At 64.9% G+C, this 100,543-nt stretch carries 97 protein-coding genes and 1 other RNA gene; 53 read left to right on the top strand and 45 right to left on the bottom strand.

Annotated elements, in window-relative coordinates:
• Positions 1-181: alpha/beta fold hydrolase (locus Y88_RS13980; RefSeq protein WP_040702560.1), on the top strand; the 181-nt coding region annotated here is incomplete at its 5' end.
• 4 nt (positions 182-185) lie between these two features.
• Here Y88_RS13980 and Y88_RS13975 read toward each other — a convergent pair.
• The 5 genes from Y88_RS13975 to Y88_RS13955 all read right to left on the bottom strand — a co-directional run bounded on the left by Y88_RS13975 (position 186) and on the right by Y88_RS13955 (position 8,138).
• Positions 186-1,112, bottom strand: a complete 927-nt coding sequence (locus tag Y88_RS13975; protein WP_018075433.1) for a response regulator transcription factor — start codon at positions 1,110-1,112, stop codon at positions 186-188.
• Positions 1,109-4,516, bottom strand: coding sequence for a hybrid sensor histidine kinase/response regulator (locus Y88_RS13970; protein ID WP_008070355.1), 3,408 nt, complete (start codon positions 4,514-4,516; stop codon positions 1,109-1,111). The genes Y88_RS13975 and Y88_RS13970 overlap by 4 nt, the downstream gene beginning before the upstream one ends.
• An 87-nt stretch (positions 4,517-4,603) precedes the next feature.
• Positions 4,604-6,331, bottom strand: coding sequence for an ATP-binding protein (locus Y88_RS13965; protein WP_008070353.1), 1,728 nt, complete (start codon positions 6,329-6,331; stop codon positions 4,604-4,606).
• 122 nt (positions 6,332-6,453) lie between these two features.
• On the bottom strand, positions 6,454-7,197 hold the full coding sequence (locus Y88_RS13960) for a TIGR02186 family protein (protein ID WP_018075435.1): 744 nt from the start codon (positions 7,195-7,197) through the stop codon (positions 6,454-6,456).
• Positions 7,198-7,223: 26 nt separating this feature from the next.
• Positions 7,224-8,138 carry a sulfite exporter TauE/SafE family protein gene (locus tag Y88_RS13955; RefSeq protein WP_018075436.1) on the bottom strand — a complete coding sequence of 305 codons (915 nt, stop codon included), beginning with the start codon at positions 8,136-8,138 and terminating at the stop codon, positions 7,224-7,226.
• A 207-nt stretch (positions 8,139-8,345) separates the two neighbouring features.
• Between Y88_RS13955 and Y88_RS13950 the strand changes: the two genes are divergently transcribed.
• On the top strand, positions 8,346-8,804 hold the full coding sequence (locus tag Y88_RS13950) for a Dps family protein (protein ID WP_008070341.1): 459 nt from the start codon (positions 8,346-8,348) through the stop codon (positions 8,802-8,804).
• 91 nt (positions 8,805-8,895) lie between these two features.
• Here the strand turns inward: Y88_RS13950 and Y88_RS13945 are convergent, their stop codons facing one another.
• Positions 8,896-9,303 carry a hypothetical protein gene (locus Y88_RS13945; protein ID WP_008070338.1) on the bottom strand — a complete coding sequence of 136 codons (408 nt, stop codon included), beginning with the start codon at positions 9,301-9,303 and terminating at the stop codon, positions 8,896-8,898.
• Between the two features lie 158 nt (positions 9,304-9,461).
• On the opposite strand from Y88_RS13945, the gene Y88_RS13940 reads away from it, so the two are divergent.
• Positions 9,462-9,995 carry an NUDIX domain-containing protein gene (locus Y88_RS13940; protein WP_008070336.1) on the top strand — a complete coding sequence of 178 codons (534 nt, stop codon included), beginning with the start codon at positions 9,462-9,464 and terminating at the stop codon, positions 9,993-9,995.
• Here Y88_RS13940 and dinB read toward each other — a convergent pair.
• Entirely contained in the window at positions 9,984-11,126 is a 1,143-nt protein-coding gene (gene dinB / locus Y88_RS13935) for a DNA polymerase IV (RefSeq protein WP_008070335.1), read from the bottom strand. The genes Y88_RS13940 and dinB overlap by 12 nt on opposite strands.
• Before the next feature lie 81 nt (positions 11,127-11,207).
• On the opposite strand from dinB, the gene Y88_RS13930 reads away from it, so the two are divergent.
• Positions 11,208-12,488 (top strand): multidrug effflux MFS transporter, encoded by a 1,281-nt coding sequence (locus Y88_RS13930; RefSeq protein ID WP_008070334.1) that lies wholly within the window; start codon positions 11,208-11,210, stop codon positions 12,486-12,488.
• On the opposite strand, the gene Y88_RS13925 is transcribed toward Y88_RS13930, so the two are convergent.
• The 3 genes from Y88_RS13925 to apaG form a co-directional block, all read right to left on the bottom strand.
• Positions 12,483-14,366 (bottom strand): putative bifunctional diguanylate cyclase/phosphodiesterase, encoded by a 1,884-nt coding sequence (locus tag Y88_RS13925; RefSeq protein ID WP_232281075.1) that lies wholly within the window; start codon positions 14,364-14,366, stop codon positions 12,483-12,485. The genes Y88_RS13930 and Y88_RS13925 overlap by 6 nt on opposite strands.
• 212 nt (positions 14,367-14,578) lie before the next feature.
• On the bottom strand, positions 14,579-15,415 hold the full coding sequence (locus Y88_RS13920) for a LysR family transcriptional regulator (RefSeq protein WP_026166842.1): 837 nt from the start codon (positions 15,413-15,415) through the stop codon (positions 14,579-14,581).
• A gap of 96 nt (positions 15,416-15,511) precedes the next feature.
• Entirely contained in the window at positions 15,512-15,910 is a 399-nt protein-coding gene (apaG, locus tag Y88_RS13915) for a Co2+/Mg2+ efflux protein ApaG (RefSeq protein WP_008070329.1), read from the bottom strand.
• Positions 15,911-16,028: 118 nt separating this feature from the next.
• Between apaG and recO the strand changes: the two genes are divergently transcribed.
• From recO to Y88_RS13900, 3 genes are all read left to right on the top strand, one after another.
• Positions 16,029-16,637 carry a DNA repair protein RecO gene (recO, locus tag Y88_RS13910; RefSeq protein ID WP_008070327.1) on the top strand — a complete coding sequence of 203 codons (609 nt, stop codon included), beginning with the start codon at positions 16,029-16,031 and terminating at the stop codon, positions 16,635-16,637.
• Positions 16,638-16,714: 77 nt separating this feature from the next.
• Positions 16,715-17,770 (top strand): 3-isopropylmalate dehydrogenase, encoded by a 1,056-nt coding sequence (leuB, locus tag Y88_RS13905; RefSeq protein WP_008070325.1) that lies wholly within the window; start codon positions 16,715-16,717, stop codon positions 17,768-17,770.
• Positions 17,771-17,781: 11 nt separating this feature from the next.
• Complete coding sequence (locus Y88_RS13900; protein WP_018075438.1) at positions 17,782-18,912, top strand: glycosyltransferase; 1,131 nt, start codon at positions 17,782-17,784, stop codon at positions 18,910-18,912.
• 231 nt (positions 18,913-19,143) lie between these two features.
• On the opposite strand, the gene Y88_RS13895 is transcribed toward Y88_RS13900, so the two are convergent.
• Positions 19,144-20,526: a phospholipid carrier-dependent glycosyltransferase gene (locus tag Y88_RS13895; RefSeq protein ID WP_008070322.1), complete on the bottom strand. Its 1,383-nt coding sequence runs from the start codon at positions 20,524-20,526 to the stop codon at positions 19,144-19,146.
• Positions 20,527-20,669: 143 nt separating this feature from the next.
• On the opposite strand from Y88_RS13895, the gene Y88_RS13890 reads away from it, so the two are divergent.
• Complete coding sequence (locus Y88_RS13890) at positions 20,670-21,878, top strand: trans-sulfuration enzyme family protein (RefSeq protein WP_008070320.1); 1,209 nt, start codon at positions 20,670-20,672, stop codon at positions 21,876-21,878.
• A 44-nt stretch (positions 21,879-21,922) separates the two neighbouring features.
• Here the strand turns inward: Y88_RS13890 and Y88_RS13885 are convergent, their stop codons facing one another.
• The 3 genes from Y88_RS13885 to Y88_RS13875 form a co-directional block, all read right to left on the bottom strand.
• Positions 21,923-22,177 carry an accessory factor UbiK family protein gene (locus Y88_RS13885; RefSeq protein WP_008070319.1) on the bottom strand — a complete coding sequence of 85 codons (255 nt, stop codon included), beginning with the start codon at positions 22,175-22,177 and terminating at the stop codon, positions 21,923-21,925.
• Positions 22,178-22,322: 145 nt separating this feature from the next.
• On the bottom strand, positions 22,323-22,877 hold the full coding sequence (locus Y88_RS13880) for a TspO/MBR family protein (protein WP_008070318.1): 555 nt from the start codon (positions 22,875-22,877) through the stop codon (positions 22,323-22,325).
• 120 nt (positions 22,878-22,997) lie between these two features.
• Entirely contained in the window at positions 22,998-23,798 is an 801-nt protein-coding gene (locus Y88_RS13875) for a TlyA family RNA methyltransferase (protein ID WP_008070317.1), read from the bottom strand.
• Between Y88_RS13875 and Y88_RS13870 the strand changes: the two genes are divergently transcribed.
• The 3 genes from Y88_RS13870 to Y88_RS13860 all read left to right on the top strand — a co-directional run bounded on the left by Y88_RS13870 (position 23,797) and on the right by Y88_RS13860 (position 27,071).
• Positions 23,797-24,420, top strand: a complete 624-nt coding sequence (locus Y88_RS13870; RefSeq protein ID WP_232281074.1) for a hypothetical protein — start codon at positions 23,797-23,799, stop codon at positions 24,418-24,420. The two genes, Y88_RS13875 and Y88_RS13870, sit on opposite strands and share 2 nt — an antisense overlap.
• A gap of 534 nt (positions 24,421-24,954) precedes the next feature.
• Positions 24,955-26,070: a branched-chain amino acid aminotransferase gene (locus Y88_RS13865; RefSeq protein ID WP_008070315.1), complete on the top strand. Its 1,116-nt coding sequence runs from the start codon at positions 24,955-24,957 to the stop codon at positions 26,068-26,070.
• A gap of 92 nt (positions 26,071-26,162) precedes the next feature.
• Positions 26,163-27,071, top strand: a complete 909-nt coding sequence (locus Y88_RS13860) for an SDR family NAD(P)-dependent oxidoreductase (protein WP_008070314.1) — start codon at positions 26,163-26,165, stop codon at positions 27,069-27,071.
• A 7-nt stretch (positions 27,072-27,078) separates the two neighbouring features.
• Here the strand turns inward: Y88_RS13860 and Y88_RS13855 are convergent, their stop codons facing one another.
• The 5 genes from Y88_RS13855 to Y88_RS13835 form a co-directional block, all read right to left on the bottom strand.
• Positions 27,079-27,399 (bottom strand): hypothetical protein, encoded by a 321-nt coding sequence (locus tag Y88_RS13855; RefSeq protein WP_018075439.1) that lies wholly within the window; start codon positions 27,397-27,399, stop codon positions 27,079-27,081.
• 10 nt (positions 27,400-27,409) lie between these two features.
• The gene (locus Y88_RS13850) at positions 27,410-27,742 is read right to left on the bottom strand and encodes a DUF2794 domain-containing protein (protein ID WP_008070312.1); all 333 of its coding nucleotides are present in this window, start codon (positions 27,740-27,742) and stop codon (positions 27,410-27,412) included.
• 41 nt (positions 27,743-27,783) lie between these two features.
• Positions 27,784-28,524, bottom strand: coding sequence for a serine O-acetyltransferase EpsC (gene epsC, locus Y88_RS13845; protein ID WP_008070311.1), 741 nt, complete (start codon positions 28,522-28,524; stop codon positions 27,784-27,786).
• An 81-nt stretch (positions 28,525-28,605) separates the two neighbouring features.
• On the bottom strand, positions 28,606-29,244 hold the full coding sequence (locus Y88_RS13840) for an HdaA/DnaA family protein (protein WP_008070310.1): 639 nt from the start codon (positions 29,242-29,244) through the stop codon (positions 28,606-28,608).
• Between the two features lie 75 nt (positions 29,245-29,319).
• Complete coding sequence (locus Y88_RS13835) at positions 29,320-30,507, bottom strand: hypothetical protein (RefSeq protein ID WP_018075440.1); 1,188 nt, start codon at positions 30,505-30,507, stop codon at positions 29,320-29,322.
• Positions 30,508-30,707: 200 nt separating this feature from the next.
• Here Y88_RS13835 and purM point away from each other — a divergent pair, with 200 nt between their 5' ends.
• From purM to Y88_RS13820, 3 genes are read left to right on the top strand one after another with little or no spacing between them, the layout of a single operon-like run.
• On the top strand, positions 30,708-31,814 hold the full coding sequence (gene purM, locus Y88_RS13830; RefSeq protein WP_008070308.1) for a phosphoribosylformylglycinamidine cyclo-ligase: 1,107 nt from the start codon (positions 30,708-30,710) through the stop codon (positions 31,812-31,814).
• A complete protein-coding gene (purN, locus tag Y88_RS13825; protein WP_232281073.1) occupies positions 31,807-32,418 on the top strand; it encodes a phosphoribosylglycinamide formyltransferase in 612 nt (203 codons plus the stop codon). The genes purM and purN overlap by 8 nt, the downstream gene beginning before the upstream one ends.
• The gene (locus tag Y88_RS13820) at positions 32,415-33,578 is read left to right on the top strand and encodes an MFS transporter (protein ID WP_008070306.1); all 1,164 of its coding nucleotides are present in this window, start codon (positions 32,415-32,417) and stop codon (positions 33,576-33,578) included. The genes purN and Y88_RS13820 overlap by 4 nt, the downstream gene beginning before the upstream one ends.
• Positions 33,579-33,654: 76 nt before the next feature.
• On the opposite strand, the gene ndk is transcribed toward Y88_RS13820, so the two are convergent.
• The 3 genes from ndk to Y88_RS13805 all read right to left on the bottom strand — a co-directional run bounded on the left by ndk (position 33,655) and on the right by Y88_RS13805 (position 36,118).
• Complete coding sequence (gene ndk, locus Y88_RS13815; RefSeq protein WP_008070305.1) at positions 33,655-34,077, bottom strand: nucleoside-diphosphate kinase; 423 nt, start codon at positions 34,075-34,077, stop codon at positions 33,655-33,657.
• A 123-nt stretch (positions 34,078-34,200) separates the two neighbouring features.
• Complete coding sequence (locus tag Y88_RS13810; RefSeq protein ID WP_008070303.1) at positions 34,201-34,635, bottom strand: DNA polymerase III subunit chi; 435 nt, start codon at positions 34,633-34,635, stop codon at positions 34,201-34,203.
• Positions 34,636-34,660: 25 nt separating this feature from the next.
• Positions 34,661-36,118 carry a leucyl aminopeptidase gene (locus Y88_RS13805; protein ID WP_008070301.1) on the bottom strand — a complete coding sequence of 486 codons (1,458 nt, stop codon included), beginning with the start codon at positions 36,116-36,118 and terminating at the stop codon, positions 34,661-34,663.
• Between the two features lie 130 nt (positions 36,119-36,248).
• On the opposite strand from Y88_RS13805, the gene Y88_RS13800 reads away from it, so the two are divergent.
• From Y88_RS13800 to Y88_RS13770, 7 genes are all read left to right on the top strand, one after another.
• A complete protein-coding gene (locus Y88_RS13800) occupies positions 36,249-38,582 on the top strand; it encodes an LPS-assembly protein LptD (protein ID WP_008070300.1) in 2,334 nt (777 codons plus the stop codon).
• A gap of 199 nt (positions 38,583-38,781) precedes the next feature.
• On the top strand, positions 38,782-40,185 hold the full coding sequence (locus tag Y88_RS13795; RefSeq protein WP_008070298.1) for a peptidylprolyl isomerase: 1,404 nt from the start codon (positions 38,782-38,784) through the stop codon (positions 40,183-40,185).
• Between the two features lie 7 nt (positions 40,186-40,192).
• On the top strand, positions 40,193-41,221 hold the full coding sequence (gene pdxA, locus Y88_RS13790) for a 4-hydroxythreonine-4-phosphate dehydrogenase PdxA (RefSeq protein WP_008070296.1): 1,029 nt from the start codon (positions 40,193-40,195) through the stop codon (positions 41,219-41,221).
• Entirely contained in the window at positions 41,218-42,063 is an 846-nt protein-coding gene (rsmA, locus tag Y88_RS13785) for a 16S rRNA (adenine(1518)-N(6)/adenine(1519)-N(6))-dimethyltransferase RsmA (protein WP_008070295.1), read from the top strand. Before pdxA ends, rsmA begins: the two co-directional genes overlap by 4 nt.
• Positions 42,064-42,303: 240 nt before the next feature.
• A complete protein-coding gene (locus Y88_RS13780; protein WP_008070293.1) occupies positions 42,304-43,152 on the top strand; it encodes a TorF family putative porin in 849 nt (282 codons plus the stop codon).
• 119 nt (positions 43,153-43,271) lie between these two features.
• Positions 43,272-44,852 (top strand): DUF389 domain-containing protein, encoded by a 1,581-nt coding sequence (locus Y88_RS13775; RefSeq protein ID WP_232281072.1) that lies wholly within the window; start codon positions 43,272-43,274, stop codon positions 44,850-44,852.
• Between the two features lie 4 nt (positions 44,853-44,856).
• Positions 44,857-46,059: a cation:proton antiporter gene (locus tag Y88_RS13770; protein ID WP_008070289.1), complete on the top strand. Its 1,203-nt coding sequence runs from the start codon at positions 44,857-44,859 to the stop codon at positions 46,057-46,059.
• Between the two features lie 6 nt (positions 46,060-46,065).
• Here Y88_RS13770 and Y88_RS13765 read toward each other — a convergent pair whose 3' ends face one another.
• Together Y88_RS13765 and Y88_RS13760 are read right to left on the bottom strand one after the other, a co-directional pair.
• Positions 46,066-46,332: a helix-turn-helix domain-containing protein gene (locus tag Y88_RS13765; protein WP_018075445.1), complete on the bottom strand. Its 267-nt coding sequence runs from the start codon at positions 46,330-46,332 to the stop codon at positions 46,066-46,068.
• 107 nt (positions 46,333-46,439) lie between these two features.
• A complete protein-coding gene (locus Y88_RS13760) occupies positions 46,440-48,566 on the bottom strand; it encodes a malate synthase G (protein ID WP_008070286.1) in 2,127 nt (708 codons plus the stop codon).
• 387 nt (positions 48,567-48,953) lie between these two features.
• Between Y88_RS13760 and Y88_RS13755 the strand changes: the two genes are divergently transcribed.
• The 4 genes from Y88_RS13755 to Y88_RS13740 all read left to right on the top strand — a co-directional run bounded on the left by Y88_RS13755 (position 48,954) and on the right by Y88_RS13740 (position 52,873).
• Positions 48,954-50,159, top strand: coding sequence for a hydrolase (locus Y88_RS13755; RefSeq protein WP_018075446.1), 1,206 nt, complete (start codon positions 48,954-48,956; stop codon positions 50,157-50,159).
• The gene (locus tag Y88_RS13750) at positions 50,159-51,199 is read left to right on the top strand and encodes an arginine N-succinyltransferase (RefSeq protein ID WP_018075447.1); all 1,041 of its coding nucleotides are present in this window, start codon (positions 50,159-50,161) and stop codon (positions 51,197-51,199) included. The genes Y88_RS13755 and Y88_RS13750 overlap by 1 nt, the downstream gene beginning before the upstream one ends.
• An 18-nt stretch (positions 51,200-51,217) precedes the next feature.
• Positions 51,218-52,483, top strand: coding sequence for an N-succinylarginine dihydrolase (locus Y88_RS13745; RefSeq protein ID WP_008070281.1), 1,266 nt, complete (start codon positions 51,218-51,220; stop codon positions 52,481-52,483).
• 150 nt (positions 52,484-52,633) lie between these two features.
• Positions 52,634-52,873: a hypothetical protein gene (locus Y88_RS13740; protein ID WP_008070280.1), complete on the top strand. Its 240-nt coding sequence runs from the start codon at positions 52,634-52,636 to the stop codon at positions 52,871-52,873.
• A 58-nt stretch (positions 52,874-52,931) separates the two neighbouring features.
• Here Y88_RS13740 and ssrA read toward each other — a convergent pair.
• Both ssrA and mscL read right to left on the bottom strand, forming a co-directional pair.
• Positions 52,932-53,276: a transfer-messenger RNA gene (ssrA, locus tag Y88_RS19000) on the bottom strand.
• Between the two features lie 103 nt (positions 53,277-53,379).
• Entirely contained in the window at positions 53,380-53,823 is a 444-nt protein-coding gene (gene mscL, locus Y88_RS13735) for a large conductance mechanosensitive channel protein MscL (protein WP_008070278.1), read from the bottom strand.
• 202 nt (positions 53,824-54,025) lie between these two features.
• On the opposite strand from mscL, the gene Y88_RS13730 reads away from it, so the two are divergent.
• The 6 genes from Y88_RS13730 to Y88_RS13705 all read left to right on the top strand — a co-directional run bounded on the left by Y88_RS13730 (position 54,026) and on the right by Y88_RS13705 (position 59,524).
• Positions 54,026-54,649 (top strand): LemA family protein, encoded by a 624-nt coding sequence (locus tag Y88_RS13730; protein ID WP_018075448.1) that lies wholly within the window; start codon positions 54,026-54,028, stop codon positions 54,647-54,649.
• A gap of 14 nt (positions 54,650-54,663) precedes the next feature.
• Positions 54,664-55,461, top strand: coding sequence for a TPM domain-containing protein (locus Y88_RS13725; protein ID WP_008070274.1), 798 nt, complete (start codon positions 54,664-54,666; stop codon positions 55,459-55,461).
• A gap of 82 nt (positions 55,462-55,543) precedes the next feature.
• Positions 55,544-56,221 carry a TPM domain-containing protein gene (locus Y88_RS13720; RefSeq protein ID WP_332306355.1) on the top strand — a complete coding sequence of 226 codons (678 nt, stop codon included), beginning with the start codon at positions 55,544-55,546 and terminating at the stop codon, positions 56,219-56,221.
• A 12-nt stretch (positions 56,222-56,233) separates the two neighbouring features.
• Entirely contained in the window at positions 56,234-56,776 is a 543-nt protein-coding gene (locus Y88_RS13715) for an NUDIX hydrolase (RefSeq protein WP_008070268.1), read from the top strand.
• Positions 56,777-56,802: 26 nt separating this feature from the next.
• The gene (locus Y88_RS13710; RefSeq protein ID WP_008070267.1) at positions 56,803-57,597 is read left to right on the top strand and encodes an SDR family oxidoreductase; all 795 of its coding nucleotides are present in this window, start codon (positions 56,803-56,805) and stop codon (positions 57,595-57,597) included.
• Between the two features lie 79 nt (positions 57,598-57,676).
• Complete coding sequence (locus Y88_RS13705) at positions 57,677-59,524, top strand: aspartyl protease family protein (protein ID WP_018075449.1); 1,848 nt, start codon at positions 57,677-57,679, stop codon at positions 59,522-59,524.
• Here the strand turns inward: Y88_RS13705 and Y88_RS13700 are convergent.
• The gene (locus tag Y88_RS13700) at positions 59,518-60,630 is read right to left on the bottom strand and encodes an S-(hydroxymethyl)glutathione dehydrogenase/class III alcohol dehydrogenase (protein WP_018075450.1); all 1,113 of its coding nucleotides are present in this window, start codon (positions 60,628-60,630) and stop codon (positions 59,518-59,520) included. The two genes, Y88_RS13705 and Y88_RS13700, sit on opposite strands and share 7 nt — an antisense overlap.
• A 387-nt stretch (positions 60,631-61,017) precedes the next feature.
• On the opposite strand from Y88_RS13700, the gene purU reads away from it, so the two are divergent.
• Together purU and Y88_RS13690 are read left to right on the top strand one after the other, a co-directional pair.
• Positions 61,018-61,872, top strand: coding sequence for a formyltetrahydrofolate deformylase (purU, locus tag Y88_RS13695; RefSeq protein WP_008070261.1), 855 nt, complete (start codon positions 61,018-61,020; stop codon positions 61,870-61,872).
• Between the two features lie 66 nt (positions 61,873-61,938).
• Entirely contained in the window at positions 61,939-62,826 is an 888-nt protein-coding gene (locus Y88_RS13690; RefSeq protein ID WP_008070259.1) for a dienelactone hydrolase family protein, read from the top strand.
• Between the two features lie 11 nt (positions 62,827-62,837).
• Here Y88_RS13690 and Y88_RS13685 read toward each other — a convergent pair whose 3' ends face one another.
• Positions 62,838-63,473 carry a response regulator gene (locus Y88_RS13685; protein ID WP_008070257.1) on the bottom strand — a complete coding sequence of 212 codons (636 nt, stop codon included), beginning with the start codon at positions 63,471-63,473 and terminating at the stop codon, positions 62,838-62,840.
• A gap of 16 nt (positions 63,474-63,489) precedes the next feature.
• Entirely contained in the window at positions 63,490-65,139 is a 1,650-nt protein-coding gene (locus Y88_RS13680; RefSeq protein ID WP_008070255.1) for a sensor histidine kinase, read from the bottom strand.
• 213 nt (positions 65,140-65,352) lie between these two features.
• Here Y88_RS13680 and Y88_RS13675 point away from each other — a divergent pair, with 213 nt between their 5' ends.
• Positions 65,353-67,722: a TonB-dependent receptor gene (locus Y88_RS13675; RefSeq protein WP_018075451.1), complete on the top strand. Its 2,370-nt coding sequence runs from the start codon at positions 65,353-65,355 to the stop codon at positions 67,720-67,722.
• A 105-nt stretch (positions 67,723-67,827) separates the two neighbouring features.
• On the opposite strand, the gene Y88_RS13670 is transcribed toward Y88_RS13675, so the two are convergent.
• The 5 genes from Y88_RS13670 to Y88_RS13650 all read right to left on the bottom strand — a co-directional run bounded on the left by Y88_RS13670 (position 67,828) and on the right by Y88_RS13650 (position 74,777).
• Positions 67,828-68,166, bottom strand: a complete 339-nt coding sequence (locus Y88_RS13670; RefSeq protein ID WP_008070250.1) for a hypothetical protein — start codon at positions 68,164-68,166, stop codon at positions 67,828-67,830.
• 138 nt (positions 68,167-68,304) lie between these two features.
• Positions 68,305-69,588 (bottom strand): Xaa-Pro dipeptidase, encoded by a 1,284-nt coding sequence (locus Y88_RS13665; protein WP_008070248.1) that lies wholly within the window; start codon positions 69,586-69,588, stop codon positions 68,305-68,307.
• 144 nt (positions 69,589-69,732) lie between these two features.
• A complete protein-coding gene (locus Y88_RS13660; RefSeq protein WP_008070246.1) occupies positions 69,733-71,106 on the bottom strand; it encodes a class II 3-deoxy-7-phosphoheptulonate synthase in 1,374 nt (457 codons plus the stop codon).
• Positions 71,107-71,226: 120 nt separating this feature from the next.
• Complete coding sequence (locus Y88_RS13655; protein WP_008070243.1) at positions 71,227-74,094, bottom strand: M16 family metallopeptidase; 2,868 nt, start codon at positions 74,092-74,094, stop codon at positions 71,227-71,229.
• Positions 74,095-74,192: 98 nt separating this feature from the next.
• A complete protein-coding gene (locus Y88_RS13650) occupies positions 74,193-74,777 on the bottom strand; it encodes an FKBP-type peptidyl-prolyl cis-trans isomerase (protein WP_008070242.1) in 585 nt (194 codons plus the stop codon).
• 194 nt (positions 74,778-74,971) lie between these two features.
• On the opposite strand from Y88_RS13650, the gene Y88_RS13645 reads away from it, so the two are divergent.
• From Y88_RS13645 to miaB, 7 genes are all read left to right on the top strand, one after another.
• Positions 74,972-75,547, top strand: coding sequence for a NifU family protein (locus tag Y88_RS13645; RefSeq protein WP_008070238.1), 576 nt, complete (start codon positions 74,972-74,974; stop codon positions 75,545-75,547).
• Positions 75,548-75,581: 34 nt separating this feature from the next.
• The gene (gene tsaB, locus Y88_RS13640; RefSeq protein WP_008070235.1) at positions 75,582-76,238 is read left to right on the top strand and encodes a tRNA (adenosine(37)-N6)-threonylcarbamoyltransferase complex dimerization subunit type 1 TsaB; all 657 of its coding nucleotides are present in this window, start codon (positions 75,582-75,584) and stop codon (positions 76,236-76,238) included.
• 19 nt (positions 76,239-76,257) lie between these two features.
• Positions 76,258-76,728: a GNAT family N-acetyltransferase gene (locus tag Y88_RS13635; RefSeq protein WP_008070234.1), complete on the top strand. Its 471-nt coding sequence runs from the start codon at positions 76,258-76,260 to the stop codon at positions 76,726-76,728.
• Positions 76,729-76,933: 205 nt separating this feature from the next.
• Positions 76,934-77,374: a MucR family transcriptional regulator gene (locus Y88_RS13630; protein ID WP_008070233.1), complete on the top strand. Its 441-nt coding sequence runs from the start codon at positions 76,934-76,936 to the stop codon at positions 77,372-77,374.
• A gap of 232 nt (positions 77,375-77,606) precedes the next feature.
• The gene (locus Y88_RS13625) at positions 77,607-78,029 is read left to right on the top strand and encodes a Fur family transcriptional regulator (RefSeq protein ID WP_008070232.1); all 423 of its coding nucleotides are present in this window, start codon (positions 77,607-77,609) and stop codon (positions 78,027-78,029) included.
• Positions 78,019-78,882 carry a lysophospholipid acyltransferase family protein gene (locus Y88_RS13620; RefSeq protein WP_008070231.1) on the top strand — a complete coding sequence of 288 codons (864 nt, stop codon included), beginning with the start codon at positions 78,019-78,021 and terminating at the stop codon, positions 78,880-78,882. Before Y88_RS13625 ends, Y88_RS13620 begins: the two co-directional genes overlap by 11 nt.
• Before the next feature lie 57 nt (positions 78,883-78,939).
• Entirely contained in the window at positions 78,940-80,277 is a 1,338-nt protein-coding gene (miaB, locus tag Y88_RS13615) for a tRNA (N6-isopentenyl adenosine(37)-C2)-methylthiotransferase MiaB (protein WP_008070229.1), read from the top strand.
• 57 nt (positions 80,278-80,334) lie between these two features.
• Here miaB and Y88_RS13610 read toward each other — a convergent pair whose 3' ends face one another.
• Complete coding sequence (locus Y88_RS13610; protein WP_008070228.1) at positions 80,335-80,550, bottom strand: hypothetical protein; 216 nt, start codon at positions 80,548-80,550, stop codon at positions 80,335-80,337.
• A gap of 311 nt (positions 80,551-80,861) precedes the next feature.
• On the opposite strand from Y88_RS13610, the gene Y88_RS13605 reads away from it, so the two are divergent.
• The 5 genes from Y88_RS13605 to Y88_RS13585 all read left to right on the top strand — a co-directional run bounded on the left by Y88_RS13605 (position 80,862) and on the right by Y88_RS13585 (position 84,920).
• Positions 80,862-81,977 carry a PhoH family protein gene (locus Y88_RS13605; protein ID WP_008070226.1) on the top strand — a complete coding sequence of 372 codons (1,116 nt, stop codon included), beginning with the start codon at positions 80,862-80,864 and terminating at the stop codon, positions 81,975-81,977.
• Positions 81,974-82,468, top strand: a complete 495-nt coding sequence (ybeY, locus tag Y88_RS13600; RefSeq protein WP_008070225.1) for an rRNA maturation RNase YbeY — start codon at positions 81,974-81,976, stop codon at positions 82,466-82,468. The genes Y88_RS13605 and ybeY overlap by 4 nt, the downstream gene beginning before the upstream one ends.
• Positions 82,469-82,611: 143 nt before the next feature.
• Positions 82,612-83,550, top strand: coding sequence for a hemolysin family protein (locus tag Y88_RS13595; RefSeq protein ID WP_008070224.1), 939 nt, complete (start codon positions 82,612-82,614; stop codon positions 83,548-83,550).
• Positions 83,551-83,610: 60 nt separating this feature from the next.
• Positions 83,611-84,492: a LysR substrate-binding domain-containing protein gene (locus Y88_RS13590; RefSeq protein ID WP_008070223.1), complete on the top strand. Its 882-nt coding sequence runs from the start codon at positions 83,611-83,613 to the stop codon at positions 84,490-84,492.
• Positions 84,492-84,920 carry a hypothetical protein gene (locus Y88_RS13585; RefSeq protein WP_018075457.1) on the top strand — a complete coding sequence of 143 codons (429 nt, stop codon included), beginning with the start codon at positions 84,492-84,494 and terminating at the stop codon, positions 84,918-84,920. The genes Y88_RS13590 and Y88_RS13585 overlap by 1 nt, the downstream gene beginning before the upstream one ends.
• Here Y88_RS13585 and arsB read toward each other — a convergent pair.
• The 3 genes from arsB to Y88_RS13570 are packed head-to-tail and all read right to left on the bottom strand — an operon-like array spanning position 84,910 to position 86,773.
• On the bottom strand, positions 84,910-85,977 hold the full coding sequence (arsB, locus tag Y88_RS13580) for an ACR3 family arsenite efflux transporter (RefSeq protein WP_008070221.1): 1,068 nt from the start codon (positions 85,975-85,977) through the stop codon (positions 84,910-84,912). The genes Y88_RS13585 and arsB overlap by 11 nt on opposite strands.
• The gene (gene arsC / locus Y88_RS13575; protein ID WP_008070220.1) at positions 85,974-86,408 is read right to left on the bottom strand and encodes an arsenate reductase (glutaredoxin); all 435 of its coding nucleotides are present in this window, start codon (positions 86,406-86,408) and stop codon (positions 85,974-85,976) included. The genes arsB and arsC overlap by 4 nt, the downstream gene beginning before the upstream one ends.
• Positions 86,405-86,773, bottom strand: a complete 369-nt coding sequence (locus Y88_RS13570) for an ArsR/SmtB family transcription factor (protein WP_008070219.1) — start codon at positions 86,771-86,773, stop codon at positions 86,405-86,407. Before Y88_RS13570 ends, arsC begins: the two co-directional genes overlap by 4 nt.
• A gap of 97 nt (positions 86,774-86,870) precedes the next feature.
• Between Y88_RS13570 and Y88_RS13565 the strand changes: the two genes are divergently transcribed.
• Entirely contained in the window at positions 86,871-87,926 is a 1,056-nt protein-coding gene (locus Y88_RS13565) for an NAD(P)H-dependent flavin oxidoreductase (RefSeq protein ID WP_018075458.1), read from the top strand.
• On the opposite strand, the gene Y88_RS13560 is transcribed toward Y88_RS13565, so the two are convergent.
• From Y88_RS13560 to Y88_RS13550, 3 genes are all read right to left on the bottom strand, one after another.
• A complete protein-coding gene (locus tag Y88_RS13560) occupies positions 87,915-88,367 on the bottom strand; it encodes a GNAT family N-acetyltransferase (protein ID WP_008070217.1) in 453 nt (150 codons plus the stop codon). The two genes, Y88_RS13565 and Y88_RS13560, sit on opposite strands and share 12 nt — an antisense overlap.
• A gap of 67 nt (positions 88,368-88,434) precedes the next feature.
• Positions 88,435-89,976 carry an acetyl-CoA hydrolase/transferase family protein gene (locus Y88_RS13555; RefSeq protein ID WP_008070216.1) on the bottom strand — a complete coding sequence of 514 codons (1,542 nt, stop codon included), beginning with the start codon at positions 89,974-89,976 and terminating at the stop codon, positions 88,435-88,437.
• Positions 89,977-90,174: 198 nt separating this feature from the next.
• A complete protein-coding gene (locus Y88_RS13550; RefSeq protein WP_008070214.1) occupies positions 90,175-90,630 on the bottom strand; it encodes a peptidylprolyl isomerase in 456 nt (151 codons plus the stop codon).
• A 130-nt stretch (positions 90,631-90,760) separates the two neighbouring features.
• Here Y88_RS13550 and mgtE point away from each other — a divergent pair, with 130 nt between their 5' ends.
• Together mgtE and Y88_RS13540 are read left to right on the top strand one after the other, a co-directional pair.
• Entirely contained in the window at positions 90,761-92,188 is a 1,428-nt protein-coding gene (gene mgtE, locus Y88_RS13545) for a magnesium transporter (protein ID WP_008070212.1), read from the top strand.
• Between the two features lie 44 nt (positions 92,189-92,232).
• Positions 92,233-92,625, top strand: coding sequence for a DUF1489 family protein (locus tag Y88_RS13540; protein WP_008070210.1), 393 nt, complete (start codon positions 92,233-92,235; stop codon positions 92,623-92,625).
• Here the strand turns inward: Y88_RS13540 and Y88_RS13535 are convergent.
• Genes Y88_RS13535 through Y88_RS13520 form a run of 4 tightly spaced genes read right to left on the bottom strand, consistent with a single transcriptional unit; the run spans position 92,602 to position 96,634 of the window.
• Positions 92,602-93,333, bottom strand: a complete 732-nt coding sequence (locus Y88_RS13535) for a DsbA family oxidoreductase (RefSeq protein ID WP_008070194.1) — start codon at positions 93,331-93,333, stop codon at positions 92,602-92,604. The two genes, Y88_RS13540 and Y88_RS13535, sit on opposite strands and share 24 nt — an antisense overlap.
• Positions 93,318-94,208 (bottom strand): NAD(+) diphosphatase, encoded by an 891-nt coding sequence (nudC, locus tag Y88_RS19730; RefSeq protein WP_008070193.1) that lies wholly within the window; start codon positions 94,206-94,208, stop codon positions 93,318-93,320. The genes Y88_RS13535 and nudC overlap by 16 nt, the downstream gene beginning before the upstream one ends.
• A complete protein-coding gene (locus tag Y88_RS13525) occupies positions 94,205-95,545 on the bottom strand; it encodes a serine hydrolase domain-containing protein (RefSeq protein ID WP_008070192.1) in 1,341 nt (446 codons plus the stop codon). Before Y88_RS13525 ends, nudC begins: the two co-directional genes overlap by 4 nt.
• A gap of 18 nt (positions 95,546-95,563) precedes the next feature.
• Positions 95,564-96,634 (bottom strand): A/G-specific adenine glycosylase, encoded by a 1,071-nt coding sequence (locus tag Y88_RS13520; RefSeq protein WP_008070191.1) that lies wholly within the window; start codon positions 96,632-96,634, stop codon positions 95,564-95,566.
• 29 nt (positions 96,635-96,663) lie between these two features.
• Between Y88_RS13520 and Y88_RS13515 the strand changes: the two genes are divergently transcribed.
• From Y88_RS13515 to Y88_RS13500, 4 genes are all read left to right on the top strand, one after another.
• Positions 96,664-97,296, top strand: coding sequence for a DUF721 domain-containing protein (locus tag Y88_RS13515; protein WP_050805635.1), 633 nt, complete (start codon positions 96,664-96,666; stop codon positions 97,294-97,296).
• A gap of 61 nt (positions 97,297-97,357) precedes the next feature.
• Positions 97,358-98,077, top strand: a complete 720-nt coding sequence (locus Y88_RS13510) for a DsbA family protein (protein WP_008070189.1) — start codon at positions 97,358-97,360, stop codon at positions 98,075-98,077.
• Positions 98,078-98,178: 101 nt separating this feature from the next.
• Positions 98,179-98,946: a thioredoxin domain-containing protein gene (locus tag Y88_RS13505; protein WP_008070188.1), complete on the top strand. Its 768-nt coding sequence runs from the start codon at positions 98,179-98,181 to the stop codon at positions 98,944-98,946.
• 57 nt (positions 98,947-99,003) lie between these two features.
• Positions 99,004-100,543 (top strand): AAA family ATPase (locus Y88_RS13500; protein WP_157132661.1); only part of this gene is annotated, 1,540 nt, incomplete at its 3' end.

The raw sequence follows: 100,543 nt of genomic DNA, 5'->3' as shown, positions 1-100,543 counted from the left end.
TGCGCCCACGCTCATCGTCTGGGGCCGCGACGACCGCTTCGTGCCGATGGACGTGGGCCTGCGCCTGCTCGCCGGGATCGCCCATTCCCAGCTCCACGTCTTTGCCCGCTGCGGCCATTGGGCCCAGTGGGAACATGCCGACACTTTCAACGAACTCGTGCTCGCTTTCCTCGCGCGCTGAACGATCACTCGGTCAGGGTTCGCACCGCCAGAGCCGCCGCCGCCGCACGGGTTTCGACGCCCAGTTTCTCGAAAATCTGTTCGAGATGCTTGTTCACCGTGCGCGGCGAGATGGTCAGGATTTCGCTGATCATCCGGTTGGGCTTGCCGTAACTGAGCCAGAGCAGGACTTCGGCCTCGCGCAGGGTCAGGCCATGCAGTCCCTGCAACCGAGCGACATAGGCGGCGGGATTGACATCGTTCAGCCGAACGAGCGTTTCCTCGCCTCGCAACTGCGTCACCCGCACCAGTTCGAGCGTCGACTGCGCCAATTCGACCCGTACCGAGCGGCCCCCGCTTTCGGCCAGAAGACGCGCGATCGGCCCGCGCAAGTCCTCGGGCAAAGCTCCGGGGGCAAGCGTCCAGCCCGGAAAATGCTCGGACAGCAGCGTCCCGGCATAAGGCGTCCACCATTTGAGCTGCCCCACCGGATCGAGCGCGATCAGGTGACGGCCCGACGCATCGAGCGCTGCCTGGCTGCTTTCCGAAACCCGCGCATTGTTCATGTGCACCCGCACGCGCGCGATCAGTTCGGCCACGACCAGCGGCTTGCGCACATAGTCGACCCCACCCGCGTCGAGCGCGGCAAGGACATGCTCGCTTTCGGTAAGGCCGGTCATGAAGATCACCGGAATCCCGGCCGTCGCGGGATTGCCCTTGATCGCGCGGGTCGCCTCGAAACCGCCCATCCCCGGCATGACCGCGTCCATCAGGATGAGGTCGGGACGGATATGGTTGAGCAATTCGATCGCCGCCTCGCCGCTTGTCGCGATCAGCACGCGAATGCCGTCGGCTTCCAGCGTCTTGGACAGGAAATGCAGCGATTCCGGCGTATCGTCGACCACCAGAACGATATCGGCGCGCGGGGATGGTGCGGGGGCAGAAAGGCTCATGTCACATCCCTGATCGCAGCGGCCAGCCCGGCAAGATCGAAACGATCGAGACAGGCAAGCAAATGTCCGGCCAGTGCATGCGCCTCGGGCACGGCTTGTTCAAGTGCGCGCACGCTCTGCTCGATCCCGCGCACGTCGCCGATGCGGATGCCGCTTTCGATCTCGGTCAGATAGGCCCGCGCCGCCTCGGGCAGCTTTTCGGCGGGGTCGGGCGTCGCTGCGATCAGCGCCTCGGGCACGGTCGCCCCAGTCCAGCGCAGTTTCAGTTCGCGCCCGACGACATCGAGCAGAGTGCCCAGTTCAACGGGCTTGATCAGGAACATGTCGTGCGAGGCGCTTCCCGCATGACGGCGCAAGTCGTGGGCATCGGCCGAGACCATGACGATGCGGATTGCCTCGCCGAACGTCTCGCGCAGGGCCTTTGCCACGTCCCATCCCGAAAGGCCCGGCATCGACACGTCGCACAGGACCAGTTCGGGCTGCTCTGCCTGCGCAAGCGCCAATCCCTTTGCCCCGTCGGGCGCGGCATGGACCGCAAAGCCGAGCGGTTCGAGCAGGCTGCGCAAGAGCCGCAGCTGATCGGGATCATCGTCGATCAGCAGGATCGAGCGCTGCGCCCCTTCATAGCCTTCGATCGCCTGGGCGACTTCGCCTGCCGCCGGATCGGCGGCGCCCATGACTTGCCCCAGCCGCAGGCGCACGGTGAACGTCGCCCCCTTGCCGGGAACGCTTTCGACCTGAATGTCCCCGCCCAGAATATGCACCAGCGCCGCCGTGATCGCGAGGCCGAGGCCGATCCCGCGCTGGCGCTGCGCCTCGGGATGGCTGCCGCGCTCGAACGGGGCAAAGATGCGTTCGCGATCCTCTGCGGCAATACCGATGCCGGTATCGGCAATCGTGAAAGTCGCCAGTTCCGGGCGGAACGCGACGGTAAAGCGGACCGAGCCTGCCTGCGTGAACTTGATCGCATTGGAAAGGAGATTGATCAGGATCTGGCGCAGGCGTTTCTGATCGGTGCGGACATAGGTCGGAATGTGCCCGGTGCAGCGATAATCAAACGCGATCCCCTTGGCCTGCGCCTGCGGCACGAACATGCTGGCGATCTGATCGAGAAAGGGTTGCAAACGCACGGTGTCGTTGCTGATCCGCAGCACTCCGCTTTCGACATGGCTGATGTCGAGCAGGCCTTCGACAAGATTGGTCAGGTGCTCGGAACTGCGCCGGATGATACGTGCAGCTTCGGCCGGGGCAATATCGTGCCCGCGCTCCATCAATTGCGCATAGCCGTAAATCGAATTGAGCGGCGAGCGGATCTCGTGGCTGACGGCCAGAAGATAACGGCTCTTGGCCGCATTGGCGGATTCGGCGGCTTCCTTGGCGCGGTGCAATTCGCGGGTGGTGGCGCCGTGGGCGGCGATTTCCTCTTCCAGCGCGCTGACGTGATGATCGGCTTCCTTGAGCGCGGCACGGCGGCTTTGATGCACCAGCACGACGATCCATCCGGCAACCCCGCCCAGGAACAACAGGATCACCAGCACGATCAGCATCGTCTCGCGCAGGGAAGCGAGCGCATCCCCGGCAAGGAAACGCGACAAGCGCCAGGTGACGCCACCCACGATTGCGGTTTCAAGCGCCGCGACCGCCGTCATGACCATGGCGAAATGGCCGAGCGGGCTGTGGACATGGCGGCCCAGCGCAGCGGGCAGGAGATGTTCGAGCCAACCCGCGACCTGCTCGGTGGCGCGGCTGTCGACTTTGCACCGGTCGTGACAACGCGCCTCCAGCGTGCAGCAGAGCGAGCAGATCGCCCCACGATGCAAAGGGCAAAACGCCATGTCGGGCGCATCGAAGGCGTTCTCGCAAATGGTGCAGGTCGCCATGGCGTCTTCCGCGATCCGGTCGGCCCGGCGCGCGATGTACCAGCGCCCTCGTGTCGCGAGCGCAATGAGCGGCGCCGCGACGAACGCGACGCCAAGCCCCAGAACCGGCGCGAACGCGCGGGCGACATCCCCGGCAAAGCCCAGCCACGCCAGCAGAGAGACGAGGATCGACAGGGCCATCGCCCCCACACCCACCGGATTGAGATCGTAAAGGTGCGCGCGCTTGAACTCGATCCCGGCTGGCGACAGGCCGAGGGGCTTCGACACCATGAGATCGGCGGCCAGAGCCCCGATCCAGCCCGCCGCGAGCGAGGCATAGACCGGCAGGACCGCCGTCATCAGCCGCCCGATCCCGAATTCCATCAACAGGACCGCAACGCCGACATTGAACAGCATCCACACCACGCGCCCGGGGTGGTTATGCGTCAGCCGGGCAAAGAAATTGGACCACGCGATCGATCCGGCATAGGCATTGGTCACATTGATCTTCATCTGGCAGACGACGACAAGCACGCCCGCCAGCGCCAGCCCGAACCAGCCGTTCCCGGTCATGGCGGTGAAAATCGCGCGAAACATCGCGATCGGGTCCTGCGCCGCGGCGGGGCCGAAGCCGCGCTGCAACAGGTAATGCGCAAGGAACGACCCCAGGAGCAGCTTGCCCCCACCGATCAGCGCCCAGCCCGGCCCCGCTCCGACGAGCGCCGACCACCAGCCGAGCGCCGCCGGTCGCGCCGGGCGCGGCATGAACCGCAGATAGTCAGCCTGCTCCCCGATCTGCGGCAACAGCGACAGCAAGGTCGAGACCGCAAAGCCGAAGGGAATGAGCGAGAGCCCGCCATGCCCGCCATCGAGTCCGGGAAAGGCCGCCCATTGCGCCAGTGCGGGCCTTTGCCACAGGCCGATATAGGCGATTGGCGCCAGTTGCAGGGCGATCCACACCCCCTGCGTCGCGCGCTGGAACCGGGTGATCGCGCTCATCCCGTAAAAGGCGATCGGGATCACCACCAACGCGCTCACCAGATAGGCAAGCGCCAGCGGCAGGCCGAGCAACGCCACCAGCGCATTGGCCATGATCGAGGCTTCGACCGAGAACAGCAGGAACGTGAACGAGGCGTAGACCAGCGAGGTGATCGTCGAGCCGAGATAACCGAACCCACCCCCGCGCGTCAGGAGATCGATGTCGAGCCCATGCCGCGCGGCATGAAGCGCAATGGCAAAGCCCAGCGCGAACATGATGGCCACAGTCGCGGCAATCGCGGCCACCGCATTGGCAAAACCGAAAGCGAGCGTGATCGAACCGCCGATCGCTTCGCAGGCAAGGAAGGCCGTCGCACCGATGGCGGTTCCCGCCACGCGCCCTGCACTCCAGCGCCGCGCCGAGGCGGCGGTGTAGCGCAACGCGTAGTCCTCCATCGTCTCGCTGGCGACCCACTTGTTGTAGGCCCGCTTGTCACGGAGAACATAGTCGCCCCCCGCGCGCGGCACTGCGCTGTCGGCGGGTGGGGAAACGGACGAGAGGGCCATTTCCCCTGATAGGCGCGCGGCCCGCAGGCGCGCATGGGACGTTTGACGTATGCCCGACTGCCGTCACGAGGACGGCAAGCGGGAGCGTCAGCGGCTCTGGGCGCGCCAGCGCTGGGTGGTGCGCTCGACCATGGCTTCCTCGCCGCCGGACTTGGCCCACTGCACGGCAAAGGACGGGTCGGCCGAAGCCGGACGCAGGCGCGGATCGAGATCGTCGAACGCGACCCGCATGGGAATGGTAACGCCCTCGCCGCAGATGATGCATTCGCGGTTGCGCAGCGCCGGGATCACGTCGAGGAACCCGCGTGCGCCTTCGGGCATGGCCGCGCGCACATGGGCCTGGTCGCGTTCGTTGTTGAGACGCATCGCAATGATCGTGCCGCACTGCGACAGCACGCCTTCGGCAAGGTCGGACGGGCGCTGGGTAATGAGGCCAAGGCTGACCCCGTACTTGCGCCCTTCCTTGGCGATACGTGACAACACCCGCGCGACCGACGACCCGTCGGAATTGCGTTCATTGGGAACGTAGCGGTGCGCTTCCTCGCAGACCAGCAGGATCGGACGGGTTTCCTCGTCACGCGCCCAGACGGCAAAGTCGAACACCAGCCGCGACAGCACCGCGACCACGGTCGAGGTAATTTCCGACGGCACGCCCGACACGTCGATGATCGAGATCGGCTTGCCGTTGGCGGGCAGGCGGAACACGTTGCTCAGGAACGAGGTCATGCAATCGCCGACCAGCATCCCCGAGAACATGAACTGGTACCGGGGATCGGCGCGGATTTCCTCGATCTTGGCCTTGATCCGCTGATAGGGGATCGATCCGGTCCCCTTGTCGAGCTTGCCCATCTCGTTCTGGAGAATGTTGAGCAGGTCGGAAAGGAGATAGGGAATGGGCGAATCGACGGTGATCTTGCCGATTGCCGAAGCCAACCGGTTCTTCGCCCGTGCCTGTTGCAGGCACCGTGCGAGAATGTCGGAATCGACCACACGGTCGGACCCGCTCGAAGTCAGGAACACTTCGCAATGTTCCTCGAAATTCATCAGCCAGTACGGCATCTGCAGGTTCGACACGTCGAGCAGGTAGCCGGTATCGCGAAAGGCCTGCATATATTCGCCGTGCGGATCGATCATCACGATGTGTCCCTGCGGCGCCAGTTCGCAGATCCGGTGGAGGATCAGCGAGGCCGAGGTCGACTTGCCGGTGCCCGTCGAACCGAGCAGGGCGAAATGCTTGCCCAGAAGCCCGTCGATATAGAGCCCACCCCGGATGTCGCGAGTGGGATGGACCGTTCCGACCGAAATGCTCGCGCGGCCGTCGCTCGCATAGATCTGGCGCAAGTCGGCGCTCGACGAGGCATGGACCATCGCCTGCGGGGTCGGATAGCGGGTAACGCCGCGCCGAAAGGCAAAGATCTCGCCGGTCAGGCGCTCTTCATCCCCTTCGCCAAGGAAGTCGACTTCCGCGACGATGCCGCCGTGGCCTTCCTGCTGCTGGGCTTGGCGCATCTTGCGCACGATCCCCAGAAGCCAGGAACGGCCGACGCGGATCTTCACCTGGCTGCCGACCTGTCCCGACATGGCAACGGCCGGATCGCTGTCGGTCCCGCAATCCTGAAGCCGTTCGGGATCGAAGACGACCATGCACGAACCGCCCGCCACGTCGCGCACGACGCCGATCGGCTGGCGCAGATTGCCTGCGGTCGACTGCGGCGCGGAGCGCGGCAGCGGCGGCATGTTGCCGGCCTCGCCATCACCGGAGCCTGCACCAGCCCATTCGGCACGAAGGGTGTGGTGGCTGCTCATGTCCGTCATCGGATTTCAATCCCCCTGCGCCAGAACGGCGACATATGCCGACGGGATTAGGCCGGGACGGTTAATATCGGTCTAACGGCAAATGCTTAGAGGACGTTGGGAGATCAGGCTTGCACCCGGATTTACACCCGGGCGAACAGGCGTCCGGCGATCCAGCCCATGAGCACCGACAGCGCCACCGCACACAGGCCATAGACAAGCCCGGCATGTTGGGCCGCAACCGCAATGAAACGGGCAAATCCCTGTTTCCCGACCGTAATATGGGTCATCGCCGAAGCCACAACACGCCCCTTGCGGATAGCAAAGGTCTCGGCGGTATAATCGCCGGTCGGCACGCTGGAAGGCAAGGCGATGCGCGCCTGATAGAGTACCCGATTGCTGATCCGCACGGCGCCGGGATCTTCGTGATAGAGCCCCATGCGTTGCATATGTTCGACAAGGCCGTGGGCAAAGCGTTGCTGCCGGGCCGGGTCGATCGATCCGATCGGCGACAATTGCAGCCAGGCGAGCCCCAGTTCGTAAATCGCCGCCGTGCGCGCATCGACGATCTCGGGCACCGGCCGGGAAGAGGCAACCGCAAAGAAGCCGGGCGCGGAACGGAAACTGCTGCTCGCCGCATTGATCCAGATCCCGGCAACCTTCCGCTTTTCGCGGACAACGACAGCGCGGGCCGGGCCTTCGACCACGACGACGATGTCATAGTCGTCGGCCGTCGCTGCCCCTTCGGGTGGCAGGATCGCGCCATAGAGAAGAAGATCGGCCCCGGTGAACCCCTGCTCAACACGGATTTCATGCTGCGAGACTTCGGGCACGAGAACAGGCGCCGGGGGAACCGGATCACGCGCACCGACCAGGAACAGGGCCATCGGCAGGAAGGCGAGACGAAGCCCCCTCACAAGCCGACGACCGTATAGATTTCATCCGGGCGCCACCCGAGCCCCAGCGCCATGCGCACCGCAACGGCAAGCACAATCAGCGCCAGCACCAGCCGCAGCACGTCGGGCTTTGCCTTTTGCGCGAACAGGGCCCCGATCTGCGCCCCCAGCACCGACCCCACCAGCAAGAGCGAAGCGAGCACGAGATCGACCGCACGCGTCGTCAACGCGTGCATCATCGTCGTCGCCATGGTCACGAACAGGATCTGGAACAGCGACGTCCCGACCACGACCGTGACGCTCATCCCCAGAATGTAGAGCATCGCGGGAACGAGAATGAAGCCGCCGCCGATCCCCATCAGCATGGTCAGGATGCCGGTCGCAATCCCCAGCAGCAGCGGCGCGAGCGGCGAGATATAGAGTCCCGAACGATAGAACCGCCACCGCAAGGGCAGGCTCGCCACCAGCGGGTGATGGCGACGGCGACGCGCCTTTTGCGCACGCCCGGTCTGCCGCGCGCGAATGGCACCAAACGATTCGACCCCCATCAGCGACCCGATCGAGCCGAGCATGACGACATAGAGCACGTTGATCGTCGTATCGATCTGCCCCAGTGCCTGCAGCACGCGGAAGAGCAAGGCGCCGATCCCGGTGCCGATGACCCCGCCCGCGATCAGCACCGCGCCGATCTGGTAATCGATGCCCCCACGCCGGGCATGGGCCAGTGCGCCCGAAACGCTCGCCCCGGTCACCTGGCTCGCCGCCGAAGCCGCCGCGACAGTCGGGGGGACACCATAGAAGATCAGCAAGGGCGTGGTGAGAAAACCGCCACCGACGCCGAACATGCCCGACAGCAGCCCGGTCAGCGCGCCAAGGCCGACAATGACCAGTCCGTTGACGGCAAGATTGGCGATCGGAAGATAGACGTCCATCCTGCCCGGGACGCTAGCTGGCTTGGGCGCGCCACGCCATGCTTTTGTCGCCACGATCGGGAAAGCCCTTGGCGGCGGATGGCGGGAGAACGGCTTCCGATCGAAATTGATCGGATTGTTCAATCATTGTGGCGAAACTTATTCTCTAAACCTTTCAGCCTGTGAGGAGTATCAGGCCTCCAACACCTCGTGCGAAAGGGAAAACCAATGCCCGGTGACAATGCAAAAAAGGCGCTGATCGACAGCCTCAACGGCCTGCTCGCCGATCTCTTCGCGCTCTATATCAAGACCAAGAACTTCCACTGGCACGTCGCCGGTCGGCAGTTCCGCGATCTCCATCTCCTGTTCGACGAACAGGCGACCGAGATTTTCGCGCTGACCGACATCGTGGCCGAACGCGTGCGCAAGAACGGTGGCGGCACACTGACGTCGATCGGAGCGATCGCGGGCAAGAGCGTGATCGCCGACGACGACCGCAGTGCCCTCGACGCGCTCGACATGGTGCGCACCTTGCGCGACGACAATGTCACGCTAATCGCGCGCATCCGGGCGGCCAAGGCGGCGGCAGGCGAAGCGGGCGACAATGCGACCGACGGCGCCTCGGACGACTGGACCGATCAGGCCGAACAGCGCGTGTGGTTCCTCACCCAGATCCTGGGCGGGTAAAAACGCGCTTCATACGGCCCTGCACGTTTCGCTCAGGCGGCGCGGCCTTATACCAACCTGCGATGAGAGAAACTCCTCGCAGGTTGGTATATCAGCTCGCCTGAGGTTCATCCTGTGTCTCGGACGAAGCGGCCATCGCCGCTTCGCACGGGGCAAGCCGGGCTTCGAAAAGACCCTGCAGGCTCGCCGCGTCCCGGCTCGCGGCGACCTCGTCGCCAAGGGCCTGCTGACGGCGGGCGAAATCGGCCCGCGCTGTCGAAGGATCGGGGGCCTGGGCCCGCGCCTTGTCGAACCAATAGCGCGCGAGCCCGGCAAGACGTTCGGCCTGGGCCCGATCCCCGCCAGCCTCGTCACTACCCGCCTCGGCCGATCCGGCAGCACTGTCATCGGCGAGAAGCCGGGCCAGCACTGCTTCTCCGACTGCGCAGTCCATGGCGTGGGCGTAATCGAGATGCCCGCCCTGTACCGGTGTCATCGCCAGCGCGATCGCGATCAGCATGGCCGCTTGCTCCTTCTTCCCTTGCGGGACCTTCCGGCCTCCGAGCCGTCGCCCGGGCCATGACAGAGGCTACCCCTCGTTGTCGAGCCTGCGGGGAGAGAACGGGAGACCACGTATCACGGGGGGACAATCGCGGCGGCAAGCGTTACCATGACCCGATGACGACTTCACCGCGTGCAAGACGCACCATCGCTACCAACCTGATCGAGCTCGTGCCCCCTGCGCTCCATCGTGGACTGCTCCGCCTGTTGCAGCCGGTTCGCCTGCGTATCTGGGGCCTGCTTCGTCGCGAAGTGGAGGGCATCATGGTGCTCGGCTTCACCGACGACGGACGTATCCTGCTGGTCCGCCATTCCTATCACCTTGCCGATCAATGGCTGGTGCCGGGCGGTGGGCGCCATCGCGGCGAGGACGCCCTCACCACAGCCAGACGCGAAATCGTCGAGGAAACGGGATGCGCGCTCGAGGACGCCACCTGCTTTGCCACGGTGCGCCGGTCCATGCGCGAAGGTTGGGTCAACCGCATCGATCTCGTCACCGGGACCGTCATCGGTCTCCCGCGTGCCGATGGACGTGAAATCGTCGAAGTCGGCCTGTTCCCCCTCGACGCGCTTCCCCCGACTACATCGGACATGACGCGCGAACATATCGTCCGCTGGCGCCTGTGGCGCGATACGGCATCAAAAGGGTAACACCCCCTGCCCTTGGGCGGCGGGCTCGGCATCCCCGTCGGACCGGACGTCGCCCCCTTCGCTCGCGCCATCGAGGCCGGACAGCGTCAGCCCCATCAGTCGGATCGGCTGCGGCAACGGCAGCAGGGCGTCGAGCAATTCGCGCCCTGCCCGCGCGAACTCGTCCTGATCGGCAACGGGGCGGGCGAATGATCGGGCGCGAGTGATCGCCTGGAAATCCGAGGTCTTCAATTTCAGCGTGACCGTGCGCCCATGCACGCCCGCCTTGACGATGCGAGCCCAGACGATCTCGGTGATCTTGTCGAGCGCCTCGCGCAAGGCGGTTCCCGATGACAGGTCGCGGTCGAACGTGCGCTCTCCGCCCACCGACTTTCGCGGGCGATCGGGTTCGACCGAACGCAAGTCGATGCCGCGTGCCGCCCGGAACAGGTAATCGGCCTGCGCCCCGAAATGCTTGCGCAGGACGGCAAGCTCAACCCCGCGCAGATCCGCCCCGGTGCGAATGCCCAGGGCCTCCATCCGTTCAGCCCCACGCGGCCCGATCCCGTGGAACCGCGCCACCGGAAGTCCAGCGACGAAGTCCGCGCCTTCGCCCGGACGGATCACGCACAGGCCGTCGGGCTTGTTCTGGTCCGACGCGAGCTTGGCCAGAAACTTGTTGTACGAAACCCCGGCGCTGGCGGTCAGGCCGGTCTCGGCCCGGATACGCTGCCGGATGATTTCGGCAATCCGCGTCGCCGAACCGATCCCGCGCAGATCCGCCGTGACATCGAGGTAGGCTTCATCGAGCGAGAGCGGTTCGACGAGCGGGGTATAATCGCGAAAGACCGCGTGGATCTGGCGGCTGACCGCGCGATAGACGTCGAAGCGCGGGGGGACAAAGACAAGTTCCGGGCACAGCCGCGCCGCCCGGGTCGAAGGCATGGCCGACCGCACCCCGAACGTCCGCGCCTCGTAACTTGCCGCCGCAACGACTCCGCGTGCCGCTGCTCCACCGACCGCGACCGGACGCCCGCGCAAGGACGGGTCGTCGCGCTGTTCGACACTGGCATAGAAGGCATCCATGTCGATATGGATGACCTTGCGAAAACCGGACGTGGAAGGCTCGGGTGGCTCGCCCATCGCGTGCATTCGTAGCCCAGCCCCACCCGGACGGCAAATGCCGCGCGATCGGGGGTAGGAACCGGGTGCCCCTGTGCCTATAGCGGCCTCATGCGATCCCCCCCCAGTTCCGCCGCCAGCCCCGCTTCCGCCGGTTTCCCGATCGGCTATTTCGAATTCGTCGCGATGATGGCCGCTACCATGGCGCTGCAGGCTCTTGCCGTCGACGCCATGCTGCCCGCACTGGGCCTGATTGCCGAGGATCTGGGCGTGTCCGATCCCAATCGGCGCCAACTGGTGGTGGGCGTGTTCCTGGTCGCGGCGGGGATCGGCTCGCTCCTGCCCGGACCACTGTCCGACCGCTTCGGGCGCAGACGCGTGCTGCTGGTCTGCTTTGGCGGGTACATCGCGATGGCGCTGGGCTGTGCCGCGGCGCCGAGTTTCGAGATGCTGATCGCGCTGCGCGTGGCGCAGGCACTGGCGAGCGCAGGGCTATCGGTCCTGCCCGCTGCGGTCATTCGCGACCGCCATGCGGGCGATGCCATGGCGCGCATCCTCTCGACCGTCTCGATGATTTTCATGATCGCGCCGATGGTCGCGCCGACTCTGGGGCAAAGCGTCCTGCTCTTTGCCGGATGGAGGGCCATTTTCGGCCTGCTGGCCCTGCTCGGCCTGATCATCGGGGGATGGATCGCTTTACGCCTGCCCGAAACGCTCGATGCGACCCATCGCCAGCCGATCCGGCCCGGCGTGATCGCCCGGAACATGGTGGCCGCCGCCACGCATCGCCGCTCGGCAGGCTATGTCGTGGGTGGATCGCTGACGTTCGCCGCACTCCTGGGTTACATCAACACGTCCGAACAGCTCGTCGCCGAGCATTTCGGCGCCGGAGCCATGTTCCCGCTGCTGTTCGGCGCAACCGCCCTGATGATGAGCAGCGCAAGTTTTCTCAACGCCCGCATCGTCGAACGCTTCGGCGCGCGGCGCGTGTCCCAAAGCGCGCTGCTGCTCTATCTCGTGTTCAGCTGCGTCCAGTACGTTCAGGCCCAGTCACCGCACGAAACCTTGTGGCAGTTCATGCCGGTCATCGCGCTCAATGCCTGCATGCTCGGCTTCATCGGCGCCAATTTCAGCTCGATCGCGTTGCAGCCTTTCGCCGGGACTGCGGGTGCGGCAAGTTCGGTGCAGGCGTTCCTGCGCATGGTCATCGCCGCCAGCCTCGGCATCATCATCGGGCAGTCCTATGACAACACTGCCCGGCCGCTGGCCATCGCCTTTGTCGCCTGCGGCGTCGGCGCACTCGCGCTCGTGCTGTTCAGCGAAAAGGGCCGCCTGTTCACCCGGCGCGAGCCCGCAGCACCGCGCGGCCCCCGCCACGGGACCGCATCATGATCCGGCAAAGCGCCGCGACAACTGCCCGAGCGAGGCAAGCAAGGACGCAGCCCCATCAGGCCGTCCGAAATGGAAGCCCTGCATCCGCGTGATCCCGAGCGCCCGGGCCGCTTCGGCCTGGGCATCGCTTTCGATCCCCTTGATCGTGCACCCCAGCCCGAGTTGCCAGGCGAGAGCCACGATCATGCCCGTCATGGCCCGCGCACCCGGATCGGTCGGCAGGGCCGAGGCCAGCGTCCGGTCGAGCTTGATGAGATCAAGCGGCAGGTCACGCAATTGCGACAGGCTTGACCAACCGGTGCCGAAATCGTCGAGCGCCACGCGAAAACCCCGTTCGCGCATGGCTTCGAGTTGATAGGTCGCGCGCCGGGGATCGGCCAGAAGCGCCTGTTCGGTCACTTCCAGAATAAGGCTTTCGGCCCGCCCGCCGATTTCCTCGACAATGGCGCCGAGCATCTCGACCGTCCCCTCGCGCACGACATCGCGCGGCGAAAGATTGATCGAAAGACGGATCCCGGTTTCCCAGGGCCGACATTCGGACAAGGCGCGGGCCAGCACGACCCGCGTCAATTCGCTCTGCCGTCCGGTCGCCTCGGCCAGTTCCATGAACATGCCCGGCGGTTGCCAGTTGATTCCATCGGGCGACCAACGGGCAAAGGCCTCGGCCCCGACGATCCGTCCGTCGCGGGCATCGACCACCGGCTGATAGAGCAGGCGCAGCCGTTCCTCGAGCACGCTGTCGTTGAACTGCCGCGTGATGAGAGTGCGGCGGCACAGTTCTTCCTCGTCGTCCGGACCGAACAGGACCGTTGCCCCCTCGCCCAGGGCCTTCGCCTTGTAGAGCGCCGCATCGGCCCGTTCGAGACAGGCCCCGGTCGTGTTCTCGTTCGCACGGTAAAGCCCGATCGAGGCAAAGATGCGCAGGCGGGTTCCATTGAAGGGCACCGGTTCGCGTACCGCGCGGGACAGGCGATGACACGCCGCGACCGCCTGATCCGCGTCGAGCGACGCGTCGAACAGGATCGCAAATTCGTCTCCCCCCAACCGGCCGTGCGCCAGCATCCCGTGCAATGCCGCGATCCGTTCCGACACCGTGCGCAGGACTTCGTCCCCGGCGGCATGGCCATAAGTGTCGTTGACGTGCTTGAACCCGTCGAGATCGACCAGCGCCAGCCACGGGCGAGGCGAGACTCCCCGCTCCAGATCGCTGCGCAGCCGCTTGAGAATCGCCCGGCGGTTGAGCCCGTCGGTCAGTTCGTCGATCGTTGCCCGACGGTAATTCGAACGGGATTCGTCCGCGACTTGCGACAGCCGCCGGGTCAAATGGCGGCCCAGCAGTTCGAGCCGGACGAAATCGCGATGGCTGACCACGATCGTCAGCAGCATGGTCCCGGTAAAGATGATCTGCGCCAGCGACAGGGCAAGTCCATTGCTCCTCCACCCCGCCAGAACCACACCTGTCGTCGGCACCAGCAAGGCGAGCGCGATCGACCGCACCATCCGGCGACCGTGCGCAAGCGCCAGAACGGTGATGAATCCCGTCACACCCAGCATGTATTCGAGCAGAAGCCGCTGCTCGTCCGTGCCATAGGGGGCAAGAACGGCCGTCCAGGCGAGGAAGACGATGCAAAAGCCGAGGCCCACGCCCGCCATCCGCGCAAGGATCCTGCGCCTTTCGACCTGAGACACGCGGGCAATCTGCGCCGGGCGCCAGATGAACGAACGGACGAGAGCGAATATCGCGAGACCACCCCCGGCCCCCTCGAGCCAGATCGGCGCCGTTCCCGCAAACCGGTACAGCACGAACAGAATGTCCAGAAGGGCAGTCAGGTAAATCGTCGGCGCGCGGCGAGCGATGCTGCCGGCATAGACATCCACGAATGAATCGGGCCCACGTTCGCCAAAGGCGATCCGGACACGTCGCAGGATCCGGGCCACCCCAAGGCGACGCCTGCGCGCAATCGTCATGTCTGGAATCGGCCGCCACTCATGGCGAACCGTTTTAGCCGTCTCGGGTTAAATTGCCGTCAACGCCGCGATTCCTGTACCATTACGCCGCCTAACTCATACAATATATTGATTAAAAAGATTTATTCCCCCAAAATATCCTGCCTCTGCAGAGCCGAGATCAGCGCCTTGACCTTCTTTTGTCGCCATTGCGGCAAAGGCGCGACCAACCAGTACCCGCGCCGCCCTTCCTCGGGCGCTCCCAGGGCAACCACGCGTCCGTTCGCGACGGCCGCTTCACCAAGCAGACGAGGCACCCGCGCCTTGCCAAGGCCCGCCGAGGCCGCGCTGATCGCGGTTCCAGCATCGCCCACAGAAATGTGGACGTCGCGGGGACTGTCACCGGCGGTTTCGGTTTCCCCGAGGGGATCGCCCGGCCATGCGATCCACGGCGCATCCTCACCCACGCCTGGGGCTGCCACCACCAGCGTGCCCGAAGGCCCGAGCGGGATCCCTTCGAGATCGCCCGGCCCTTCCGACCAGCGCACCGCGAGATCGAGATTGGCCTCGGTGAAATCGACGTCGCCCTCGCCCCCGACCAGCGAGAAGCGCAAATGCGGACTGTCGCCGCGAAAGGCAGCAAGCCGGACCGAAAGCCAGGCGGCAAAGAAATCGCGCGGGCAGGCAATCGTATAGACGTGGCTCGACTGCCCGGCCTGGATCGCCTGAACCCCTTCCTCGAACCGGAGGAACCCTTCACGCACCGCGTCGAGCCCTGCCGCCGCTTCGTCGGTCAGCTCCAGCCCCTTGGACGTGCGCCGGAACAGGATCACACCGAGCAAGTCCTCGAGCGCGCGAATCTGCTGCCCGACCGCCGCAGGCGTCACAGCCAGTTCGTCCGCCGCGCGGGTAAAGGAAAGATGCCGCGCCGCAGCATCGAGCACGCGCAGGCCGTTCAAAGGGAGGTGGGTACGCTTCATCCCGACTTCCATCACGCCGCGAGACGGGGTTTGTCAATCAGGCGCGCGGTCCAAGTACCGGTCCGGCACCCGATCGCGTCAACCTGTGTGTATCAATCACCCGGCCGTCGCGGGAACTGCCAGCGCAAAGAACGGGATCGCCACTTCGAAAAGCGATCCGTCCGCCCGGCGCATGGTATAGTGTCCTTCCATGCTTCCCTGCGGGGTCCCGAGCGGGCAACCCGACACGTAATCGTGCGACTGCCCCGGCACCAGAACCGGCTGTTCCCCGACCACGCCTTCGCCGTCGACGAAATTGATCACCCCGTGCCCGTCGGTGATTCGCCAATGGCGGCTGATCAGCTTGATCTGCTCGTCGGAGTCGTTCTCAATGCGGATATGATAGACCCAGAACCACTTCCCTGCCTCGACCCGGGACTGTTCGGGAAGGAAGTTGACCGCTACTCTGACAGTCACGCCCAGAGTGGTCGCCGCATGCTGGAACAGCTGTTTCATGGCTCAAGGCTATCGCACATTGACAAGCCTTCCAACGCCGATCTTTGTGCAATGCGATGAAATGTTGCCCCTTCGCCTCCCCCACTGCGGTTGAACGGCCCCGTTCAGGGCAGCATCGGTGCTGATCCGGGTCGAGGCGATCCTGTGCGCCATGCGCCCGCACGGAGAGCATGGCGGGATCATCCGCGCCCTGACCGGCGACCACGGCATGGTCGCAGCCTATGTCTCGGGGGCACGCGGGCGAACCTTGCGGCCGGTGCTGATCCCGGGCAACACGCTGGCGGTCGAGATCCGGGCCCGCGGGGGAAGCCAGCTTCCCGGCGCCCGGACCGAACTCGTGGCCAGCCGCGCCCCCTGGCTCGGCGAACCGCTGCCGGCAGCCGCGATCGACTGGGCCACCGCGCTTACCGCCGCGACTTTGCCCGAAGGTCATCCCTACCCCGCCCTTCACACCGCGCTCGGCGCCTTGCTCGACGCGATCTGCCATGCGCCCTCCGCGCGGGGATGGGCGCGGGTCCTTGCCGGATACGAAGCGCTTCTCTTGCGCGAAGTCGGCTATGGCACGGCCCCCTCGCCGCCGCCCGAGGAACCCTGGAGCGACCTTCTCGCGCGGCTCGACCGTCAGGGAAACGCCATCGCCAATCGCCTCCTGCCCGACCGGCGCGGGTATGTTCTGTCGTCCCGCGAACTTCTCATGCAGCGGTTACACAAAATCACGGGCGATTGACCCGAAGGGCCCGGCGAGGCAAAGGGCTCCCCTTGGCATCACGCCAGACGATCACGTCAGACCACCACGAGGCTTCCATGAAAATTGCGGTTCTGCCGGGCGACGGCATCGGTCCTGAAGTCACACGCGAAGCCGTGCGGGTGATCGAGGCGCTCGATCTCGGTATCGAACTTTCGGAAGCTCCGGTCGGCGGCGCGGCCTACAAGGCCAAGGGGCATCCCCTGCCGCCCGAAACGCTCGCCCTGGCCCAAGCGTCGGACGCCATCCTCTTCGGTGCGGTCGGCGATCCCGATTGCGACGCGCTCGAACGCCACCTGCGCCCCGAACAGGCCATTCTGGGCCTGCGCAAAGCCCTGACTCTCTTTGCCAACCTGCGCCCCGCGCGGGTCTTTGCCGGGCTCGAAGGCGCCTCGGCCCTGCGCCCGGAAATCGCGGCTGCGATCGACCTTGTCATCGTGCGCGAGTTGAACGGCGACGTCTATTTCGGTGAAAAGGGCTTTCGCACCAACGCTGCGGGCGAACGCGAAGGCTATGACGTCATGAGCTACAGCACGAGCGAAGTGGAGCGCATCGCCCACATCGCATTCCGCACCGCCATGGCCCGCCGCCGCCGCGTCTGCTCGGTGGACAAGGCCAATGTGCTCGAAACCTCGCAGCTGTGGCGCGATGTCGTGATCGAAGTGGCCAAGGGCTATCCCGAAGTCGCGCTCGAACACATGTACGTCGACAATGCCGCGATGCAGCTCGTGCGCAATCCGGGCCATTTCGACGTCGTCCTGACCGGCAATCTGTTCGGCGACATCCTTTCCGATCAGGCCAGCATGTGCGTCGGCTCGATCGGGATGCTCGCCTCAGCCTCGCTCGGCGAACGCCAGACCGCCTACGGCACCTTCGGGCTTTACGAACCGATCCACGGCTCGGCCCCGGACATCGCGGGCAAGGGATTGGCAAACCCGATGGCGACCATCCTGTCGGCGGCCATGCTGCTGCGTCACTCGCTGGGTCAGGCCGCTGCCGCCGACCGCATCGAGGCCGCCGTTGCCAGGACACTGGCGGACGGCATTCTGGGTCGGGATCTTGGCGGAACGGCAGGCACCACGGAAATTGGTGACGCCGTGCTCGCAAGGTTGTAAGCGCGCGCGCCATGCTACAACTCGCAGTCATCTTGCCGACATACAACGAGCGCAAGAACATCAGCCGCATGGTCGCGCGGCTCGATGAAGCGCTCAAGGGCTTTGAATGGGAAGCCATTTTCGTCGACGACAACAGCCCCGACGGCACTGCCGACGAGGCCCGTCGCATCGCGCGCGAGGATTCGCGAATCCGCGTGATCGAGCGAATCGGGCGCCGGGGCCTTGCGTCGGCCGCAATCGAAGGGATGTGCGCGGCCTCTGCGCCGATCGTCGCGGTCATGGATGCCGACGGTCAGCACGATCCCTCGCTTCTGCCGCAAATGTATGCGGCCGTGACCAGCGGCGACTATGACGTTGCCTATGCCTCGCGCTTTGCCGAAGGAGCAAGCACCGAGGCCTGGGGCCGCCCGGACCGCGTCAAGGCGTCCGGCATTGCCAATTCCATCGCCCGTCGCGTAACCGGGGTGCAGCTTTCGGACCCGATGAGCGGGTTCTTCATGTTGCCCGCCACGATCCTGCGCGCCGATGCCCATCGCCTGTCGGGCGTCGGATTCAAGATCCTGCTCGACATTCTCGCCACGGCCGACGAGCCGCTGCGGGTCAAGGAACTCCCTCTAAATTTCGCGGCGCGCATGGAAGGTGAATCAAAGCTCGACCGAACGGTCGTTTTCGAATTTCTGATCGGCCTCTACGACAAGTGGCTCGGCCGGATCATTCCCACGCGTTTCGCCCTGTTCGGCACGGTCGGCGCCCTCGGCGTCGCGGTGCAGTTCGCGATCCTGTGGTTCGTGCTCAGCGTGGTCCTGCGCGAGCGCTTCGTCTATGGTCACTGGGCCGTGGGCGAAACGACGTTCACGATTGCCAACACCATCGCAGCTCTGACAGCGATGACGTTCAATTTCGTGCTCAACAACGAACTGACTTACGCCGACAAGCGCCTTCGCGGCTTTGTTCCGCTGGTCAAGGGCTGGGCCAAGTTCGCGCTGACCTGCTCCATCGGCATCCTGTCGAACATCGCCAGCGCCGATGCACTCAAGCGGATGCACATCAACGACGTCGTCGCGGTTCTGGTCGGCATCGTCCTCGCCGCGGTCTGGAACTTTGCGCTGTCGAGCAAGTTCGTCTGGGGCAAGTACGGCTGACCCCGGACAACCGTTCCGAAACGAAAAGGGGGCCTTTCGCGCCCCCTTTTTTGTTGCCCGCAAACCACGCAGCCCAATGATGCTCAACCCCGTCACCCCGGACTTGATCCGGGGTCCCGCTTGATCCCTGACGCCGAAGGGGAAGACACGCCGACGAACCGCGCGAAGGAAGCGGGACCCCGGATCAAGTCCGGGGTGACGAGAAAGAAAACCTCAACGCCACGCGCCCGCTTACCGCCAACTCTTGAGCCACATATAATCGACGTAGCCCTTCTTCCCGGGCAAGGGGCCGGCCGAAATGATCGGATAGAACCCGATGGAGACGATCACGGTCAGGACCAGCGCCGTCTTGGCAGGCCATTTGAGCCCATTGTCCCACCATGTCCCCAGAACCAGCGCGAGAGCGGCCATGAGGAAGCTCGCGGCAAGTTCGTAGTGGTAATAGAACTGCACCGGCTTGCCGTTGATCGCCCAAAAGATGAGGCTGAGGACGTAAAGCACGAAAACGAGCGCAGGCACCGCTTCGCCACGCCAGGCTTTCCATCCGCACCAACCCAGCGCGGGCAATCCGGCAAGCATGGTGAAGGGATTGCCGAGCATGAGGATGCCGCGCTGCGCCCCGTCGACCGGTTCATAGAGGAACCAGATCGGGCGCAGGTTGAACACCCACTGCCACCACCGGCTCATGTAATGGTGCGGCTTCACCACGCTGTCCTGCAATTGCAACATGTAGCGTTGCCACGGGATCAGCCCGGAAAACGTCATCGGCTGAACCTTGTAGAAGAACGCCGGGGCGAACGTCGCAAGATAGACCACCAGAGGCCAGAGCCCGAGCCAGAGCGCCGCTTCCAACAGGGAAACGCCGCGCACCGGCCCTGCACGCGTCGCCAGGAGCCATCGGGGCAAAGCTCGCCCGGCCTGTGCGAGCGCGGCCGGGACACTCGCCGGGCGCTGCATCGGCACGAGATCGAGCGCGACCGCGCGCTGCCATGCAAAAAGAAGGCCCGGCAGCACCATGAGCGGCGCCCCGTTCCATTTCCCGCCGAGCGAGAGCCCGAAAAACAGCCCCGCCAGGATAAGGTGAATGCGGCCGCCCCGCCGTGCAGCCCATTGCGCACGCGCCGACAGCGCCCATTGCCACATCGCCAGCGCCAGCATCGAGGCCATCGCCATGTCGAGCATGGCGATGCGCGACAGCACGAACCAGATGAAATCCGTGGCCAGAAAGGTCGCGAACAACAGCGACACGCGGCGCGATCCCGACAGCCACCACATCGCCCGCGCGCCCGCGAACAGTCCCGCCGTCCCCAGCACCAGATTGGGAAAACGCCAGCCGAACGGATGATCGCCGAACAGGCGGATGCCGATCGCGATCATTTCCTTGCCGAGCAGCGGGTGTTCGGGATTGAGCCGCTTGGTCAACTCGATCAGCCGCCGTGCCGCCGGGACATAGTGGATCTCGTCGAACATCATTTTCGACGGGATGGCCAGACGGCACAGCCCGAGGAAAAAGAACGCCCCGACGATCAGCAGCGTGGGGATGAGCGGATCGCGCCGGGTGAGAAGGTCGCGCGTGGCCCGAACGGGAGCCGCGAGGAAAGCAGGGGTGGCCATTTCTGCGCCCGCGCATACGCCAAGCCCAGCGCGGGCGCAATCTGGTCCCGACAGGCCGCGCGGACCTTGCGACCGAACCCGAAACCTCACCGCAAGAACTCGCGGCTTGGCGAGCCTTGAAACAGACTCTAAGACCCGGTTCCATGAAACGCACGACTGGACAAGACCGCTCGATCACGCGCCAATGGCGTCCCGCAACCCAGGCCGTTCGCGGCGGCACCTGGCGGTCGGAAATGGGCGAGACAAGCGAGGCTCTGTTCCTCACGTCCGGCTACACCTACGACACCGCCGAAACGGTTGCCGCCCGCTTTGCCGGGGAAGAGGACGGGATGACCTATTCCCGCCTGCAGAACCCGACCGTTGCCATGCTGGAAGAACGCATTGCCCTGCTCGAAGGGGCAGAGGCCTGCCGCACCCAGGCAAGCGGCATGGCCGCCATGACCACGGCGCTTCTCTGCCAGCTTTCGGCCGGTGATCACGTCGTTGCCGCCAAGGCCGCTTTCGGGTCGTGCCGCTGGCTGGTCGACAACCTGCTGCCCCGCTTCGGCATCACCGGGACCACTATCGACGCTGCCGACAATGCGGCGTGGGAAGCGGCGATCCAGCCCAATACCAAGGTGTTCTTCTTCGAGACCCCGGCCAATCCGACCATGGGCCTCGTCGATCTGGAATTCGTGTGCAACCTTGCCAAGAAGCACGGCATCGTCACCGTCATCGACAATGCCTTCGCGACTTGCGCCCTGCAACGGCCGCTCGAATTCGGGGCCGACGTCATCGCCTATTCGGCGACCAAGCTGATGGACGGACAGGGCCGCGTGCTCGCGGGCGCGGTCTGCGGATCGACCGATTTCATCGACAACGTGCTGCTGCCGTTCCAGCGCAACACCGGCCCCAATCTGGCGCCGTTCAATGCCTGGGTCGTGTTGAAGGGACTGGAAACGCTCGACATGCGCGCCATGCGGCAGGGCGAAAACGCGCTCAAGGTCGCCTCGTTCCTTGAAACCCGCGTCCCGCGCGTGCTCTATCCCTTCCTCGAAAGCCATCCCCAGTACGAACTGGCGAAGAAGCAGATGAAGGCGGGCGGGCCGATCCTGTCGCTCGAACTCGACGGTGGCCGGGCCGAAGCGCACGGACTGCTCAACGCGCTCGCGCTCGTCGACATTTCCAACAATATTGGGGATTCGCGCTCGCTGATGTGCCATCCCGCCTCGACCACGCACCACGGTGTGGGAGCGGAAACCCGTGCCGACATGGGCATCGGGGAAAACATGCTGCGCCTCAATGTCGGGCTGGAAGATCCCGAAGACGTGATCGAGGATCTGGATCAGGCGCTGCGCGCAATCGGACTTTGATTTTTTGAAGGCGGTACCAAGTCGGTACCGCCTTCAAAACGCCGTCACACTTTGTTGGCGACGGCCTTTTCAAGCTCGGCGATACGCGCTTTGAGCGTTTCGACTTCCTCGCGCGCCGTCGCGGCCAGTTCCTTCACCGCGTCGAATTCCTCGCGCGTGACGAAATCGAAACCGCCGAACATATCCTTGGCGCGGTCGCGCACGGTTTCGCCCGCTTCGCGACCCATTCCGGCAAACGTGCCGGCAGCGCTGTTGAGGAGCTTGACGAAATCGGCGAGCAGCGGGTTTTCGCTCTGCATGGTAGGGCCCCTTGGCTGATGCAAATGCTGGTACGGACTGTTGGTCCGCTACATGGGCGCGCGAAGCCGTCGGGGCAAGACCGAAATCGGACGCATGGATGACACGGGGCTCAGGCGCCGATACCCGCCTGCATCGGGTTCCCGATCAGAGCTGAACCCGGACGGCCGCTCCCGAACCGTCGCCTCCGTCCGCCCCCGGATTGAGCTGCAGGATCTGCAGATTGAGGAACGAGGCGAAGCAGACCCACGCGAGATAGGGCAGGAGAAGCACCGCCGCGAGCCGCCGAACACGCCAGGCGAGCACGATCGCGATGCCCAGCACCACGATCAGGGCAATGATGATAGCGAGTGCCAGCGTGATGCGGTGCGCGAGGAAGAACGCCGGGCTCCACGCCAGATTGAGCGCGAATTGGGCGACGAAGGCGGCAACCGCGATCCCCCGCCCGTTGGCGCCCCGCGCTGCCGCGATCAGAGCAAGCGCCGCGCCCATCAGCACATAGAGCAGCGTCCACACGATCGGGAACGTGATCGGCGCGGGATAGATCGCCGGCTTGTCCAGCATGGCGAACCACGGGTTGTCCGGCCCGCTGCCCGCGGCGCGTCCCGACAGGAAACCGAGCCCCAGACACAGGGGAACGGTAAACAGCATCCAGCGCATGATGCTGGCACGAAGCTGGGCGGGCGAGGCAAGTTGTTGCATGCTACCTGTACACAAATGCCCGCATGTACCCCTGAGATTATCCGCAGCGGCACACCAACGGTCGATTCGGCAGCGATATTGACGTCACGACCACCGCAACGCAACGCCGCTTCCACTCCATTACCGAACAGCCGAAACAAGGAATTCGATATTGCCCTCTGGCCCCTTGATCGGGCTTTCGACGATCCCCTCGACTTGCCACCCTTCGCTTTCCAGCCAATCGCGCACTTCGCCGCAGACACGCGCATGCAAGGCAGGATCGCGCACGACCCCGCCCTTGCCCACTTCGCCGCGTCCCACTTCGAACTGCGGCTTGATCAGCGCGACCAGCCGCGTCGGCCGCGCCGCCAGCGACAGCGGCACTTCCAGTACCTTGCGCAGCGAAATGAAGCTGGCGTCGCACACGACCCAGTGTGCCGGGCGATCGATATGATCAGGGGTCAGGATGCGCGCGCTGGTCTGTTCCAGAACGGTCACGCGCGGATCCTGCCGCAATTTCCATGCGAGCTGGTTGGTGCCCGAATCGACCGCGAAGACATGCGCGGCACCGTTGTTCAACAGAACATCGGTAAAGCCCCCGGTGGAACTGCCAATATCCATTGCCACCACTCCGGAGGGATCAAGTCCGAAATGGTCGAGCGCATGGGCAAGCTTGATCCCGCCGCGCGAGACCCATGGATGATCGCGCCCACGCACGTCGATCACGGCATCGGCAGCCATCGACTGCCCCGCCTTCACCAGCCGGGTATCCCCGGACCAGACCAGACCGGCAAGGATCAGGGCCTGCGCCCGCGCGCGGCTTTCGGCGTGGCCGCGTTCGACCAGCAACTGGTCGAGACGGATTTTCGCCGCCTTGCGCGGGGGCTTCGCAGCCGGGGAAGCGGCTGGGTCGTGGTCGGAAGGATCGCGGCTTGAGGTCATGGCCGGTCTCTTCCATAGACAGGGGATGGAGATCAACCGTACGCGTTCCCCTCTGCCCTTTTCCCTGCCGGTCCTGACGGTGCTGGGCTGTTGCCTGCTGTCGGGCTGCGTCGCCCCGACGCAGCACCCGGCAAGACCCGCGCCGGTTGCCCCCGCTCGCCCGGTGCCGCCGCGCGCGCCGTCGGCCTCGGTCGGGATGCCCCCCGTGACGGCGCAGGACTGGCGCGATGTGCCCCTGCCCGCTGGCGACTGGTCGTGGCAGGGCGGCTCGAAAGGCAGCACCGCGCGCTATGGCCTGAGCGGTCGGACGCCGCTGGCCTTCCTTCAGTGCGACCGCGCGCGCCAGACGGTGAGCCTTGCCCTGACAGTCGCAGGGCCCGTCGATCCCGTCGCCCATCCCGCCACGATCACGACATCGACTACCACCGGAACCGTCGCAGCCACCGCGGCACCGATGGAAGGCGTGACGGCCATGACGATCGTCTTTCCCGCAAACAGCCGCCTGCTCGACGCCATGGCATTCAGCCGAGGCCGGTTCCGGGTCGAGATTGCAGGAATGACGCCCACGATCCTGCCCGCGTGGTCCGAAGTCGGACGCGTAATCGAGGATTGTCGGGGGTAAGAGGGCTGGTGCCACTGCTCGGAATTTCCGACCCGGCCCTCAGGCCAGAGCGCGTGATCTTGACCGCAAATTAATTTCTTTCAAGTCTTGTTGTTGAGCCTTCGATGAATCACATTCGGTCCAAGGTCGCGAACGGGAAGGCGAGCCTTTCCCGCAGTGGCCCAGTCAACCGGGTGGCGTATCCGTCATGGGGAGCGCATCCCCGGAAGGCGTCTTGGCTCAACAGCGCGAAAGGAGGTGATCCGATGTCTCATGGTTCAGCAGAGAGGTCGGCTATCCGCAACGCGGAGCATTATCGCTGAATTTTTCCGTTAAGCGATAAAGGCTTCGTGGGCGGCACTTCCGGCCGCTGACCATGCGAAGGGCTGCTTCCTTTAGAGGAAGTGGCCCTTCACATTTATTTGAGCCTTCACTTTTATTTCAAAGCCCTTGCCGAGCGCGCAACATTCGTTCAAAGCGTCGCACCGCTGGCCGAGTCTCGCCCGGCCCTGAGCATTTCGCTCGGATCAAACCAGTCAAGAAGGACATCCCGTCATGGCGTCGCCCGCCGCTCCCCTGCCCAGCTTTGCCCGCCTTCCCCACCCCGCGCCGCGCCCGGTGGATGAACGTGAAGCGATCCTGGCCAATCCGGGCTTCGGGTCGGTGTTCTCCGACCACATGGTCGAAATCGATTATTCGGTCGACCCTGCCACCGGTGTCGGACGCTGGCATGATCCGCGCGTCGTTCCCTATGGCCCGATCCCGCTCGATCCGGCTGCGGCCGTGCTGCACTATGCACAGGAAATCTTCGAAGGGCTGAAGGCCTATCGCCTCGCCGATGGCGGCATCGCCCTGTTCCGTCCTTTTGCCAATGCGGCACGCTTCAACGCGTCGGCCCGCCGCCTTGCCATGCCCGAAGTGCCCGAAGAGCTTTTCGTCGAGGCGGTGCGCCAGCTCGTCCTCGCCGACAGCGAATGGTTCCCGACGGTCGAAGGCGGTTCGCTGTACCTGCGCCCCTTCATGTTCGCCTCGGAAGCCTTCCTCGGCGTGCGTCCTTCGCGCGCCTACAAGTTCCTTGTCATCGCAAGCCCTGCGGGCAACTACTTCAAGTCGGGCGCTCCGGCGGTCTCGATCTGGGTCAGCGACTATACCCGCGCGGCGCCCGGCGGCACTGGCGCTGCCAAGTGCGGCGGCAACTATGCAGCCAGCCTCGTTCCCACCGCCGAAGCGTTTTCACGCGGCCATGACCAGGTGCTGTTCCTTGACGCGGCCGAACATCGCTGGATCGAGGAACTGGGCGGGATGAACCTGTTCTTCGTGTTCGAGGACGGTTCGCTGCTCACGCCCCCGCTGTCGGGCACGATCCTTCCGGGCATCACCCGCGACAGCCTGATCGCGCTTGCCCGCGAGGAAGGTCTGACCGTGCGCGAGGAACGCTATTCGCTCGACCAGTGGCGCGACGATGCCAAGAGCGGCAAGCTGATCGAAACCTTTGCCTGCGGAACGGCGGCAGTGGTGACGCCCGTCGGCAAGGTTGCCGACAGCAACGGCGAATTCACCATCGGCAGCGGCGGCCCCGGCCAGCTGACGCAGAAGCTGCGCCAGCGTCTGGTTTCGATCCAGCGCGGCGAAGCGGCGGATGCCAATGGCTGGGTTCACCGTCTCGCCTGATCGGCAGCTTCGCCGATATTGCCATTCGGCCTGCGACGTGGCATCCCACGCCCCATTAATCGCGCACTTAAACGCATGAGGGAGATCGGGGAATGACCATTTCGTTCGCGGGCCGGGTGGCCATCGTGACCGGCGCGGGCGGAGGCCTGGGCCGTGCCTATGCGCTCGAACTGGCCCGGCGCGGCGCCAAGGTGGTCGTCAACGATCTGGGCGGCGCACGCGACGGCAGCGGCACCTCCGACGCTGCGCTTCGGGTGGTCGAGGAAATTCTTGCCGCCGGGGGCGAAGCCATCGCCGACGGCGGCTCGGTCACCGAATTCGAACAGATGCAGGCCATGGTCGCCCACACCCGCGAAAAGTGGGGCGGCGTCCATGTCCTCATCAACAATGCCGGTATCCTGCGCGACAAGAGCTTTGCCAAGATGGACCCGGCCGATTTCGAACTGGTGGTCAAAGTCCACCTGATCGGCTCGGCCTTTGCCACCAAGGCGGTGTGGGACACGATGCGCGAGCAGAATTATGGCCGCATCCTGATGACCGCTTCGTCCACCGGGCTTTTCGGCAATTTCGGACAAGCCAATTACGGCGCGGCCAAGCTCGGCCTCGCAGGCCTGACCAAGACGCTCTATCTCGAAGGGGCGAAGAACAACATCAAGGTCAACACGCTCGCCCCGGTCGCGGCGACGCGCATGACCGAAGACATCCTGCCCGAAGAAGCGTTCAAGCTTTTCGCGCCGGAAAACGTCGTTCCCGCCGCGCTCTACCTGGTATCCGAAGACGCGCCGACCAATGCCATCATCGGCGCGGGTGCGGGCGGCTATCACAGCGCATGGGTGACGATGAACCCGCCGCTCGTCCTTGCCCCCGAAGACCGCACGGTCGAAGGATTTGCCGCCCAATGGGGACGGATCAGCGATCGAAGCGGCGATTTCGTGCCGCAGTCGGGCGCGCATCAGAGCCAGGCGATCCTGTCCGCGATCGAAGCGGCAATGAAGGGGTAATCCCCCTTCAGGGACAGGTTCCCTCGACCGCGCCGACCAGTTCCATGTGTTGCGCCAAGGCGGCGGCTTCGTTTGCGGTGACTTGCCGCGCGCGCCCGCTTGCCTCGTCGATCAGCAGCGGTGCGGCACAATCGCCACGCGGCACACGATGCCGGGCATCGGGAAGCACCACGAGCAGACGATGCCCCGTGTCGCGATAAAGCGCGCGCAGGACCGGTTGGCCCGAGACCGGACCAACATGGACCGGACCACCATGGACCGGACCACCGTGCCCCGCCTGCCTGTGTTCGGGCGCAGCACTGCATCCGGCCGCCAGCACCCCCACCACAAGGGCAATCCTATTCCGCAACGATCTTGAGCAGCTTGCGTTCGAGCGGGGACAGCACGCTCGACAAGTCGTGCCCGCGCTTCAGGATCTGTCCCGCTTCGCCATAAAGCGCCCACATGCCCTGTCGGCTGCGCAAGGCCGGACGCTTCTCGATCCGGGCAGTCGGGCGCTCTGCAGTGCGCTTGAACGCGCTGAAACTTGCCACGTCACGGTCGAACGTCATGGCATAGTCGCGCCATAGCCCCGCCGCGACCATGCGTCCGTAAAGGTCGAGAATGCGCATGAATTCGCCGCGATCGAATGCGGTCTGCGGCGCCGCGCCACTGCGCGGAAACGGAACCACGGTCCCGGCCGAAGGGTGCCCTTCGTTGCCGCCCGGCGCGCTCAGAAGCGAACCCTCCGCCGTCCGGCCCCATCGTCGTTCCGCCCATCATTATCCTGGCCATCATTGTCCTGGCTGGCATCACCGCGTTGGCGCAATTCGGCCAGTTCCGCGCGCAACGCCGCGAGTTCGGACTCCATCTGGTCAAGACGTGAATTGCCCGAAGGCTCGCACGGTTCGCGGCACGGCGTCCCGTAAGGCAGGAATTCGCGCAGCCAGGTTTCGGCCGGAACCAGCGTCGAGCGGGCCTTGAGCCCGATCATGGTCGCGCCTTCGGGTACATCCTCGGTCACGACGGCATTGGCGCCGACCCGTGCGCGCGCACCGACCGTGATCGGCCCCAGCACTTGCGCACCCGAGCCCAGAATGACGTTGTCGCACAAAGTGGGATGGCGCTTGCCCGCGATGCCGTTCGCCGGATTGGTACCGCCCAGCGTGACGCATTGGTAGATCGTGACATTGTCGCCGATTTCCGCCGTTTCGCCGATCACGGTAAAGCCGTGATCGATGAAGAAGTTACGACCGATCCTGGCGCCGGGGTGAATGTCGATCGCGGTCAGGAACCGCGAGAGGTGATTGACCGCGCGGGCGAGGAAATAGAGTTCCGCCTCGAACAGCCAATGGGCGACGCGATGGAACCCCAAGGCCCAGACGCCGGGGTACAGCAGGATTTCCCAGCGCGATCGCGGCGAAGGATCGCGCGCGCGCACTGAATCCAGATAGGTGACGAGACGGCCGAACATCGAACGCTCTCCCTGCTCCTTGGCTCTTGCAAAAACGCCCCGCCGCAAAGCGGCAAGGACTCATATGTGCAAGAGATATGGTTATAGGAGTCTCGGTTGCCAATGGCCATCCGCATTTCCGTGCACGCGCCCGGCGAGAGCGTCCCGGACCAGCGCCAGCGTGACAGGCGCCTTGCGTTCGAGCGAAAGGCGGTCGATCGTCGCCACCAGCGCTTCGGCGGCGGCATGACTGCGCTCGATCCGGGGCAGCAGCCAGTCGAGCACGCTTTCCCCGATCATCAGCCCGCGTCGCCGCGCATGTTCCTCGACCAGAGCGCGCAAAAGGATGTCGTCGGGCGCCCCGATCGCCAGCGGCAGGGCCGCCCCAAGGCGCGAGGCCAGATCCGGCAGAGTAATGCGCCAGCCGTCCCCCCCCGCCACGACCGGTTGGCGCGACACCAGCAGAAGCGGGCGACCGTCGGCCTGCGCCCGGTTCCAGCGGTGAAAGACTTCGACTTCGGGCAGACGGTCGGCATCGTCGAGCGCATCACCCTGCCCGCTCGAAACGAACCAACGCGCGAGCAGGCTCTTGCCCGAACGCGGCGGCCCGCTGAGCACGGCAGTGCGATAGGGCCACGTCTCGGGCGCCTGCAGCGCGGCGAAAACGGCATGGAGCGACGGACCGCCGACAATGATTTCCCCGCCCCCGGCCAGTTCGAGAGGCAGCGCGATCTGGGTCATACCCCCATGACTTTCGACATCACGCGACATTCTGAAATTCTTGAGCCTGCCTGTGACCGAATCCCTGGGGCCCGATCAACGACGGATCATCAGGACGCCTGCGCCCTGCGTCACTTTCCACCCTTGCGCGCGCAATGCGGCGGCCAGTGCCTCGAGATCGCCCCCATAGCCGACGCGCATGACCGAAACCCCGCCAAGGGCAAGCGACGAGGTCGCAGCCCCCTGAACGCCGGGCACGCCGCGCACCGCCGCCAATGCGGCATCGACCGCGCCTGCATCGGGACTGGCGAACTGGACCTGGATCGAGGGACCGGTCGCACCGCTGACGGCAGCGGCCGGAGCCGCATCGCGCGTACCGCCCGACAGTCCCGGCGGCGGTCCCAGCTTGTCGACGATCGCATTGATCAGCTTGGGATCGATCTGCGGCTGGCTGTTGAGCGAGGGATCGGGACGCAACTGCCCCTGCGCCAGAGCGGCGGCATAGATCGTATCGATTCGCTTGACCGCTTCGGACAGCATCGCGGGAAGCTGGTCCTCGTTCGCCGCAGTCAGTTCGAAACTGCCGAGGAAACGATTATCCGGGCCATAGCGGGCGACGAACGTCCCCTTGACCGGACCGCCCGGCCATTGCCGTTCGAGCCGGGCAATCGGGATCAGCACGTCTTCGGCGCCGTACTGGTCGAGAATCGTGCGCCACCAGTTGCGGCTGCGCCGACCGACTTGTCCCGCGTCGAGCAACAAGCCGTCCGCCCCGCTGCCGTTCGGGCGGACATAGTCGATCACGCTTTCGCCGGTGTGGAAATCGGCCCAGGCCTTTTGCCAGGGCGTGCGCGTTTCAAAAACGCTCGCCACGCCGCCCTGGTTGATCAGGGGAATGACCAGCAAGGGCGCCGAGCGAGTCCCGCCCCCTTGCAGCCCGAGATAGCCTGCCGCGCGACCGCGATCGAAAACCACGCCCAGTTTCGCGACATAGCGATGGGGACCGATTTCCTCGTGCTCGACCGAAATCGCCGAAACCATGCCCGAGAGCGTGCCGTCGTCGAGCGCGGGCGCAGGGCCGCCCCGCCCACGCTGGGTCCACAACTTTTCCCAGGCAAGCCGGGTCGCCTGGCGATACCCGGCGTCGCGCGCTTCCTCCGGTCCCTTGCCGGTCGTGTTGACCTCGATCCCGCCGACTTCGAAATCGCCGGTGCTGGCGACCGGCGCGATCCCGCGATCGCCTTCGATCTGGGCCCACACGATCGCCCCCCCGATTCCCAGCACCAGCGCTCCCGCCCCGAGAAAGGCGAGTCGGCGACGACGAATCGGGCTGGGAGTCGGGCTGGACTGAGGGCTCACGAGGGCCAAGCGAACTCCCAAAGGGCAAGAAGGGACGCCGCAATTGCAAGCGCCGGGTTGACGGGAGCCGCTTTTGCCCAAAGGCAAGTGGAAATCCAAGCGGGAAAGCGATAGGGGCGAGCGCCATGGCATCCGAAACCGACAGCAACGAGAGCTACAGCTACGCCAAGGCCGGCGTGAACATCGCCGCGGGCAACGCCCTGGTGAAAGCCATCGGCCCGCTCGCCCGAGCCACCGCACGCCCCGGCGCCGACGCCGAACTGGGCGGCTTTGGCGGATTCTTCGACCTGCGCGCCGCAGGGTACAAGGATCCGCTGCTGGTCGCGGGCAACGATGGCGTTGGCACCAAGGTGAAACTGGCGATCGATCACGACCGTCACGACCGCATCGGCATCGACCTTGTCGCCATGTGCGTCAACGACCTGATCGTGCAGGGCGCCGAACCGCTGTTCTTCCTCGACTATTTCGCCACCGGGCGGCTCGACAACGGCGTTGCCGAACGCGTGATCGCCGGGATCGCCGAAGGCTGCCGGATCGCCGGATGCGCCCTGATCGGCGGGGAAACCGCCGAAATGCCCGGCATGTATGCCGACGGCGACTATGACCTTGCCGGTTTCTGCGTCGGCGCGGTCGAACGCGGCGAACAATTGACCGGGGACCGCGTCGCTGCCGGTGACGTCCTGCTCGGCCTTGCTTCCTCGGGCGTCCATTCCAACGGCTATTCGCTGGTCCGCCGTCTTGCCGCGGACAAGGGCTGGAAGCTCGACCGCCCCGCCCTGTTCGACATGGAACGCCTGCTGATCGATCACCTGATCGAACCCACGCGCATCTATGTGAAGAGCCTGCTTCCCTTCATCCGCGCCGGGCGCATCCATGCCCTCGCCCACATCACCGGCGGCGGCCTGCTCGAAAACGTGCCCCGGGTCCTGCCCAAGGGGCTCCACGCGCGAATCGATGCCGATGCCTGGGAACAGCCGCGCCTGATGGCCTTCCTTCAGGCACAGGGGAACATCGAGCCGGGTGAAATGGCGCGCACGTTCAACTGCGGCATCGGCATGGTCTTGGCGGTTGCGCCCGACGAAGCGGCAACGCTGGCCGCCGATCTGGCGGCGGCGGGCGAAACCGTCTTCACCATCGGCGAAATCGTGCCGGGCGAACGCGGCTGCACCGTCACCGGCAGCGACGAAACCTGGTCCGCCCGGGCCGCATGGGAAGCCGTCCATCTTGCCTGATACCGTTGTGAAGGAAGAAGGCCGCGTTCCCGTCGCGGTCTTCGTTTCGGGCGGCGGCACCAACATGGCGGCCTTGCTCTATGCCAGCCGCCTGCCCGATTGCCCTTACGAGATCGTGCTGGTCCTCTCGAACAATCCCGAGGCAGGTGGCCTGCGTCTGGCCGCCGCCGAAGGCGTTCCGACCTTCGCCCTGCCGCACAAGGGCGTGCCCCGCGCCGAGCATGACGCCGCGATGGAAGCGGCAGTTCTCGCCTCGGGCGCACGCTTCATCGCGCTTGCGGGATATATGCGCATCCTGAGCGAAGGCTTCGTCGCCCGCTGGGAAGGCCGCATGGTCAATATCCACCCCTCGCTGTTGCCCAACTACAAGGGGCTCGACACGCACGCCCGGGCGATTGCAGCCGGGGACAGCCATGGCGGCTGCACCGTCCATCTGGTCACCCCCGCGCTCGACGACGGGCCGGTGCTGGGCCAGATCCCGGTCGCGATCCTGCCCGGCGACACGCCCGACGCCCTCGCCGCACGTGTGCTGTTTGCCGAACACCAGCTCTATTCGCGCTGCCTTGCCGCGCTTGTCGCGGGCGAAACGGCTCCTGCCGAATGAGCACCCGTCGGGCCTCCCTCGGCCCGATCACGGTACACAGCGCGCTTCAGGCACTGGCCGAGAATACCGGCGGACTGTTCATTTCGGCTTTCCTCGTCCGGCAGGGCGTGTCGCAACCCCTGGCGATCCTTGCCTTTGCGGGCATGGTCCTGTCCCGCTTTGCCATGCGGGCGATGGTCCTGCCGCTGGCGCTGCGCATCGGACTGCACCGGGTCCTGCTGGTCGGGATCGCGGTCCGGGCGCTGTCCTATGTCCTGCTCGGCATGGTTCATCATGCCGACGCCATGCTGGTCGCCCATGTCGTGACCATGGGACTGGGCAGCGTGCTCTACTGGACCGCCTGGCACGCCTATAACGCCGCGATCGCGCAAAGCGGCGCGCGCGGGCGACAAGTCAGCCTGCAACAGGCAGCAACAGCGGCCGTTTCGGTGATCGCCCCGCTGCTGGGCGGTTTCATGCACGGGCGCCTCGATCCCTTTTCCGGTTTTGCCCTGATCGCGGGGATCCAGCTGGCGGCGGCATGGCCCCTGCTTTCCGCTCCGCCCGCCGGGGTCGCTGCCACTGCGGAAATGGACCGTGCGGTCGTGCGCTTTGCCCGCCCGCTCTATTTCAGCGAAGGTCTGCATTCGGGCGCGGTCAACGTGGTGTGGAACCTTGCCCTGTTCGTATCGCTGGGCCAGCGGTTCGATGCCTTTGGCGGGGCGATGGCACTGGCCGGGATTTGTGCGACACTCGCCAGCCTGTTGATCGGGCGCCATATCGATGCGGGCAAAGGGCGGACGACCGTGCTGATCGCCTATGGCTGCGCAGCCATCGCCGTCCTTGCCAAGGCGGCGGCCTATCGCACGCCGTGGGCCGCGATTGCCGCGACAGCCCTTGGGGCCCTCGTCACGCCGATCACCCAGGTCGCCTTGCTCGCGCCGCTCTATGCCATGGCGCGCCGTTCGGCCTGCCCCTTGCGCTTTGCGATGGCGACCGAGGCCAGCTGGGATCTGGGCAGCGCACTCGCCTGCGTGATCGCGGCAGGCGCACTGGCAGCGGGCGCAGGCTATGCCTTGCCCATTCTTGCCGGATTGGGAGGTGTAGCGAGCGTCACGGCCATGCTCACGCGGTGGTACGCGGTCCCGCATGGATCGGAACAGGGGGCCGAAACCGCCTGAAACTCCAGTCTCGGATCGCCACCCGCCGGACCGGAAAATCGACGGGCGGGAGATGACCCCCGCCCGCCCGACAAAATCAGCCGACGATTTCTTCCGGCTTGAAGAAGTACGCGATTTCGATCGCGGCGTTTTCTTCCGAGTCCGAACCGTGGACCGAGTTGGCTTCGATCGATTCGGCCAGTTCCTTGCGGATGGTGCCTGCGTCGGCATTGGCCGGGTTGGTGGCGCCCATGATGTCGCGGTTGCGCTTCACGGCGTCTTCACCTTCGAGAACCTGCACGACGACCGGGCCCGAGATCATGAATTCGACGAGGTCGTTGAAGAAGGGGCGTTCCTTGTGAACGGCGTAGAAGCCTTCAGCCTGTTCGCGGCTCATCTGGATACGCTTCGAAGCGACCACGCGCAGGCCGGCTTCTTCAAGCATCTTGGTCACGGCGCCGGTCAGGTTGCGGCGGGTGGCATCGGGCTTGATGATCGAGAACGTGCGGGTAACCGCCATGATGAATATCCTTGCAAGTGGTGAGGAAGCCAAGAGGGTCGGCTGTCGCGCGGGCCCCTACCCGGGAAACCGCCAAATCGCAAGGTACGGGCACATTTCTGTGCCGGAGTTTCGAGCCGCCCCTCAGGGCCCCTCGCGCCATTTTCCGCCGTCCTGACGCCAGTATCGGCGCTCGACGCCCTCACGCTGGCCGAGCAGGCGCCATGTCCGGCGCGCGTCGTCGATCCGTTCAGGCGGGAACAGCAGGAAAACCCGCTGCATCCCCTCGCTCTCGCGCCAGACGCCGTCGGCCAGCGCCAGGAACCGCGCACCGTTGTCGCCCTGCGGCGCCTTGCCCAGCAAAATCGGCTGACGCGCATCGTGGGGCCCGCCGGCAAGGCCGTGGGCCAGGAACGAATCGGGGATCTTCTGCCACAGCCCGGCGCTGATCCGGGCAAGCTGCTGCTCGTCGTCGGACACGACCAGCAGCCGCTCGCCCGCGCCGAGCGTGTTGCGGGCGATCAACGGCACGACCTGTTCGGCCGGATCGCGCGTCAATTGATAGAAATCGACGCGCATCGCCGTGCTCGCCCGCCTTTCGCTGTCAGGCTTCGAGAACGTCGCGGACGTAGCGATCGAGCAGGCGCACGCCGAACCCGGTCGCGCCCTTGTCGTGCGTCGCCCCGGCCTTGTCGGACCAGACCATCCCGGCAATGTCGAGATGGGCCCAGGCGACGCCGTCCTCGACGTAACGCTGCAGGAACTGCGCCGCCGTGATCGAGCCGCCATAGCGCGGGCCGACGTTCTTCATGTCGGCGATCGGGCTGTCGATCAGCTTGTCATAGGCAGAGCCGAGCGGGAAACGCCAGAGCTTGTCCCCGCTGGCCTTGCCCGCCGCGTCGAGCCCCGCCGCGAGCAGGTCGTCGTTCGCGAACATGCCGCCATATTCATGCCCCAGCGAAATGATCATCGCGCCGGTCAGTGTGGCGAGATCGACGATCGTGGCCGGAGCATACGTGCGCTGGACCCAGGTCAGCACGTCGCACAGCACCAGCCGCCCTTCGGCATCGGTGTTGATGACTTCGATTGTCTGGCCCGAAAGCGAGGTGACGACGTCGCCGGGGCGCTGCGCATTGCCGTCGGGCATGTTCTCGACCAGACCGACGACGCCGATCACGTCGGCTTCGGCCTTGCGCAGGGCAATCGCCAGCATGGCACCGGCAACTGCCGCTGCGCCGCCCATGTCCCACTTCATGTCTTCCATCCCGGCGGCCGGCTTGATCGAAATGCCGCCGGTGTCGAACGTCACGCCCTTGCCCACGAACGCAGTGGGACGGGCACCCGCACGGCCTTTCCAGCGCAGCGCCAGCACGCGCGGTTCGCGCACCGACCCTTGCGCCACACCGAGCAGCGCGCCCATGCCGAGCGCTTCGAGTTCCGCCTTGTCGAGCACGACGATCTCGATGCCGGTCGTCGCAAAGCGATCCTTGCAGCGGGCAACGAAGCTTTCGGGATAGATAATGTTGGCCGGTTCGGTCACCAGTTCGCGAGCAAATTCAATGCCGGTCGCAAGCGCGGCCTCGACCTGCCACAGGGCTTGCGTCCCTTCGGGGGCGCCGATCGCGACGATGCGTTCGAGGGAGGGCTTCTGTTCGGCAGAGAGGCGCGTCTTGTAGGCGTCCCAGCGCCACGAGCGCAGGCGCGCGGCCAGAAGGACCGCAACCGCCTCGGCCGCCGTCAGGGCCGAACCGGCAAAATCGATTCCCAGCGCGGTTTCGCCCGAAGTCAGGTACTTGGCGACCAGAGCGCCGCCCGCGCGTTCAAGAGCCGCGGGGCGATCAGCCCCGGAACCCTTGCCGATCCCGGCGAGGGCGAGACGCTCAAGCCCTTGATCCCCAGACGAAAAGGTTTCAAAAACCTGCCCGACCTTGCCCGCGAAACGGGCCGCTTCGGCCGCTTCGCGCACGGTCCCGGCACAATCGGCCGGAAACTGCCCTTCGGCGACGAGCCGCGCGACAAGACGGGGGCGAACATCCCCTGCAGAGGCGAAAACGATAGTCATGCTTGGCGCTCCTCATCGGCAGTGCCGCCTGTGGACCCGGTGCAACGCTTGCGCGCGAACCGCCGAAGACAGGGGAATACCGCAAATTGTGGGTTTGCAGTTAAGGCGCACCGGTGCGATAGGCAAGCGCATGCAACCCCTGACGCGGCCGCAGCCGCAAGCCTTTTCCGATCGCTTGCGGGCGCGCCATGTGGCTGCCTGCCTCGCTTTTGCGGGCATGATGGGCGCTTTGCCTGCTTATGCGGCCGCGCTGAAAGAACCCGCGCCGACGGCCGCGCCCGATCCTTCCGATTCGGGCAGCGACACCGAAAGCAACGGCGCCCCCACCCCCGCCAAGGACGAAACGATCCGGTTCCAGGCGGACAAGGTCAATTACGACAACGATGCCGAGCTGGTCACAGCATCGGGCAATGTCGTCGCCCATCGCGCCGACCAGAGCGTCCGCGCGGACACCGTGACGTGGAACCGCAAGACCGGGCAGATCATGGCGGCGGGCAATGTCCGCTTCGTCGACGAAGACGGCAATGTCCTCTATGCCGACCACCTCGAACTGACCGACGAGTTCAAGGCGGGCGCGACCGAAGACCTCCTGTTCGTCCTGCACGAAGGCGGCCGTCTTGCCGCCAAGTCGGCCCAGCGCGACGATGCGGGCAACATGGTGCTGCGCGGCGGGGCCTATACCGGCTGCGACGTCGTCGATTCCGACAATTGCCCGCGCCATCCCAGCTGGGAAATCACCGCAGTCCGCATCACCTATCGCGCCTCGGACAAGATGGTGCGCTATTACGGGGCGAAACTGCGGGTCTTCGGCATTCCGCTGCTGCCCCTGCCCGGACTTGGCCACACGGTCGACTTCCGCAGCACCAGCGGCCTGCTCGTTCCCGACTTCCGCCTCGGCTCGTCGAACGGCGCCCAGATCGGCAGCACCTATTACTGGCGCTTTGCCAACAACAAGGACCTCGCGGTCACCGGTACGCTCTTTACCAAGGGCCTGCCGATGATCACCGGGCGCTATCGCCAGCTGACATCCAACGGCGCGTTCCAGGTCACCGGCTACCTCACCCGCAGCCGCCAGAACGACGCGACCACCGATGCCAACGGCTCCACCGTCACCGTGGGCAACGGCCAGTACGACTGGCGTGGCTATATCGAGGCGAACGGCCGCTTCCAGCTCGACGAGAAGTGGAGCGTGACTGCATACGGCCGCTACGTCTCCGACCGCACGTTCCTGCGCCGTTACGACATTTCCGCCGATGACCGCCTGCGCTCGTCGGTCAATCTCGAACGCATCGATTCCAATTCCTATTTCAGCCTTGCAGGGTGGGCGGTTCAGGCGATCCGGGTCAACGACGTGCAGGGGCTGGTGCCCTTTGCCCTGCCCAGCCTGGATTACCGCCACCGCTATGACATGCCCGGCATCGGCGGCAAGCTCGAGGTCGAGGTCAACTCGCTGGCCCTGACCCGTTCGTCGGGACAGGATACCCAGCGCGCGCTGGCCCGGGTGCAGTGGGATCTCCACCGCATCCTTCCCGGCGGGCAGGAAGTGACCTTTACCACGCTGCTGCGCGGCGACATCTATCACAGTTCGGGCAACTCGCTCACCACCAACACCCTGTATCAGGGCTTGCCCGGCTGGCAGGCGCGCGGGATCGCGACGGCAGCGATCGACATGAAGTGGGCTTTGGTCGGCACGCTGTTCGGCGGCACCCAGGTACTGACCCCGCGTGTCCAGATCGTCGCCACGCCGCATATCCGCAACCTTGCCATTCCCAACGAGGACTCGCGCTCGATCGAGCTTGAGGACTACAACATATTCGCACTGAACCGGTATCCCGGTTACGACCGCGTCGAAGACGGCGTGCGCGTGACCTACGGTTTCGACTGGCGGCTCGACCTGCCGGGCTGGCGCATCTCGACGACGATCGGGCAGTCCTATCGATTCAAGGACCAGACCGATCTCGTTCCCGACGGCACCGGTCTCGGCGCGAAAGTGTCGGACATCGTCGGACGCACCGAAATCCGCTTCCGCGACATCATCAAGCTGACCGAGCGGTTCCAGCTCGACAAGAACACGCTGGAAGTGCGTCGCAACGAAATCGACGCGACCATCGGCAACCACCGGACCTATGTCGAGGTCGGCTACATGGCGCTCAACCGCAGTATCCCGACGACCTACGAGGATTTGCAGGACAACAAGGAACTGCTTGCCTCCGCCCGCGCGGCGATCACCCGCTACTGGTCTGTGTTCGGCTCGGCGGTCGTCAACCTGACAACGAAGCAGGACGATCCCATCAACGGATCGAACGGCTTTGAAATGCTGCGTCACCGGCTTGGGGTCGCCTATACCGACGGGTGTCTCGACCTCGCGTTCACGTGGCGGCGCGACTATGTCACCACGGGCGACGTCGTGCGCGGCAACTCCTATCTCCTCAGCCTTTCGCTTCGGAACATCGGTTCGCGCTGATCAAAGGAAAACGAGACACGAAAAGGGCTTGCGCTCTTTTTCCCCGGCGAACTTCCCTCGCCGGGACAAACCGGCTATCGCCCCGGCACTAAGCTTGGGTTAAGCCGGTCTTGTCAAAGTCCGGAAAAGCACCCGGCAGGTTACGCGCCCTTGCCCGGTCGTCTGCGCCCGGTGCATCGAACAGGAACGACGAATTGCCATGAATGCCGTCCTTCGCCTGCTGCCCGCCTCCGGACGCGTAACCCTGCGCATGACGCTGATGCTGGGCATCACTCTCGCTGGCCCGCTTGCGACCTCGATCGCCGTTGCGCAGGATGTCCCGGTAGAGGCGCCTGCGACCACGACCGATCTTGACGGCAATCTCAACCTGCCGACCAATCCCAAATTCTTCGGCAAGATGGACCCCAACCATCGCCGTGCCACCGCGATCGTCAACGGCGAGATCATCACCGGCACCGACATCGACCAGCGCCTTGCGCTGATCATCAATGCCAACGGCGGCGGCAACAAGATCCCAGCCGAGGAACAGGAACGCCTGCGCGCGCAGGTCCTGCGCAACCTGATCGACGAAACGCTCCAGATCCAGGAAGCCAAGGGCGTCGGCATCGAAATCGACGAAGAGGAAGTGAACCAGTCGTTCGACCGCGTCGCCCAGCAGAATTTCGGCCAGAACACCGCCGCGCTCGAAAAGTACCTGACCTCGATCGGATCGTCCGCCGCTTCGCTCAAGCGCCAGATCAAGGGTGAAATGGCCTGGCAGCGCCTGCTTCGCCGCAACGTCCAGCCCTATATCAACGTTTCGGATTCCGAAGTCCGCGAAATGATGGACCGGATGAAGGCGGCCAAGGGCACCGAGGAATACCACATCGGCGAAATCTTCCTGTCCGCCACCGACGAAAACCGCTCTCAGGTTCTCGCCAACGCAGACAAGATCGTCGAGCAGTTGAAGAAAGGCGGCAGCTTCACCGCCTATGCCCGCCAGTTCTCCGAAGCCTCGACGGCGGCGGTCGGCGGCGACCTGGGCTGGATCCGTCTTGTCCAGTTGCCCCAGGAACTGGCCACCAGCGCAACGACGATGGGTCCCGGTCAGCTGGCCGGGCCGATCGCTCTCGCCGGCGGGTATTCGATCATTTACGTGATCGACAAGCGTCAGGTGCTGACCGCAGACGCGCGCGACTCGATCCTCAGCCTCAAGCAGGTCTCGATCACGTTCCCCAAGGGCACCGCTGAAAAGGATGCCGCGGCCAAGGCGGCGGAATTTGCCAAGGTGGTCAAGGCGATCCACGGCTGCGGCCAGGTCGATGCCGCCGCCACGCAGATCGGCGCCAGCGTCGTTGCCAACGACCAGATCCGCGCGCGCGACCTTCCCGTCGCGCTGCAGGATACCGTGCTGAAGCTTGCTGTCGGCGAAGCGACGCCCCCGTTCGGGTCGATCGAGGACGGCGTGCGCGTGCTGATGCTGTGCGGACGCGACGATCCCAAGGTTGAAAACGGTCCGAGCTTCGAACAGCTCCAGTCGCAGATCGAGGACGACCGCGTGAACAAGCGCGCGCAGACGTACCTGCGCGACCTTCGCCGCGACGCCGTCATCGAATACAACTGATCGCGCGATGTCTCCGGTCCCCAACCCCGCCTTGCCGCTCGCGGTCAGCATGGGCGATCCCGCCGGGGTCGGCCCGGAACTGGCGGTCGCCGCCTGGGCCCTGTCGGGCGCTGACAACCTGCCTCCGTTCATGGTCGTCGGCTCAAAGCGGGTCATCGAGAAGGCGGCTCGCCAGCGCGGCCTCCATGCGCGGGTGACCGCAGTCACAACCCCGCAGGAAGCGCTCGAGGCCTTCGACAAGGCCTTGCCCGTGCTCGACATCGGCGAAGGCGACTATACCCCCGGCAAGCCCGATGCGGCCGGAGCGACGCTCGCCCTGCGCAGTCTCGAAATGGCAACCGGGCTCGTGCGCGGCGGCGCGGCGGCGGCTCTCGTCACGGCCCCGATCGCCAAGAGCCGTCTCGCCGAAGTCGGCTTCGATTTTCCCGGCCAGACCGAATTCGTGGCCGAAGCTTGCGGGATCAGCGCGACCAAGGCGGTGATGATGCTTGCCGGCCCCAACCTGCGCGTCATTCCGATCACCGTCCATGTCGCGTTGGCAAGCGTCCCCGGACTGCTGACGAGCGAGCTCATCCGCTCGCGCGCAGCCATTGCGGCAGCTGCGCTGCGTCGCGATTTCGGGATCGCCGCACCGCGCCTTGCCGTTGCGGGGCTCAACCCCCACGCGGGTGAAGACGGTCGCATGGGGCACGAAGAACAGACGATCATCGCGCCCGCGATCGCCGCGCTCAATGCCGCAGGGATTGCCACCACCGGCCCCTTGCCCGCCGACACCATGTTCCATGCCCATGCGCGCCAGGCCTATGACCTTGCCGTGTGCATGTATCACGATCAGGCACTGATCCCGCTCAAGGTGCTGGATTTCGACGAAGGCGTGAATGTCACGCTGGGCTTGCCGATTGTGCGCACGTCCCCCGACCACGGCACCGCCTTCGGCATTGCCGGGACCGGCGCGGCACGTTCGGGCGCAACCGTTGCGGCCATCCGCATGGCCGGACAATGCGCGGCACGCCGGGCCGCCGCTGCGGCGGAATGACGCCCCCGACGCTCCCGCCCTTGCGCGACGTCGTCGCGCGCCACGGCCTGTCCGCGCAAAAGTCGCTGGGACAGAATTTCCTGTTCGACGAACAGCTGCTCGACCGCATTGCCGCAGTTCCAGGCAAGCTTGCCGGAGCGGACGTTCTGGAAGTGGGCCCCGGCCCCGGCGGGCTTACCCGCGCGCTTTTGCGTGCCGGCGCGCGCGTGACCGCGATCGAAATGGATCGCCGCTGCCTTCCTGCGCTGGCGGAACTGGGCGAAGCCTTTCCGGGTCAACTCCGCGTGATCGAGGGCGACGCGATGAAGATCGCGCCCGAGACCCTGTTCGAAGGCGAATGGCACATTGCCGCCAACCTCCCCTACAATGTCGGCACCGGGCTCTTCACCGGCTGGTTGTCGGGACAGGCGTGGCCGCCGCGCTGGCGCTCTCTGACGCTGATGTTCCAGCTCGAAGTGGCCGAGCGCATCGTCGCAAAGACGGGCAGTGATGCCTATGGCCGCCTTGCCATCCTGTCGCAGTGGCGCGCCACCCCGCGCATCGCGATGAAAGTGCACCGCAGCGCGTTCACCCCGCCGCCCAAGGTCATGTCGGCCATCGTCCATGTCGAACCGGCCGAGATGCCCGATGGGGTCAGTGCCCGGACACTCGAACGCGTGACCGAAGCCGCCTTCGGTCAGCGCCGCAAGATGCTGCGCCAATCGCTCAAGGGCCTGCCCGGCGCTCTCGATGCGCTCGAAACGCTCGGCATCGACCCGCAACGCCGTGCCGAAACGCTGGACGTTGCCGACTTCGTCGCCATTGCCCGGATCATGGGCGGCAAGACCACCGGCGGAAACTGACGCCCCACCCGTCGGTGTGACCTGAACGGCACACTGCGGCCACGCTCTCGGGCCCCTGCCCTGCCAGCAATGATTCCTTACACACCGGCAAACGGCGGGACACTCCCGCTGTCCAAGATCGCTGCGTGTCCGGCGACGAAGGCCCGAGGGCAGACCTGCCAAGGTCCGCTCGAAAGGATGGCCTGATCCGGCACCCGCAGAAGGGACGTGCTCTGATTATCCCGGAGGAGTTCCGCGACAATGGACAGGATCGATACACTTCGCGTTTCCCGCATGGCCGCCGTTCTGGCGACTGCGGCACCCTTGCTTGCCCTTGCCACCCCGGCGCTGGCCGACGAAACCGACCCGCCCAAGGATTTCACGCTCAGCGGCAGCGCCGCTGTCGTCACCGATTACCGCCTGCGCGGCGTCTCGCAGAGCGACAAGCACTTCGCCGTGCAGGCCGGTGCCACTGTCACCCACAAGAGCGGCGCCTATCTCGGCGTCTGGGGCTCGAATCTCGCCGGGTGGGGCACTTTCGGCGGAGCCAATCTCGAATTCGACGTGATCGGCGGCTATGCCCGCACCATCGGCGGGGTCACCATCGACGCGGGGCTCACCTGGTACATGTACCCCGGCGGCGCGGACAAGACCGACTTCGGCGAGCCTTTCATCAAGGTCAGCAAGCAGATCGGCCCGGCCAAGGCACTGGTCGGGGTCGCCTATGCCCCCTCGCAACAGGCGCTCGGCAACTGGTCCAACACGCCTGAAAGCCGGGTCGGGTCCAAGCACGACAACCTCTATGTCTGGGGCGACGGCACAGTGGGGATCGCCCATACCCCGATCACGCTCAAGGGCCACGTCGGCTATTCCAAGGGCAATCCCGGCCTTGGGCCCAACGGAACCAGCGTCGCCCCGACCGGCAGTTATTGGGACTGGATGCTCGGCGCGGACGTGACATTCAACCGGGTCACGCTCGGCCTTGCCTGGATCGACACCGACATTTCCGAAGCCAAGGCCGCCTATCTCCAGCCCAACTTCTCCTCGACCAAGGACGGATCGTCCATCGCGGGCAGTACGGCAGTGTTTTCGGCCACCGTCGCGTTCTGAAGCAGACCGTCGGGAAATAGGCGCGAACCCGAAACGAAAGGACCCCACGCGAGGGGCATTGCCCCTCGCCCCATCCGCCCCGCCGCAAGCGCGAAGTGATTTGCGCCGACGGCAAGTTGATGGGACAAACGCTCATGACCGTCTCGCCCAACACCGGAACCACGGCGTCACCGGCGCCGGAGACCTTCCATTATGCGACCCGCGCGCGCCTGTGGTGGCGCCGCCATGTCAGCGGAACCGTCGATCATCCCGCCGTCATGCAGCGGGTCGCCGACGAAGCAGGCTGGACACCCCGCTTTGCCTTCATGGTGCTGATGTCGGCAGGCATTGCCGAACTCGGCCTGCTGCAATCCTCCCCTGCGGTCGTCATCGGCGCCATGCTGATCTCCCCATTGATGGGGCCGATCATGGGGCTGGGCTTTGGCCTCGCGCTGTTCGATTTCGCCAGCTTGCGCCGTTCTCTGGTCGCCCTTGGTATCGCGGTGCCCTTCGCGATCGCGTTTACCGCTGCAATCGTGCTGCTCTCTCCGCTGAAATCGGCGACGCCCGAAATTCTTGCGCGGACCCAGCCCAATCTGTTCGACCTTGTCGTGGCGCTGTTTTCGGCCCTTGCGGGCACATTCGCACTGATCCGTGGCAAAGGCGAAACGATCGTCGGCGTCGCCATCGCCACGGCCCTGATGCCCCCGCTCGCTACTGTGGGTTTCGGCCTCGCCACGGCCAACACTTCCATTGCCGGGGGCGCCTTTGCGCTCTTTGCCACCAATTTCGTGACCATTGCCCTCTCGGCCACGATCATGGCGCGGCTCTACGGGTTCGGCCACGCTCTCTCGAGCAAGCAGAGCTGGCTTCAGACTGGCCTCCTCCTCGCGGTCTTTGTCGTCATGGCTGTCCCGCTCGGCTTTGCGCTCCAGCGGATCGCGGGCGAAGCCGTGATCACATCACAGGTACGCTCCACCCTGACCGAAACCATGGGTGAACGCGCCCGCGTGACGCAGCTCGACATCGATTTTCAGGCCACGCCGCTCGCCATCCGTACCGTCGTGATCGCCCCCCGGAAACAGGCCGTGCCCACCGCGAGCCTCAAGGCAGCCCTTGCCGCCCACCTCGGCCAGCCGGTCGAGATCGAGGCAGATCAGGTGCTCATCGATCCGGCCTCCGCCAAAGCTGACGAAGCGCTTGCCGCGCTGACCAAGACGCAGGACCAGCAACTCGCGACAAAGCTCACGGGTATGGTTGCTGTTGCCGCAGGCGTTCCTGCCGACGCCATTCTCGTCGATCGCTCCGCCCATCGGATCCAGGCAGCGGGTACACCTCTCCCCGGTGCGACGCTCTCCACCTATCGCGCCCTCGAAGAACGCATTGCCGCACAGGCACAGGACTGGAGCATCGCGATCGTCCCGCCTGCAGGGATCCCGCTGCTCCCCGTTCCGGCCGATATCGACGAGACCGGGGCGCTCGGCCCGGCCGCGCTCGACGCCATACGCACAAACATCTGGGCCGCGCACCGATGGAACTGGACCTCCATCGGCGTGCCCGGCATGACGGCCGCCATGCCATCACGCCCCACTCCCGAACAGATCGCTGCGGCCGCAGTCGCCAAGGCCGTTGCCGACAACGGACTGCAACCGCGTGCCGTTGGCCCGGACCTTCCCGGCGCGCTCGACCTGATCATCCCCGGCGCCAAGAAGGGACGCTGATCCCATGCATCATGTCGATACGGTCACGCTCGGCCTGTTGCTGTTCATCGCCTGTCTGGTCGCGATCGCCTGTCGCCGGTTTGCGCAACCTTATGCGATCGGGCTGGTCGTTGCGGGAATCGCGCTCAGCCTGTTCGGATTTCACAGCGGTCTCGCGCTGACGCCCGAACTCGTCTTTTCCGTGCTGCTGCCCCCACTGGTTTTCGAAGCCGCCCTCCATCTGGGCTGGGCGCAGTTTCGACGGGAAAGCCCGCTGGTCCTGAGCATTGCCTTTGGCGGCACTTTGCTGTCGGCGCTCGTGGTCGCGGTGGGCATGCATTGGCTGGCCGCATGGGGATGGCCCGCCTCGCTCCTGTTCGGCAGCCTTATCGCCGCGACCGATCCAGTCTCGGTCATTGCCCTGATGAAGGAACAGAAAGCCGATCAGCGGCTGCGCTTCCTGATGGAGGCCGAAAGCCTTATCAACGACGGTGCGGCGGCGGTCCTGTTCGCGCTGGTTGCGGCATGGATCGCGGGCGAGGCCTCGACGCCTTCGGGCGTGGTCCTGGCGCTGGCATCGACGGTCGGCGGCGGGGTCCTGCTCGGCCTTGCCGTCGGGGGAGCGCTGATGCTGGTGGCGCGCCCTTCGGACGACCATCTCGTCGAAATCACGCTGACCATGCTGGCCGCCTACGGCTCGTTCCTGCTGGCCGAGGAACTGCATGTTTCGGGCGTGCTCGCCACCTTGTCGGCGGGGATGCTGGTCGGCAACCGGGGCATGGGTCGCGACCTTACCGAAGAAGGCGGGCAGGCGGTCGTCCGTTTCTGGGAATTCGCCGCATTCCTTGCCAATTCGGTGGTGTTCCTGCTCATCGGCAGCAGCGAGGCGATCCAGCCGATCGCCAGTTACTGGCTGCCCGCGCTGGTCGGCACGGTCGCGGTGCTCGCGGGCCGGGCTGCGGCGATCTATCCGATCGCACGGATCTTTCGCAAAAGCCCCATCGCGGTCGACCGCCTGACCCAGCACATCCTCGTCTGGGGCGGGCTGCGCGGGGCCCTCGCCCTTGCGCTCGCACTCGGCGCGCCGCAGGCCCTGCCCGAGCACGACGCGCTCGTCAGCACGGCCTTTGCCGTCGTCGCCTTTTCCATTTTCGTACAGGGGCTGACTGTGCCGCGCCTGCTGCGCAAGGCCAACGTGGCTGCGGATCAAGTCCACAGCCACGCATGAAACACGTCAGCGCAGCAGTTCGCTGACCAGCGAAGGCTTCTTCGCGATCATCGCGAGAAGCACTTGCGCCGGGCCGGTCGGGCGACGGCGGCCGTGCTCCCAATTGAGCAGGGTGCCCTTGGGAACGCCGATGCTGCGGGCAAAGGCGCTCTGCGACAAGCCGGTGCTCGCGCGGATCGCGGCGACATCGACAACCGGGACTTCCACTTTGGGAACGCGCGTGACGACGCTCTTGCGTTCCACACTCTGACCAATGGCCTCGTAAACGTTCATCACCGGCACTCCACCGCGTGTCATCCTGTGGATGGCGCGAGGGTCTTTTGCCCCTCGCGCCCCGTTACCGTTCCGGATTCAGTTTCCGATAAGCGGCACCGACACTCTCAGGCCGGTTCGGCCACTTTCGCCGCCGCCTTCTTCTTGCGCCGCCAGGCGTGCAGCAGCGGTTCGGTGTAGCCGCTGGGCTGTTCGACGCCCTTGAACACCAGATCGCATGCCGCACGGAAGGCAAAGCTGGTGTCCCAGTTGCCCGCCATCGGTTCGTAAAGCGGATCACCGGCATTCTGCCCGTCGACCTTGGCGGCCATGCGCTGGAGGCTTTCGGTAACCTGCTCGGGCGTGACGACCCCGTGGAGCAGCCAGTTGGCGATATGCTGGCTGGAAATGCGCAAGGTCGCGCGGTCTTCCATCAAGCCGACATCGTTGATGTCGGGCACCTTGGAACAACCGACCCCCTGGTCGATCCAGCGCACGACATAGCCGAGCAGGCCCTGCGCGTTGTTGTCGAGTTCCTCGGCGACTTCCTCGGGCGACCAGTTGGTCCCGTCGGCCAACGGCACGGTCAGCAGCGCGTCGAGCGAGGGAATGCCCGCTGCCGCGATGCCTTCGCGCAGACCAAAAACGTCGATTTCATGATAGTGGGTCGCATGCAGGGTCGCTGCGGTCGGCGAGGGAACCCAGGCGGTGTTCGCCCCGGTCTTGGGATGGCCGATCTTTTGCGCAAGCATGTCGCGCATCATGTCGGGAGCCGCCCACATGCCCTTGCCGATCTGCGCCTTGCCCGACAGGCCGCTGGCAAGACCGATCGCGACATTGCGCGCTTCATAGGCCGCGATCCAGGCCGAAGCCTTCATCGCGCCCTTGCGGATCACCGGGCCGGCCTGCATCGCGGTATGGATTTCATCGCCCGTACGGTCGAGGAAGCCGGTGTTGATGAAGACGACGCGGTCCTTCACCGCCGCGATACAGGCGGCAAGGTTGGCCGAAGTGCGGCGTTCCTCGTCCATGACGCCGACCTTGATGGTGAAGCGCGGCAGACCCAGAACGTCTTCGACCCCGGCGAAGAGGTCGTTGGTGAACGCCGCTTCCTCGGGCCCGTGCATCTTGGGCTTGACGATATAGATCGAGCCTTCGCGGCTGTTGCGATAGGGGCTCAGCCCCTTGAGATCGTGCATCGCGATCGCGCTGGTGATCGCCGCGTCCATGATCCCTTCGGGGATTTCGCTGCCGTCGGCGAGCAGGATCGCCGGGTTGGTCATGAGATGACCGACATTGCGCACGAACAGCAGGCTACGGCCCGACAGCGTAATCGTCGAACCGTCAGGCGCTGTCCACACGCGATCCGCGTCGAGCGAACGGGTCATCGTGCGCCCGCCCTTTTCGAAGCTGGCGACGAGATCGCCGCGCATGAGGCCCAGCCAGTTGCGATAGGCGACCAGCTTGTCTTCGGCATCGACTGCCGCGACCGAGTCTTCCAGATCGACGATCGTAGTCAGCGCCGCTTCGAGAACGACGTCGGCAATGCCCGCCTTGTCGGTCGCGCCGACCGGGCTTGCGCGGTTGAGCACGACTTCGATGTGGAGGCCGTTGTGACGGAACAGCAGGCCGCCGTCCTTGCGGGCAATGAACTGGGTCGGATCGGCAAGCGCGGGAACGCCTTCGCCGTCCCATTCGGTCCACGACCCGGCCGCGAGCGGCAGGGCCTTGTCGAGGAAAGCACGCGCCGCGGCGATCACCGCAGCACCGCGTTCGGCGTCATAGCCCCCCGGACGCGCCGGCGCCGCATCGAGCGCATCGGTGCCGTAGAACGCGTCATAGAGGCTGCCCCAGCGCGCATTGGCCGCATTGAGCAGGAACCGGTCGTTGAGAACCGGAACGACCAGCTGCGGCCCGGCCATGGTGGCGATTTCCGCATCGACATTGGTCGTCGCGATAGCGAACGGCGCCGGTTCGGGAACCAGATAGCCGATTTCGCTCAGGAACGCGCGCTGGGCGGCAACGTCGAGCGACTGCCCCTTGCGAGCGCGATACCAGTCGTCGATCTTTGCCTGAAGCTCGTCACGGCGTGCCAGCAGGCCGCGATTGACCGGCACGAAACGATCCACCAGCCCGGCAAAACCGGCCCAGAAATCGGCAGCAGCGATCCCGACGGGACCAAGAACATCGGTTTCGATAAAAGCGGCCAGCGCGGCATCGACCTGAAGGCCGGAGCGGTCAACGCGATCGGTCATATCCTGTATTCCCATAGACTTACGAAACATGGTGGTGCTGCCAAAAAGCGGCGCACCGGACGTGAATCGGCAATCCTGGGGAGGAACGCTGAGCCCTCTATGCCTTGTCCCGCATCGTTTGGCAATCGCGCGCAAGAACAATTGCATAGGTATGCTCGGCCAGCGGCCTGTGCCTGCCCACCAGGGGGGTGGCTTCACCTTACCCAACTGCTGCGCTAAGACGTTTCGTTGAAATCCGGCAGCAGCCGGATTTGCGGCACCGGCCCTCTCCCCACCCGACCACCCACAGGGTACTATCGTTGGGTGGTCGGGTGGGGGAGAGGGCCGGTGCCGCATTGAAAATGCACTCCCGTGCATTTTTCCAACGAACTCATAATAGAGCAAGGAATGCACACTCTCTCCACGAGCGAACACGATTGCCTTGCGCGCATCGACCCCGCGCCGATGCTGGATCAGGTCCTGGCGTGGAGCGCGATCAACACCGGCACCCGCAATCTCGACGGCCTTGCCCGACAAGCCGACGTGCTGGCCGAGGCCTTTGCCGCCCTGCCCGGCGACGTGGAGCTCGAAGAGGCCGCCCCGGTCGAGGCGGTCGCAGCCGACGGACGGGCCGTTGCCATTGCCCATGGCCGCAATCTCGTCCTGCGGGTGCGTCCGCAAGCCAACCGGCGCTATCTGCTGACCGGGCATATGGACACGGTGTTCCCTATCGACCATCCGTTCCAGACGACCCGCTGGCTCGACGCCGAGACGCTCAACGGCCCCGGCGTTGCCGACATGAAAGGCGGGATCGCAGTCATTCTGGCAGCCCTGCTCGCGTTCGAACAGAGCCCGGCCGCAACGGGCGTCGGCTATGACGTGCTCCTCAATGCCGACGAGGAAACCGGCAGCCTGTCCTCGGCCCCGCTGATCGCGCGCCTCGCTGCGGGCAAGGCGGCGGCGCTCACCTACGAACCCTCAGCCCGGCCCGACGGCACCCTGGCAGGGGCTCGTGCGGGCAGCGGCAACTATTCAGTGATCATCACCGGTCGTTCGGCCCACGCCGGGCGCAATCCCGAGGAAGGCCGCAACGCGATCGTTGCCGCCGCCGATCTCGTCCTGCGCCTCAAAGGCCTCGAGAACGCCGGGATCACCGTCAACCCGGCCAGGATCGAAGGCGGCTCGGCCAACAATGTGGTGCCCGACCATGCCATTGTCCGTTTCAACATCCGCCCCCGCGCGGTCGAGGCGGCCGATGCCTTTGCTGCGGCCCTGCCCATCCTGATCGCCGCGATCGAAACCGCCCACGGCGTTTCCATCCATGTCCACGGCGGCATTTCCCGCCCGCCCAAGCCGTTGACCCCCGAAGCCGAGGGATTGTTCGGCCTTGTCCGCGATTGCGGGGCGGCCCTGGGCCAGACGATCGCCTGGCAATCGACCGGCGGGGTCTGCGACGGCAACAATATCGCTGCCTGCGGCGTTCCCGTGGTCGACACCATGGGCGTGCGCGGCGGCGCCATCCATTCAACGGACGAGTTCCTGATCGTGCCTTCGCTTGCCGAACGGGCACGGCTCTCGGCGCTTGTGCTGCATCGACTTTCGGGAGGGGAATGATGAGCTTTCGCATCCGCGCCGCTGCGCCCGGCGACCTGCAACACCTGTACGACATGGCCAAGCTGACCGGCGGCGGCTTTACCAACCTGCCCCCCGACCGCAAGGCGCTGACCGCCAAGCTCGAACGCGCGGCGGCGGCTTTCGGCAATACCGAGGAAGGCGCCCCCCGCGAGGTCAAGGACGAACTGTTCGTCCTCGTGCTCGAAGACACGACGACCGGCGAAGTGCGCGGCACCGCGCAGATCTTCACCTGCGTCGGGCAACAGTGGCCGTTCTATTCCTATCGCATCGCCACGCTGACCCAGCATTCCAAGGAACTGGGGCGGACATTCCGTGCCGAACTGCTCAATCTCGTCACCGATCTTGAAGGATCGAGCGAAGTGGGCGGCCTGTTCCTTCATCCCGGCGAACGCGCAGGCGGCCTCGGCCTGCTGCTGGCGCGCAGCCGCTATCTCTTCATCGCCATGCACCGTCGGCGCTTTGCCGATCGCATCCTTGCCGAACTGCGCGGGATCATCGACGAACGCGGCGGATCGCCGTTCTGGGACGGCGTTGCCGGGCGCTTCTTCGGCATGAGCTTTCAGGAAGCGGACTATTTCAACGCCATCAACGGCAACCAGTTCATCGCCGACCTGATGCCCAAGCATCCCGTCTATGTCGCCATGCTGCCCGAAGGCGCGCGACAGGTGATCGGCCTGCCCCACCCGACCGGGCGCGCGGCCATGCGCATGCTCGAAGAGGAAGGCTTTGCCGCCGAGGGCTATGTCGACATTTTCGACGGCGGGCCGACCATGACCGCGCGCACCGATCGCGTGCGCTCGATCGCCGAAGCGCGCACCGCGACCGTCACTCATGTTCGCGCTCTCGAAGGCACCGGCCAGGCACGCCGCGCGCTGGTCGCGACCGGACGCCTGTCCGACTATCGCTGCGCATACGGGGAGCTGGCGGAAGACGGGCCGGACGGCGTGGTGCTCGATCCCGTCGCGGCTGCCGCACTGGGCGTCAGTGCAGGCGACACCATCTGGCACGTCGCGCGCTGATAACCGGGAGAGAACCTCATGGCGCTTGTAGAAATCAACTTCGACGGCCTCGTCGGCCCCAGCCACAACTATGCCGGGCTCAGCCTCGGCAACCTCGCCTCGGCCAGCCACGGCGGCGACACGTCCTATCCCCGCGCCGCCGCGCTGCAAGGGTTGGAAAAGATGCGCCACAACCTGCATCTGGGACTGGTACAGGGCTTTTTCGCGCCACTGCCGCGCCCCAATCCGGCCTTCCTCGCCGCTGTCGGCCTCGATGCGCGCGAACCGGCCGATGCAGCCGAAACCCGCCTGCGCGCTGCGGCCTGGTCGGCAAGCTCGATGTGGACGGCCAATGCCGCAACGGTTTCACCCGCCCCCGACACCACCGATGCGCGTTGCCACCTGACTGCCGCCAATCTCGTCACCATGCCGCATCGGTCGCAGGAATGGCCCGACACCGTGCGCCAGTTGCGTCTCGCCTTTGCCGACAAGGCCCATTTCGCCGTCCATGACGCGGTCCCGGCCTGTTTCGGCGACGAAGGCGCGGCCAACCACATGCGCATGGCCGCCCGCCACGATGCGCCGGGCCTCGAGATCTTCGTCTATGGACGCCCCGGCGGCCTGTTCCCCGCACGCCAGCATGAACAGGCCAGCCGCGCGGTCGCCCGCCTCCACGGCCTCGATCCCGCACGCGCGCTCTTCGTCGAACAATCGACCGAAGCAATCGCGGCAGGCGCCTTTCACAACGATGTCGTCGCCGTCGCCAACGAACGCGTGCTGTTCACCCATGAACTGGCCTTTGCCGATCCCGAAGGCACTTATGCCGCGATCCGCGCCGCCCTGCCCGAAGCGGAAATCGTCGTGGTTCCGGCAAGCGCCGTCAGCCTGTCCGACGCGATCCGTTCCTATCTCTTCAATGCCCAGTTGCTGACGCTGCCGTCGGGCGAAATGGGTCTCGTCATCCCGCTCGAGGCCTGGGAAACCCCATCGGTTCGCACCTGGCTCGAAGCGATGCTCGCTTCGAACGGTCCGATCCGCCGCGTCCTGCCCGTCGACGTTCGTCAGTCGATGGCCAATGGCGGTGGCCCGGCTTGCCTGCGCCTGCGGGTGGTTGCCGACCCCGCCACGGTCGATCCGCGCTTCCTGCTCGACGAAGCACGGATCGACGCCCTTGCCAAAGTCGTTGCACGGACCTGGCCCGAACAGATCGATCCCCTTGATCTTGGGTCTGAAAGTCTTGGCCAAAGCGTCATTGCGGCGCGGCGGGCTCTCCTCGACGAGGCCGGGCTTAACGAGTTGATCTGATTTTCGTTACGGTGCGTCGGGCGGCAACATGTCGCCCGACTTTACAGTCGGGACACCTTCGCAGGCGCGGGAGCGCGGCATTCGGGCATTGGCACGGGCTTTGCTAATGAAATCAGCACCCAAGGTTGCACAATTAACCGGATCCTAACCATGCTACGCAAGCTTCTCCGCCTGTTCATCATCAAGAACCGGATCGAGGCCTTCGCGATCATCTACGCCCTTGCCCTCGGCGCGGCCGAGCGGGGACGGATCTATCTCGACCAGTTTCCCGGCTTTGGCGGAAAGATGCTGTTCCTTGCCGCGATGGTCGCGGTGTTCATGGGCGGCGCCAAGATTCTCGACGCGCTGACCTATGAACGAGCGGCCGAGGCCCAAAACGACCGGACCTGAGGCTCAACTCGAATGAAAGGCAGGTAGGGCGTTTCTGTTGCTAGGTACGCCCCCAACCCCTGGTATCCTTCTGTTGCCCGGCGGGTCCAACCGCGCTTTCGCTTTGTAAGATCTGGCCGTTAGGCCGTCAGGTTACGCAGCGAGAGCAAGTGCTTCGTTGTCGTTGGCACTTGTGAGTTTTGAGCCTTTAACGGGTTACTCAGCCCGGACGAAAGCAACGCTTTTCAACACACGTCGATCCTAGTTCGGCCCCGTCATCTATCCCGCAAGGCGAGAGAGGTGGTGGAGCCGCCGGGTACCGCCCCCGGGTCCGCTGTGCCTATTGCACGCCACAGTTTATCGTCATAGCCGGCACGAGACCGGCAGGAGCGCATATAAGGCGCCCACCCCGAATTGAAAGGGGCCAAAACGAAAAGAGGCGAGAACCTTGCGGTTCCCGCCTCCTCTTTCCGTGGCGCCCGGACGCCGCGTTCACTTGGGCCCAAGGTTCACTGGGCCCCCAAAGCTCACTTCGTCTTGAGAGCGTCGCGGATCTCGATCAGCAGATCGACTTCACTCGGCCCCGACGGCGGGGGCGGCGCAGCCTCTTCGGCAGGCTTGGTCATCAGCTTGTTGGCCGAACGGACCAGCAGGAAGATCACGAAAGCCATCAGCAGGAAGTTGATGACATTGGTGATGAACGCCCCATACCCGAACAGCGCCACACCCGCGGCCTTGAGCGCGGCATAGTCCTCCAGCGATCCCTTGTAGGTCGCCGGAACCGCGCCGAGCACGACGAACTTGTTCGAGAAATTGATGCCCCCGGTGACCAGCCCCAGCACCGGCATGATGAGATCCTCGGTCAACGAGGTCACGATCTTGCCGAAAGCGGCGCCGATGATAACACCGACAGCAAGGTCAAGCACGTTGCCGCGGGAAATGAAGGCCTTGAATTCCGAGAGAAGTGCCATCGCCTGCCCCGTTTGTAGTTAATATTGTCGGCCTGACTGCCATCCTTCACCCACTTTCGCAAGGTCGTGGCGGCTGTCCGTTTCCGACGAACGGCACTGCGCCATCGACCGTAGTGCTTGAACGGTCATGACGACACGCTATCTCTGCGCGCGAAAGCATGGTGCGTTTCCCGCGCCTGCCGGGTCAAGGAAAGTATCGATCATGGCTGCACGCCTGTTCAACCGTTTTGCCCGTTTCGCCCTTGTCGCTGCGGCCGCCGCTTCGCTGGCCGGATGCGGGGTCAATTCCATTCCGACCGCCGAGGAAAATGCCAAGGCCAAGTGGGCCGACGTCCAGACGCAGTACCAGCGCCGCGCGGATCTGATCCCCAATCTGGTCGCGACGGTCAAAGGCTATGCCAAGCAGGAACAGGACACCCTGACCAAAGTGACCGAAGCCCGCGCCAAGGCAACCTCGATCCAGGTCAGCGCCGACGATCTTACCGATCCGGCCAAGGTCGCCCAGTTCCAGAAAGCGCAGGGCGAACTTTCGCAGGGTCTGGGCCGCCTGCTCGCCACGGCCGAAGCCTATCCCGATCTCAAGTCGAACGAGAACTTCCTGACGCTGCAAAGCCAGCTTGAAGGAACCGAAAACCGCATCTCGGTCGCTCGCCGCGATTACAACGAGGCGGTCCGCGAATACAACGTGACCATCCGCACGTTCCCGGCGGTCGTTGCGGCCAAAGTGATTTACGGCGCCAAGCCGATGGTGCCGTTCGAAGCGGCCGAAGGCGCGCAGGCCGCTCCGACGGTCAATTTCGACACTCCGGCCAAACCGGCCCATTGAGCGGGCGCGCGTCCATGCGCCCGCGTCTTCACCGTCTTGCCGCAGCGCTGCTGATCCTTGCAGCGGCGCTGTGGTCGGGTCTTGCCCCGGCCAGCGCCCAGACGTTCCCGCAACTGACCGGGCGCGTGGTCGATGACGCACACATCCTGACCCCCGATCAGGTTTCCGCGCTCGACACCAAACTTGCGTCACTGGAAACCCAGTCACAACGCCAGCTTGTCGTCGCCACGGTCTCCAGCCTCGGCGGCGACGAGATCGAGGACTATGCCAATCGCCTGTTCCGCACCTGGGGCATCGGCGACAAGCAACGCAATGACGGCATCCTCCTGCTGGTCGCGCCGACCGAGCACAAAGTGCGGATCGAGGTCGGCTATGGCCTCGAAGGGATCGTGACCGACGCCTTGTCGAGCATCATCATCCGCCACGACATCGTCCCGCGCTTTCGCGCCAACGACTATGCCGGGGGCATCAATGCGGCGGTCGATGATCTGATCACGCAATTGCGCCTGCCCGACGATCAGGCGCGCAAAGTCGCCGCACAAGCCAAGGACCAGGTCGCGCGCGAGGACCAGCCGCAATTCGACAGCGGCACGGTCGTCTTTCTCGTGATCTTCGTCCTGTTCTTCCTCATGCCGCTCCTGCGCGTGCTGCGCGGCGGCGGTCGCCGCTACGGCGGCGGCGTGTGGATCTTTCCGGGCGGCGGCTTCGGTGGCGGCGGTTGGGGCGGCGGCAACGACTGGGGTGGCGGTGGCGGCGGATTTTCCGGCGGTGGCGGCAGCTCGGGCGGTGGCGGCGCCTCGGGCGGCTGGTAAAAGGCCGCGCGCCGTCCAAGCGAAACGCCCTGCGATGAGTGCATCTCATTTCAGGGCCGTATGAGACCAAGGGGGAATGACCATGGCGAACATCCTGTCGGCAGAAGACCGGCGCAAGGCGGCAAGCGCCGTCGTCGCCGCCGAAAGTCGCGCGAACGGTGAAATCGTCCCCGTCTTTTCGCAAGCCTCGGACAATTACGCCGACGTCGCCCTCGCATGGTCGGCGGCCATCGCGCTTGTGGCTCTGTGTGCTCTGGAAATCGGCTCGGATTTCTACCTTGGCCTCGTCGATCGTTCGCTCGGCATGTGGGCCCATCGCTGGACCCCGCACGAGGCTTTCGGCCTTGCTCTCTTCGTCGCGGCGATCAAGTTTGCGGGCATGTGGCTGCTGATGCTCTGGCGCCCCTTGCGCCTGTGGCTGACCCCCGGCGCGATCAAGGCGCGCCGCGTCCGCGCGCGGGCCATGCTGGCCTTCCGTCTTGCCGCACAGGGACGCACGCATGGGGCGACCGGGGTGGTCATTTTCCTGTCGCTTGCCGAACGGCGCGCCGAAATCGTCGCCGATGCGGCCATCGCCTCACGGGTGCCCCCCGAAATCTGGGGCAATGCCATGCATGCCATGCTGACCGAAATCCGCGCGGGCCGCACCGGCGACGGACTGGTTGCAGCGATCGAACAGGTCGGGCAGGTTCTGGCCGAGCATTTCCCGCGCGAAGCCGCAGCCGTCAACGAATTGCCCGACGGCGTCATCGAACTGTGAACCGGAGTGCCCATGGCTCTTGAAGACGAATATGCCCAGCCCGAGGAGATCCGCTGGGAAGGTCGCTACATCGCCGCCAAGACCCGGGGGCGCTGGGAATATGTCAGCCGTACCCGCAATGTCACCGCCGCGGTGATCCTGGCCATCGACAACGACCACGTCATCATGGTCGAACAGTTCCGCATCCCGCTCGGGCGACGCTCGCTCGAATTGCCTGCCGGTCTTGTCGGCGACGATGACGGTGGCGAAGGCGAAGACCCCCAGGTGGCCGCTGCCCGCGAACTGGAAGAGGAAACCGGCTATCGCGCGGGGCAGATCGTATCCCTGGGGGAATTTCAGTCCTCGCCGGGCATGGTCACCGAATCCTACACGCTGTTCCACGCCACCGACCTCGAAAAGATCGGCGAAGGCGGTGGCCTTGATGGCGAGGACATCACCGTCCACCGCGTCCCGCTGGCCCAGGTCGACGCTTTCATCGCGGCCCGCCGGGCCGAAGGCTATGCCATCGACACAAGAATGTTGCTGTTTCTCGGAGCTCGCCTCATAAGCGTTTAATCGAACGCTTAAGATAGGAGAGGGCAATGGCCCCGATTGCCGATGGACGGGTTTCTGGAAAAAAGGCGCTGGTGACCGGCGCGGCACAAGGGCTGGGCGCTGCCCACGCCCGCGTGCTGGCACGCGAAGGCGCCCGCGTGCTGATGACCGACATCAATGCCGACAAGGTCGCCGCCGCCGCGCAAGCCATCAATGACGAATTCGGCGAGGGCACCGCGCTTGCCCTTGCCCACGACGTGACCGACCCCGACGACTGGGACCGGGCCATTGCCTGCGCCGCCGAGGCGCTCGGAGGGCTGTCGGTGCTGGTCAACAATGCCGGGATCGGCGTGCGCGGCACGATCGAGACCTGCACGCTCGAAGAATGGCGACGCGGCTTTGCCGTCAATGTCGACAGCGTCTTTCTGGGCTGCCAGAAAGCATTGCCGCTGATGAAGGACAACCAGCCCGGTTCGATCATCAATATCAGCTCGATCGCGGGGCTGATCGCTTCTGATACCATGCCCGGCTACAATGCCAGCAAGGCAGCGGTGTGGATGCTGAGCAAGTCAGTCGCGCTTTACTGCGCGAAACGCGGCTGGGCGATCCGCTGCAATTCCATTCACCCGACCTTTGTCGACACGCCCATTCTTGACGGAATCGGCGCCAATGCAGGCATCGAAAAAGAAGTCATCATGGGAAAACTCGCCCGCCAGATTCCCCTTGGCCGCATCGGCGCGCCCGAAGAAATCGCCAACGGCGTCCTCTATCTTGCCAGCGACGAATCGAGCTTCATGACCGGTGCCGAACTCAAACTTGATGGAGGAATTTCGGCGCTGTGACCAGATTGGACCAGTTACGTTACTTCATTTGATTTCAAGCCGGTTGCCAATAGACAATAAAGCGGGCAGTCATGACGCAATGCGCTGGATTGCCCGCTCCCTGCTCGCCCCGACACTCCTCCTTGGGGTGGCCCTGCCCCATGCCGCCTATGCCGGTGACAACGCCTGCAAAGTCAACCTGCTTGCGCGGCTACCCGTCGTCATGGAGGATCACCGGGCCAGCGTTCCGGTCTCCGTCAACGGCAAGGAAACCCATTTCTGGCTGGATACGGGCGCCTTCTTCAACACCATGCCCAGAGCAAGGGCAGCCGAACTCGGGCTTTCTCTGGGACCATTGCCCGAAGGTTTCTTCGTCACCGGGATCGGCGGCGATTTCACGCCCGAACTCGCCACGATCCGCGAATTCAAACTGGCGGAATATCCGCTGCACAATATCCAGTTCATCGTCGGCGGCAGTGACGGCGGCAACGGCTTCATCGGCGCCAACCTCTTGTCCTTTGCCGATACCGAATACGACCTTGCCCACGGCACGGTGAACATCATCAAGCCGCACAACTGCGCCAAGGTCAATCTTGCCTACTGGGCGGGCGATCGCACTCTGGCCATGATGCCCCTGTTGCCCGGAAGCGACGACCACGACTACCATGTCTATGGCGAAATCAGGATCAACGGGCACAAGATCCGCGCCATGCTCGATACCGGTGCGACGTCCTCGATCCTGACACGCTCGGCAGCCCAAAAAGTGGGGATCGACCTGAATTCCCCCAAAGTGGTCGCCTCGGTCAAGATGTCCGGCGTCGGGACGAAACAACGCAGAAGCTGGATCGCCCGCACCGATTCGATCGATTTCAACGGCGAGGAAATTCACAATTCCCCGATCCGGGTCGTCGACGACGACATGGGCAGCGACGGCACCGACATGCTGCTGGGCATGGATTTCTTCCTGTCGCATCACGTTTTCATCGCACGCAGCCAGAACGTGATCTACCTCACCTACAACGGCGGCCCGATCTTTTCCTCCACCACCGAGGACGAAATCGGTCACATGAAGACGGTGGAAAGGAACTTCACCGGAACCGACAAAATCAACGCCCCCAAGACCGCCGACGAATTCGCCGGACGCGGATCGGCGCGTATGACCAAGGGCGACATCGACGGCGCCATTGCCGACTTGTCCGAAGCGATCCGGCTGGCTCCGCAACGCACCGATCTCCTGACCATGCGCATGAGAGCCTATCAACGCGCGGGCAAGCGCGATCTGGCTCTGAAAGACGCCAATGCCGCTCTTGCGCTCAAACCGAACGACAATGTCCTGCTGTTCCACCGCGCGTGGCTGCGTCTTCACGACGGGGATCGGACCGGCGCCATGGCCGACGCCGATGCCGGCGTTGCCGCCACGCCGAAAACCTCGCTCGACATGATGCAAGCCGTCGGCCTTTACGAACGCATGGGCAAGGCCGATCGCGCGCTGGCCCTGATCGACCCGATGATCACGCTCCATCGCGAAGACAGCAGCTATCCCGACCTGCTCAACATGCGCTGCTGGAACCGGGCTCTTGCCAATGTCGATCTCGACCGCGCGCTGGACGATTGCACCGCCGCGATCCGCAAGAGCCGTGGAGAGCCGGGCTATCTCGACAGCCGCACGCTCGTGCACTTGCGCCGCAAGGACTATGCCGCGGCCATCACCGATGCCGATGCGGCGCTCGCCCTGCGCCCTGACATGGCGAACACGCTGTTCCTGCGCGCACTGGCAAAATTCAAGGCCGGACAGGAAAACGGCGGCAAGGATGACCTTGCCGCCGCTCGAAAGCTCTCACCGGAAATCGACACGCATTACAGCGCCTACGGCCTTGTCGCGCCGATCCCTCCGGCCGGGCCGACCGCAAGGATCGACCCGGACACGGACGATGACGACAATCAGTAGACGATGACGGAGCGGATGGATTCGCCCGCGTGCATGAGGTCGAAGGCCTTGTTGATGTCTTCGAGGCCCATGACGTGGGTGATCATGGGATCGATCTCGATCTTGCCCTGCATGTACCAGTCGACGATCTTGGGCACGTCGGTACGGCCCTTGGCGCCGCCGAACGCGGTCCCGCGCCAGTTGCGGCCGGTGACGAGCTGGAACGGACGGGTCGCGATTTCCTTGCCCGCTTCGGCAACGCCGATGATGATCGAGGTGCCCCAGCCGCGATGGCAGGCTTCGAGCGCGGTGCGCATGACTTCGGTGTTGCCGGTGCAGTCGAAAGTGTAATCCGCGCCGCCGTCGGTCAGCGCGACGACCGCCGCGACGACTTCGTCACGGCTCATGCCGCGGGTGTTGAGGAAGTCGGTCATGCCGAAACGGCGACCCCATTCCTCGCGGTCGGGGTTGATGTCGACGCCCACGATCTTGCCCGCACCGGCCATGCGCGCGCCCTGGATCACGTTGAGCCCGATCCCGCCCAGGCCGAAGACGACGACATTGTCACCGACCTGTACCTTGGCGGTGTTGACGACCGCGCCGACGCCCGTGGTCACGCCGCAACCGATGTAACAGCTCGACTGGAACGGCGCGTCCTCGCGGATCTTGGCGACCGCGATTTCGGGAAGGACGGTGAAGTTCGAGAACGTCGAGCAGCCCATGTAATGGAAGATCGGCTGACCCTTGTAGGAAAAGCGGGTCGTGCCGTCGGGCATCAGCCCCTTGCCCTGCGTCGCGCGGATCGCGGTGCACAGGTTGGTCTTGCCGGAAAGGCAGCTTTTGCACTGGCGGCATTCGGGGGTGTAAAGCGGGATCACGTGATCGCCCGGCTTCACGCTGGTGACGCCCGGCCCCACTTCGCGCACGATCCCTGCGCCTTCATGGCCCAGGATCGAGGGGAAGATCCCTTCGCTGTCGAACCCGTCCAGCGTATAGGCGTCGGTGTGGCAAACCCCAGTCGCCATGATCTCGACCAGGACTTCGCCCGCCTTGGGCCCTTCAAGGTCGACTTCGACGATTTCCAGCGGCTTCTTCGGTTCGAATGCGACGGCAGCGCGTGTCTTCATGGAACGGTCCTCAAATGCGGAGAGTTCGGTTTGAGCCCGTGCATAGTCCGCCCCCGGAACCGTGGCAATTGCCCATGCCACCCTTTCCAGGCATATGTGCATAGTTTCTTGACACATGTGACCCGTTACCCCCACGAGGTATCGTCACGCCGCAAGGCGCGATTTATAGGGCCGCGTTCCTCTTTCGCCGGACGGCGGATCGGGAACGAGGCACCGACCCAGCCCCGAACGATTGCCCGCATAAGCATTTATTATCGGGCGAACCCATGGGGATGGAACGGTGCCGCGGTCGGGCATTCGGTCATTGCCGGATGATCCGATCAGGCACATAGACCCCGCGCAAACCGGATTTGACCTGCCGGATTCAACCCGAAAGACAAGAGAACGATGACCGCACCGCTTATCCTGACCCTGTCGTGCAAGGACCGCCCCGGAATCGTTTCCGGCGTCACCGGCAAGCTGTTCGAAAGCGGCGCCAACATTCTCGAAGCACAACAATTCGACGACGCGCTGTCGGGCAATTTCTTCATGCGGGTGGTGCTCGATCCGGGCGCACAGGGCGTGGTCGCGCTGCGCGAGGCTTTCCGCCCGGTGGCCGAGGAATTCGCCATGGACTGGCGCCTGCGCGATTCCGGCCTGCGCCGCCGCGTGATCCTGATGGTCAGCCGGTTCGACCACTGCCTGGGCGACCTGCTCTATCGCGCGCGCATCGGCGAACTGGCGATGGATGTCGTCGCAATCATCGGCAACCACCCGCGCGAGGCACTGTCGGTGCCGCTGTGGTCGGACATTCCCTATTACCACCTGCCCGTCACCGCCGCGACCAAGCCCGCCCAGGAAGCCGAGATCAAGCGCATCGTCGAGGAAACCGGCGCCGAACTCGTCGTCCTTGCCCGCTATATGCAGATCCTGTCCGACGACATGACTCATTACCTGTCCGGCCGCTGCATCAATATCCACCATTCCTTCCTGCCCAGCTTCAAGGGCGCGAAGCCCTATCACCAGGCGTTCGCGCGCGGGGTGAAGATGATCGGCGCGACCGCCCACTACGTCACTGCCGACCTCGATGAAGGCCCGATCATTCATCAGGACGTGGAATCGGTCACCCACGCCGACACCCCCGACGACCTCGTCCGCAAGGGCCGAGACATCGAACGCCGCGTCCTTGCCGAAGCAGTCCGCCTCCATCTCGAGGATCGCGCCCTGCTCAACGGACACAAGACCGTCGTCTTCAAGAGCTGACAATCGCATTGCACCGGGGGCTCGCGTCGCTATCGTCCGCACGCAAAGCCATGGGAGCCCCCCACGATGTGCGATGACCTGACCGAAACCGACGCCGCCCGCTTTCTCGCCCGCGCGGGGACACTCGATCGACGCCGGTTCGCCGCACTCGGCGCGGGCGCGATGACGCTGGCCTCCATGCCCGGATGCCGCGCCCAAGGCGAACCGCCCGCTCTTCCGGTCAAGGGGCGCGACGTCGCCATCACCACGCCCGACGGCATCACCGACGCATGGTTCGTCGCCCCGACGAGCGGACGCCATCCCGCCGTCCTGCTCTGGCCCGACATCGCCGGGCTGCGTCCGGCCTATCGCACCATGGCCGCGCATCTGGCCGCCTCGGGCTATGCCGTGCTGGCGGTCAATCAATACTATCGCGGTGCGAAAGCCCCGGTGCTCGATTCCCTTGTCGCCTGGCGCACGCCGGAAGGACAGGCCAAGCTCAAGCCCCTGATCACCCAGATCACACCCGCCGGCATCATGCGCGATGCCGCCGCCTATGTCGGCTGGCTCGACCGGCAGGGCGAAGTCGATACCATGCATCGCATCGGCACCTGCGGCTTTTGCATGGGCGGCCCCTATACCGTCCGCACTGCGGCGGCCGAACCCGACCGTATCGGCGCTGCCGCCTCGTTCCACGGCGCAGGCCTTGTCGATACCGGCCCCGACAGCCCCCACCTCCTGCTGCCCCGCACAAAGGCTTCATTCCTGTTCGCGATCGCCCAGAACGACGACGCCCGCAGCCCCGACGACAAGACCACTCTGAAAACCGCCGCCGCACAGGCCCACCGCCCCGCCGAGATCGAGGTCTACCCCGCCCAGCACGGCTGGTGCACGATCGACGCCCCCGTCTACGACCGCGAACAGGCCGAAAAAGCATGGTCCCGCATGCTCGTCCTGTTCAAGGCGAACCTGTAGCCCGCCGATGGTCAGCCTTTTGTCCGGACCAGCAACGCCAGTTCAGTGCGATTGCTGACATGGAGACGATCGAAAATCCGGTGCAGGTAGATCTTCACGGAGCCTTCTGAAATTCCGAGCCTTTCGGCAATTTCACGGTTGCGCAGGCCTGCTGCGGCGCCTTCGACGATCTTGCGGTCCCGCTCGGACAGGCTTTCCAGCAAGGATGGCCCCCGAGGCTCCGACACCAGCGTAAAGGCACGTTCCATCACCGATACGGCAATAGCACGCTCCCCCGCCATCACCGTGCCGATCGCTTCGCGCAGGGCTCCGGCCTCGGTATCCTTGAACACGATCCCGTTGACACCGGCCCGTACGGCGGAAACCAGCCGGTCATCGTCAATTTCGGCGGCCAGAATCAGAATGGGGGTCGCATCGCCCTTGGCGCGCAGCGCCTTCAGAACTTCGCCCCCATCACGCACGGGCATGCGAACGTCGAGAATGACGAGATCGGGATGATGCTCCTTGACGGCGGCAAGCGCTGCGTCGCCATCGCCCACGGACGCGACGACCGCAAAGCCCAGGCTGCCGAGAACCTGTTCCAGCCCGGCGCGGAAAAACGCGTGATCGTCGGCAATGACGATCCTCAACATGCCCGGACTGATCATGACAGAACCCCGATCCTCATGCGAACCCCATCGGCAGACTGACAACGATCGCCGTTCGCCCCGGCACGGATGTGACCGTCAGATCACCGCCCAGCCAGGCCACGCGCCCGGCAATCGAGCGCGGCTGATGCGGGACGGCAAACCCTTCGCCGTTGTCGATCATTTCGAGCCGGATCCTGCCCTCGACACAGGCCGCTTCCAGATCGATTGCGGTTGCCTTGCCGTGGCGAACCGCATTCGCAGTAACCTCGCGCAGGATCTGCTGCACTTCGAAACAAAGAGCCGCCGAGACCATGACAGGCTCTTCCACCTCGGCCACGGCAATCCTGATCATCCAGTGCCGCGCGAGATGGGCGCAAACGGCGCGCAATTCCTCTCTCAGGTCACGGTGGCCGGGCTGGATCCGGCCCTGGCGCAACTGTTCGATGATCGTGCGGACATGGTCCTGTTCGCCCGCGATTCCGGCGCAGATCATGTCGATGTCGGGTGCTATATCCTTGCCCTCGACCACGCCGTTCCGCAGAGCCTGAAGCCGGAACCTGGTGCCCGCCAATGTCTGGATCACGCTGTCGTGCAAATCGGTAGCGATCTGTGAACGCAATCGCGACAAGGCCACTTCGCGGGCAAGGGTTTCGGCATTGTCCTCGTCAAGTGCGGCGGCAATTTCCCGGGCCACGCCCTGCACGGTGAAAAGATCGTCCGAATTCATGCCCGAAATGCCGTAAAGCAGGAGTTGGCCCCGCCCGGTACGACTGCCGATCGGAATCGCAAGGCCTTCATCACCATCACGCACTGCAATCGGACCGACCGGCCCTTCGTCCTGCGTGGCACTCAGGGTCCGCCGGTCCATCAGTACGATTCGCCGTTGCCCACCCTTGCCGAAGAGGAAAGGCCGGTCGCCCGCCATCATGCCGCCGGACAGCGATAGCGATGCTCCCTCCATGGTTCCGGCCGCATGGAGATGCGGACGCGTTTCGCCTTCGTCCAACCATGCAAGGACGCCTCCGCGAGCCCCATAGGCATCCATTGCATAGCGCAACACCCCGCCGAATGCCCCGTACATCGGCGCACAGCATTGCCGTTCGTAGCGCGCCGCGCCGCTCAACTGACGACCGAAGGCAAACCACACGAGCATCACCGCGAGCAGGGCCAGCGAGCCGAAACGCCGTGCGAAACGCGCCATGTCGATCGACAGACCGCCGCGATCGACCAGCCACCCGGTCAGCAGGAACCCCAGGACCAGACCGCCCGCAATCAGCCACACGCTGCGCGCACTCCAGCGCGCGGCCGAATTGAGCGTCAGGAAGGCAAAGAAGGGGATGAAAGGACTAAAGAAATCGAGCGCCACCGCCTTGGTCAGGAAGAGCGCGGAAAGCAAGGTGATCACATCGACGATAAAGGCCGGCCGCCCGAGTTGAACTTCATACCACCAACTGCGCCAGGCCACCGCCAGCAGGATCAGGGCAAAGACCAGATACGCGACGAGCAAGGCCGCAGTTGCCGTCCCGCCAAGCCCCGCATGGGACGGCGCCATCCAGAACCACAGCACCAGAAACAGCGCCACCAGATTGCGCATTCCCGCAAGCACCAGGCCGGAATGCGATCGCGGCAGGCGCTGGTCGGCGCAGTCGTTCGTTTCGGGGGCATTCCGTTTCGGGAGAAACATGGCCGTCCTAATGCCACGAATTTCCCCCCGGTCAATCATGCCCCACCTCATGCCCCCCCCTCATGCTCGCTGCCCGTCGCAACGGCATCGACCTGTCATAAAAGTGAAGGAATGCGCGAATAGTGGGCCCGTAACGAAAGTTACAACTGTGGTTATCGGGGGGCTGTTCCGGATGACCGTCGTCGGAGGAATACAGTGAATCACAAGAGGGTCATGTTCGGGCTGCCGCTTTGCGCGTTGGTCATGCTGGGTGCAGGCGCCGCTCATGCGGCCGATGCTGCTCCGGCTCCGGCAGGTGCAGCGCCGGCAACGGATAATACCGGCCTTACCGAAATCGTCGTGACCGCCACGAAGCGCGCGACCAACCTGCAAAAGACCCCGATTGCGATCTCGGTCGTCAGCGATGAAGTCATTGCCGACCGCCACGTGCAGAGTCTGCTCGATCTGGCCGATGGCGGCGTGCCCAGCCTGCGCGTCGCGACGTTCGAAGCGCGCCAGTCGGCTCTGACCGTCGGCATCCGCGGCATCGTGCCTTTCGACCAGAACCAGACGGCTCGCGATACCGGCGTCGGCGTCTATATCGACGGCGTCTATCTCGGACGTTCGCAGGGGCTGAACGCCGCGCTGTTCGACGTTCAGCGCATCGAAGTGCTCAAGGGGCCTCAGGGCACGCTGTTTGGTCGTAATACCGAAGGCGGCGCCGTCAGCATCGTGACCCGCGATCCCAGCGGAAAGTTCGAAGGTCGTGTCGTCGCGGGCGTCGGCAATTACGGCAGCCATTCGGTCGAAGGTCACATCGACCTGCCCGAATTCCACAATATCGCCATCAAGCTCGACGGTATCGAGCAGCACCAGGATCCGACCGTCAAGAACCCTCTCGCCGGTCAGGCGGGCTGGAACCAGTACGAGCGCACCGGCGGCCGCGTTTCGGCGAAATGGACCCCGGCGCCCAATTTCTCGGCCATCGTCTCCTATGACAAGGCCAAGGACGAGAATACGCCCAATTACAGCCAGTTGATCAATTACAATCCCAACGGCCTGCCGGTGGCGACGCTGGCCCAGATCGCGGCCAACGGCAACAAGGTGCCCTCGGGCATGATTGCCCCGCTTTCGCCGCTGGTAACGGTCAGCGGCGGCAATCGCATGACCGTCGCCGACATCGGCGTGCCCCAGCAGCCCAGCGTGGACCGCACCGAAGGCACCTCGCTGCGCCTCAACTATCACGTCATGCCGAACATGGAACTGCGCTCGATCACCGCGTGGCGCACCGTGTCGACCGATCAATGGGACAATTCGGGCGGTGCGCATCGCACGGTCTTCCTGCCCAACACCTCGTTCAGCCGTTACAGCCTGTCCTTCCTCAACCAGCGTCAGTTCAGCCAGGAACTGCAACTGGTGGGCAGCATTCCGCAAGTCGAATACGTGGTCGGCGGCTATTACTTCAACGAACGGGCGCAGGAACAGGCCGCGACGCCCAGTTCGAACAAGTGGAACAGCGACGGCACCGGTTATACCATCAACAGCGAAACCATTACCGGCCCCGTCACCTCGTCCAACCAGGGGTGGGCGATCGGGCAGCAGTTCCTGCAACGCGCCAGCGAAGCCTATGCCAAGAGCTATGCCGCTTTCGGTCAGTTGACCTATACGCCCGAATGGATGGGCGACCGGTTCCACCTCACCCTGGGCGGGCGCTATACCAACGAGCACCGCCACGGCACGCTGTATCTGGTGCAGGGCGCAGCCACCGATTTCACGTTCAACCAGGGCGTGAGCCGGTTCGACCCGCTGATCGTGGCGGCCTATGACGTGAAGCCCACGGTCAACGTCTACGCCAAGTATTCGACCGGCTATCGCGCTGGCGGCGCCAACGACCGTTCGCAGACGTTCAATTCATTCTCTCCGGAAGTCGTGCGCTCGTACGAAATCGGGGCGAAGATGGATCTCTTCGATCATCATGCCCGCCTGAACCTTGCCGGTTACATGATGGACCGCACCGGGACGCAGACCGATTTCGACAATGTCGACACCAATCCGTCCAGTCCCACGTTCAATCTGCATACCGAGGAAACCCGCAACGCACCGGGCACGTCCAAGATCCGCGGTGCCGAAGCGGACCTGACGGTCAAGGCGACCAGCCGCCTCTCGTTCAACGCCTCGTACGCCTATACCTATACCCACGTTCCCGCGACGCCCAACCCGTTCCTGAACAACGCGATGTATCAGGTCTATGTGGTCTACACGCCGCGCAACGCTGCTTCGGCCGCAGTCGATTACGGCATGCCGGTGGGCCATGCGGGCACCGAAATGAAGCTGCATCTGGATGCCAACTATGCATCCTCGCAATACAGCTTCCAGAACGAATCGGTCAAAACCGACGCCAGCTTCGTGGTCAACGGTCGCCTCTCCCTCGCCTCGATCCCGATGGCAGGCGACACCCGGGCGACGTTCTCGATGTGGGCCCGGAACTTGTTTGACACCACGTACATCTATCGCCGTTCAGGCGCCAATGACGCGGTGCTGGGTGATTACGGCAACTTCAATCCGCCGCGCACGTTCGGTGGCGAAGTCCGCATCACCTTCTGAGGAATAACATAAAATCCCTCATTAAACTTGAGCGGGCGATCGCAAGATCGCCCGCTTTTTTATGTGCATGGGCCCATGTCGGGCATGCCGGACGGGATCGCCCGGTCAGCGCTGCTTCTTGGCGATGGTCGCGGTGAAGTCGGGGTCCTTGTTGGCGACCCAGTCGACGAATTTGCGGATCGCCGGGTTCGCGAGCAGGCCTTCGACATCCATGCCGTAGCGCTGCAATTCGGAATTGGTGAAATTGGCAATCAGCGTCTGCTGGCAGATCGGGTGCATGGGCACGACGTCGCGCCCGCCCCGGCTCTTGGGCACGGGATGGTGCCAGACGATGTTCGAACCGGTCGGGCGACCGCAAAGCCAGCAGGGGACCACTTCGACGGGAGTCTCCTCCTCGGTCTCGAAGTCGTCGTAAGCGGCGCGTTTGGAATGCTTGCGGGCCATGTGTCTGCCTGAAATGCGGGAGCCCCACCTATAGGCCGTGGGGCAAGGCCGCAACGGTTTCCATCGCGCGCCCTGCCCCGGAACGGGTCTGTGCGGTTATGCGGACCTGCAATGAGATGAACTCATCACAGGTTGGTATTATTTCACCACGACACCGCCCTTCATCACGTGGTCGACATGTTCGAGCGTGGAAATGTCGGCCATGGGATCCCCCGAGACCGCGATCATGTCGGCATAGTGCCCCGGCGACAGCGCGCCGACGTCCTTGCTCCAGCCGAGCATGTCGGCCGACACCGTGGTCGCCGCCTGAATGGCCTGCATCGGGGTCATGCCCCATTTGACCATGTACTTGAACTGGCGCGCGTTAAGGCCGTGGGGATAGATCCCGGCATCGGTTCCAAACGCCAGCTTGACCCCGGCCTTGACCGCCTTGCGAAAGCCTTCGCGCTGAGCGAGCGTGGTTTCGTCGTTCTTGCGCAAGTAATCGGCGGGATAGCCGTCGCGATGTCCGACTTCGTCGGTCCAGTCACCGTTGTAGATGTCCATGTCGAGATAGACGCCCTTTGCCTTGGCAAGGGCAATGCCTTCGTCGTCGATCAGGCTGGCATGTTCGATCCCGCGCACGCCGCCCCGGATCGCCGCCTTGATCCCCGCCGCGCCATGGGCATGGGCCGTGACCCACGATCCGCGCGCCTTGGCCACATCGACCGCCGCACGCACTTCGTCCTCGGTCAGCTCCTGCTGCCCGGCGACAGTCCCGATCGCAACGACGGCGCCGGTCGCGATCAGCTTGATGGAATCGGCCCCGTGCTGGAACAGGTAATTGACCTTGAGCGTGACATCGGCCGGGCTGGTGACGACCCCGACACGCATGTCGTCGGGAACATGGACTTCCGGCGCAAAGCCGGTCACTTCCCCACCGCCGCCTGGCGCCGTGATATAGGCACCGACCGCCGACATGCGCGGCCCGATGACATCGCCGCGATTGATCGCATTGCGCAGTTCAACGTCGGCAAAGGCATGGAAACAACCGACGTCATGAACCGTGGTGAACCCGGCCATCAACGTCGAGCGGGCATTGCGTGCGCCGATATAAGCGACTTCCATCGGCGAATGGAACAAGGGCTCGGCGGGATTGTTGGTCTCGTCATTGTCGGCCAGATGGACATGCATGTCGATCAGGCCGGGCAGGACGGTATAAGCCGACCAGTCGACCAGCCGGGCCCCGGCCGGCACCGCGCCATCGGCCAGAACCGCCGTCACGCGCCCGTCCTCGACTTTCAGCAACCGCGCCCCTTCGACCACGCCCTTTTCCGGATCGACGAGATGCCCGGCACGGACATAGAGCGTCTCGGCCATGGCGGGCACGGCCGCGCAAAGGGACAGGGCGGAAAGGGCGAGCGCGACGGAACGGTTTTTCATGCAGGCCCGTCTAGCCGCAGCCCCCCATGCCCCGCGAGTGCAATCGCGCGCCTTTGTTCACGCAACGCGCCGCCGCAGAAAAGAAAAAGGGGCGCGACAGTTGCCTGCCACGCCCCTTCCTGATCGGTTCGAAATCTGTGGGGATCAGGCCGCTTCGGCCTTCACCTCTGCCCGTTCCTCGTTGATCGCTTCGGCCAACAGGAATGCCAGTTCGATCGACTGCGCCGCATTGAGACGCGGGTCGCAATGGGTGTGATAGCGATCGGCAAGGCCTTCCTGCGTGATCGCAACTGCACCACCGGTACATTCGGTCACGTCGCGGCCGGTCATCTCGATATGGATGCCGCCCGCATGGGTGCCTTCGGCGCGGTGAACGGCGAAGAAGCCCTTCACTTCGGACAGGATGCGTTCGAAGGGACGCGTCTTGTACCCGTTGTCGGCCTTGATCACGTTCCCGTGCATGGGATCGCACGACCACACCACCGGATGCCCTTCGCGAGCGACCGCACGGACGAGCGGCGGCAGGCCGCTTTCCACCTTGTCGTGGCCGAACCGGCTGATCAGCGTGATCCGCCCCGGCTCGCGCGCGGGGTTGAGATCGTCGAGCAGCTTGATCAGCACGTCGGGCGCAAGGCTCGGTCCGCACTTGAGACCGATCGGATTGTCCACGCCGCGCAGGAACTCGACATGGGCCGAGCCTTCGAAGCGGGTGCGGTCACCGATCCACAGCATGTGCGCGCTGGTGTCGTACCACTTGCCGGTGAGCGAATCCTGCCGGGTCAGCGCCTCTTCGTAAGGAAGCAGCAGCGCCTCGTGGCTGGTGTAGAAATTCGTCCCCTGAAGCTGCGGCACCGTCGAGGGATTGATCCCGCAAGCTTCCATGAAGTCGAGCGCTTCACCGATCTTGTCGGCCATTTCCGCAAACTTGGCCGCCCACGGGCTCTTGCCGATATGGTCGAGCGTCCACTGATGGACCTGACGCAGATTGGCATAGCCGCCGCCCGCAAAGGCGCGCAGCAGATTGAGCGTCGCGGCCGCCTGGCTATAGGCGCGCAGCATCCGTTCAGGATCGGGAATCCGGGATTCCGGCGTGAAGTCGATGCCGTTGATGTTGTCGCCCAGATAGCTCGGCAGTTCGATCTCGCCCTGCTTCTCGACCGGCGAGGAGCGCGGCTTGGCGAACTGGCCCGCCATGCGACCAACCTTCACGACCGGCTGCTTGCTGGCGAAGGTCAGGATGACGGCCATCTGCAACAGCACCCGGAACGTGTCGCGGATGTTGTTGGGATGGAATTCGGCAAAGCTTTCGGCGCAGTCCCCGCCCTGAAGCAGGAAAGCCTTGCCCGCCGCGACATTGGCGAGGTCGGTCTTGAGCGCGCGCGCTTCGCCGGCAAAAACGAGCGGCGGAAAGCTGGTGAGGGTCTTTTCGACCGCTTCGAGCTTGTCCGCGTCGGGGTAGACGGGCATGTGCCGCGCCTCGAACCCGCGCCAGCTATGCGCATTCCAATTGCTTGCCACTTTTCCTCATCCTTCATCCGGCCCGAATGGGGGCCGGATGCGGAAATAGGCGCACGAGGCGACAATTGAAAGCGGGGCGTTCCGTTCACAGTGATCGAAAAGCGCCAATTATCTTGCCCATCAATGTTTTTCGGGCAGCACTTCGACCTTCCACGTCGTGTCGGGATGCAGGTAACGACGGGCAAGCGCCTGCATCGCCTCGGGCGTGGTCTGCGACGAATCGCGCAGGATCGAGGTCAGATCGGGGAACTTGCGCGGTTCGAAAGCCCCGCCCTGAAGCTGGTCGAGGTAAAAGCCGTTGCCGGTCGAAAGGCGCGTGATCCACTGCTTCATCGGCTCGGTCACGCGTGCGATCTCGTCGGCGCTGGGCGGCGCATCGGAAAGGTCGGCGGCGATCTTTTCGGCGGCGGCGAAAAAGGCCGCGAGGTCGCCGGGGCGCAATTGCGTCATCGCCGCAAAGTAACCGCCCGAAGGCACGTCGAGCGGCCAGGCCGAATTGACCTGCGGGGCATAGCTCGCCCCGATCTTTTCGCGCATGACGTCGAACAGGCGGTTCTGGAAAATCTGCGACAGCAATTCGAGCTGCCGCGATTCATGCACGCCAACGCGCCCGCCGCCGGTCGGCCAGGCAACGACCGCCGCAGCCGTATTCGCGTCGCCGCGATGGGTGAGAACCAGCGGTTCGGCATTGTGCGCGGGCAAGTGCGGCGCCAGCTTCATCGGCGAAAGCGGATCGCGCGCGCCGAGGGCACCGAACGTGCGATTGAGCGCCGCGATCGTCTTGTCGCGGTTGAAATCGCCGAAGATGTCGACTTCGATCGGGCCCTGCCGCAGCAAGGCTTCCCATACCCGCCGGAACCCTTCGGGGGTGGCCTTCGACAATTCGGCCGGATTGGGCGTGGCAAAGCGGGGATCGCCGTCGCGCAGCAACCACGGCAGGTCGCGCTGCAGGACTTTCATCGGCGCCGAATTGGTGCTCTCGTACTGCAACTTCGACGCGGCCAGCGCGCGCAGCACGGGGTGTTCATCCCAGCGCGGCGAGGCCAGCTTGGCCGCGAAGAGATAGAGTTGATCGTCAAGGTCGGCGGGACGGGTATCGGCCGAGAACCCGAAGGTGGTATCGCCGATGTCGAAATCGAGGCTCAACTTGCGTCCCGTCGCCAGCCGGTCGAGATCCTCGCGCCCGAGAGTACCGAAGCCGCAATCCATGAGGGCGATATCGCCGAGCTGGGCATAGACGGCATCCTTGGGATCAATCGCCGCATAGCCTCCGCCGAAACGGACACGCACGATGATCCGGCCCGGTTCGGCATCGTTGGGCCACAAAAGCGCGCGCACTCCGTTCGACAGTTCGACCCGTTCGATCCCGAGCAGGCCGGTCATGACCGAGGACGCGACCTTGCCCGGCGTGCCGAGCGCAGGAAGATCGGCGAACTTGAGCGTGGTCGCAGCGACGCGACTGCCCGAGGCGGCATCGACCGGGCTGGTCAGCGCGACACGCAGGTCTTGCGCATTGCCGTCACTGGCCTTGGGCGTGACGAGGACGGCGCGTTCGACAGTCCCGGTAAAAAGGCTGCGGGTATGGGCCAGCACCGCTTCGGGCGTGAACAACGGCAGCGACTTGCGGAAGATGGCGTAGACGGTGTCGGGATTGGCGACCGTTTCGCGGATGTCGACCGCCTCGACGATGTCGTCGGCCAGTTTCGATCCGGCCTGCGTTTCCTGCGTTTCGACGGGCACTTTGTAGCTGACGTCGAATTCGGCCAATTCGCGCTGGATTTCCTCGCGACTGGGCGGCGTCTTGAGCGCGTCGGCAATCACTGCGCGTACATCGCGCACGGCGGTTTTCCAGTCGTCGCCAAGCGGCGTGATCGTGATCAGGGTCGCGTCGGCCGAACGGCTGATGCGGTTTTCATCGACGGACGCGGCCAGGAAACTGGCATTGCCGCGCGCCCGGGCCTCGAGCCGCCGGTTGATCAGCGACAGGGCAAGACGGTCGATCATGTTGCCCTGGTTGTAGACGATGGTGTCGTTGACCTTGTGCCAGGGGCGCAGGATCGCGGCGTTGAACACGCGCGGCAGATCCGGTTCGACGATGACGGCGGTTTCGCCCACCGGATTTTTGGGATCGCTGCCGACGGGAGCGACCGGCGCTCCGAAATCGGGCTGCGGCGGCTTCTTGCCCACCGCTTTCCAGTCACCGAACCACTTGGTCAGTTCGGCAACCAGCACGCTGGTATCCGCGTCGCCCGACACCACGATCACGGTATTGTCCGGGCGATACCACTTGTCGTGGAAATCCTTGACGCTCTGGGCCGTTGCCGCCTGCAAGGTCGCGACCGTGCCGATGGGAGAGCGCGCGGCAAGCGGCTGCCCCTTGAAGAACACGCCCCGGGTAGCATCGACGACGCGGCTTTCGGCTCCTTCGCGCTCGCGCATTTCGGCCAGCACGATCGGCACTTCGGTATTCACCCCTTGCGGCGTGAAGATCGGCGCGGCGATCATGCCCGACAGCAGCTTGAACGTCTCGTCGAGCGCGGGCGGCGTCGCGTTGGGAAGGTCGAGCTTGTAGACCGTCTGCGTCGGGCTGGTCTCGGCATTGGTGTCGCTGCCGAATGTCGCGCCGAGCTTCTGCCAGGTCGGGATCGCTTCCCCGCCTTTCAGGTATTTGCTATCGCGAAAGGTCAGGTGTTCGATGAGGTGCGCATAGCCGCGCTGCGCCTCGGTTTCGTACAGCGAACCGACGTCGGCGATAATGCGGATCGACACCTGCCCCGGGGGAACGCCGTTGTGCCGCACGACATAGCGCAAACCGTTGGGCAGGACGCCGAATACCCATTGCGGATCATGGGGAACGTCCGACCCGACATAGAGCCAGGGCACATGCGCGGCAGGTGCGGCCGATGCCACTCCCGGAGACAGAACGCTGCCGACAAGAAGACTTGCGACCAGACCGATGCGGGCGATGCGCCGAGGGAAAGACACCATATCCCGTCTATAGGGCGGGGGAAAATGAAGGACCAGTGAATAGGCCGGGCATATCACCCTACCCATTCACCGGTCTGTCCGGATCCTCCCGCAGACGATCAGTGCGTCACCGCCGTTGCCGGCTTGTCGGAAGCAGCGGCCGAACCGGCGGCGCCCTGCGTTGCCTCGGCCTGCTTGCGCAGGGCTTCTACTTCCTCGACCGTCTTGGAATCGACCAGTTCGATCTGGAACACGAGGTCGGAATTGGCCGGGACGGATTCGCCCGCGCCTGCCGCACCGTAGCCGAGCGCAGCAGGGACGCAGAGGCGATAGATGCTGCCGCGCGCCATCAACTGCACACCTTCGGCAAAGCCGGGAATGACGTTGTCGAGATTGAGCGGCGTCGTCATGTTCTGATCGAAGACGGCCCCGGTCGCGGCAAGATACCCGATGTAATTGATGAGGACGAAGTCCGACTTGCCGGCCTTGGGCCCGGTTCCCTGCTGAAGAACAGTATAGCCCAGGCCCGAGGCCGTCTTGAGCGAACAGGCGCGCATCGATGCACCGACGACAGGCTGCAAGGGCAACTTGATGATCGCGGGCGCAGCCGGGGCCGGTGTCGCGGCAAAAGCGGGCAGCGGCGCCACGGCAAGGAGGGCAACGGCGCCAAGGGCGCGGGCGAGTCGCGAGCGGATCATGGTCATGACCGGCGGCCATAAGCTGCGCGGACGCGCCCCGCCAGCGGGGAAACATGCAACGCCTGTGTCGCACCGATCGAACCGGCAATCGCGCGCAAGTCTAGAGACCGGCACCAGAACCTTGGTCGAACCTGCAAATTGGCGCGGTTTTTACCACTTCCAACCCTTGACCCTCGCCCCCCCTGTTCTAAATGCAAATCATGTTCATCGAGACCGAAACCACGCCGAATCCCGCGACGCTCAAGTTCCTGCCGGGCGAGATCGTCATGGCGGACGGCACCCGTGAATTCACATCTGCCGAAGAAGCGGCGATCTCGCCACTTGCCGACGCGTTGTTTTCATTGGGAGATGTGACGGGCGTTCTGTTCGGCCGCGAATTCGTGTCGGTGACGATCGCTCCCGGTTCGGCATGGAGCGATACCAAGCCGCAAGTGCTGGCCGTCCTGCTCGACCATTTCGTGTCGCAGGCGCCGCTCTTCGTCGCAGCCAGCGCCGGATTTTCGGTTCCGGCCGAAGAGGACGAGGATTTCGGCGACGATCCGGCCGATGCGGACATCGTCGATCAGATTCTCGACCTGATCGAAACGCGCATCCGCCCTGCTGTCGCCAATGACGGCGGGGACATTTCCTATCGGGGCTTCCGCGACGGCGTCGTTTACTTGCGCATGCAGGGCGCCTGTTCGGGCTGCCCCTCGTCGAGCGCGACGCTCAAGAACGGGATCGAGGCACTGCTCAAGCACTATGTTCCCGAAGTGAACGAAGTCCGCGCCGCCTGATCCGGCCCTGATCCAGCCCGGCCCTGACCCAGAAATGCGCGTTCTTGTCATCGACAGCGCGACGGAAGCCTGTTCCGTCGCTCTTTTCGAGAACGGACAGGTTGTCGCGGGCGAATGCCGTCAGCTCGGACGGGGACATGCCGAACACCTCGTACCCATGATCGCCGCCCTGCCCGGATCGGGGCGCGCCGAGCGGATCGCGGTCAATGTCGGCCCCGGCAGCTTTACCGGTATCCGCGTCGGCCTTGCCGCCGCACGCGCGCTCGGACTTGCCTGGAACGCTTCCGTCGTCGGCTATGGCTGCCTCGATCTCGTTGCGGCGATGGCCCGCGAGCAGCACCCCGACACCGCTATCGACATCGTCATGAGCGGCGGCCACGGCGAATGGTTCTTCCAGCCTTTCGGACCGGACGGGCGCGCCCTTGCCCCGACCGTATCGCTCGTGCCCGATGCTGTCATTGCCGCCACGCGCGCGCCGCTCGTCGCGGGCAGCCAGGCCGAAGCGGTCGCCACGCGCAACGGCGCCCACGCTTTGCCGCTGTGGCCCGATGCCCGCGCCTTTGGCGCACTCGACGAACACGCCATGATCGACGATCCCGCGCCGATCTACGGCCGCGCGCCCGATGCGCGTCTGCCCCAACCTCGCCAACAAGCCTCTCGCCCTGAACAGGGCCCTACGCTTTCGGCCTGATCTCACGGAGAGAGACCTGGTGCTTCCCCCGCTCGACGATGTCGACCGTATCATGGAAGTCATGCAAAGCGCGTTCCCGCCCGAATACGGAGAGGCGTGGAACCGTCGTCAGGTCAGCGACGCCCTGCTGCTGGCGGGAACCCATCACGAACTGATTGCATCGGACGGGTCCGATCGCCCCGAAGCGGGCAAGGACACTGCGGGCTTTTACTTGTCGAGAGGCCTCTTCGACGAAGAGGAACTACTCCTTTTCGCCATTGCACCTGCGCACAGGCGAAAAGGGCTGGGACACATCCTGCTCAAAAGGTTCATCGAAAGCGCGCGGCAGCGCAACAAGAAACGCCTCTTTCTCGAGATGCGGCGAAACAATCCCGCAGGCGTTCTTTATGCAGCACACGGCTTTCAACCGATAGGAATTCGGCCTCGGTATTATCGCGCATTGAACGGAGATCGGATCGACGCGATAACCCAGGAACTCGTTATCGAATGAAATCTGCCAGAAAACGCATCGAATGTGAAAATTTCGTCATTTTCCATATTGCGCAAGTCTGGAAGTATTGTGTATTGATTTCTTCGGTCTATATGGCCCAAACATAATGGGACTGGAAAGCCTGAGTCAGGCAAAAAAGCCAGAAACAACAATCATCTGGCCAACAACATAAAAGCAACTTCAACAGAAAGAAGGTCGGTTCGCAATGTCTGAAACTGAAAACGATCTGCGCGAGACGCTGATCACCCTCACCTCCGATATCGTTGCAGCGCATGTCAGCAACAACAGCGTCAGCGTTGGCGACCTGCCGTTGCTGATCAGCAACGTCTACACTGCGCTTGCGGGTCTCAAGCCTGCAGAAGCCGCTGTCGAACCGACGCCGGAACCGGCTGTTTCGATTCGTGCTTCGGTGAAGAATGATCACATCATCTGCCTCGAAGACGGGAAGAAGCTGAAGATGCTCAAGCGGCATCTCGCCACCCGCTACAACATGACCCCCGAACAGTATCGCGCGCGCTGGAACCTGCCCGCCGACTATCCGATGGTCGCTCCGGCCTATGCCGAAAAGCGCCGCGAACTGGCCAAGAAGATCGGCCTCGGCCGCAAGCCTGCGCCCAAGCGCGGTCGCGGCAAGGCTGCTGCCTGAACCCTTCGCCCGGATCATTTCCGGACGATGATACTGCCCGGCGCGCTTGCGTGTCGGGCAGTGTCGTTTATGGGGCTCGCAACCGCGCGGCCTTGATGTCGGCACCGATTCCCGGAAATCCGGACATGACCCGAAGGTCCGGGTCACCCCGGACCTTTCGGATCGGACTGCCGGTTGCAGTCTTTGCTCGCGGGCTTATCATTGGCGCGCCCAGAAATTACGCGGAACGATCGTGCACCAGCCTATCGACATTGAAGCTCTCTGCGCCGAACGCGGCCTTCGCATCACCGATCAGCGTCGCGTGATCGCCCAGGTCCTGTCGGAAAGCGACGACCATCCCGATGTCGAGAAACTGCACGAGCGGGCCGTTGCCCGCGACCCGCGCATCTCGATCGCTACCGTCTATCGGACCGTCCGCCTGTTCGAGGAAGCGGGCATTCTCGACCGCCATGACTTCGGCGACGGTCGCGCCCGTTACGAGGCGACGCCCGAAGCCCACCACGACCACCTCATCGACGTTGAATCCGGCAAGGTCATCGAATTCGTGGACCCCGAACTCGAAGCCCTGCAGCGCCAGATCGCCGAAAAGCTCGGCTATCGCCTCGTCGACCACCGCATGGAACTTTACGGTGTCAAGCTCGATCGTGAAGCTTAAGCCCCGGCGCCACCGCAAGGTCGGCCCGGAACGAGGCGAACCGATTTCCTGGGCAGGCTGGATGCGCATCGTCCTGCGCGGGATCGGCCTGCTTCTCGCCCTGCTCGTGTGCGTGCCGCTGCATTACGTCTATCGCACGGTCCATTACGGCTCGCCCTTTCCAAAGATTTTCCTGCGCATTGCCTGCCGCCTGTGCGGTGCGCGCCTGAAAGTGCATGGCGTCCCGTTGAAGCGCGATGTGTTCTTCATCGCCAACCACCTGTCGTGGATCGACATTCTCGCCCTCGGCGGGGCGAGCGGCACGGCGTTCGTCGCCAAGGCTGAACTCGCCACCGCACCGATGGTCGGCTGGCTCGCGCGCATCAACCGCACGGTCTTCGTCACGCGCGAGGATCGCATGGGCGTTGCCGATCAGGTCAATCGGCTGAAGGAAGCCTTGGCCGACAACTGGTCGATCACCGTCTTCCCCGAAGGCACGACCACCGACGGCAAGTCGCTGCTGCCGTTCAAGACCTCGATGCTGCGCGTGCTCGAACCGCCGCCCGCCGGTGTGCTCGTGCAACCGGTCGTGCTCGACTACGGTGGGGACATCGGCGAATGGCTCGGCTGGATCGGCACCGAAGCGGGCGTCGACAATGCCAAGCGCATCCTCGCTCGCCGCGGTTCGTTCAAGCTGGAAGTATTCTTCCTCGAGCCCTTCGACCCGCGCGACCATGCCGGGCGCAAGGCGATTGCCGCCGAAGCGCGCCGCCGCATCCTGCCTGCACTCGAAGCGCGTCTCGGCCATCAGGTTCGCCCCTTTGCCCATACCGTGGCGCCGGTCGGCTATGCGCCGCCCGAACAGGCGGCCTGACCCCGCAACAGCGCCGCTCTTCTAAATCCGGCGATTCTCGCGTATGGGGCGGCGCCTATGAGTTCCGACACCACGCCCCGCACTTTTCACGTCAAGAGCTTCGGCTGCCAGATGAACGTCTATGACGGCGAGCGCATGGCCGAATTGCTCGCCGCCCAAGGCATGACCGCCGTCGACGAGCGCGAAGCGGCCGATCTTGTCGTGCTCAACACCTGCCACATTCGCGAAAAGGCGACCGAAAAGGTCTATTCCGACATCGGCCGTCTGCGCCGCGAGGACGGCTCCAATCCGCTGATCGCGGTTGCGGGCTGCGTCGCCCAGGCCGAAGGCGAGGAAATCATGACCCGCGCGCCGCAAGTGCGCGTCGTCGTCGGCCCGCAGGCCTATCACCGCCTGCCCGACATGGTGGCCGCCGCCGCATCGGGCACGCGCGAAACCGAAACCGATATGCCGGCGGAAGCGAAATTCGCGGCCCTCCCTCAGCGGCGCAAATCGGGCCCCTCGGCGTTCCTCACCATTCAGGAAGGCTGCGACAAGTTCTGCACCTATTGTGTCGTGCCTTATACGCGCGGCGCGGAAATCTCGCGCCCATACGCCGATCTGGTCGAGGAAGCGCGACTTCTGGTCGAAGGCGGCGCGCGCGAGATCACCTTGCTCGGACAAAACGTCAACGCCTGGCACGGCGAAGACGACAAGGGCCGCACGATCGGCCTTGCCGGGCTTGCCGCCGAACTGGCGCGCCTGCCCGACCTTGCCCGCATTCGCTATACCACCAGCCACCCGGCCGACATGGACGACGCGTTGATCGAGGCGCACGGCACCAATGACAAGCTGATGCCGTTCCTGCACTTGCCTGTGCAGTCGGGCAACGACCGCGTGCTCAAGGCGATGAACCGCAGCCACAGCGCGGAAAGCTATCTGAAAATCATCGAGCGCGTGCGCGCCGCGCGGCCCGACATCGCGCTCTCGGGCGATTTCATCGTCGGCTTTCCCGGCGAGACCGAAGCAGAATTTGCCGACACGCTCGCCCTGATCGATGCGACCCGCTACGCGCAAGCCTTCAGCTTCAAGTATTCGCCGCGTCCGGGAACCCCCGCTGCGACGATGGACGATCAGATTGCCGCCGAAATCATGGACGACCGCCTCAAGCGGTTGCAGACGGCAATCACCCGCGACCAGCTGGCCTTCAATCGCGCCTCGGTCGGAAAGCGGTGCCAGGTCCTGATCGAACGACGGGGACGCCAGCCCGGTCAATGGCTGGGCAAGTCGCCCTGGCTTCAATCGGTCCACTTTACCGATGAAGCCGCCATCGGCGATCTGGTCGAAGTCGAACTGATCGAAGCAGGCCCCAATTCGATCGCCGGACGCCGGATCGACAGCACGCCAGGCGCATGAACGCAAACGCCGCGCCCGGGAAGGGGGCACGGCGTGCGACATGCCGAACAGGAACCGTCAGTGGCGGTGCTTGCGCTGTTCCTGCTTGTGCTTGTGATGCACGACCACGGCATGACGATGGCGGGCCGCTTTGTGACGGGCAACGACGTGATCGCGATGGGCCGACGCGGTGGGATGAGCCTGGGCGGGCGGCGGCGCGGCATGAGCCAGCGCGGGAGCCAGCGAGAGAACCGCAGCAGCAGCGGCCAGAGCCCCGAGAACGGACGAACGCATGATCTATCTCCTTGTGTTGCCACAGTCCGGCAACGCCCTCTGGATGCCACGCGGCAACTGAACGGTCACCTGACGAAGCACGCAGAAATCGTTCAAAACTGTCGCGCCGCCGCGACAGACGTAACGGCGCGGCCCATCCCCGATCACTCCTGACGCATCATGCCGGTGCAAAATCCGGTGCAAAATCCAGGCCGAATACGATCTTTTCGCGCAGTGATGACTTGCGCCTGCCACAACGGGGCATAATCTTGATCCTGTGCCTCGACGGCGCGACGCGCCGGGCGGGACACGCACACAAACAAGGGAGACGCATGGCCCGCAAGTTCCCCCGCGCCTCGATCGAGACGCATCGCGATCACGGTGGCGTTGCCACCGGGCACTATGGAGCGACCCACGAAGGGGATCATCGCGGCGACCGGCAACGTCGCGCCCGGACCGAAATAGAGTTCGAGGAACAGACGATGCTGGGCGCGCTGTTCGGCCAGTTCGACACCAACCTCGTCCAGATCGAGAACCGGTTGGGCGTCTATATTTCGGCCCGCGGCAACAAGGTCCAGATCGAGGGCCCCGAGGATTCGGTTGCCCGCGCCCGCGATGTACTCAAGGGAATGCAGCAACGCCTCATGTCCGGCTTTGAAATCGATACCGGCGCGGTCGAATCGCTGATCGCGATGTCGAGCGAACCGACTCTGGAAGGGATCATCACCGGCGCCCCCCAAGGCACGCCCCCGATCATGATCCGCACCCGCCGCAAGACGATTGTGCCGCGTTCGGCGACGCAGATCGAATACATGCGCTCGCTGGTCCGTGACGACGTGATCTTCGCGCTCGGCCCGGCCGGGACCGGCAAGACCTATCTCGCCGTGGCACAGGCCGTCGCGCAATTGATGAACGGCTCGGTCCAACGGCTGATCCTGTCGCGTCCGGCGGTCGAGGCGGGCGAGCGACTGGGCTTCCTGCCCGGCGACATGAAGGAAAAGGTCGATCCCTATCTGCGCCCGCTCTACGACGCGCTCTACGACTGCATGCCGCCCGAACAGGTCGAACGCCGCATCGCCTCTGCCGAAATCGAAATCGCGCCGATCGCGTTCATGCGCGGCCGCACGCTGGCCGATGCTTTCGTCATTCTCGACGAAGCGCAGAACACCACGCCTGCGCAGATGAAGATGTTCCTCACGCGCTTTGGCCAGAACAGCCGCATGGTCATCTGCGGCGACCCGCGTCAGGTCGACTTGCCCGGCGGCACTGCCGCGAGCGGCCTTGCCGACGCGGTCCGCCGTCTCGAAGGGGTGGAAGGGATCGGCACGATCCGCTTCAGCACGGCCGACGTCGTGCGCCATCCCATCGTCGGCCGCATCGTCGAAGCCTATGAAGGCAAGGAAACGCAGCCGATCCTGCCCCGTGAAGAAGGAATTGGGCCGGAATGACCGCGCCGACACTTGAAATCGATATTGATCCGGTCTGGAGCGAAACGACCGATTGGGAAAATCTGGCCAATGCCGCTGCCCAGGCAGCGGCAAAGGTCGCCCCCGAACTGGCCCATGAAAGCATGCTGGTCAGCCTCGTCCTTGCCGATGACGAGGAAGTCCATGAATTGAACAAGCAATGGCGGGCCAAGGACAAACCCACCAATGTCCTCTCGTTTCCCATGCTTTCGCGCGAGGAAGTCCTGTCGGCGGCAGAGGCTCCCGATGCCCCGGCCATGCTCGGCGACCTCATCCTGGCCCACGGCGTCTGCGCACGCGAGGCGGTGGAAAAAGGCGTGACGCAGGACGCCCATACCAGCCACCTCATCGTCCATGGCCTGCTCCATCTTGCCGGGTACGACCACGAGACCGGCGAGGCCGATGCCGAGGAAATGGAAGGTCTGGAGCGGAAGGCGCTTGCGCTCCTGGGCATCGCCGACCCATATGCATGAATTCAACGCCTGATCCGACGCAACGGCTTTCCCGAATTTCGGGGGCTGTCCCGAATTTCGGGCCGGAGCTTCGGATCGGGCATGGTCCCGCCGGGCGGCCTGTCGCCGCGCCGTGCATCAGTCTTGCAGGGGAGTTCAGCAAAGTGCCCGAGGGCAACGGGTCCGGCGGCGAGAGCCGATCGGGCGAAGGCGAGAGTAGCCACGCGCTCTGGCGCACTCTGAAGGCGTTTTTCCGGGGATCCGATCCCGATCAGTCGCTGCGCGCGCAGATCGAGGAGGCGATCGAGGAACACGAAGGCGATCCGGCCCAGACGGTCGACGCCAAGGGCGATCTCCTGCCGCTCGAACGGCAGATGATGAAGAACCTTCTGCATTTCAGCGAACACGACGCCGACGACGTCGCCATTCCGCGTGGCGAGATCGTGGCAGTCCCATCGACGGCCAGTTTCGCCGAACTGGTGGCGGCCTTTGCCGAACACGGCCACAGCCGGATGCCTATCTATCGCGAATCGCTCGATGAAGTAATCGGCATGGTCCACATCAAGGACGTGTTCCCGATCGTTGCCGACATGGCGCTCAAGGGGCGCGGCGGGCCGACCGACTGGTCGAAGCTGATGCGCCAGCCGCTGTTCGTGCCGCAGGCACGCGGCGCTCTCGACGTGCTTGGCGACATGCGGTCGAGCCGCACGCACCTTGCCATCGTCATCGACGAATATTCGGGCACCGACGGGATCATCACCATCGAGGATCTGGTCGAGGAAATCGTCGGAGAGATCGAGGACGAGCACGACGACGCCCCGGTCGACCTGTTGCGCCGGATCGATGCCGACACCTGGGACGCCGATGCGCGGATCGAACTCGACGAAGTGGGCAAAAGGGTAGATCCCCGGCTTGCCATCACCGACGAGGATGTGGATACGCTCGGCGGGCTGGCAGTGATGCTGGCGGGCGAAGTGCCGCCGGTGGGGCGTGTGCTGGACCACGAAAGCGGCTGGAAGATCGAAGTGACGGACGGCGACGAGCGGCGGTTGACACGACTGCGCCTCCATGCCCCCGTTTCGGGCGACGATAGCGGAGAGTAAGGGGCGGGGAATGATCGACAGGACCGGCGATATACGGCCGGCAGGCAAGGCGAGCGCGCGATGATCCGTCGCCTCCCTCCCCTGCGTTCGCTCGAAGCCTTCATTCGTGTCGTCCGTGCGGGGTCTGCCAAGACCGCCGCAGCCGAGCTTGCGCTCAGCCCCTCCGCCCTGTCGCGCCGCCTCGGCGCGCTGGAGGAATTCGTCGGAAAGCCGCTGTTCGAACGCAAGCATCAGGCCCTGAAACTGACCGATGACGGCCAAGTGCTCTATGACGCGGTCGCCCCGCTGATCGACGAGATGGCCGATCGCATCGACCGCCTGATCGATACCGGCAAAGTCATGCGCCTGCGTCTGGGCGTCCTGCCCCTGTTCGGCAGCCAGCGCCTGTTCCCGCGCCTTGGCGAACTGCGCAAGATGCATCCCCAGCTGCACATCGACATCGACAGCGGACACGCGGCCGAAACCAAGCTGGGCGATACCATCGACGCGGCGATCATCCTGTCGGAAGGGCCGGACGCCTCGCTCCATGCCGTCCGGCTCGACCACAACCGCGTCTATGCCATCGCCAACAAGGAAATGGCCGCCTATCTGGGCGACAAGCCCGATATCGAGAAACTGGCGAAGCAGACGTTCCTCGTCCACAACGACCTTCCGGCCAGTTTCGAGGCGTGGAAGCGCACGCTTCACCTCGATGGGCTGCAACCGGCCGCCGTCGACCATTTCGATTCCGGGCAGCTCATTCTCGAAGCCGCAGCGCAAGGCCTCGGCATTGCGATCATGCACGACGATCACTTCACCCGCAGCCACGACACCCGTCTGGCCCGCGTCTATCAGATCGAAGTGGACAGCCCCTACAGCTACTGGTTCGTCTGTCGTCCGCGCGCCCTGCAATCGCGGCCGGTGCGCCTGTTCCACGACTGGATGATCAAGGCCGGATTGTAATGGCAAAAAGCAGTGTTGCCGTACGCCCGGTTCAACGGGTTCGCATCTATGTTCCCGTGGCCGAGGCCACGCTTGCCGCGCTGATCGCGGGGGACCGCAGCGCGCTCGACCGCGACCCCACCTTTGCCGCCATGCAGCAGGTGATCCGCGACGAACCCGCGCTCGGGGATTTCGGCACCTATCAGGGGGTCGCCGAAATCGGACTGGGCTGGGAAACGTTCGCGCCGACACCGGGCGCCAATCCCACGCTGGGCACGCCGGGGGAAACCAGCGTGTCCCCGACCGTGACGCTGACCACCTGGATCAACGATCTGGCCGCGCCCGAGCAGATCGAGGCCGCCCTTGCCGCGCTGCTCGCGGCCCATCCGTGGGAAGTCCCGGTCATCGAAATGACCGAGACCCGCATGTTGGTGCGCCCTATCCCCTGAGCTCGGCGGGCAGGGTGTCGGCGAACCAGCGCCGACCGATCCAGTGCGCCACATTGACCAGCGAAATCATCACCGGCACTTCGACCAGCGGCCCGATCACGGCGGCAAAGGCAACATGGCTGCGCAGGCCGAAGGTCGCGATGGCCACTGCAATCGCCAACTCGAAATTGTTGGACGCAGCCGTGAACGACAGCGCGGTTGCGCGCGGATAATCGGCCCCGACCAACCGGGCGAGCGCAAAGGCGCTGAGGAACATCACGAGGAAAAAGATCACCAGCGGCACCCCGACACGCAGCGTGTCGAAGGGCAGCGCGAGGATTTCCCCGCCTTTCAGGCTGAACATCGCGACGATCGTGAACAGCAGCGCAACGAGCGTCATCGGCGCGATCGCGGGCAGGAAGTGCCCTTCGTACCAGTCCCGCCCCTTGTGCGCGACCAGAGTGCGCCGGACCGTGTAGCCCGAAATGAACGGCACACCGAGGTAGATCAGCACGGCACGCGCGATGTCGAGGAACGAGACCTGCACGACATGAGCCTCGAGACCGAACAGCGGCGGCAGCTTGGCCAGCAGCAACCAGGCGTAAGGCGTGTAGAAGACGATCTGGAACAGCGAATTGAACGCCACCAGCGCCGCGACATAATGCGGACTGCCGCTGGCAAGCTGGTTCCACACCAGCACCATCGCGATGCACGGTGCAATCCCGATCAGGATCAGGCCGGTCATGTATTCGGGCCGATCGGGCAGGAACAGCACCGCCAGCGCGAACATCAGCATCGGCCCGACGATCCAGCACAGGACGAACGAGAGGCCAAGGATCTTTCCGTCGCGAAAGGCTTCGCCCAGTTCCTCGTACCGGACTTTGGCGAGCGGCGGGAACATCATCAGCACGAGACCGATGGCGATGGGAATATTGGTGGTTCCGACCGACAAACTGTCGATCAGATGCGGCAATCCGGAAAAGACCGAACCAAGGGCCAGTCCCAGCGCCATGGCCAGGAAAATCCACAAGGTGAGATAGGTGTCGAGAAACGACAGGCGACGGCCGGATGCGCTCATGATTGCACCACCCGTTGTCCTTGCGCGTCGACGACCTGCTCGCCGTCTTCCTTGGCAAAGGCCCCGCGTTGTTCGCCCGGGATCAGGTCCAGCACTTCTTCGGAAGGACGGCACAGCTTCACGCCCAGCGGCGAGACCACCAGCGGCCGGTTGATGAGGATAGGATGCGCCATCATCGCGTCGAGGATCTGCCCGTCGTCGAGATCGGGATTGTCGAGCCCGAGTTCGGCATAAGGCGTGCCCTTTTCGCGCAGCAAGGCGCGCGGGGCGATCCCGGCCCGCGCGATCAGGCTTTCGAGCAGGGCACGCGACGGCGGCGTTTTCAGATATTCGACCACATGCGGTTCGATCCCGGCATTGCGGATCATCGCCAGCGCATTGCGCGACGTCCCGCATTCGGGGTTGTGATAGATGACGATGTCGACAGTCATGCCACGTCCTTCGCGTGATCGACGGGGCGGCAGACATCGCCCCCGTCGCTGGAAATACCCTCGCAGGAAACCCCGCCGCAGCAGTTCTCGGTGAGATAGCCGAGCAGCCCGTTCATGGCGGAATAGTTGGCGGAATAGATGATCAGCCGACCCTGTCGCCGCTGGGTCACGAGGCCCGCGACCGTGAGCGCGGCCAGATGAAAGCTCATCGACGAGGACACGACGCCCAGCCGCTCGGCAATGACACCGGCAGGCAAGCCATCCGTCCCGGCCTGAACGAGCAGGCGATAGGCAGCGAGGCGATGCTCTTGCGCAAGGGCGCCGAGCGCGCGGACAACCGCATCGGACTCCATCATCATCTCCATGATTCGATAACTATCGAAATATGAAATCATGATGAGCCGGTCAAGGCCGCAGGTGGGAAGCCTTTACCCTGTCGCCCGGCTCGGACAGAATGACCGCATGGACTTCCTCGCGCGCCTCGGCCTTTCGCTCCCCCTCGTGCAGGCTCCGATGGCTGGAACCTCCACCCCCGCCCTTGCCGCAGCAGTGTCGAATGCCGGGGCACTCGGTTCGATCGCGGTGGGGGCGACGGACGCGGCAGGCGCCCGCTCGATGATCGCCGACCTCAAGGCCCGCACGGACCGCCCCTTCAACGTCAATTGCTTCGTCCATGCGACGCCCCGGCCCGATCCCGTGCGCGAAGCAGCGTGGATCGAGGCCCTGCGCCCCAGTTTCGCGCAATTCGGCGCCGAACCGCCCCGGACCCTGCGTACGATCTATCGCAGCCTGGCCGACGATCCGGACATGTTCGACGTGCTGCTCGAAACCCGCCCGGCCGTCGTCAGCTTTCATTTCGGACTACCGCGTGCCTCGTGGCTCGAAGCCCTGCGCGCGACCGGGGCCTTGCTGATGGCAACCGCCACCAATCTCGACGAGGCCTGCGCCATCGAAGCGGCGGGGATCGATGTCGTCGTCGCACAAGGCATCGAAGCGGGCGGCCATCGCGGTCAGTTCGATCCCGACGTGCGCGACCCCGGCCTCGGCACTTTCGCGCTCGTCCGCCTGCTCACCGCCAAGATCGGCATTCCGGTCATCGCCGCCGGAGGGATCATGGACGGAGCGGGCATTGCCGCCGCGCTCGATCTCGGAGCGGTGGCCGCACAGATGGGAACGGCATTCATCGGCTGCCCGGAATCGGCGGCGGACGCGGCCTATCGCGCGGCACTCGCCAGCCCTGCGGCGTTCGACACGCAATTCACCACGCTCATTTCCGGGCGCCCGGCCCGCGCGCTCGCCAACCGCTTTACCGCTCTTGCCGATACACTCGGCGGATGCCTGCCGCCCGCCTATCCGATTGCCTATGACGCCGGAAAGGCTCTCAATGCCGCAGCCAAGGCGGCCGGGGAACACGGGTTCGGCGCGCAATGGGCGGGACAAGGCGCCCCCCTTGCCCGCGCCTTGCCCGCAGCCGAACTTGTCGCCGAACTGGCCCGCGAACTCGCCCTAGCCCAATAGCTTGCGGTACTGCACGAAGCCGGAGCGATCGGCGATGCGGTCATAAAGCTGCATCGCGTTCGTGTTGGTCTCGTGCGTCAGCCAATGGACGCGCGAGCAGCCCATCGCGGCGGCTTCGGCATAGACATGCTCGATGAGACGCCGCCCGAGCCCGAGCCCACGCGCCGCTTCCTCGACATAGAGATCCTGAAGGTAGCAATAGTCGCCCGTCGTCCAGGTGGAGCGATGGCGGATATAGTGGACCAGCCCCAGCGCCTCGTCGCCGCGCCAGGCGATCGCGGCCCACATCGGTTCGGCCGGGTCGAGCAGACGCCGGAACGTCTCTTCGGTGACTTCAGGGGCGATCTCGACGCGATAGAACCGCTGATACCCCTGCCATAAACGAAACCACCGGGAGTGGTCGCCCACCCCCGGTGCTTTCAATTCGATTTCTGTCGTCATGCGCGGCTCTTTCCCTCTGCGGTCGTCACATCCGTGATAACCGCAGGAGACCGCTACGCAATCACGATCAGGGAAGCATCGAACCCGTTTCGACGAAACGCTGGTGCCACGAGAGCGCTTCGTTGAGGAGCGAGGGCGAATGCTTGCCGTACGAACCGTGGAGCGCACGGGCGTAGTAGTCGGCGAGCATGTCGCGGTACGCCGGATGGACGCAGTTCGCGATGACCTTTTCGGCGCGCTGCTTGGGCGCGAGGCCGCGCAAGTCGGCGAGCCCCTGATCGGTCACGATCACCTGGACGTCCTGGTCGATGTGGTCGACGTGGCTGACCTGCGGCACGATCGTCGAGATCTTGCCGCCCTTGGCAGTCGAAGGCGCCATGAAGATCGAGATGTAGGCGTTGCGGGCGAAGTCGCCCGAACCGCCGATCCCGTTCTGGATGCGGCTGCCCATCAGGTGAGTCGAGTTCACGTTGCCGTAGATGTCGGCTTCGATCATGCCGTTCATGGCAAGGCAGCCCAGACGACGGACGAGTTCGGGGTGGTTGCTGATTTCCTGCGGACGCAGGATGATCCGGTCGCGGTAACGCGCCATGTCGTTGTTCAGCATTTCCGCAGCTTCGGGGCTCAGCGAGAACGCCGTGCACGAAGCCATCGTCAGCTTGTCCGCTGCGAGCAGCTCGAGCATCCCGTCCTGCAGCACTTCGGTGAACGAAGTCAGCTGCTCGAACGGGCTGTCGAGCAGGCCATGGAGCACCGCGTTCGCGATGTTGCCCACGCCCGACTGGATCGGCAGCAGTTCCTTGGGGAGGCGACCCACCTTCACTTCATGCGCGAAGAACTGCATGAGGTGGCCGGCGATCTTGAGCGCGGCATCGTCGGGAGCCTTGAACGGCGCGTTGCGGTCGGGGATGTCGGTCGGAACGACGGCGACGACCTTCGAGGGATCGACGCGGAACGTGGGCTGACCGATGCGGTCCTGCGGACGGACCAGCGGGATCGGAACGCGGTTCGGCGGCAGGGCCGTACCGTAATAGATGTCGTGCATCCCTTCGAGCGATGCGCTCTGCCAGGAATTGACTTCGAGGATGATGCGATCGGCGCGGTCGAGCCAGGTCTTGTTGTTGCCGACCGACGAGGAAGGCACGATCGAACCGTCGGGCAGGATCGCCGAAACTTCGACCAGCGCGACGTCGAGCGGCCCAAGGAAGCCCTGCCAGGTTGCCGGCGCGACCTGCGAGAGGTGCATGTCGACATACTGCATGGTGCCCGCGTTGATCTGTTCGCGCGCGATCGGGTCGGAGTTGTAGGGCAGACGGAAATCGATGCCCTTTGCCTTGGCAAGAGCGCCGTCGAGTTCAGGACCGGTCGAAGCCCCGCTCAGCACGCGGATCTTGAAGTTGTCACCCTTGGCCTGGGCTTCCTCGATCTGCGCGGCGAGTGCCTGGGGCACGGCCTTGGGATAGCCGGCACCGGTAAAGCCGCTCATGCCGACGGCGTCGCCGGACTTGATGAGCGAGGCCGCCGCAGCGGCGTCCATCACTTTCGACTGGTAATCGGGATGGGCGATGCGGGCGTTGGTCGCCGCGGATTCAGTTGCGGAAATCGTCATCGTTCAGGGCGCCTTTGACAAGGATGCTGATGTGACTGGGTGGTCAAAATCGCCCATATGTCGGCGTCAGGACCTAGACGACTTATACCTCAGTCGTAGATCAGCACATTTATCACAAATGTAATTGCGGTTTTTGCAATCACAGAAACCTGTGCCGGTGACGCACTCGAGAGCCATGTCACCGGCAAGGTGCCGAAATCAGGCTTCGACGATCGTTGCCTTGCGGATCACGCCCGGGTTCGCCGGCGGTTCGCCCTTGGGCAGCGCGTCGATGTGTTCCATGCCGCTTTCGACTTCACCCCAGACGGTGTACTGGCGGTCAAGGAAGCGCGCGTCGTCGAAACAGATGAAGAACTGGCTGTTGGCCGAATGCGGATACTGCGTCCGGGCCATCGAGCACACGCCGCGCACGTGCGGGTGGGCGTTGAATTCGGCCTTGAGGTCGGGCTTGCTCGACCCGCCCATGCCGGTTCCGTTGGGGCAACCGCCCTGCGCCATGAAGCCGGGAATGACGCGGTGGAACTTCACCCCGTCGTAAAAGCCTTCCTTGGCCAGTTCCTTGATCCGCTCGACGTGCCCGGGAGCCAGGTCCGGAAAGAGCTTGATCACGACGTCGCCCGAGTCGAGCGAGAGTACCAATTTTTCTTCTGCCATGGGGTCGATCCTCTTGGTTTGGTCGCCGGTATAGGCGCTTTCACGCGGATGTCGATAAGCCCCGCGCGAGCCCCCGGTTTCGCCGCCAAGGCGGTTGCTTTTGCCCGGCCATCGCCTATCCCGGACGACAATGGAGCCACTTGACGATCATGTCCGGGATCTGATCCCGCTCGCCGCAGATGCGGGTGAAGAGCATCACGAGCGGCTCGACGATGAATCCAATACGCTCAAGCCTTCGTTCATCCGCCAAGTCGCCGAAGCGCTCGACCATCACGAGACCGACCGGGTCTATGCGCTCGTCGAACCGCTCCATCCGGCTGACATCGCCGACCTTTTCGAACTGATCGAGCCTGATTACCGGGCCGAACTCGCCCGCGCGATCACCGACCTGCTCGGTTCGGACGTGATGGCCGAGATGAACGACTGGGTCCGCGACGACCTGGTCGAGGAACTCGATCCCGACGAAGTCGCCGAACTTGCCGAACAGATGGAGACGGACGACGCCGTCGCCCTGATCGAGGATCTCGACGCCAAGGACCGCGCGGCGGTTCTGGCGGAAATGGAACCGACCGAGCGTGCCGCCATCGAAAGCGCGCTCGCCCACCCGCACGAGTCCGCCGGCCGATTGATGAGCCGGGAGTTCATCTCGGTCCCCGAGCACTGGACCGTGGGGGAACTCACCGACTATCTGGGCCGCAAGAGCGACCTGCCCACCGAATTCTGGGAAGTGTTCATCGTTGATGAGCGCCACCACCCGGTCGGCACTTGCGCGCTTTCGTGGATCTTGCGCACGCCCCGCAATGTTGCCCTGTCCGACGTCATGAAGCGGGACCAGACCCTGATCCCGGTGACGATGGATCAGGAAGAAGTCGCGCTGCGCTTCCAGAAATACGCGCTGATCTCGGCGGCCGTGGTCGATCCGGCCGGGCGTCTCGTCGGCCAGATCACGGTCGATGACGTCGTCCACATCATCCAGGAAGAAGCGGGCGAGGACGCCCTGCTGCTGTCGGGTGCAGGCGACGGGGACATCAACGAACCGCTGCCGCGCACGATCCGCACCCGCATGTTGTGGCTCTTCGTCAATCTGGGCACGGCCATTCTCGCTTCGAGCGTGGTTGCGCTGTTCGAAGGGACGATCGCCCGACTGGTCACGCTCGCCGTGCTGATGCCGATCGTGACCGGCATGGGCGGCAATGCGGCGACCCAGACGATGACCGTGACGGTGCGCGCGCTTGCCACCAATCAGCTGACCAGTTCGAACACCTGGCGCATGATCGTGCGCGAATGGTGGATCGCCAGCGCCAATGGCCTTGGCCTGGGCGCACTGATGGCGCTGGGGTGCCAGCTCGTCTATCACGACTGGTGGCTGTCGTTCGTCCTTCTGCTGGCGATGGTGCTCAACAGCCTGAATGCCGGACTTTCGGGCGTGCTGATCCCGATCGTGCTCGACCGGCTGCGCATCGACCCGGCCGTCACCTCCACCGTGTTCGTGACGACGATGACCGACACGTTCGGCTTCTTCTTTCTCGGCCTTGCCGAACTTTTCGCCCTGCACTGATAGTCAGGTTCCGTACCGCCCTTTTTCGCACGATCCGCACCATCATGCCGCTCAACATGACCAAAGTCGCCTATGGGGCGCAATCGCTGGCCGAAATCCACGGCTGGTTCGACAATCGCGGGCCCGAGGCGCGGCTGACCACGCGCAACCTGCCGCGCCGTCATGCCGAGATGATCGGCGGATCGCTCTACTGGATCTTTCGCCACCAGTTGGTCGCCCGCTCGGAAATCCTGGGGTTCGAGGAAGCCCCCGATGGACGCACGGTGATCGTCATTTCGTCCCGGCTGATCGAAGTCCACCCCCGCCCCCGCCGCGCGCATCAGGGCTGGCGCTACCTCGAAGAGAGCGAAGCCCCGGCCGATCTCGGCGAAGGGGAAAGCGGCGAAGTACTTCCCCCCGACCTTGCCGGAGAGCTATCCCGCCTCGGCCTGGTCTGAAGCCGGGCCACTTGGCTCCAGCGCGCGACGGATCACCTGGGCATATGTCGCCGGATCCTGCGCGCCGGGAACCATATAGCGGCCGTTGACGATCATCGCGGGAACCGCCGTGATGTTGAGATCACGGGCATATTGCTCACCCGCCGCAACAATGGCGTCGATCTCGTGGTCGGCCAGAGCCGCGCGGGCCTCGTCCGCGTCCATCCCGACCTGCCCGGCAATGTCCACCAGCACTTCGGGATCGGAAACATTGCGCCGCGCCTGGAAATGCGCGTCGAACAGGGCCTGTTTCAGCCGCCCCTGCATATCCGGCCCGTGATCGCGCAAGGCTTTGACCAGCAGCCTGTGCGCAGCCCGGGTGTTCCACATCATCGCGGGCGGGGGGTCGCCCGGCCCCACATAATCGAACGAATATCCCGCACTCGCCCCGATCTCGCGCAGCCGTTCACGTCCGGCCTCCGCTTCCTCGACCGTGCGGCCATATTTGCGCATGATATGCGACCGCTGTTCCTCGCCGTCGGGCGGCATGTCGGGATTGAGCTCGAAAGGATGAAAGCGGATCGTCGCCCGCACGTCGTCGGCCATTCCGGCAAGAGCCTGGTGAAGCTGGCTCGTCCCGATCACGCACCACGGACACATGACGTCCGACCAGATGTCGATGGCAATGGCCCGGGGGCCAAGAGCAGACGGGGTCACGAATTCACCCACGTCGTAAGCAGGTGGCGCGCCACCGCATGGGGCGGCGGCGCCCCGAATGCGGCATCGGGCTCGCCCCGCAAGGCCGCGACGACATCCGCGCGGCTGAACCAGCGTGCGTCGTCAAGCTCGGTCCGGTCGATGGAAAGCTCGTCGCTTTCGGCAAAGGCATGGCACGCGATCATCAGCGAAGAGGGAAACGGCCAGGGTTGGCTGGCGACATAACGAACGTCGCGCACGCGAATGCCCGCTTCCTCGAAAATCTCGCGAGCGACCGCCTCCTCCACCGTTTCCCCCGGCTCGACGAAACCGGCAAGCGCGGAATAGCGGTTGGGCGGAAAGCGCGGCTGGCGTCCGAGCAGGAGCCGCCCGTCATGTTCGACCGTCATGATCGTGACCGGATCGACGCGCGGGAAATGCTCGGCCGCACAGGCCGGATTGGTACAGCTGCGTTGCCATCCACCCTTGGCCAGGCGGGTGGCATGGCCGCAACGCGCGCAGAACCGATGCCGGGCATGCCAGTCGACCAGCGCCTTGGCCCCGCCATAAACGGCAAGATCCCCCGGCGAGAGCATACCCATGACCTGCCACAGGCGGGGATCGGGCGGCGCAGTGCTGCCCGTTCCCACCAGAGCCGGATCGACCGCCGCGAAACAGGCGCGTCCATCGGCCGAAAGCCCCAGAAAGACGAGCTCGGCCCGTTCATCCGCTTCGGCCAGAGTACCCCATTCGAGTTCGCCGTCCGAACCGATCACCGGGGCAAGGCCGTCCAGCCGCAAGAGGCGCGCACGCCAGTTGGTCAGCGCGGCAAGCTTTTCAGGATCGCTGCGGACATGATCGGCGCGATCGAGCACCGAGCCCGAAAAGGCAATGATCTGTTCACTCATGATGGGACCTTTGCTGCGGGCAGGTCCGCGCGGACTGCCAGCGGGAATTCCTTGGGCGCCTTCAGCACGCCGGGCGGCATGAATTGTGCGTAGAAGCCTGCGCGCAGGCCCGCGCGATAATTGATGAAGCCGACGGTCCCCGCTGCCCCGGCCCAGCCATATGTTCCAGCGTCCGCCCCGCGTCCGACTTCGCCACCTGCACCGAAACCGAAATTGCCCTCGCCGATCGGGCCCGTGTCGATGCCCGGCGGCAACAGGTCGCTGGTCCCCAATCGCACCGCTTTCTCGCTCATCACCCGGCGTCCCCGGATCGTGCCGTATCCCAGCAGCATTTCAAGAAACCGGTCGTAATCGCGCGGGGACGTCACCAACCCCGCCCCGCCGAAAGGATAGGCCGGAGCATCGAGATAGACCGAGGTCGGCGCCGGATCGAGCGGCACGAGATGGTCGGCAACGACCGCGTAATTGGTCGTCAGCCGCTCCCTGTTCGCCGGAGCGACGCGAAAGCCCGAACTGGTCATGCCGCAAGGGCCGAAAATCCGGTCGGCCAGAAACCGGTCGAGCGGTTGCCCCGTCACCAGCTCGATCACATGGCCGAGAAGGTCGAGCGAGACCGAATAGGACCAGGTCGTCCCCGGTTCATAGACCAGCGGCATGTCCGCCAGCCGGTCGGCAAAGGCGGCGAGGCTCGGCAAAGGATGGGGCGTCGTGAAATTGGGAACCGGGATCCGGCTCACTTGCGCAGGCACTAGTCCGGCCGCTTCATACGCGGCCTTGATCGGCCCTTGCTGGGTGATCGTATAGCCCAGCCCCGAGGTGTGCGTGAGCAAGTGACGAATGGTGATCGCCGTCCTTGCCGGGCGCAGGTCGGTCATCGACCCGTCGGGCTTCACTTGCACCTGCATCCGGGCGAATTTTGGCAGGAAATCGGCAAGCGGCTGATCAAGCTGCATTTTGCCTTCGTCGATCAGCATCATCACGCCCATGCCGGTGATCGGCTTGGTCATCGAATAGGCGCGAAACAGGCTGTCGGCATCGATGCCGCGCGGATCGCCCAGCGTCCCCACCCCGCGCGCAATCGTCACCGGCGCCTCGGTCCCACGCCCCATCAAAGCGACCGCCCCGGCAAGTTTCCCCGCGTCGACATATCCGGTCACCAGCCGCGCCACATGCGGCCACTGCCCCGCTGCCGCAGAGTCCGTCGCCGCAAACAGGGATCGCGGCAACAGCCCCGCGCCCCCTGCCAACAGGGCAATGCCAAGCAAGCCACGCCGCGACAGCATGGGCTGAGACAAAAGATCGGAGCAAGGCGAGGAAAGGCTATCGGACCGGCTCATTTCCTGGGGGTCTTTCCTTCAGGATCGTTCGGAGAGCGCGAGCCGGGCGGCCTTGGCGAACACGGTCGGCAACCCGGCCTCGTCCAGACGGACTAGCGGCCAGAACTCACCCTCTTCCGGCGGCAATTGGTGAACCATTTCCGCCGCATCGCAAAGCATCAATTGCAATTCGAGATCGAAATGCGTGAAACCGTGGCGGACGACCCCGCCCGATCGCCATGGTCCCGCGACAGGCCCTTCGCCGTGACCGTCGGCCCGCGCATGCCAGCCATCGTCGGGAAGCGCGCGCATACCGCCCAGCATTCCCTTGGCCTCGCGGCGCACGAACCAGACCGCCCCCTCCCGCTCGATCCAGAACACGCGCCCTTTCCGGGTCGGCTTGGGCTTTTTCGGCGTCTTGGCGGGAAGCGCTTCGGCAATGCCCGCAGCCTCGGCCCGACACGCCCCGCGCAAGGGGCACAAGAGGCAACGCGGCGAGCGCACGGTGCACACCGTTGCCCCCAGATCCATCATGGCCTGTGCGAAATCGCCCGCCCGGACCGGTGGCGTGATCGTCGCGGTCGCCTCCCGGATCGCCGGGCGCGCGCCGGGCAAGGGATCGGTGATCGCAAAAAGACGCGCGACGACGCGTTCGACATTGGCATCGACCACTACGGCGGCTTCGCCAAAGGCAATCGCGGCAACCGCCGCTGCCGTATAGGCGCCCAGCCCCGGCAACTTGCGCAAGTCCGCCTCGGTCGAGGGAAAACCGCCCAGCCGCACGACTTCGCGGGCACAGGCGACCAGATTGCGGGCCCGGCTGTAATAGCCCAGCCCAGCCCAGGCAGCCATGATCTCGGCCTCGTCGGCAGCGGCCAGATCCGCGATCGTCGGCCAGCGCCTGGTAAAACGCTCGAAATAGGGCCCCACGGCCGCAACCGTCGTTTGTTGCAGCATGACTTCGGACAACCACACGCGATAGGGATCGGGCGGCGGGGCTCCGGGCGGCGCGCGCCAGGGCAGGCTCCGCGCATGGGCATCGTACCAGGCCAGAAGGGCCGGAGCGATTGCAAAGGATGGGGACGCTTTCGTCTCGGCGCTGGCTTGCATGGCCTGCCTATGGCATGGGGCGCAGCGTGATGGAACGCGATCGCAAGGGCACAACTGACAAAGCTGCGGGCGGCAAAGTGCCCGGCGCCAAGAGCGCCGAGCGCAAGGGCGCGTCCTTGCGCACTTATGAGCGTCCGCGCGGCGGCGAAGCGCGCATGATCGGCGACCTGATGCCCACCATCGGACGCACCGCCTTTCGCCGCTTCGGCTTTGTCCAGTCGAGCGTGGTGACGCGCTGGCCCGAAATCGTCGGCGTGGCCCATGCCCGCCACTGCACGCCCGAATCGATCCGATTTCCCCCCGGTGAGAAATCGGAAGGCATTATGCAGTTGGTCGTCAGCCCCGGCCATGCGCCGCTGATCCAGCATGTCATCCCCGAGATCATCGAGCGGGTGAACCGGTTCTTCGGCTATCGCGCCGTTGCCAAGATCAAGATGCGGCAAGGCGCGGTTCAGGCTCCGCGTGGCAGCGAACCACGTAACCCCGGAAAAGGCCAACCGCCGCCCTCGCTCAAGCCGGTTCCGCTCGAACTGGGCGACAGCCTGCGCGACGTGGGCGATCCGGAACTGCGCGCGGTGCTCGAATCGCTGGCGCGCAGCCTTGACCGGGTGGCAACGGAAACCGACGAAGCGCGCAGGGGCCGCGCGCCGAAAATCGGCTGATCGTACGAAGGGCAAAAGGCGGACGATGCCGCCTCGGGGTTAATCAGGACGGGAATTGCCGATGCAGAGATTGCTGAAATCGTTGGTGCTTGTGCTGGCCGGGCTCGGCAGTCTTGCCCTGCTTTCGGGCGCAGGACGCCCCCAGCCCCACGCCGCCCCGCAAGTGGGCAACTGGAACGCGACCGTGACCCGCACGGCGCAGGACAGCTACATTCTCGGCAATCCGGCAGCCCCGGTAAATCTGGTCGCCTATATCAGCTATACCTGCCCCCATTGCGCCGCGTTCGAAGCGGAAGCGGAGGCCCCCATGCGCATCGGCATGATCGCGCCGGGCAAGGGTTCGTATGAAATCCGCCCGTTCATGCGCAATCCCATCGACATTGCCGTCGCGCTCCTGGCCGAATGCGGTCCTCCCTCGCACTTTTTCGCCAACAACCAGGCCTTCTTTGCCAGCCAGAGCGAATGGATGGCCCCGCTCGGCAATCTGACCGATGCGCAGAAGGCGCGCTGGTCGAACCCCGATTTCGGCGCGCGCATGCGGGCGATGGCGTCCGACCTCGGGCTTTACAAGATCATGGAACAGCGCGGCTATGACCGCGTCACGCTCGACCGCTGCCTTGCCAACAAGCCGCTGGCCGAACGCATTGCCAAGCATACGCAGGATGCCGTCGAAAAGGACTTCGTGCAGGGAACCCCGGCCTTTCTTCTCAATGGCGTGCCGCTGGCCGGGACTTATACCTGGGAAGCCTTGAAGCCCCAGCTCGACGCCCGCCTGCGCTGACCCTCTCCCCAATCCGGGCAGGGCACGCTAGAACCCCTGGCATCAGAATCCCTGGCACCCCTGCCCTTCTTCCGCTTCATGCACCGGAAAGCCGACCACCCATGACTTCGATCCGTCCTGCATACCTGCGCACCGCTCTTGCCCTTGCCCTGACGCCGCTCGCGCTCGGCCTTGCCGGTTGCGGCAAGAAGGATACCACCGCCGCTGTCGTTGCCGACGCCCCGCTGCCCAAAGTGGCCGCTCCTGCGGGCAAGCAGTGGAGCGATGTCATGGTGGCAACGCCCGAAGGCGGCTATCGCATGGGCAACCCCGACGCACAGCTCAAGCTGGTCGAATACGGCGCGCTGTCGTGCTCCCACTGCGCCGCCTTCTCGTCCGAAGGCTTCCCCAAGCTGCGCGACGACTATGTGAACTCGGGCCGGGTCAGCTACGAACTGCGCTTCTTCATGCTCAACCCGCTCGACGTTCCCTCGGTTCTGCTCGCGACCTGCGGCGGCGCGGCGGACACGGTGATCCCGATGGCCGAGCAATTCTGGGCATGGCAGCCCAACATGTTCAACAATCTCAAGGCCTCGGGCGACGGCACCTTGCAGCAGGTGCAGAACCTGCCCGCCAACCAGCGCCCGACCGCGATCGCGCGCCTGACGGGTATGAACGACTTCTTTGCCCAGCGCGGGATTCCGACCGGACAAGGCGCAACCTGCCTTTCCGACGTGGGCAAGGCGACCGCGCTCGCCACCGCCACCGAAAAGGCGACCAAGGATTTCAACATCACCGGCACGCCGACGTTCATCCTGAACGGTCGCAATCTCGACGTCGCCAGCTGGGACGCACTCGAACCCCTCCTGCAGAAGGCCGGCGCGCGCTGATCCCGCAAGGGAGCAGCCGCTCGATCTTGCACTGACGGGAGGCCGGGGGAGCGAGCCATGCAGTTCAAGCGGCTCAAACTCTCGGGCTTCAAGAGCTTCGTCGAGCCGGCCGAGCTGCATATCGAACCGGGGCTGACCGGCATTGTCGGCCCCAACGGTTGCGGCAAGTCCAACCTGCTCGAAGCCATCCGCTGGGTCATGGGCGAAAGCTCGGCCAAGGCGATGCGCGGCGGCGGGATGGAGGACGTGATTTTCGCCGGAACCGCGCGCCGCCCGGCGCGCGATTTCGCCGAAGTCACTCTGGCCGCCGAAACCGACCAGCCCGGCCCATACGGCAACGATCTCGAAATCGTCCGGCGCATCGAACGCGGCGCGGGCTCGGCCTATCGCGTCAATGGCCGCGACGTGCGCGCCCGCGATGTCGCGCTCGTCTTTGCCGATGCCGCGACCGGCGCCCACAGCCCCGCCCTCGTCAGCCAGGGCCGCATCGCCGCCGTCATTGCCGCCAAGCCGACCGAGCGGCGCATGATGCTCGAAGAAGCGGCCGGGATCGCCGGGCTCCACGTCCGGCGGCGCGAGGCCGAAACCCGGCTGCGCGCGACCGAAACCAATCTGGCGCGGCTCGACGACCTTGTCGCGGGGCTTGAAACCCGGATCAACGCCTTGCGCCGACAGGCCCGCGCCGCCGAACGCTACAAGGCGCTGAGCGAGAAGATTCGTGTTGCCGAAGGGCAGCTTGTCTTTGCCCGCTGGCGCGACGCCGACCGCGCCGCCGAAGCCGCGCGCAAGGCCGCAAGCGATGCCGAGGCCGCCGTCATCGTCGCGCAGCAGGCCGCCGCCGATGCCCAGACCGCCCAGCACGAAGCCGCCGCCGCGCTTGCCGCCGCACGCGAGGAAGTCTTCGACCGCAGGCAGGACGCCGGAGCCCACGCGCAACGCATGGCCGGGCTTGCCGCCCAGCTCGAAGCTGCCGAAGACCGCCTTGCCGACATCGACCGGCAGATCGCCCGCATCGCCACCGACCGGGGGCAGGCCGACCGCATTTCCCACGATGCTGCCGATGCGCTCGCGCGCCTGACCGGCGATCTGGCAAAAACCGAAACGGACCTCAAGGACGAGGAAGAGCGCCGTCCCGAGGCCCGCTCCGCGCGCGACCGCGCCGAGACCCAAAGCCGGGAAGCCGAACTCGCGCTTGCCGCCGCCACGGCCGAACAGGCGGGGATCGATGCAGAATGGCGCGTTGCCGAGGCGGCCGTCACGGCGGCCCGCCAAAGGCTGACCCGCATCGATGCCGACGCGGCCCGTCACTCTGCGCAAGCCGATGCCCTTGCCCGCGAGCCCGATCCCGCCTTGCGCATGGCCGAAGCCGAAACGGCCCGCGACAAGGCGAGCGCAGCTCTGGCCGCTGCGCGCGAGACCCGCACGCGCCTCAACGAACGTCGCGAAACGCTGATCACCACGCGCGACAGCGCGGCGCAGGCGCTGGCCGCCGCTCGCGCCGACCTTGTCGGGATCGAACGCGAAGCCGATGCGCTCGCCCGCGACAAGGCGGCGCGCGACAAGGCCGCCGCCGCCAAGGGACGCGGCCCGACCGCGA

Origin of the sequence: Novosphingobium nitrogenifigens DSM 19370, assembly GCF_000192575.1 — a bacterium.
Classification (GTDB): Bacteria; Pseudomonadota; Alphaproteobacteria; order Sphingomonadales; family Sphingomonadaceae; genus Novosphingobium; species Novosphingobium nitrogenifigens.
This window is presented reverse-complemented; position numbering and strand designations above follow the sequence as displayed.

What these genes read in the sequence shown, in the direction of transcription:
- Y88_RS13975 (WP_018075433.1), bottom strand. Translation starts at nt 1,112, where the DNA reads ATGAGCCTTTCTGCCCCCGCACCATCCCCGCGCGCCGATATCGTTCTG.
- Y88_RS13970 (WP_008070355.1), bottom strand. Translation starts at nt 4,516, where the DNA reads ATGGCCCTCTCGTCCGTTTCCCCACCCGCCGACAGCGCAGTGCCGCGC.
- Y88_RS13965 (WP_008070353.1), bottom strand. Translation starts at nt 6,331, where the DNA reads ATGACGGACATGAGCAGCCACCACACCCTTCGTGCCGAATGGGCTGGT.
- Y88_RS13960 (WP_018075435.1), bottom strand. Translation starts at nt 7,197, where the DNA reads ATGGCCCTGTTCCTGGTCGGTGCGCGTGATCCGGTTCCCCCGGCGCCT.
- Y88_RS13955 (WP_018075436.1), bottom strand. Translation starts at nt 8,138, where the DNA reads ATGGACGTCTATCTTCCGATCGCCAATCTTGCCGTCAACGGACTGGTC.
- Y88_RS13950 (WP_008070341.1), top strand. Translation starts at nt 8,346, where the DNA reads ATGCCCGGTGACAATGCAAAAAAGGCGCTGATCGACAGCCTCAACGGC.
- Y88_RS13945 (WP_008070338.1), bottom strand. Translation starts at nt 9,303, where the DNA reads ATGCTGATCGCGATCGCGCTGGCGATGACACCGGTACAGGGCGGGCAT.
- Y88_RS13940 (WP_008070336.1), top strand. Translation starts at nt 9,462, where the DNA reads ATGACGACTTCACCGCGTGCAAGACGCACCATCGCTACCAACCTGATC.
- dinB (WP_008070335.1), bottom strand. Translation starts at nt 11,126, where the DNA reads ATGCACGCGATGGGCGAGCCACCCGAGCCTTCCACGTCCGGTTTTCGC.
- Y88_RS13930 (WP_008070334.1), top strand. Translation starts at nt 11,208, where the DNA reads ATGCGATCCCCCCCCAGTTCCGCCGCCAGCCCCGCTTCCGCCGGTTTC.
- Y88_RS13920 (WP_026166842.1), bottom strand. Translation starts at nt 15,415, where the DNA reads ATGAAGCGTACCCACCTCCCTTTGAACGGCCTGCGCGTGCTCGATGCT.
- apaG (WP_008070329.1), bottom strand. Translation starts at nt 15,910, where the DNA reads ATGAAACAGCTGTTCCAGCATGCGGCGACCACTCTGGGCGTGACTGTC.
- leuB (WP_008070325.1), top strand. Translation starts at nt 16,715, where the DNA reads ATGAAAATTGCGGTTCTGCCGGGCGACGGCATCGGTCCTGAAGTCACA.
- Y88_RS13900 (WP_018075438.1), top strand. Translation starts at nt 17,782, where the DNA reads ATGCTACAACTCGCAGTCATCTTGCCGACATACAACGAGCGCAAGAAC.
- Y88_RS13895 (WP_008070322.1), bottom strand. Translation starts at nt 20,526, where the DNA reads ATGGCCACCCCTGCTTTCCTCGCGGCTCCCGTTCGGGCCACGCGCGAC.
- Y88_RS13890 (WP_008070320.1), top strand. Translation starts at nt 20,670, where the DNA reads ATGAAACGCACGACTGGACAAGACCGCTCGATCACGCGCCAATGGCGT.
- Y88_RS13885 (WP_008070319.1), bottom strand. Translation starts at nt 22,177, where the DNA reads ATGCAGAGCGAAAACCCGCTGCTCGCCGATTTCGTCAAGCTCCTCAAC.
- Y88_RS13880 (WP_008070318.1), bottom strand. Translation starts at nt 22,877, where the DNA reads ATGCAACAACTTGCCTCGCCCGCCCAGCTTCGTGCCAGCATCATGCGC.
- Y88_RS13870 (WP_232281074.1), top strand. Translation starts at nt 23,797, where the DNA reads ATGGCCGGTCTCTTCCATAGACAGGGGATGGAGATCAACCGTACGCGT.
- Y88_RS13875 (WP_008070317.1), bottom strand. Translation starts at nt 23,798, where the DNA reads ATGACCTCAAGCCGCGATCCTTCCGACCACGACCCAGCCGCTTCCCCG.
- Y88_RS13865 (WP_008070315.1), top strand. Translation starts at nt 24,955, where the DNA reads ATGGCGTCGCCCGCCGCTCCCCTGCCCAGCTTTGCCCGCCTTCCCCAC.
- Y88_RS13860 (WP_008070314.1), top strand. Translation starts at nt 26,163, where the DNA reads ATGACCATTTCGTTCGCGGGCCGGGTGGCCATCGTGACCGGCGCGGGC.
- epsC (WP_008070311.1), bottom strand. Translation starts at nt 28,524, where the DNA reads ATGTTCGGCCGTCTCGTCACCTATCTGGATTCAGTGCGCGCGCGCGAT.
- Y88_RS13840 (WP_008070310.1), bottom strand. Translation starts at nt 29,244, where the DNA reads ATGACCCAGATCGCGCTGCCTCTCGAACTGGCCGGGGGCGGGGAAATC.
- purM (WP_008070308.1), top strand. Translation starts at nt 30,708, where the DNA reads ATGGCATCCGAAACCGACAGCAACGAGAGCTACAGCTACGCCAAGGCC.
- Y88_RS13820 (WP_008070306.1), top strand. Translation starts at nt 32,415, where the DNA reads ATGAGCACCCGTCGGGCCTCCCTCGGCCCGATCACGGTACACAGCGCG.
- ndk (WP_008070305.1), bottom strand. Translation starts at nt 34,077, where the DNA reads ATGGCGGTTACCCGCACGTTCTCGATCATCAAGCCCGATGCCACCCGC.
- Y88_RS13810 (WP_008070303.1), bottom strand. Translation starts at nt 34,635, where the DNA reads ATGCGCGTCGATTTCTATCAATTGACGCGCGATCCGGCCGAACAGGTC.
- Y88_RS13805 (WP_008070301.1), bottom strand. Translation starts at nt 36,118, where the DNA reads ATGACTATCGTTTTCGCCTCTGCAGGGGATGTTCGCCCCCGTCTTGTC.
- Y88_RS13800 (WP_008070300.1), top strand. Translation starts at nt 36,249, where the DNA reads ATGCAACCCCTGACGCGGCCGCAGCCGCAAGCCTTTTCCGATCGCTTG.
- Y88_RS13795 (WP_008070298.1), top strand. Translation starts at nt 38,782, where the DNA reads ATGAATGCCGTCCTTCGCCTGCTGCCCGCCTCCGGACGCGTAACCCTG.
- pdxA (WP_008070296.1), top strand. Translation starts at nt 40,193, where the DNA reads ATGTCTCCGGTCCCCAACCCCGCCTTGCCGCTCGCGGTCAGCATGGGC.
- rsmA (WP_008070295.1), top strand. Translation starts at nt 41,218, where the DNA reads ATGACGCCCCCGACGCTCCCGCCCTTGCGCGACGTCGTCGCGCGCCAC.
- Y88_RS13780 (WP_008070293.1), top strand. Translation starts at nt 42,304, where the DNA reads ATGGACAGGATCGATACACTTCGCGTTTCCCGCATGGCCGCCGTTCTG.
- Y88_RS13775 (WP_232281072.1), top strand. Translation starts at nt 43,272, where the DNA reads ATGGGACAAACGCTCATGACCGTCTCGCCCAACACCGGAACCACGGCG.
- Y88_RS13770 (WP_008070289.1), top strand. Translation starts at nt 44,857, where the DNA reads ATGCATCATGTCGATACGGTCACGCTCGGCCTGTTGCTGTTCATCGCC.
- Y88_RS13765 (WP_018075445.1), bottom strand. Translation starts at nt 46,332, where the DNA reads ATGAACGTTTACGAGGCCATTGGTCAGAGTGTGGAACGCAAGAGCGTC.
- Y88_RS13760 (WP_008070286.1), bottom strand. Translation starts at nt 48,566, where the DNA reads ATGACCGATCGCGTTGACCGCTCCGGCCTTCAGGTCGATGCCGCGCTG.
- Y88_RS13755 (WP_018075446.1), top strand. Translation starts at nt 48,954, where the DNA reads ATGCACACTCTCTCCACGAGCGAACACGATTGCCTTGCGCGCATCGAC.
- Y88_RS13750 (WP_018075447.1), top strand. Translation starts at nt 50,159, where the DNA reads ATGAGCTTTCGCATCCGCGCCGCTGCGCCCGGCGACCTGCAACACCTG.
- Y88_RS13745 (WP_008070281.1), top strand. Translation starts at nt 51,218, where the DNA reads ATGGCGCTTGTAGAAATCAACTTCGACGGCCTCGTCGGCCCCAGCCAC.
- Y88_RS13740 (WP_008070280.1), top strand. Translation starts at nt 52,634, where the DNA reads ATGCTACGCAAGCTTCTCCGCCTGTTCATCATCAAGAACCGGATCGAG.
- mscL (WP_008070278.1), bottom strand. Translation starts at nt 53,823, where the DNA reads ATGGCACTTCTCTCGGAATTCAAGGCCTTCATTTCCCGCGGCAACGTG.
- Y88_RS13730 (WP_018075448.1), top strand. Translation starts at nt 54,026, where the DNA reads ATGGCTGCACGCCTGTTCAACCGTTTTGCCCGTTTCGCCCTTGTCGCT.
- Y88_RS13725 (WP_008070274.1), top strand. Translation starts at nt 54,664, where the DNA reads ATGCGCCCGCGTCTTCACCGTCTTGCCGCAGCGCTGCTGATCCTTGCA.
- Y88_RS13720 (WP_332306355.1), top strand. Translation starts at nt 55,544, where the DNA reads ATGGCGAACATCCTGTCGGCAGAAGACCGGCGCAAGGCGGCAAGCGCC.
- Y88_RS13715 (WP_008070268.1), top strand. Translation starts at nt 56,234, where the DNA reads ATGGCTCTTGAAGACGAATATGCCCAGCCCGAGGAGATCCGCTGGGAA.
- Y88_RS13710 (WP_008070267.1), top strand. Translation starts at nt 56,803, where the DNA reads ATGGCCCCGATTGCCGATGGACGGGTTTCTGGAAAAAAGGCGCTGGTG.
- Y88_RS13705 (WP_018075449.1), top strand. Translation starts at nt 57,677, where the DNA reads ATGCGCTGGATTGCCCGCTCCCTGCTCGCCCCGACACTCCTCCTTGGG.
- Y88_RS13700 (WP_018075450.1), bottom strand. Translation starts at nt 60,630, where the DNA reads ATGAAGACACGCGCTGCCGTCGCATTCGAACCGAAGAAGCCGCTGGAA.
- purU (WP_008070261.1), top strand. Translation starts at nt 61,018, where the DNA reads ATGACCGCACCGCTTATCCTGACCCTGTCGTGCAAGGACCGCCCCGGA.
- Y88_RS13690 (WP_008070259.1), top strand. Translation starts at nt 61,939, where the DNA reads ATGTGCGATGACCTGACCGAAACCGACGCCGCCCGCTTTCTCGCCCGC.
- Y88_RS13685 (WP_008070257.1), bottom strand. Translation starts at nt 63,473, where the DNA reads ATGATCAGTCCGGGCATGTTGAGGATCGTCATTGCCGACGATCACGCG.
- Y88_RS13680 (WP_008070255.1), bottom strand. Translation starts at nt 65,139, where the DNA reads ATGTTTCTCCCGAAACGGAATGCCCCCGAAACGAACGACTGCGCCGAC.
- Y88_RS13675 (WP_018075451.1), top strand. Translation starts at nt 65,353, where the DNA reads ATGTTCGGGCTGCCGCTTTGCGCGTTGGTCATGCTGGGTGCAGGCGCC.
- Y88_RS13670 (WP_008070250.1), bottom strand. Translation starts at nt 68,166, where the DNA reads ATGGCCCGCAAGCATTCCAAACGCGCCGCTTACGACGACTTCGAGACC.
- Y88_RS13665 (WP_008070248.1), bottom strand. Translation starts at nt 69,588, where the DNA reads ATGAAAAACCGTTCCGTCGCGCTCGCCCTTTCCGCCCTGTCCCTTTGC.
- Y88_RS13655 (WP_008070243.1), bottom strand. Translation starts at nt 74,094, where the DNA reads ATGGTGTCTTTCCCTCGGCGCATCGCCCGCATCGGTCTGGTCGCAAGT.
- Y88_RS13650 (WP_008070242.1), bottom strand. Translation starts at nt 74,777, where the DNA reads ATGACCATGATCCGCTCGCGACTCGCCCGCGCCCTTGGCGCCGTTGCC.
- Y88_RS13645 (WP_008070238.1), top strand. Translation starts at nt 74,972, where the DNA reads ATGTTCATCGAGACCGAAACCACGCCGAATCCCGCGACGCTCAAGTTC.
- tsaB (WP_008070235.1), top strand. Translation starts at nt 75,582, where the DNA reads ATGCGCGTTCTTGTCATCGACAGCGCGACGGAAGCCTGTTCCGTCGCT.
- Y88_RS13630 (WP_008070233.1), top strand. Translation starts at nt 76,934, where the DNA reads ATGTCTGAAACTGAAAACGATCTGCGCGAGACGCTGATCACCCTCACC.
- miaB (WP_008070229.1), top strand. Translation starts at nt 78,940, where the DNA reads ATGAGTTCCGACACCACGCCCCGCACTTTTCACGTCAAGAGCTTCGGC.
- Y88_RS13610 (WP_008070228.1), bottom strand. Translation starts at nt 80,550, where the DNA reads ATGCGTTCGTCCGTTCTCGGGGCTCTGGCCGCTGCTGCTGCGGTTCTC.
- Y88_RS13605 (WP_008070226.1), top strand. Translation starts at nt 80,862, where the DNA reads ATGGCCCGCAAGTTCCCCCGCGCCTCGATCGAGACGCATCGCGATCAC.
- ybeY (WP_008070225.1), top strand. Translation starts at nt 81,974, where the DNA reads ATGACCGCGCCGACACTTGAAATCGATATTGATCCGGTCTGGAGCGAA.
- Y88_RS13590 (WP_008070223.1), top strand. Translation starts at nt 83,611, where the DNA reads ATGATCCGTCGCCTCCCTCCCCTGCGTTCGCTCGAAGCCTTCATTCGT.
- Y88_RS13585 (WP_018075457.1), top strand. Translation starts at nt 84,492, where the DNA reads ATGGCAAAAAGCAGTGTTGCCGTACGCCCGGTTCAACGGGTTCGCATC.
- arsB (WP_008070221.1), bottom strand. Translation starts at nt 85,977, where the DNA reads ATGAGCGCATCCGGCCGTCGCCTGTCGTTTCTCGACACCTATCTCACC.
- arsC (WP_008070220.1), bottom strand. Translation starts at nt 86,408, where the DNA reads ATGACTGTCGACATCGTCATCTATCACAACCCCGAATGCGGGACGTCG.
- Y88_RS13570 (WP_008070219.1), bottom strand. Translation starts at nt 86,773, where the DNA reads ATGGAGATGATGATGGAGTCCGATGCGGTTGTCCGCGCGCTCGGCGCC.
- Y88_RS13565 (WP_018075458.1), top strand. Translation starts at nt 86,871, where the DNA reads ATGGACTTCCTCGCGCGCCTCGGCCTTTCGCTCCCCCTCGTGCAGGCT.
- Y88_RS13560 (WP_008070217.1), bottom strand. Translation starts at nt 88,367, where the DNA reads ATGACGACAGAAATCGAATTGAAAGCACCGGGGGTGGGCGACCACTCC.
- Y88_RS13555 (WP_008070216.1), bottom strand. Translation starts at nt 89,976, where the DNA reads ATGACGATTTCCGCAACTGAATCCGCGGCGACCAACGCCCGCATCGCC.
- Y88_RS13550 (WP_008070214.1), bottom strand. Translation starts at nt 90,630, where the DNA reads ATGGCAGAAGAAAAATTGGTACTCTCGCTCGACTCGGGCGACGTCGTG.
- mgtE (WP_008070212.1), top strand. Translation starts at nt 90,761, where the DNA reads ATGGAGCCACTTGACGATCATGTCCGGGATCTGATCCCGCTCGCCGCA.
- Y88_RS13540 (WP_008070210.1), top strand. Translation starts at nt 92,233, where the DNA reads ATGCCGCTCAACATGACCAAAGTCGCCTATGGGGCGCAATCGCTGGCC.
- nudC (WP_008070193.1), bottom strand. Translation starts at nt 94,208, where the DNA reads ATGAGTGAACAGATCATTGCCTTTTCGGGCTCGGTGCTCGATCGCGCC.
- Y88_RS13525 (WP_008070192.1), bottom strand. Translation starts at nt 95,545, where the DNA reads ATGAGCCGGTCCGATAGCCTTTCCTCGCCTTGCTCCGATCTTTTGTCT.
- Y88_RS13520 (WP_008070191.1), bottom strand. Translation starts at nt 96,634, where the DNA reads ATGCAAGCCAGCGCCGAGACGAAAGCGTCCCCATCCTTTGCAATCGCT.
- Y88_RS13515 (WP_050805635.1), top strand. Translation starts at nt 96,664, where the DNA reads ATGGAACGCGATCGCAAGGGCACAACTGACAAAGCTGCGGGCGGCAAA.
- Y88_RS13510 (WP_008070189.1), top strand. Translation starts at nt 97,358, where the DNA reads ATGCAGAGATTGCTGAAATCGTTGGTGCTTGTGCTGGCCGGGCTCGGC.
- Y88_RS13505 (WP_008070188.1), top strand. Translation starts at nt 98,179, where the DNA reads ATGACTTCGATCCGTCCTGCATACCTGCGCACCGCTCTTGCCCTTGCC.